We start from the raw sequence: 101210 nt of genomic DNA, 5'->3' as shown, positions 1-101210 counted from the left end.
TGCGGATAAAACAAGGGTAACGAAGGTTATCGTCACATTAAAGGAAATAATGTGCGGAAAAAACAGAGGTAACAAAGGTTATCGTCACATTAAAGGAAATAATGTGCGGAAAAAACAGAGGTAACAAAGGTTATCGTCACATTAAAGGAAATAAGGTGCGGAAAAAACAGAGGTAACAAAGGTTATCGTCACATTAAAGGAAATAATGTGCGGATAAAACAGGGGGTAACAAAGGTTATCGTCACATTAAAGGAAATAAGGTGCGGAAAAAACAGAGGTAACAAAGGTTATCGTCACATTAAAGGGAATAATGTGCGGATAAAACAGGGGTAACAAAGGTTATCGTCACATTTAATAAGCCCGAAAGAGGTTTGGCCTTCTTTCGGGCTTAAAATAATTATTCATAATGAGTGGAAATCCACTCTCCTTTAACTGTGAGGTATTTCTGTAAGACTCTTCTTATCGCCCTCTTTGGCAGGGTACCATCTCCCCATAAGTAAATGGCTGTTGTAGTTACTTTTTGATCGGGAAAGAGGATTTGAAAGCTTTTAACAATGCGTAACACAAAAGAATCAACCTCTTCTTCGGACCCACAATGATTGCATATAATCCTTTGGCGTCCAAAACTCTCCAAAAACCCCCCGCACTCTCCACAAACAACCCCCTTCCTCAACATTCCAAATTCATAACTCGGCACTCTTGAGTATGGTGACTTCTGAATATGCAAAGACAATAGGGCTTCGGCCAATTTAGTATGTTTGTTATTCAGCTTAGATGAGACTCGATTCATATTTTTCATAAAGCGATTCATTTGGTTTGGCAAAATAATAGGTGATTTTAATGGTGCCTGCAGAAGGGCGAATTCAGGGTTAATGAACACGAGGTGAGGTTCAAGAGGAATGTAGAAGCCAAGTTCCTTAAGCAGTTGTTTTAATAGTGATTCTGCGCGGCTAAGTTGGTGGAGGGGGTTTTTGATTTCTTTGCCGGCGGCAGTCTTGAATTTGTCTCCATCCAGATAATAGTCTCCTTCTAGATTTTTCACTTCGAAAAGGTGCAGCCGGTCCTGCGTGATCACGAAGGAGTCGATTTGAAAATGGGTGCCATTCACTTCCAGAAGCAGGTCGTTGATAATGAGACTCTCAACTTGGTAATTCGTAAACCAATGGTCGAATTGCACTTCACCTTCATAGCCTTTTTCCAGCGTTCGCAGGTTTTGTGCATCTTTCTCTTCCAGTTCCATTCTTGGCTCCAGGGATTGTAACAATTGTAATTCTACTGGTTTGGTTCTTTCTTTAACTATCATATTCCACTTCCTTTCTTCTTTCATTTTAAAAAAGTGTCACCGAAAAATCAGTGAACATTTTACGAATTATGATAAATCTGATACTATTAAGCTAATTTCATATGATCTTATCAGATCGGTGAGGTAGAGGAGCGAATAACAAGAGTAGTCCATCGGAGATAGACAATCGTTGATGGTGGCTGAAAGGGTTGTTTGCCGAAGCGTAATCAGGGTCAGACTGGTTACTGCTGGGATGCTTTCTGAACAAGGAGCAGACTGTCATGCGGGGTGTGTGCATGGAGAACTACGGATCGAAATGGCGGATAACGTATATTGTAAAAAGCAATGATAGGTTATTTTCTGTCATTGCTTTTTTGCATGCCAGATCCTGTCACTATCCCCTTCTATCAACTCCTGACGCATTCCCCAGACATTCACAATTTATCCAAAGGGGAGAATCTCTTGAGAACCATCTTCAAAAATGGAACGATCTATACATTCAATTCACTCAATCCAATTGTACAGGCAGTGGTCATTGAAAATGGCCGTTTTATCGATATGGGAACTACCGCTGATATGGTGCTGCAGTGGGGCGGCCAGGCACAAATCATTGACCTGGAAGGGAAGACGGCTACGCCGGGTTTGATCGACAGCCACCTTCATCTCTCCATCATGGCGGATAGCTTCATCAACCTTGATTTTGTCGGAATCACGTCAAGGCATGAGATGCTGGCAAAAATAAAGGCAAGAGCCAGCCAGCTTGAGCCTGGTGAATGGATTGTCGGCAGCAGCTGGGATGAGAATCTTTTTACTGATGGAGGAATCCCGACGATTGCAGAGCTGGATTATGTAGCGCCAGCCAACCCGTTATTTTTAACAAGAACTTGCCTGCACGCGACGCTGGTCAACAACAAGGCCCTGGAAGTGAGCGGCTATCATCCGTCAATCGCAGTTCCAGAGGGAGGAACAATCGTACTCGATGACGTCACGAAACAGCCGACCGGCCTGTTCCTCGAGTCAGCGGCGAACCTGGTCAGGACGTACATCCCTGAGCGTTCCTACGATGATTGGAAAAAAGCGATGCGCCAGACGATGCATTTTGCGATGAGCAAGGGGCTGACAAGCGTGCATACGAATGATCCGCTGTATCTCGGCGGGCTTGAAAAAACGTGGGATCTATTCAATGAGCTTTTAAATGGAGAGCAGCTCGGCTTGCGCAGCAATCTCTTGATTAACCATGAATTTTTACCAAACCTAAAAGAAGCTGGAATGTACACAGGCTATGGCAATGACACACTGCAAATCGGCGCGGTGAAAATTTTTGCCGACGGGGCCTTTGGACGAAGGACCGCTTTGTTGTCGGAACCATATAGCGATGCACCTGGCCACTATGGTGATGCAATGTATGACCAGGAGCAGCTTTATGAAATCGTGAAAGGGGCACGCGAACTGGACATGCCGATAGCCGTCCATACAATTGGCGACCAGGCACTGGAAAATGTCCTGGACGTGCTGGACCAGTTCCCGGCTGCTGCCTATCGCGACCGACTGATTCATGCGCAGGTTTTACGGGAAGAATTGATTCCCCGCCTGAAGGGACCGAGCCGGATTGCCGATATCCAGCCGCGCTTCATTGCGAGTGACTTCCCGTGGGTTCAGGAGCGCCTTGCCGCAGAGCGGATCAAGCTTTCATATGCCTGGAAAACATTGATGGAAGCAGGCGTCATTTGTGCCGGGGGTTCTGATTCTCCAGTTGAACCCGTCGACCCGATTCTCGGAATCCATGCCGCCGTCACTCGGAAAAAACCAGGCGAAACCCACGATGGTTATGTGCCAGAGCAGAAGCTCTCGATGGTCGATGCATTCCGTCTTTTTACAGAGCTAGGAGCTTATCCAACTAATGAAGAGACACTAAAAGGCACGATTGCTCGAGGGAAATTAGCTGATCTGACCGTTTATTCCAAAAATCCATTTGAGATGAAAGATGCAGATGAGCTTTTATCGATGGAAATTGAAATGACAATCATTGGCGGGGAAATCAAATATCGAAGGCTCTCTTAAAAGCACGGGGACGGTTCTGAACTTCCATTAGGAAGAAAGAATCGTCCTTTTTAGTTTTTATGGCTAAAGTCCTAAAATTTTCTGAATTTAAGCCGAAATAGATAATAGATAGAATACAGTGCAATTTGCGCTGCTAAGGAGAGCGGATGATGAAGATCAAAAAGCGATTCAAGGTTAAGCAGCTAAAGCTTAATACAAAGTTCACGGTTCGGAAAAAACTATTTGCTGGCTTCTTCTCTGTATTGGCGCTGCTGGCGTTGGTGGCAGTGATCACCAACTTACAATTCGGCAAGATGAACAGCCAGTACTCTACCTCCATTAATGATCGTATGGAAAAGCTGAATCTGATTGTCGAGATGAAGGATGCCATCATGAGGGAGCAGCTGGCACTCCAAAAATATATGGCAAACGGCGATGGAGAAAGCCTGATTGAATTTGAGGGCGCAGTTGAGGATTTTAAGAAAAACTCTCAGAAATATTTGAGCATTACAGAATCTGCCGAGGGGAAAAAGGTAGGAGAGAACCTTATTGCTGCGGAGGCAGCATATTACGAAGTAGCTTCAGAGGCCTTTATTTTAATAAGAGATGAACAAACGGTCAAGGTTAGATTGCTGATGCAAAAAGAAGGGAATCCGCTAATCTTCACCTTGAATTCTGCTGCTGAGGATGCGATTGAGTACCAGCAGGATGCTCTTGATGCTACTAGTGAAACTTTAGCTGGAGAAGTACAGAAAGTAGCTCTGCTCATCATTGTGATCAGTGCAGCGGCTTTTATCATTGGAACAGCGATTGCTACCTATATCAGCAGGATGATTTCGAAGCCTGTCCAGCTTGTGTCAAGCGCGGTCAAGCAAATGGCTGGCGGAAACCTGGCTATTGAGAAAATCAATGTGAAAAATAAAGATGAGATTGGCCAGTTGGCTGCGGATTTCAATGAAATGGCAGCTAACTTGCGGAACTTAATTTATCAGGTGAGCAGTACATCCGAGCAGGTTGCGGCATCTGCTGAAGAAATGATGGCTAGTGCCGACCAGACGAACTCGGCTACGAATCAGGTAGCGACAGCCATCCAGGAAGTGGCAGGCGGTGCAGAACTCCAAAGCAAGAATACGGAAGAAAGTGCGAAGGCAGTAGGAGAGATGGCGGGAGGAATCCAGAGGGTTGCCGTCACGACATCCACGGTCGCAGAGTCCGCAGCGGATACGACGAAACAGGCGATGCTCGGACATGAATCTTTGGAAAAAGTGATTGAGAAGATGAAAACGATCAATCATACGACAAGCGAAACGAATGCCGTCATCAAGGATTTGGATCGCAAATCGGCTGAGATTGGAAAAATCATTGAGGTCATTACCGGAATCGCTGACCAGACCAACTTGCTTGCCCTGAACGCAGCCATTGAAGCAGCAAGGGCTGGTGAGCATGGAAAAGGATTCGCAGTGGTCGCGGATGAAGTCAGAAAGCTTGCTGAGCTCTCAAGACAGTCAGCGAGCCAGATCTCCAGCTTGATTGAAGTGATTCAAAAAGAAACCCACCAGGTCGTTGAAATGATGAACAAAGGAACAGCTGAAATCTCCGAGGGAACTTTGTTGGTAGAAGACACTGGCAAGACATTTGACGAGATTTTAAAATCAATCGAAAATGTCAGTTCGGAAATCCAGGAGGTCTCCGCAATTTCAGAAGAGATGTCGGCGAGTGTCATGCAGGTGAACGCCTCAATTGACGAGGTGACCAAAATCGCCCGCGGCTCCGTCGCAAGTACAGCAGAAATCGCATCCGCAACAGAAGAGCAGCTGGCTTCGATGGAAGAAGTCGCTTCATCATCCGCATCACTCGCACGGCTTGCCGAGAACCTGAGAGAGATGGTCGGGAAGTTTAAAGTTTAATAAGGGGTGAAGCATGAGGACAGGGTTTGTTCTTATGCTTCTTTTTTTTGCGGCGTATTTTTTTTGTAAATGGGGTCACCAATTGAGCATATTAGTGCCCGCAAAATCAAGATTCTGGAGAAAAGGTCACTAATGGAGCGTATTGGTGCCCGGAAAATCTAGATTCTGGAAAAAGAGCTCACCAATGAGTCGTATTGGTGCCTAGAATATCAATATTCTGGAAAAAGGGAACACCAATGAGTAGTATTGGTGCCGGTAAAATCCATATTATGAAAAAAGATAACCAATGAGTCATATTGGAGCACGTAAAATCCATATTCTTGAAAATGAGATAACCAATGAGTCGTATTGGTGACCATAAAATCAAGATTCTGGAAAAAAAGCTCACCAATGAGTAGTATTGGCGCCGGTAAAATCCATATTATGGAAAATAGGGTAACCAATGAGTCATATTGGAGCACGTAAAATTCATATTCTTGAAAATGAGATAACCAATGAGTCGTATTGGTTGACCATAAAATCAAGATTCTGGTAAAAAAGCTCACCAATGAGTCGTATTGGCGCCCGGAAAATCCAGATATCGGAAAAAGAGCTCGCCAATGAGGCTTATTGTAGTACAGAAAATCCAGGTTTCGGAAAACGGGGTAACCAATGGATGTGCTTAATTCCTAAAAAAGAAAACAAGTCACCGATAGGTTCGCATTGCCTATACAGGTGCATTCGCCCAAGCCAAAACCGTGATAAACGCATATAAAATTAGTGAAGACAAAAGAGAAGAGGGAGGTAAGCCGTATGCATGCATACAGACATCCTTATCGTTCGCAGGATCAGAGGTTTATCGGATGGGGCTTTGGATTGCCGTTTTTAGGTGGTTTGGCTGGTGGGTTATTGGGTGGCGCTTTATTTTATCCGCGTCCGTTTTATCCGCCATACCCGCCAGTTTACCCGTGCTGCCCGCCTAGATATCCGTTTTATTACTAAATACAACAAACAAAAGGGAGTAAGCCACATTGGCCCGCTCCCTTTTTGTATTAACTGATATTCGCTTTCTTGACTTGATGCTTGTCCATAAACTCCAGGGACAGCTCATTGAATTCCTCTGCTTTTTCAATATTGCACACATGCCCGCAGCGTTCCAGAATCACCAGCTCCGAGCTTTCATCCCCCTGAAGGTCTTCTGCTAATTCCCTGACAAACATATGGTCCTCAGCACCTGAGATATAAAGCTTTGGGACATTTTTGCTTTTTTCCTGAACTTTGCTATAGGTAGTTTTGACATCTCCGGCAAGAGGATACCAGGCAAGGAAGTTTTTTCGTTTCATCTTATAGGCCTCCTGGATGAAAAATCTCCTGGAGCTCTTATGGTTTCCCCGAGGCATCAGGATCCAGGCCAGTATACGGTACAGCCACATAAACGGAATGAAATTCCTTATTAACCAAGCGAATTTGATCAGTGATTTTGCAAATAGGTTCAATTTTGTGATCGCCCCGCCAAGGACTGCTGACCTCACTCGTCCGGGTGCCGTTTGCAGCAGGTGATGGACGATAATCGTTCCCAGCGAAACTCCGACAAAATGAGCCTTGCGAATCGAGAGGTGGTCAAGTGTTGTGAGGATCTCCCTGACAACTGAATCAAAAGAAAACCTTCCCTTATAGGAATCTATGTCAGGCGACTTCCCATGGCCAGGCATGTTGATGGCGATGATATTATATTTCTTAAGAAAAGGTTTTAGCTGCTTGTAAAAAATATTGGAGCTTCCGCCAATTCCGTGCAACAACACGATGTACTCCGTGCCTTGACCTTTATATAATCTGTAATCCAGCATCCGATTCTCCTTAGCCGTACTTTGTTGTGTTAATTAATAATACCCTTGATAGCCTTTTCAGTAAACTATTGAGGCAAAAATAACGGCAGGTACCATCTGGAAAGGATGATACCTGCCGTGTTGATTTATTACTTTTTGCCCTTTTGGTCGACTTTAATGACCACTGTTGTTAATGGATCAAGAGTTAACTTGCCATTTGTCAGCTTAAAGCCGGATGGCTTGGAAACAGGTGTTTTTCCTGCCTCGTCGTTGTCGACTAAAACCTTGGCTTTAGAGAAGTCAACGTTTTTTAATGTCAACGTGCGAGCTGTCATATCAGCGTTTACGAATACATAGTACGTACCAGTCTTATCGGTTGATACATTTTCGAATCCGATAACTAAGTCTGTATCCTGGATTTCAGGAAGATCAAGCAATCTTACATTCTGGTCAACGAGTTCTTTTTCGCCGAGGCGGAAAGCGTTCGTTGATTTTCTTAGCTCAATCAGGCCTTGAGTGTAGGCTTGTGTTGTTGCGTTGACTGAGTATTCCTTTTTGTTTGTTGCTTTTTGCCAGTCGAACATGTTAATTGCATCGGAAGAATCATATGAATCGTGGATGAAGTAGCCAAATGGCTGGCCCTGTGCATCTGTCAATTCATGATACTTTTGCTCAGGAACACCTTCACCTTTCCATTGCTTCGTTCTTCCATACTCCTGGCCTGCGTGAAGGAAAGCAGTACCCTGTGACGTCAGGATCAAGGAGTTTCCTAGACGGATGCGTTTGTGGATTTCAAGATTGTTCTCTGGAATTGCTGGATCCTTTTTAATCGACTGGGCAATGACATCATATAACGGTAAGTTATCGTGTGCTGCGATGTATTGAACCATGTCTCCTGGATCGTCGTCAGCTGTGTTGCCTGGCTGGCCTTTGATATTGTTAAAAATCGTGTTGATGTCCCGGGCGCCGCCAGTCAGGAATCGAGGCTCACCTTCGGAACCGAAGCCTGATTTCAATTCATTACGGATCTCATCAGAGAATACGCCAACATCATCTGTTTTGTCCATCCAATCCTGATCAGCACCCATGCCAGCTAGTTCAGGCTCGGCGATGTGGCCGGCGAAGGTTCTCCAGCCTTCACCGATGAACAATGCATCAGGATTTACAGATGCAGCTGCATCGTACGCGTTCTGGACTGCAGGGTAGGTTGCGTCACCCATCATATCGAAGCGCATTCCATCAATCTTGTATTCTTCAAACCAGTATTTCACTGAATCTACCATCAGCTTTTCAGCCATTGTATGGCTTGTTGCCAGGTTGTTTCCAAAGCCGCCAAGGAAGTTTCCTTGTGCGTCCTGGAACGCATAGTAGTCAGGAACGATATCATTCAGCTGGCTGGCTTTTGCCATATGAGTGTAAACAACGTCAAGAACAACACCCATTCCAGCATCATGGATTGCATCAATCATCTGTTTCAATTCTTTTACGCGTAATTCAGGATCGGTTGCATCTTCTGAATAGGCTCCATCCGGCGAGAAGTAACTGTGTGGGTCATAGCCCCAGTTATATTCGTTTCCGCCAGCAGAGTATTCAAGCTCTCTTTGGCCCATCTTCGTTTCATCGCCATAATACCACGCCATTACAGGCAGTAGCTGAACGTGTGTTACGCCAAGCTTTTTAATATAATCCAGCTTGTCGACGAAGGCATTGTATGATCCCCATCTAGCATTCAGGTCACCTGCGATCGAAGGGTCAGATGTGAAGTCGCGTACGTGTACTTCATAGATTACTGCATCTTCACGCTTTTCATAGCCTTTGATTTTTGCATGATCGAAATCCTCAGGATCTGTGCCGCTCATGTCAACAATCGCTGCTTTACCAACGGCGTCCCCGTCCGGACCAGCTTCACCCTTCGTATTCACGGTAAAGGCTGCCATCGATTTTGCGTAAGGATCAAGAACCTTCTTTGTCACTCCATCATTTGTCACTTCATACTGGTAAAAGTAACCCTTGAGGTCGGTTACATTCAGGTCGCCAGGAGCAACATCCGCAGACCAGACTCCTTTTTCACCCTTTGTTAACTCAATGCTGCCAATTTGCTCTGCTGCATTGTCTTTGTTGAAGAAGTTTGCTACAACCTTGCTTGCCTTTGGAGCCCATAACTTCAATGTAGCTGCGCCATTCTTATAGGTAGCACCTAGGTCGTCACCTTCATAAGCAAACATTTCATCAAGCATTCTCCAGCTTGTAGCTGCTGAAACCGTTCTGTCTGCAAATGTTACGGATAATGGAAGCTTATTTAAATCAAATGAAGCTTTTACCTCTGCAGAAGTTGGGCTTGTGATTTCAGCACTTGTCACAGAAACTTCAGTACCATCTGAATCTTTGATTTCCAGCTTTGATTTTAAATCATCAGCAGTTAAGCCATCTGTCATCGTGAAGCCTAATAGAATCGTATCATCAGAAACTACTTCTGCAGATGTAAGGCCAGTTGCCTGCTCCCAGTAAGGTGAGATATAGACATTGTCATCGCCCTGTCTGACCCAAACGTGGTTGTATCTGTCTAGAAGGTTGAAGGTTTTGTCTCCGCCATCCTTTGCACTATTTGTCCTATTGAGAGTAATCATGCCAATTGTCTTTGCGTTTTCTTTTAGAGGAATGTCAACATAAGCACCATAACGATCCGTTCCAGAGAAGGAAGCCGCTCCTACTGGCCAGTTCTCAGAAGGTGCAGCTACATCGCCCCAGTTCCATAGACCCCAGTTCTCATAGTCTGCATTGTCGCGTACATAATGGACACGGACAGTATTTTCAGGAAGGTTGACTGGTTCATAAGTGTAAACTTTGTCATCGCCTTGCTTGATAAAAATTTCATTGATTTCAGGTGAAGTGATGGTAAAACCTTTGTCTCCGCCATCTTTGCCTGCATCACCTTTTGTTACATCCATAACAAGGAAGCCAATGTTCTTGGCGCCGTCTGCAAGCTCGACATCAATGTATGCGCCATAGCTGTCTGTTTTCTCAAACATAGTAGCACCTGTTGGCCAGTTGGCAGAAGGGGACTTAACATCGTTCCATAGCCAAGCACCATAGTTTTGATAGTTGTTGTCAGCGCGCTTGTAGTGGATTCGGATGTGGTTATCGGGAATTGGTTCCACGTTGCCGTTTCCAGAACCAGCAGCGGCTGCAGCTGTGATTGTGCCGTTATCCACTGTTAGTAAAACTGTACCGCCATCACCTTTAGCAGGAATGGCCAGAGTGACTGCTCCAGTTTCTGTGGCCGTGTAGGTTTGACCTGAATAATGGTCTGTTACAGCTGCTCCAGCATCCACTGTCAATGTCACTTGCTTTGCCGCGTCAGCAACGTTCAAGCCTACATAGGAAGCTTCGTTGCCGTGCTTACGTGCAAACATCATGAACTTGTCACTATTGGAACCGCCAATTGTAGTACGATCACCTTTTGCAAAAACCTCAGAATGGGCGGCTCTGAAATTTAGGATCTTTTTATAATGATCCAGAACATCATTTCCTTCCACCTTGTCCCAGGCTAGGTCGTAACGATTGTCATATTGAGGGTAATTATTTGCTCCGCTTTGTCCAAGCTCTTCACCATAATAAATGACCGGCTGTCCTTTCGCAGTTGCCTGCAGGGAAGCAGCGACCTTCAGCTTGCCTTTATCATTTCCGGCATTATGCAGGAATCCATCTTCATCATGGCTGCCGAGGAACTGGCCAAGAGTAGCGGTGTTGTCGATTTTGCCATTGCGGGAAATCAAAGCATCATTGGCTGACTTTAGGTTGCCGTTTGCGAAATCATGTGCAATATTTTTAAAGTCAAAGTCAAGCAGGGAATCCATCATGCCTGTTTCAAGGTAGCCGTAGTCGTTAGTGACATTAGCGCCCCAGGTTTCGCCGATCATCTTGTGTTCAGGCATCTTTTCCGTGATGGCGTTCTTGAATGCCATCCATGTTGCATCTTCCACGTGCTTCACTGTATCGATACGGAAGTAATCGATTGTGTTGCCTTTTGCAGTTTTCGCTTTATCAATCCAGTCGGTCTGCCATTTAATGATCGCCTCGCGGACGGCAGGATCTTCTGTCTTGAAGTCAGGTAGACCAGCGAGTTCGCCTACGACTTCATCTGTTCCGACATTTCCTTGGCGAAGCAGGCTGCTGAACTTGCTGCGCTCTGTATCGGTTGGGTAGCCGGCAGGAGGACTTTCAAGCGCATCGGCTTCTTTCAAACCATAACCAGTATGGTTCAATACCACGTCAACCATGATCTTGATGCCGCGTTCATGGGCAGCGTCAATCAGGTTATGGAAGTCTTGCATTGTACCGAAGTGAGGATTCAATTGACCAAAATTGCTTGCCCAGTATCCGTGGTAAGCATAGTATGAATGTTCGTCATTGTAACGGACATTGTGTTTGATGTTTTCGACAATCGGGCTGATCCAGATCGTGTTCACACCCAGGTCGTCCAGGTAATCCAATTTCTCTGTAATGCCTTTAAAATCGCCGCCCTGATACGTTCCACGGTCATTTACCGCATCATATCCAAGGTTATTAGGGTCATTATTAGCGGAATCTCCATCAAAGAAACGGTCTGTCAGCATGAAGTAGATAATCGACTCATCCCAGTCAAAGTCGTTTTCACCAACAGATTGTCTTGTTTTAACAGAGACATTCGCTGTACCATTATGCTTATTGCCAAATGAATCTGTCACGCTTAACGGAATCGTTTTTGTGCCTGCAGTTACATTGTCATCGACCGCAATTGTGATTTTCCCTAACGCCGGGTCGACTTCAAGAGCCTTCGATCCGCCAAGTGCGGAAACGTCAGCTGTAATCTTCCTGACTTCAATCCCATCTGTCAGCCCATCCACATTAACCGTCAGCACCGCATTTTGGTTGTAATCAATCTGTTCCGGTTTGACTGAACCGGATACAGCTAATTCAGCGTTTGAGTAAGAGATGGTCGATTTTCCATCAACGGTGTTGTAAGGATCTGTTACTTCATTTGTCGTGCCATCTTTCGTGGCGAGGTACGTATATTCATTTGTGCCATTCGGAATGTTTTCATAGGAAGTTATGAATCTCTCATTCTCAGGCTCATAAGTCATTTCAATTGTTTCGTTATTGAACTTCAATTCTACTTTTTCAATTGTGTTCATTGCATCATTTGCGAAAAGCGCTAGATCACGGTAATAGAAAGTAGCGTTTCCATTCTCAATCACTGGAGCTGATCCATCAGGAACGATGCGGATTTGTTCGACACCACTTGTGATGAAGGCTTTTGTGATAGAGTCGTTTTTGTTTACTCTGATAAAGCGGTCTCCAAATTCCTTTTGGGCAGTATCCCAATTATATGTGCTGCGAAGGACGAAGCCCATTTGTGCCGTATCCTGGCCAACCGGAATATCCACTACCGCTTCTTTGCCTTCTCTTGTTGTAAAGTCTACCTGTCCATCTTGGACGCCGGTATTCCAGGTCCAAATATTCCATTCGCCAAAATTCTGGTCTTCGCGAATGTAAGTGAAGCGGACTTTGCGATCAGCAGTTTCAGAGGTTACAGTACTTCCTTCGGCATTCGCCTGATGAGCAGGAATAAAAGGAAGCCATAAGCTCAGGATCATGATCGCTGTCATGAAAATAGAAAAGCTGCGTTTTGTGCTCTTTCTCATACGAATCTTTTCCTCCCTAGATAAATTAATCTTGCAAGAATACTAGAAGAAGTCCTCCTTTCATATACAAGGGGATTTCAAGTGAAACCGTTTGCACAATCCGATAAAAAAATATAAGGTACAGATTATGCAAGCGCTTGCAATAAACTTTCCTTTTAATTTTACAACACAATGATGAAACCAGCAATTGAAGGGAGGAGGTTTGAAAGTATGTAAATAGTGCCAAATTCCTACAAAAAATGAGTATATGAGAATTAAACTCAATTAATTTTCACAAAAGTTTCAGAATTTGATAAAGCAGTGGTTGAAGTCCAGGTCGAAAGTTGTCTGAATGACGTGGAAAAATAATTCGAATGACCTATAAAGAAATTTGTGCTGGAGGTTAGGAAAAGGGCGGACATTTCTGTATTCTTATGTATATAGAAAGCAAAAGAGAGGGATTGAATCATGAATGATTTAAATGGTAAGTTCCGTGAGCGAATAAACTTTCCTATAGATGAATCGATTACATTGGAGAACCTTGATACTCTTCTTGAAAAGACTGCGTTTTCTCTGCCATTTGAAAACTTATGTACCCTATCTGGTGACCTCAATAATTTAAGTGACGAATATTTAGTGGGAAAAATCATTCAAAGGAATGAAGGCGGCCTGTGCTATGACTTGAACGGAATCCTCTATTTGTTTTTAAAGGAGAATGGACTGGATGTCCAGTTGATCCGTGGATCTGTATACGTTCCGGATAAAAAAGGTTTCAGTCCGACGGGGAGGACACATGCTGCGATTTTACTGAATGACGATGGTAAAAGATACTTGGTTGATACTGGTTTTGGCGGAAATTTGCCGTTAAGGCCGGTGCCGATGGATGGTACTGAAATCATTTCTCCTAGCGGTGAGTTCCGTGTGAAAAAAGAGGCCAGTGAGTTCGGGGATTACTTTTTGGAGATGAAGCTGAAGTATAAGGATCCTGATTGGAAAATCGGCTACGCCTTTGATTCGAGAGAGCCGGTTGAGAATATCAATGATTTATCCGAGATGAAGAAAATCATAACGGAGCATCCGCAGTCTCCCTTTAATAAAAAGCCATTGCTGACAAGAGTGACATCCGATGGAAGCATGGTGTTGACGGAACATAGTTTTACCCATTGGACGGAAGCTGGAGTTCAGAAAGAGGAGATAGACCCTGAGCGTTTCAAGGAATTGGCGAAGGAATTCTATAACATCGAATTAAAATGAAACCTTCTTATAGTGTAAACCGTTAATATAGTATCAAAAATGACAGGTGGATGAATGCAATGGACTCAAGGGACTACTTATTGAAAGAACTGGAGCAGATTGAAAAGTGGGAGAAGGACCAGAAGGGGCTCTGGTTTTGGGAGCGTCTGACTCGTCTGCCATTCAAAATGCTTGATCGGTTCACACCAAAATTCATCCAGGAGAAGGTAGGTGTCCTGCTTGATGAGCTGGGAAGCTATATCCAAACAGGCGGACAATATTTAACAAGTGAGAAGTCTGTGTCCCAATTTCTTGAGAAAAAGACTGGCAGGAGAGTCAGCCAGCTTGCAGATATGGAACGCATTCCGGTGGAGGAAATGAAGCAGGCATCGCTCGCACTGGGCGAGCAGCGGAAGAAGGCGGCGACCATCCAGGGTGCGAGCTCGGGGATTGGCGGGATTTTTACGCTGGCGATTGATATTCCTGCTGTGCTGGCCCTCTCGCTAAAAACAATTCAGGATATCGCCATCCTCCATGGTTACGACCCGAGAGACAAGAAGGAGCGGGTTTTCATCATCAAGTGCCTCCAGTTTTCCTCAGCGGACGTCGTCGGAAAACAGGCGATCTTGAATGAATTGAGCGATTTTAACAATGAAAATAAATCAAGGGAAGTCATCTCCCAGCTCCAGGGCTGGCGCGAGGTAACCTTGACGTATACAGAATCCTTCGGCTGGAAAAAGCTGCTCCAGATGGTCCCGGTGGCCGGAATTGTCTTCGGCGCCTTCGCCAACCGTTCGATGGTGAGCGACCTTGCCGAAACCGCGACAATGCTGTATCAGAAGCGACGGATTTTAGAGAGGCTGGAGAGGGATTTGGTTAAGGGAAAATAAGTTGTCTTCCATTGCCTGGCGTAAAACAAGAAGCCTGATTCGTGGAATCAGGCTCTGTTTTTGATCATATGCTTTGCCGACTGTAAAAGCTTGTAAATGGTGTACGATAACACGAAAACAAGAAACGAATCCAATAAGTTCAGCAGCAAGCTATGTGTGCTTTTCTCCAAACCGATAGATTCAAACAAGATATCAACCATATCTATAAAAAATATATGAATGGCATAAATGCCGAGAGAGTTTCTCCCTATTTTGGTGACCAACAAGCCCTTGCCGAGAATGGGGCTGCGTAAGGCATAAAGGAACAGAAATAAGGTAAGGAAAATCGTCGAAAAGAAGTATTCACCATGTTCTGAATCCATTCCCTTCTGAAGCCAGAAACCTTCTATAACCTGTAAAATAGTAAAGATACAAAACAAGTAAAAGTATGTCCTGGCATTATATTTTCGCCAGGTGTGAATCTTAGTAAGACAGAAACCCGTGACCGTATAGAACAGGCTGATATAAAGAGCAGCCCGGGTTGTGCTGACTGGCAGCTGATCAAATACGGAATATGACTGTCCGAAGAGGCCGAGAAGGTTTAAACAAAATGCGATCACCAAAAGCAGCCTTACTCTGTTCAACCTGTAAAAGAAATATAAAATCGCTATGCTCCATACTAGTGAAATGACGAACCACAGCTGATAGCCGCTAGTTCCCTGGCCGTAATAGAGGAGGTTAAGAGCAGTCAGGTTTTCTTTGTACTCGGATAATTCAGTTTTAACGTTACCATCGGTCAATAAAATTCTTACTACATCATAACCGACATAGAAAAAGAGCCAGCTAACATAAATCTTCAGTATTTTTGTTATATATTTTTTGAAGTAAGCAAAAGACAGAGGGTTGTCGCTCACCTTGAGGCTGAACAAATAGCCTGAAGCGACAAAGAAAAAAGGAACCGCGAATCTTGAAAGGTTATCGAGAATGAAGTATCCCATCTGGTTGTCGCTGGGAAAGGTATGGATGATGATGACTGCCAGGATGGCAAAGAATTTGATAAAGTCGATTGCGTAGTTGCGCTGCATATTTGGCCTTTCGAAGAAGAAAGTATTTGTACTCCTAGTATTCCCACTATATTCAGCCTTATGAATATAAGAAAGAGTGACTAGGGATAATAGGGAGCAAAAAGGAGGCAAATCAATTGAACTCTGATAAAAAACGTCAAGAAAAGAATCAAATAGAACAGGACATGAAAAACAACAAGAACGAACAATCTCCTAATCAGACTGACGGCTTCCGTTACGACTATGATGATTCTTCAGAATTGAAATGAAAAAGAGGAAAAACCTTTCAACCTGGTTTTTCCTCTTTTTTTTATACTTGTACCTCCGTTAAAAAACTTACGCTATAAGAACATCCCGCCATATACAACCCTATTTCTTTAAAACTGATGAATATAGAAATTAGATATTTTAGTGAAGTGGATTTGACAGCTCTGGACGAAGACTGACGTTTGGTAATGGACAGCAACTAGAAGAATTTACAAATTATGCAGGAAATGATGACGCGGAAACTGAATAAATAAAAGGGATAAAGTTCAGTATTTTGCAGTATGGGGGTATGTTTGATGAAAAGCGAAATGAAGGATAGTTATGTCTTTGTAGCCGGTTTTGCCCAGCTGCCAAAAGGTACTCCAGTATTTGAAGAACGAAAGTCGATCGGATGCCTATTGATTATCGACAAAGATCAGGATTTAATTGTCGATTGTGATTTCACTTTTATAAAGGATATTACCAACAATTTTCTATCTTCGTTGCTAAGGGGCCAATCACTAGCATCTGGGGTTGACCATCTTACAAATTTGATTGAGTCAAGGTTTCTTGTTCCGCCGCAGAAAGCGATTGTCCAAGCGGTGATTTCAGCGTATAACCGTTATATAGAAAATAAATAAAAAGATAAATAAAGCGCTTGAAATATTCTGAATATTTGTTATATAATTTATTTACAACATAAACACATTGTTTAGCTGGCTAGTTTACGAGGAGCGGGAGTTAAACCCAATTCTGGATAAGTAGACTAAAAACCAGTAGCGAAAAAGGTCTGGATTCTGATTTTTTCAGTTTCTTAGATTCTTTCTTTGCTGCTGGTTTTTTTATTGGCCGATTATTCGAAATGGAGGAGATTGTATGGAGTTTGGATTATTTACTGTCTTTGATAATTATAAGGAGAAGTTTGGCCGTTCCCATGAACAGCTAGTGAACGAAGTCTTAGAACAGACCATTGAAGCAGATCAGTTAGGATATAGTTCAGTCTGGTTCGCTGAACATCATTTTAGTGAATATGGGATTTTGACAACTCCGCAAATGTTGCTGGCTGTAGCTGCACAGCATACCAAGAACATCCGGCTTGGTGTATCGATTGTAACACTTCCATTTAAAAATCCTATTCAAGTCGCAGAAGACTACGCGCTTCTGGATGTTTTAAGCAATGGCAGATTAAACCTTGGTTTAGGAAGCGGATACCTTCCTCATGAATTTGCAGGATTCAATGTCGATGGCAAGGACAAAGCATTAAGGTTTAATGACGCGCTCGCGGTGATTGAAAAAGCCTGGAGCGGTGAGAAATTCTCGCATGACGGTGATTATTATCAGTTCACAGACATTAAGCTTGAGGTCATTCCTAAACAAAAACATGTTCCAACATGGATAGGGGCATTAAGTCCGGTGGGGTCCACCTTTGTTGGAAAAATGGGCTATAACATTATGGGTGTTCCATATGTAGCCAGCCGTTCAATTGGAGAGTTAAAACAAATTCTTGATGATTATAAAGAGGCATACCGTGAAGCAGGACACGATGAATCTAAAATTAACATCCCGCTAGCCATTCATACATTTGTTGCAGAAACACGAGAAGAGGCAGAGCAAGTTGCTAAGGAACACTTAAACTTATACCTCGATACACGACAATATGGCAGGAGTGCCCAATTTGAGGATTTGGAAGAGCGTGAACAGTTATTAATTGGCAGTCCTGAGGATGTGATTGCCCGTCTTAGACATTATCAGGAAGCCGGTTGCGATCATGTTATGATGCTGATGAATTTCGGTGGCCTTCCACACCAACAAGTGCTGAAGTCCATGAAGTTGGTTGCAGAAAAGGTCATGCCTGCCTTTGCTGAAAATGTAAAGGTCTCTTCTTAAATAACGTTCAGAAGGAGTGATGGAGAGCAATGAAAATCTTAGGTATTTCCGGGACGATCCTGGGTGCTAAGACAGCGGTTCTAGTCGAGGCTGTCCTTAAGGAGATTAAGAAAATCAACCCTCAAATTGAGACGAAACTCCTTGATTTAAGAAATTATGACATGCAATTTTGCGATGGCCGAAATCCGGAGCTATACAATGAGGACACAAAGAAGATCATTAAGGAAGTTAGGGATGCTGACATTTACCTTGTCGGGTCTCCCATTTTCAACGGGTCGATGCCTGCACCTTTGAAAAATGTTTTTGATTTAATCCCACCGGATGTTTTTCGCCATAAGGTTATGGGCTTTGTTGCAAACGGAGGAACGTATCAGCATTACCTGGTGATTGAAAATCAACTAAAGCCAATTGCAGGTTACTTCCGTTGCTTTGTGGCACCTAGCTATGTTTACGCAAATGCTAATCATTTTAACGTGGATAATGAAATTATCGAGAAGGGTGTTTTGGAACGAATTCATGCTTTGGCCGAAGAATTAGTGATCATGCAGGCAGGGTTAAAAGAAAAAGCCCTGATTACAGGAGACTAGGTGGGAAGGTGGAGGAGCGGGTGAATGAGAAAGTCCTGAATGCTGGAAATGATAGTGTTGAAGTTTTCATGAAAAACTTAATTGACTATGCAGGTCTATTTCCGCCAGCACAATTATCGCTGGAAATGGCAATCAATAACTATATCTCATATAAAAGAGGTGCCGATTCATGGATGCTGGGGGTGTTTATCATTCCTGCTTCGTCATTATCTAATCTTGAAACAATTATAGCTGATTTAGCGTTGGAGGAGAGATTCCAGCTTTCAGTTACAGGAACGAAGACCGAGTGTTTTATTGATGGTTTTGCCTATGGTTTAACAGAAATTAATAGTTTCCGTGAAAAGCATAATCATAAGGTGCAAATAGAAGCATTCGAACTTCCAATTCCTCTAGCAATACCAAAACTTGAGGAATTAGAAGTATTATCAAAAATGGCCATTGCAGGAAATGTAAAGCTATTTGTTGAGGTGACCATTTCTCAAAACGAGGATTGGGTGCATCAGCTATTAGAAACCCTCGATGTGTTTGCAGTCCACAACGCTGCCGCTGCGCATTCGTTAGGTGTAAAACTAAGGACAGGTGGTCTTGAAGCACGGATGTTTCCTACTCCCGAGATGGTTGCCCTTTTTTTAAAAGGGTGTGCCGATCGTCGACTTCGAGTGAAATTCACAGCTGGATTGCACCATCCAGTCAGAATGTACCGGGAAGAAGTGCAAACGGAAATGCATGGATTCCTCAATGTATTCACGGCAGGGATTTTCGCATATGCTCTAAATCTCGAAACGGAAACCTTGGTAGAAATCCTTTCGGATGAGAATCCTCAAAACTTCGATTTTAAGAACTATAGGCTGGCATGGAGGGATTTATCAGTGGATGCCGCTGAGATTTTGTCGTCCAGAAGCTTGCTAACCTCATACGGTTCCTGCAGCTTTGACGAGCCTCGTGATGAATTGCGAGAACTCAATTTTTTAAAGGAGGTATAACGTTGCTAAAATCATTCATAAAAGTACATGCTGAATCCCACTTCCCAATCCAGAACTTACCATACGGGGTTTTTCAGCCAAAAGATGCGGAAAAAAGTGAACCGAGAGTAGGAGTGGCGATTGGTGATTATGTTTTGGACCTCGCCGTTCTAGATGTAGCTGGTCATTTTGATCACACCTCAGTAAGCGGCCAAAGAGTTTTTCATAAAGCCTCTCTGAATAGATTTATGGAGGCAGGTAAGCAGGCGTGGAATGAAGTAAGGTCAATCATTCAAAACTTACTAAGGGAAGATGTACCAACGCTTAGAGATGATGGAGATTTAAGACTGAAGGCGCTGAGACTCCAAAGCGACGTGGAGATGTTAATCCCAGTAAAGATTGGCGACTATACCGATTTCTATGCTTCAAAGGAGCATGCAGCCAATGTCGGGACAATGTTCCGTGGAAAGGAAAATGCGTTGATGCCAAACTGGACACATTTGCCCGTCGGTTATCATGGGCGTGCAAGTTCTGTTGTATTAAGCGGCACAGAAATACATCGTCCACGTGGTCAAATCAAGCATCCAGAGTTGGATACACCAATTTTCTCGCCATGTCGGCAATTTGATTTTGAGCTGGAGGTTGGCTGCTTTATCGGTTCTGGGAATAGATTGGGAGAACCGATTTCAGTGGGAGAAGCAGAAAATCATGTCTTCGGTTTAGTGCTAGTGAATGATTGGAGTGCGCGTGATATCCAGGCTTGGGAATACCAGCCGCTCGGACCTTTCTTGGCTAAGAATTTTGCAACCTCTATCTCGCCATGGATAATTCCGCTTGAAGCGCTTGAGCCCTTCCGGATTAAGGGACCAATACAAGAACCAGAGCCTCTGCCTTATTTAAAAACGAATAGGGCTGGCTCTTTTGACATTGAATTGGAGGTTTATCTCAAAACTGAAAATATGGACCAGCCGCATCGGCTGACTGCAAGCAACTACAGATATTTATACTGGAGTATGGCACAGCAAATCGCCCATCATACAATAACCGGCTGTAATCTTCATGCTGGAGATTTGCTGGCTTCTGGCACAATCAGCGGACCGGAACGGGAAACAAGAGGAAGCATGCTTGAACTTGCATGGCGCGGGGCCGATCCGATCCTCCTTGAAAATGGAGAAAAGCGTGTATGGCTTGAGGATGGTGATGAATTAAGCATGACCGGATGGTGCCAGGGAGATGGGTTCCGAGTCGGGTTCGGGGAAGTCACCGGTCGTATTTTACCTGCTAAAAAACAAAAGGAGCAGTCAAGTGAGTTTACCGCATCAAATAGCTAATTGATTAGAATGACTTGAAAAGGGGGAATTAATTCGTGCCTTACTATAGAAGTATGGGGAAAGTTCCACGAAAGAGGCATACTGTTTTTAAAAAAGAAGATGGGTCACTCTTTAAGGAACAAGTGATGGGAACAAAAGGTTTTTCCGGACTTCAATCGATTTTATATCATCATAATCCGCCTACGCAAATGGTTGAAGCAACGCTTTTAGGAAAAGTGAAGCTTGAATATGAAGAACAGGAAGCTCTAAGCCACCGACATTTTAAAACCAGTAAACTAGCAAAGAAAAATGATGCTGTCTCGGGAAGAGAATACGTGCTTGGCAATGATGATTTGGTCATTGGCATAGCCAGTCCAGAAGAAGAAATGGATTACTTTTATCGGAACAGTGACGGTGATGAAGTGTTGTATGTCCATTATGGAACGGGCAAGGTGGAATCAATTTTCGGAACGCTGCTTTATCGTCCAGGAGATTATATTGTGATTCCGGTAGGAACCATATATAGGCTAACGCCTGACCCAGGTGAAACTAAATTGCTTGTAATTGAAACAACTAGCTGGATAACGAGCCCTAAGAGGTATAGAAATGAATTTGGGCAGTTGTTGGAGCATAGTCCATTTTGCGAGAGAGATATCCACGGACCTGCAGTGTTGGAAACATATATAGAAAAAGGTGAGTTTGAAGTCAGAACAAAATCCAGGGGCTACATGCATTCGCATCTTTATCACCATCATCCTTTAGATGTTGTAGGCTGGGACGGTTACTTATTCCCGTATACGTTCAATGTTGAGGATTTTGAACCGATTACCGGGCGAATTCACCAGCCGCCGCCTGTCCATCAGACATTTGAAGGACATAACTTTGTCATTTGTTCATTCGTGCCCAGACTCTATGATTACCATCCTGATGCGATTCCAGCGCCATATTTTCATAGTAATGTGGACAGTGACGAAGTGCTCTACTATGTCAAAGGCAATTTTATGAGCCGCAAAGGTGTAAAAGAAGGGTCAATTACCCTCCATCCACTAGGCATACCACATGGACCGCATCCGGGAAAGATAGAGGAGAGTATCGGTAAGAAGGAGACGCTCGAACTGGCAGTTATGATTGATACATTTAAACCGTTGAAGGTATTAAAAGGAGCCCGAGTAATAGAGGATCAAGACTATAAATATAGCTGGAATAAATAATACATTATTTAGTTTTGAATATAAATGTAAGCATTTACAAAGAAACTTACTGTTGTTACAATTTTCTATAATTTCAAATAATTAGTTTGCAACTAGCGTTAGCATACGATCAGTTGGCAAGTGGATAACAGGAAGATCAAACGAAAAATGGGGGAGAAAAAATGAAAAAGTGGTTGACCTTGTTCGTCAGTATGCTATTAATCTTTAGTCTTTCGGCCTGCAGTGATACAGCGAGCGGCGATAGTGATGTCGTAAAAATCGGTGTGAATCTCGAATTATCCGGTGCCTCAGCTGTCTGGGGAGTACCACAGAAGGATGCAATTGAAATGCTGGTTAAACAGATTAATGAAGATGGCGGCATAAATGGCAAAAAAATCGAACTTGTTGTTTATGACAATGAGTCTAGTGAAACACAGTCATTAGTTGTGACAAAGAAACTAGTTGAACAGGATAAGGTTACAGCAATAATTGGGGGCGGAACCACTCCGACGACAATGCCACTCCTTCCTTATATTGAGAAAAGTAAGGTACCTGTCGTTTCTGTAGGTTCAGGAGATGCGATTTCTTCACCGGCAGAAGAACGCCATTGGGTGTTCAAAACGCCCGTTGATAACGAGGATATTTCAGTCAGTATCATTGAACTACTAAAAAAGGAAAATAAGAAAAATATAGCTTTCATGGCTTTGAACAACGCATATGGAGACAGCGGATTGAAAACTTTTGAAAGTGTAGCGAAAGACAATGGAATTAACATTATCGCTGTTGAAAAGTTTGGAATGGGCGATAAAGACATGAAGCCGCAATTGACGAAAATTAAGGGCTTAAACCCTGATGCTATCGTAGTATGGTCAATTCCTCCAGCAGCATCCATCGTCAACAGAAACTATTGGGAACTGAAGATGGATAATATGTTAATTTATCCAGCAGGGGCTGGGTCGAATGCTTTCGTAGAACTTGCGGGAAAAGAAGCGGCAGAAGGGACGTATGTAGCAGCAGGGAAAGTTTGGGTGTCTGATCAAATCGAAGATGGGGATGTACAGAAAGAAATTATCAGTAAATATGTTAAGGATTTTGAATCCAGCACCAAGCATGGAGCGAGCCCAATTGATGGCATGGCATACGATGCAATGCTGCTGATCTCTAAAGCGATTGAGAAATCAGGAGACGAAGTGACAAGAGAATCTATCAGGGACAATTTGGAGAAATTAAAGAACGTTGTTGGAGTTACTGGCGTGTTTAATCTAAGCGAGAAAGATCACCAGGGATTGAAAGCAGAAGATGCACTCATGGTTCAAGTTCAAAATGGCGAGTGGGTAATTCCTGAATAGAAGGGATTGAAGCTAGATTGGAAATTGTACAGTTATTGCTATCAGGTCTAGCCGTTGGAGGCATATATGCCCTGATCGCTGTTGGATTTGTCACTATTTATAACGTCAATGGAGTCATCAACTTTGCGCAGGGAGAGTTTGTCATGGTTGGTGGAGTAACGGCTGCCGCCATGGTATCTGGCGGTGCACCCCTTTGGGTTGCCGCTATTATGGCAGTCGTGGCTGCTACTTTGGTTGGAGCGCTTGTCCAGCGGCTGGCGCTCCAGCCAGCCCGTTTTAACAGCGAAGTTGTATTAATCATTATTACAATAGGGGTATCAACAGCACTGCGCGGTTTAGCTTTAATGTTATTTGGGAGTTCACCTAAGGTTCTTCCGCCCTTTCTGGCAGGAGAGCCAGTCAGTTTTCTCAGTGCAGCGATTCCCAGGCAGGATTTTTTCATTATTGGTATTACATTCATTACGATGTTAGCGTTGTATATCTTTTTTGAAAAAACTATGCTTGGTTCTGCTTTAAGGGCAAGCATGATGAATCGTGAGGTTAGCCGCTTAATGGGTATATCCCCTAAATGGATGGGCTTGCTCTCGTTTATGCTTGGCGCATGTTTAGCGGGGATAGTGGGAATAGCAGTGACGCCTATTTCCCTGGCAACCTATGATATGGGCCTCATGATCGGCTTAAAGGGGTTTGTAGCGGCTGTCTTAGGTGGACTTATCAGCATTCCTGGGGCAGTAGTTGGAGGAATTATATTAGGGGTACTGGAGTCACTTGGGGCAGGTTTGATTTCGTCAGGCTACAAAGATGCGATCGCATTTTTTATATTGCTTATCGTTTTGGTGTTTATGCCGCAGGGACTTATTAAAACCAAAAGCGGCAAGCGTGTTTAGGAGAGGATGTAGAGTATGGAAAAGATAATAATAGGAAATGAAGCATCTGTGCCGATGGCTTCTCTATCAAAGAAAAGGCTGTTGTTCATTCCTCTTATTCTAGCGGCTCTCGTTGCTTTTCCGCATATCGTAGGAAGTTATTTAACCGGGATTTTTGTTTTGATCGGTTTATATTTTATTTCCACGATCGGGATTTCATTATTAATGGGGAATGCAGGCCTTGTCTCACTGGCACAGGCAGCATTCTGGGGAATCGGAGCCTACGGTTCAGGTATAATGGCCATTAAGTTTTCTGTGTCTCCATTTCTTGCCATTCCAATTGGAATGGTCTTGGCAGGGGTGGTAGCGTATATTCTTGGCTACTTAACAAGGAATCTTCAAGGACATTACTTTTCCCTCGCAACGCTAGGGTTTGGCATCGTTATTAATATTGTCCTGATCGAGGAATCGCAGCTTACCGGTGGTCCGTCTGGTTTGATTGGAGTGCCATCACTGGGAATTGGGTCATTTTCAATTGCTTCTGATACAGCCTGGTTTTATGTGGTCGCTTTTATTAGTCTAATCGTTTTTATTTTAACCAGGAACCTTGTGCAATCATCTTGGGGGCGTAATCTCCGTTCAATCCAGGATAGCGCGGTTGCTTCACAATCTATGGGAATTAACATTGGACAATACAAATTAACGGCTTTTGTAGTCAGTGCTGTATTTGCTGGTCTAAGCGGGGGACTATATGCTTCCTATATGAGTTTCATCAGTCCCGCAATTTTCAGTTTTGAAATGTCCATCAAGTTCGTGGTAATGGCAGTTCTCGGCGGACTGTTCAGTATTTACGGCTCCCTGATTGGTGTTATTGTCGTTACTCTTCTTGTAGAGGTTCTCCGCGAAATTGTTCCATTTGTTTTTGGGGAAAGTGCCGGCGGTGCAGTTGAAGTGATCTTCTTTGGACTTCTGCTTGTCGTGATGATGATTTATATGCCAAAAGGAATTATGGGGATTGTAGAGAAGTTCAATCTACGGATAAGGAGGGGAACATAAATGGCTCCAACACTGCTTGAGTTGAACCGAGTAACCAAAAGGTTTGGCGGGGTCACAGCAGTTAATGAAAACACCTTTCATATTGGTGAAGGTGAGATCGTTTCCCTAATCGGTCCTAACGGAGCGGGTAAGACATCTACATTCAACTGCATTACCGGGATGTACGCCCCTGAGGAGGGGGAGGTACGGTTCGCAGGAAAGAAAATCAATTCATTAAAGCCAAATGAGATAGCCGAACTTGGCATCGCCCGTACTTTTCAAAATCTCCAAATCTTTGACAATATGACCTTATTAGAAAATGTTATGGTCTCTGTAAAAGATACAAGGAAAACGAATATTATCAGTTCCATGCTTAGACTGTCGCATTTAAAGAATAAGGAAAACCGTGCAGTCAAACTAGGTACAGAAAGTTTACAATTAGTAGGATTAGGTGATAAAGCTGCCTTGTTAGCTGGGGATTTATCATTCGGAGAACAGCGTTTACTCGAAATCGCCCGTGCGCTTGCCTTGGAACCAATGCTTCTCTTACTGGATGAACCAATGTCCGGACTGAGTGCTGAAGAACGACGAACAATGATTCAATTGATTAAGAAGTTGAAGCAGCAAGGGTTGACCATATTTTTGATTGAACATGATCTATCAACAGTAATGGAAATATCTGACCGTATTATTGTTCTGGATTTTGGCAGTAAAATCGCAGAGGGTGCCCCATCTCAAATTCAAGAGGATGAAAAAGTAATTGAAGCCTACCTCGGAAGGGATATGAAAAAGTCATATAAAGAACGAGAAGTGGCTGAAGAGGCCAGACTGATCCTTAATGTTAAGGACTTGCATGTATATCGGGAAAGTATCCATGCCTTAAAAGGGATTAACCTAGAAATTAGAGAGAGCCAATTAAGTACAATTATAGGTGCGAATGGTGCGGGAAAAACAACATTATTAAATACGATTGCTGGTCTATTGGAACCAAGATCAGGCCAGATAATATTCGATGATAAAGAGATAGCGAATGTTCCCGCTGAAAAGCTGGCTTACGTTGGAGTCAATCTTGTTCCGGAACGGCGGGGAATGTTTCCTGAGTTGATGGTAGAAGAAAGTCTGCGGCTTGGAGCCTATAACAGATATCGTGGTTATGGTGCCTCGAAAATAATCAGACACGGTATTGAGGAAGATATGGAAAAGATGTATCAGCTCTTTCCGAGGTTGAAGGAAAGAAGAAAGCAGCTTTCAGGAACGCTCAGTGGTGGGGAGCAACAAATGCTGGCGATTGCCAGGGGCTTGATGGCTAGGCCCAAAGTGCTTATGCTGGATGAACCATCTTTGGGTCTTGCTCCACTCATTGTCGAAGAGATTTTTGAGACCTTATTTAAGCTGAAACAGACTGAAACCACCATCATTCTTGTCGAACAAAATGCCAAAGCTGCTCTGCAGATTGCTGATTGGGGTTACCTGCTGGAAAATGGAAGAATTAAAGTTCAGGGCAAGCCGAGTGAATTAGCTAACAATCCACTGGTTCAGGAAGCTTACTTGAGCATCCATTGAGTTAATGACAGGGGGATTCTATGTATATTTCTGGCTGGTTTAATGTGAATTCAAGTTAATATATAGGACAGTTGAAGGTTGCCAATTCGGTAACCTTTTCTTTTGAGTTATGGATATTAGAACAATGGACTAATCAGATTGTGTTAAAAGAATGGATTGTCGAGGTAAGCGAAAAAAAATGATAGTAAATCACCTTCCCGCGTTGTAAAATAAATTGAAAAATTGAATAGATTTTAAGATTCGGTTTTGTCATCCATTTTGAATTACAGGAGGAAACAAGGGACATAAAGAGTGAATGATGCTTTTGTTTATATATCAATCTAATTTTTGGAAAAATTTATGATTAAGAGGTTGATGAAAGTTGATAATGGATGCTGTTGATTTAACTGTAAAGGAACCAACGATTTTTAATCATATCGGGAACAAAATCAAAACCGGGGATCGTGAAATCAACATAATTGCTAGAATGGAAGAACCGTTAATCGTCATTTTGGGAAATGTATTGAGTGACGAGGAGTGCGATGAGCTTATGAAGCTGTCGAAGGACAAGCTGCAGCGCTCGAAAATCGGGAATACCCGGGAAGTGGATCAGCTCAGGACAAGCAGCAGCACGTTCATTGAAGAAGCTGAAAATGACGTTGTTGCTCGAGTTGAAAAAAGAATATCGCAAATAATGGGCATTCCGAATGAACATGGAGAAGGCCTGCAAATCTTGAATTATAAAATCGGCCAGGAGTACAAGGCGCATTTTGACTTTTTCTCGTCAAATGTCAGCAACCCGAGGATCAGCACATTGGTCATGTATTTGAACGATGTCGAGCAGGGAGGAGAAACTTACTTCCCTAAACTCAATTTCGCTGTATCCCCGCAAAAGGGCATGGCCGTTTATTTTGAATATTTCTATGATAACCAAGACTTGAATGACTTGACCCTGCATGGCGGTGCTCCAGTGGTGATCGGCGACAAATGGGCCGCCACGCAATGGATGAGAAGGAAAAGTGTGAAATAGAGAATGAAGAAGTATGCTGAGCATGCTTCTTTTTTTGTCTAACAGCAGGGGTTTATAATTTGAGGATGACTTTATGTAGTTATCTTAATCCAGGACCAGCGCCTGCCTTTTCGTCTCCTAATATGTTTAGCGTATGGCCCAAGGGCTTGCCAGTCCCTATTATTTCGCCTCTCTATCGCTTCGTCCCTGGATCATCCATTTATAGGCCTGAATAATGTTGAAGGGACCAAGCTGCTTTGCTTGGGTTCCTTTTTAAGAAAATACTGCCAAATTTTTCATGTTATATGTATAATAATAGAACAATTTGAAAGGCGGGTGGACACATGGAATTATGGAATGTTTACGACCAATACAGGCATTTGACGGACCGGATTCATGAAAGAGGGCAGGAGATGAAGGCGGGGAACTATCACCTTGTTGTCCATGTCTGGATTGTGAATGATGATGGCCAGTATCTGATCCAGAGGAGGCAGCCCTGGAAAATCGGCTTTCCGAATATGTGGGACTGTTCAGCAGCAGGTTCTGCGATCATGGGCGATGATAGTGAGCAGGCGGCCATCAGGGAGGTAAAGGAAGAAATCGGAATACACCTGGACATTAAAAAAGGAGAACGAATCTTCACAGTGAAATTTTCGCATGGCTTCGATGACATCTGGCTGGTCAGGCAAAATGCTGCGATTGAGGACCTGAAGCTTCAGGAAGAGGAAGTCGCTGAAGCGAGATGGGCAAGTGAAGACGAGATAAAGGAAATGGTTAAAAACGGCGAGTTCATTCCGTTTAACTATTTCGATCAGTTATTTGAAATCGTCAATTCGCCTATCAGCCTGGAAAAAGCTTCAGTTGAGGATGCTGAGGAACTTTTAGCTCTGCAAAGAGAAGTATTTTTGCCTTTATATAAAAAATACAAGGATCATGAAACCAGCCCGGTAACCCAAACAAAGGAGAAATTCTCCGCAAGGTTCAAGCAGGGGGCTTATTATAAAATACTTTTTGAAGGCAGGCTTGCGGGTAGTGTTCATGTCTATGAAAAGTCCTCTGGATTGATGAAGCTGCATATCATCAACATCCTTGAAACATACCATAATAAAGGAATAGCCCAGGAAGTCATGAAACGGCTGGAACTTATGTACCCGGAAGCGGAGGCATGGGAGCTTGATACCATCCTGACTGAAGAGCGCAATTGCTACTTGTATGAAAAGATGGGGTATAAACGAACGGGAGAAGCTAAAGACATCAACAAAGACATGACGATTATACGCTATCGGAAAGACTCCAACTTATCCAAAATAGAAAGCCTATAAATTTTACAGGAATGCCGACAATCACATTCATGGAAAAAGGCCTGGAATACATTCAGGCCTCATGGTTTCTTTAATTCCGTAAAATAATAAAGATCAAATAGGCGATATAAACTGCTGCGAGAATGCCACCCTCCACTTTTGAAATCTTGAATTTAGACCTTGAGAAAATCAGCAGGACAGCTGTCAGAATAATCATCAGGGCAATATCGGTGAAAATTTTATCATTGACCGCGAGTGGCGAGATGGTTGCTGACACCCCCAGCACGAAAAGGATGTTGAAGATATTGCTGCCGACAATATTGCCGAGAGCGATTTCGCTTTTCTTTTTCAGGGCAGCGGTAATCGATGTGATTAATTCAGGCAAAGAGGTACCGACAGCCACGATCGTCAAACCTGCCAGTGTTTCGCTCATTCCGAGGGAAAGGGCGATTTCCGTTGCATTATCAACTACGAGGTCACCGCCAAAAATAATCGCAGCCAGGCCGGCAAGCGTAATCAATATATTCTTCCCCCAGGTTCCTTTGCCTTTGACAGCAGCTGCATCCAATGCTGGCTCACGGTTATTCAACGCAACCTCGATGATGTAATACAGGAAAATTAGAAAGAAAAGGAGAAGGATGATTCCTTCGCTTCTGCCAATTGAATTAATGTTGGCCATCTGGAGTGCGATATCACTGGCGACTGCTGCCAGCGCTACACTTGCCAATAAAGTGAACGGGATTTCTTTTCGAATTGTCGTCGTTTCAACCACAAGTGGATTGATCATGGCAGTGATGCCGACAACCAGGGTAATATTGAAGATATTGCTCCCGATGACATTCCCGAGAGAAACCTCGCTGCTTCCCTCCATTGCGGCAATGATACTGACGGTTGCTTCCGGTGAGCTTGTTCCGAAAGCGACGATTGTCAAACCTACCAATAATGGAGGTACCCTGAGCAGCGCCGCGATTTTTGATGCCCCATCGACAAAGTAGTCAGCACCTTTTATGAGTAAGGCAAAACCTATAGCTAAAAGGATATATGTCAATTTACCAACCCCCTAAAACATTACTGTTTACAAGATAACAAAAAATTTCCCCAAATAAAAATTTTAACAGCAAAAAAGACGACTCGGAGTGAGTCGCCTTTTGTATAACAGAATTATTTTATTCCCTTCATATATCCCTGAATCTTAGGAGACATGATGAACAGGATGATACCTAACACGATGGATGCTCCGCCAATTGTACCGAAGTAAGCCATCTCTGTTTCAGCAGAGTAGAACTTGACGATTTGTGCGTTAATAGCTTGTGCTGCTGCACTTGCAAGGAACCAGAGGCTCATTGTTTGGGCAGAGAAAGCAGCCGGTGCCAATTTTGTTGTTGCTGACAGACCAACTGGGGAAATCAGCAATTCACCGAATACTACGATCAGGTAGCTTAGTACAAGCCATAATGGGCTGACAAGTGCATCTGAACCTGTGAAGTATCCAGGAATCAGGATGACAAGGAATGAAAGGCCGGCAAACATCAATGAGAATGAGAACTTCTTAGGAATTGATGGCTGGCGGTCGCCCATTTTCACCCATAATCCTGCAAAAATTGGTGCAAAGATGATGATGAATAATGGGTTCAGTGACTGGAACCATGCTGGAGAGATGGAAATACCAGCGAATTCTAATTGTGTACGCTTGTCCGCATAGTTTGCAAGGATGGTAGAGCCTTGCTCCTGGATTGCCCAGAACATAACCGCTGCAAGGAACAACGGGATGTATGCAAGTACGCGTGAACGTTCAACAGCTGTAGTTTTAGGGCTGCGGTACATGATGATGAAGTACGCAGTCGGAATTAAGATACCAAGAATAGTAACAAGATTTATAAAGCTTTCGAATGTTAAAAGTCCAGCAGGAATTAAAATAGCACTTAAAATACCGATTGCGACAATCGCAATAGCAAAGATAGTGAAAGTTTTCTTCTTTTCAGAAGGTGAAAGCGGGTTTGGTACAGCTGTACCAGCAAGACCGAGATTCTTTTTCTTTGTAAGAACAAAAACAACTAGTCCTATGAACATGCCGATTGCGGCGATTGCAAAGCCGTAATGGAAGTTGTAAGCCTCAGAAACTGCTCCAACAATTAGTGGCGCAAGGAATGCACCTGCGTTGATTCCCATATAGAAGATAGTGAAACCAGCGTCACGACGAGCATCGTTTTCGCTGTACATCTCGCCAACGACAGTGGATACGTTTGGCTTCAATAGACCTGTTCCGATTACGATCAGGATCATCGACACGAAGAACATTGTGATACTTCCAGGAATCGCAAGCGCGATATGACCTAACATAATCAGAATTCCACCGTAGAATACAGCTCGTGATGTACCGAAGATTCGGTCAGCAAGCCATCCGCCGATGACACCTGACATATAAACGAGTGAGCCGTAAATGGACATGATGGAAAGTGCTAATGTTTCATCCAGGCCCAGGCCGCCTTTTGATACTTCGTAATACATGTAGAATACTAGAATCGCTCTCATTCCATAGTAAGAGAAACGTTCCCAGAACTCTGTGAAGAAAAGTGTGAAAAGGCCCTTAGGATGTCCGAAGAATCCTGTCTGAGGCACACTGTCCACAATTTTCTGCCTATTAAGGTTTGACATGATTACCCCTCCCTATTTTCTATTCTAGAATACTTTTCGAAGTGTGAATTGTCAAAAACAATATCAGGAAGGAATCTGATTAATCATTGATATATAAGGGTTTTTGACGCTTTTTAATCTAAAAGAAAGTGTATTAAAAATTATTAGACTAATATAAATTTCTTGAATAATCAGGTAAGTTAGTAAAAATATACCATGGTGCATCAAAGCATATTTACCCCTCTTTACAAAATGAAAACCAACAAATTGGACGAATATTTATTAGCCAGCAGGGTATTCAAAGAATAACAGCATTCAACCTGGTAAAAAAGGAGGGAAAACAAATGAAGAATAATTACGGCAGATTTGGCTTGATGGTGCTGACTTCCACAATCATCATGTTTTTTCTGATGTACTTGAATGCATATAGTATCGATCATGTATTTTTCAGCGAAACAAGACTTTACATGGCCTTGATCATGGGCGGTGTAATGGCCATTGTCATGCTATCTTTCATGCTTAAAATGTATACCAATAAAAAAGTCAATCTAGGTATTTATGCGGGAAGTGCTTTATTGATCGCGGTTTCGCTGTTTCTGGTTCGAAGCCAGACAACCGTTGATGATACATCATGGATGAAAGCGATGATCCCGCATCACTCGATTGCGATTTTAACAAGTGAGCGTGCTGAAATCGAGGATCCACGCGTGAAAAAACTTGCAGACGAAATTATCAAGGCACAGCGTAAAGAGATCAGCGAAATGAAGACGCTGATCAAGGATCTAGAAGAAAAAGAAGATTAAACAGTCACATTGGAAAGAGCCTGACCCTTTGGGGATCAGGCTCTTTTTGGTGGGTGCTGATTCTAAAGCAAATTAACCGACAAAAAAACAGAGAAATCGTCGTAGGTTGTATCGAGAAGAAAATTAGGGGGAGCTACATACATATGAAAAACAAAAAAGTAATACAAATGGTTGGAAGCAGCCTATTATCATCTGCACTTATTTTCTCTATGGGAACAGGAGCTGTTTTTGCGAATGAGGATGAGACAAATACTGAAGTAGTCACAGAGGTTGAAGGTCAGGAAACACAGCCGGAAGAAGAAACGGCTGTAGAAGAAGCGACCGAAGTAACAACAGTTGAAGAAGAAACCGAAGTTCCAGAAACCGACGTTGAAGAAACTGTAGAGGATCTTGAAGTGGTTGATTTAAATGAGGTTTCATTAATTCCGGGCGACTTCTTTTACTTTGTAAAAGTGATGACAGAAAAGATTCGTCTTGCAGTAACTTTCGATGATTATAAAGAAGCGAAGCTATTAGCAGAATTTGCGGCAGAGCGAATCGCTGAAGCCAATGCTTTAATTGCCGAAGGAAAAGTTGCTGAAGCTGAAGAGCTTTTAAAAGCAGCTGTTTCAATTCAAGAACTCGCTGAAGGAAAGTTGCCGGAAGCTGAAACAGAATCAGAAATCGAAAATACAGAAGATAATACTGAAGGTGCTGAACAGGAGCCTGCAGAAGAAACTGAGGGCGAACAGACAGAAACAACTGAAGAGATTGATGGTGTATTGACAGAGCCAACGGAAGATCTGGTAGAAAGCAAGCTTGCCAACAATTTAGACTCTCTATTGGCTGTTTTAGCAAAGGTTGAAAACCCAGCTGCTCAACAGGCCATCATGAAAAATATCCAAAAGTCATTTGAGAAAATGGAAAAGAAATTCAAGAAGCTTGAAGAAGCTGACGCTAAATTCGCAGAGAAAATGGCGAAAATAGAAGAAAAGCTAGCAAGCGGACAAATTTCAACTGAAGAAGCAGACCGTGAGAAAACAAAGCTTGAAGAAGAGCTAGATAAAAAAGTGGATAAGATCGAGGAAGAAGACGCAAAAGATGTTGAAGAGGTAAACAACGAAGTAACAAAAGCAACTGATGAAGCTGAAAGAGAAGATGAGAAAAAAGAACAGGAAGCTGTAAAGAAAGCAGAAGAAAAGCAGCGTGAAGCAACTAAGAAAGCTGAAGAAGAACAACGTGAAGCTGTAAAGCAGGCGGAAGAAAAACAACGCGAAGCAGCTAAGAAAGTAGAAGAAAAACAGCGAGAAGAAGCTAAAAAGGCTGAAGAAAAACAGCGAGAAGAAGCTAAAAAATCTGAAGAGAAAAAGCGTGAAGAAGCTAAAAAATCTGAAGAGAAAAAGCGTGAAGAAGAAAAGAAAAATAAAGACAAAGAATAATTCAAAGGAAATGAATGCTGCCAAACTGGCAGCATTTTTTTGTGCTTTGGCAGAGTTACTCCTAAAGCAATAAATACCGAGAATTTTATTGGAATATCCCGGAAGAAGAATGTAATATGATAGTGATAGGGGTATAAAAAGGGAAGATGATATGGACCAGGTATTGTATAAAAATATTTATAGTGTGAAAGAAGGATATCTTTCACTGAATAAGGGGTTACGGACAGCAAGATATTTGTCTAGAGCAAAGAGAAAGAAGCTGATGACATCTCAATTTATTGAACGAATCATGCTGGCAGTCACTGAGGTGAATGGTTGCGAGGTATGTTCCTACGCTCATACGAAAATTGCGTTGGAACAGGGGATGAGCAATGAGGAAATACAAATGCTGTTATCCGGGACGGCTGAAAATATTCCAAGGGACGAAATGCCGGCGATCCTGTTTGCACAGCACTATGCTGATACGAGAGGAAATCCCACTGAAGAATCCTGGAAGAGAATTGTTGATGTCTATGGGCAAGAGAAGGCATGGGGTATATTAGCAGCTATCCGGATGATTATGATCGGAAATGTTTTCGGCATTCCTTTGAGTGGCCTGAGGACGCGCCTGAAAGGAAAGCCAAGCGGGAAAACCAATGTATTTTATGAGCTTTCGATGATTCTCAGCTTTCCTATACTTTTTCCGCCAGCATTGTTACACGGATTAATTTTGAATGCATTAAAGAAGCCGGTTATCGAATTTTCATAGAATCAGAATATCCTGTTCCAACCATAGGAACAGGATTTTTTATTTATCTGAGTCATACATTCTAATGAAGGTCACTAATAGAGGGTAACGGTAAATTAAGGAAAAATCGAATACCGATAAGTCGTATTGGCTCCCGGAAAATGCAGTTTGAAGAAAAACAGGTCACCAATGAATGAAGGGCATAACAAAAGAGGAATTTTAATATTTTTAGAGAAAGTAGATAAAAAAATAAATGGTGGTGAGGGCGATGGAGGGTTTCAATTACAAGCACTATGACGGGCTGGGTCTTGCAGAGCTGGTAAAAAAGAATAAGGTTCAGCCAATTGAACTGGTTGAGGAAGCAATCCATTTAACAGATTCGTTGAATCCGAGAATGAATGCAGTCATCAACAAGATGTACGAGGAGGCAAGGAAGACAGCAGGTCAGCCACTGGCTGGGCCATTTGCGGGAGTTCCGATGCTTCTCAAGGATATCTCGCAGGAAATTGAAGGGCAACCAATCACGGCAGGGTCCAGGGCGTTTCTAAAATATCAGGCTAAAACAGATTCAGAGTATGCTAGACGTCTGCGCCAAGCCGGAGTGGTTTTCCTTGGGCAGACGAATGTGCCGGAGTTCGCACTGGTCGCGGTGACGGAGCCTGCTCATTATGGTCCAACCAGAAATCCCTGGAATCTAAACCATACACCGGGTGGATCAAGCGGTGGTTCGGCTGCAGCTGTTTCCTCGGGAATCGTTCCGATCGCCGGTGCCAATGATGGAGGAGGTTCAATTCGGATCCCGGCTGCCTACTGTGGGTTGTTCGGCCTAAAGCCTACCCGCGGCCGTACACCAGTTGGTCCGAATTATGGACGTGCATGGCAGGGAGCTTCTGCGGAACATGTATTGACGCGTTCGGTCAGGGATAGCGCCGCAATGCTCGATGCTCTCCATGGGCATGAAAAAGCCGGTGCATTTTCTGCAGCGCCATTTGAAGGAAGCTATCTAGCTTTGGCAGGTACTCCTCTTGGTAAAAAGCAGCGGATTGCTTTTTCGGTAAAATCGCCGATTGGAACGGAGGTTGATGCTGATTGCAGGGAGGGTGTCTTGAAAACGGTGCGGCTGCTCGAAGCGATGGGACATCAGATTGAAGAAGTGGAAGCGCCAGTGGACGGGCATAAAATCGCGAAAAGCTACCTGACAATGTACTTCGGAGAGACGGCAGCACTTTTAGTATCGTTAGAGGAAGTGCTTGGACGAAAAGCGACTGCCGCTGATGTGGAGCCGACGACCTGGCTGCTCGGCCTGCTTGGCAAGGCCACATCAGCAGAAGAGTTCGTATTAAGTATAAGAGAATGGGACATGGCAGCCCTGAAGATGGAAACCTTCCATGAAACCTATGACCTTTATATCACGCCGACAACTGCTTATCCGCCAGCGAAAATCGGTGAACTTGAGCCATCATCAGCTGAAAAGTTCATGATTAGTACTGTCGGCAAGCTGGGACTAGGCTGCGTTTTAAAAAAAGCGGGAATCGTGGACCAAATCGCGCAGAAAAACCTTGCCCGGACGCCATTTACCCAGCTCGCCAATCTTACAGGCCAGCCGGCTATGTCGCTGCCGCTGCACCAGACGAAAGATGGACTCCCAGTCGGTGTACAGGTGATGGCGGCGAGAGGAAGGGAGGATTTGCTTTTCCAGCTGGCTGGGGAGCTTGAACAGTCAGAATTCTGGCAGGATGTCAGGAAGAATTCCTTATTCTAAGTTTAATCAAACGTTTGATTAAATAAGGTTAACACCTTGAGGAAACTGGAAAAGAGGCAGCCGCGACTGCCTCTTTTTCAGCACAATACAATGATTTTGTAAGGCGTAGTCTGCGCCGGGATGCTGAAAGTGGATGGACCATAAACCACAATCAGATTCCTGTTTCCAGGACTCTTTGTAAACCTCTGCCCATTCTCCAATAAAATCGGTGTTCCGGGTGAAAGATTAAGCTTCAGCATACCATCACTGCTGATGAGCTGGCTGTTGAAAAAATCGGTCTTCACATTCTGGCCAGGGGTTTCTTTGACCATGACAAGCGCCCGGTATTGTGGCGGGTAAATCAATGGAACAGGCGCGTCGGCATCATAGTAGCCTGTCACCCGGTCGCCAACCCCCACCATTGCCTGGTCGACGAAGTAGGTTTTCGGTTCGACCACGAAGTTCACTTGCCTTCCACTTCCGTCAATGACGGACATTAATGTGTAGCAGCCTCCATTTTGGCCGGAGGTTGTAACTGAAAAATCATTGATCATCGTGACGACCCCGCTGAAAGGCTGGTACTTAACCATGTAAGTCACCCCATTCATTGTACTCATGCCTATAGTCTATTCGCCTGGGCCACAATGGTGCCAGTTATCTAGAGATGAAAGAGGGTAAAACAATCTCTAAAAAGGAATGGAAAAATGCCTTTAAACTATGACCTCGATTTTAATAGTATTGACTTCCGAGACCCGCTTGAACTGTATCGTGTTGGCAGGACATGCAAGCCATTCCCCCTCCAAAAGGGCACCATTCAAGGTGAAAGATACCCTTTAACAAGCCTTTCTACTGGTTGAGCATTATAAAGGTTAAATCCTGCTGTATTGGCGGTTCAAGATACCGGACATATGGAAAAAAAACCCCTGACGTCTGGGCGCATCAGGGGGACTTTGCTCTATTTTACGGGGATTACAGCTTCATTCAAAGCCCCTTCAAGCTCCAAAGTAAAGGCTTCAGTTTGCTGTTTACTCCAGCTGAATTGGTCCCGCATGAAGTTAATAACATTTTCCTTGAAGTTATGCACAAGGTGGATATCGAATAAAATCGCTCCTGTACGTCTATTGAAGAAGTCGACTGGTGTGGCTGCCGCTTCATAATCGATGCCGTAAATCAGTTTCGCGAACAATTCCAGTGGCAGGCCATATTGGTTTGCTTCCTTGTGGTGTTCAGATGCAAGCTGGAACACAATCGGGGTATTCGATCCATACTGGCAGGCAAGACGGCGGGCTTCTTCTTTAGTGAAGCCGACTCTCATGCCTTCTTCAAGCTGTTTTACCACAAATGAGTCAAGGTTTGCGGAACCGCCGACATCTCCGCCGGAAATCGGCAGATTCTTCGTCTGGCAGCCAGGGAAGTTGAGTCCATCTTCTTTAGCGAAGTTCTCGGCAAGCAGGTCGACAATCGTTTCCGCCATTTTACGGTAGCCAGTCAATTTTCCGCCGGCGATGGTGATCAGTTTTGAATTGGATTCCCAGATTTCATCTTTTCTTGAGATTTCAGAAGGTGCTTTGCCTTCCTCGTGGATCAGCGGCCTTATGCCTGCCCAGCTGGATTCCACATCTGTTTCTGTGACATTGACGCCCGGGAACATATAATGAATCGCTTTAAGCAGATAGCTTCTGTCTTCTTTCGTCATGCCCGGGTTGATTGGATCTTCATTGTAAAAAGTATCGGTCGTGCCGACATAGGTTTTGCCATCTCGCGGAATCGCGAATACCATCCGTCCGTCAGGCGTGTCAAAATAGATGGCTTGCTTAAGCGGGAAGCGTGATTGATCGATTACGATATGGACACCTTTTGAAAGCTTCAGGGTTTTTCCTTTTTTCGAATCATCCATTTCCCTGATGCCGTCCACCCATGGGCCTGTGGCATTGATAACTTTTTTGGCCTGGACTTCAAATTTTTCTCCTGTTAAAAGGTCCTCGACAAGCACACCTGAAACAATTCCATTGTTATAAATCAAGTTTTCAACTTTGGAATAGTTCAAAGCCGTTGCGCCTTTTTCAACAGCCTTCTTCATGACCTCGATGGTAAGGCGGGCATCATCGGTGCGATATTCAACATAATAGCCGCCACCCTTTAGTCCGTCTTTTTTTACGAGTGGTTCCTTTGCCAATGTTTCGGCCGCGCTGAACATCTTCCGTCGCTCCGATCTTTTGACGCCTGCTAAAAAGTCATACATCCTCAGGCCGATAGAGGTACTGAAGCTGCCGAATGTTCCGCCTTTATGGAAGGGTAGAAGCATCCATTCCGGTGTCGTGACGTGCGGGCCATTTTCATACACAATCGCACGTTCCTTGCCAACTTCAGCCACCATTTTCACTTCGAATTGTTTTAAATAACGGAGCCCGCCGTGCACGAGCTTTGTGGAACGGCTTGAAGTGCCTGCCGCAAAATCCTGCATTTCCAATAATGCGATGTTCATTCCTCTTGTTGCAGCATCCACTGCGATTCCGGCACCGGTAATGCCTCCGCCAATGACAAGCACATCAAATGCCTCATTTTTTAGTTTCGATACTATATTTTTACGATCGAGATTTGTGAATCTCATACGATACGCCTCCTAGATAATGAAAAAAAGAGAGACCACAAACAACATTATCGCCAAAAGCCGAAATGTTATTGTGGTCTCTCCAGTTCTCCTACCCGATTTATTAACTTGTAATCATTATATCACAGAAACCCCGAATTTTCATGTGTCGGATTCTTGAAATTGGGAAATTTCCCATAATTCCCTTTTCGATGTGGTGATTGCCGCGGCGCCAGCATCCAGTGCGTTTTTTACTTCTTCAGTAGTTCTGATCAGGCCGCCTGCAAAAATCGGGATGTTCACTCGTTCCTTAACTTCTTTGATCATCCATGGCATCGCTCCCGGTAAAACCTCTATATAATCAGGTCGCGTTTTTTCAATAAGTTTGTAGCTTTTCTCGAGTGCATGGGAATCAATCAGGAATATCCTTTGCACTGCGAGCACTCCTTTTTGCTTCGCCTTTAAAATGACACTCGATTTTGTGGAGATCAGGCCATACGGTTTGTATTCCTGGCATAGATATTCAGTTGAATAATCGTCACTTTTTAATCCCTGAATCATATCCACATGATAGATCATTTTTTTGCCATAGCGTTTGGCCATCGCATTGATATTTTTCAATTGAGCGATATGTACTTCCAGAATGACGCCTATTTCAAAAGGGCTTTCGAGAAACAGCTCAAACTCTTTCATGTTCGAAGAGGCGGGCAAGATTTTTTGATCCAAAAGAATCCCATCCTTAATTTAGATTATCCATTATCTTAACATGAGAGGCTTGTTTTTTTCTACGGCGCAGAGGACACGAGCATACTCAAAATTGTCGAAGAGCATCAAGGTTAGTACGATAGTAACAAAGATATATCAAATGACGATGAGGAGACAACATGCAGATTAGAATGGAAAAGAAGAGCACACAGGTTTTTGAGCAAGACGCCGTCCTGGCAGCCATTGAAAGGTCTTTGGCCATGATCGAGTTTGATCCGGATGGAAAAGTGCTCTGGGCGAATGAGAATTTTGCGGAGACAATGGGCTATCGGGTGGAAGAAATGCCAGGACTTTTACATAAACAGTTTTGTACAGCAGAGCTCGCCGGCAGCAGAGCCTATATAGAATTATGGAGAAACCTGCGCAACGGAAAAAGCTTTCAGGAAAAAATACAGCGAGTCACTAAGAGAGGAAAACTCCTCTGGCTTGAGGCTACCTATACACCGGTTTACGATTCTTTAGGCCGAGTTGCTGGTGTGGTCAAGGTGGCTACTGACATAACTGAACGCGAATTGACTGCGACAAGATTTGCACAGCAGCTTCAGCAAATGTCCGAAGATCTGAGCGCACGGGCGCAAATGGGTATTACAAGAAGTGAAGAAGCAGCCACGGCGGCCAGCAAGCTAGTTGAGGAGTCAAAAGAAAATTCCGGAATTCTGGTATCGCTGCAATCACAGGCGAAATCAATCGGCAGCATCGTGCAGACCATTCGCGAAATTGCTGCACAAACCAACCTGCTTGCCCTGAACGCAGCCATCGAAGCCGCAAGGGCCGGGGAACATGGAAGAGGCTTTAATGTCGTTGCCGGAGAAGTCAGGAAGCTCGCCACACGTGTCCAGGATTCGATCCAGGAAGTCAATGAACACATAAAAGGAATAGCAGGGGAAATCACCAAAATCAACGAAGCCACCCAGCGCTCGCAAAATGGCATCACCCACAACCAGATACTCAATGAACAAGCGGTAGCTGCCTTCAAAGAAATCGGCAGTGCTGCCTGCGAATTGGATCAGCAGGCAAAGACCTTAAAGGACATATTGTAAGGAAAACGGACACCGTCGATCATGGCGGTGTTTTTTTGGTAAGTAGGAAGATTTATAAAGAGCGGGCGAGCATGCCGGAATAAAGAGGCCGTCTATGTGACCAAACGAGGCGATCTGTTGAAGAAAAAGCCAGATAGGAAAGTTCTATAAGCCAAATGGGGTGAAAAATCTAGCTGGTCTCAGCAACTTTTCACCTGAAATTCCCGTCTCAATAGTACAGGGGATAGCATTATTTGTTGTAACGCTTAATTTATGGTATATTTTAAGAACTTCAAACCCCTATTTTCTCCATCTAATTTCTTCACTATTCTTTATTAAGAGATATGATTCCCATGGGAATTTATAAATACATTTGCACAACAAAGAAACAGGAGTTGAACTATGGAAACGAAATTAAAAAAGGATCTTAAGATTTTCGCTTTGGGCGGTCTTGGTGAGATCGGAAAAAATACTTATGTAATCGAATACAAAAATGAAATGGTGCTGGTGGATTGCGGAATCAAGTTTCCGGATAATGAGTTGTTCGGGATTGATTATGTACTCGCGGATTACACCTATTTAAAGCAAAACCAGGACAAGCTGGTCGGGATTTTCGTTACTCATGGCCATGAAGACCATATTGGCGGCCTGCCGTTTTTGCTGCAGGATGTGAAGGCGCCGATTTATGGAGGCGATTTTGCGGTTGAGCTGATCAAGTCCAAGCTGCAGGAGCACAAGATCAAGGGTGTGAAATTCCACCAAATCAACAATGATACAGTGGTGCAATTCCAGAATATTAAGGTACGCTTTTTCAGGACGACGCACAGTATCGCCGATTCATTCGGTGTGGTGGTGACGACGCCGGAAGGGAATATTGTCCACACGGGTGACTTCAAATTTGACCTGACGCCGGTGGGCGCGGGCACTGATTTTCAGAAAATCGCTGAAATCAGCAGCGAGGGCGTGCTATGTCTGTTATCAGACAGCACGAACAGTGAGCAGCCAGGTTTTTCCTTATCTGAAAGACGTGTCGGGGAAGCGATCGAAGATATTTTCCAGACAGTGGATGGCCGCGTTATTTTCGCGACGTTTGCATCAAATATTGATCGAGTACAGCAGGTGGTGAAATCTTCTCTCAAGTACAGCCGTAAGATAGCTATTGTTGGGCGAAGCATGGAGAAGACTTTTGAGATTGGTCGCAGGCTTGGTTATATCACTGCACCGGATGAGGCTTTCGTTAACATTAATGAAATCGGGCAGGTCCCAAGCCATCAGCTGACGATCATTTGCACAGGAAGCCAGGGTGAGCCGATGGCAGCCCTTGCGCGGATTGCGAATGGCACGCACAGACAAATCTCCGTCATACCTGGAGATACGATTGTCTTTTCATCATCACCGATTCCTGGCAACACAATCAGCGTGAATCGGGTTATTGATAAGCTGCATCGAATCGGGGCGGATGTCATCCATCATAAAATTAGTGAGGTCCATACTTCAGGACATGGCAAGCAGGAAGAGCAGAAGCTGATGATCAAGCTGCTCAATCCTAAGTTTTTCATTCCGATTCATGGTGAATACCGTATGCTTGATCAGCATGTCAAATTAGCTGAGCAATGCGGAATCCCGCGTGAAAACTCCTTTATTTTAGACAATGGAGATGTATTGGAACTGTCTGCCGATGGCGGCCAGCTTGGCGGAAAAGTGCCGGCACAGCCAGTATATGTCGATGGCAGCGGAATCGGTGATATTGGCCATATCGTGTTAAAAGACAGAAGAGTTCTGTCCCAGGACGGACTTGTGATTGTCACAATGATGATCGATCGCGAGAAGAAGCAGCTTGTCAACAAGCCGACAGTGGTGACAAGAGGATTCGTTTACGTCAGGGAATCAGGCGACTTAATGAAAAATGTAGAAGAACTGATTAAGGATAAGATTGTAACGGAATTGGCTGGAGGCACGAAGGACTGGTCAAGCATCAAGAAGGCCGTAATCGACGTCGTCAATCCTTTCCTGTACAGCCAGACAGGCAGAAGACCAATGATTTTGCCGATTATTATGGAAGTCTAAACCGAGAACGCTCCTTTATGGGGCGTTTTTTATTTGATCATTTTACACACAATAAAGTCAGAAGGGAGGAACAGCATTGGAAAATGAAAGTTACTTACAGTCTTGGTTTGGTAATATAAAAGGAGATATTCTTTCCGGGCTTGTTGTTGCCATTGCCCTGATTCCGGAGGCGATTGCCTTTTCAATCATCGCAGGTGTCGATCCGATGGTTGGTTTGTATGCTTCTTTTACCATATCCGTTGTGATTGCTTTTGTTGGTGGCAGGCCAGGAATGATTTCGGCTGCCACGGGAGCAATGGCTTTATTGTTTATCGATCTGGTTGCGGAGCATGGAATTGAGTACCTATTGGCTGCAACAATTCTAACAGGAATTATTCAAATTTTATTCGGTGTTTTCAAACTTTCTCGATATATGAAATTCATTCCCCGGTCTGTCATGGTGGGCTTTGTTAATGCACTGGCCATCCTGATTTTTATGTCGCAGCTCGGCAATTTTGAAAATGCGACCTGGCATGTATATGCATTGGCAGGTTTAACACTGCTGATTATCTATTTGCTTCCTTACTTAACGAAAGCTGTGCCTTCGACTTTAGTCGCGATTGTTGTTGTGACCTCCATAGTAATCATTATGGGCGTGGACGTCAGGACGGTAGGGGACATGGGCACATTGACGAGGACGCTGCCTGTTTTTTTGCTTCCAGATATCCCCTTGACACTTGAAACGGTTCTGATTGTACTTCCCTATTCATTAGCGCTTGCTGTAGTTGGATTGTTAGAATCGCTGCTGACGGCCACGATTGTCGATGATATGACGGACTCAGAAAGCGATAAGAACACGGAGAGCAAGGGGCAGGGGATTGCCAATATCGTAACCGGCTTTTTTGGCGGAATGGCCGGATGCGCGATGATTGGCCAATCGGTCATAAATGTTAAATCTGGCGGCCGGAAAAGGTTATCTGCCCTCGTAGCAGGAGTTTTCTTAATGCTGTTGATTGTGCTGTTAGGTGATATTGTCGTCCAAATTCCGATGGCCACGCTTGCCGGGGTTATGATTATGGTTTCAATCAGCACCTTTGACTGGTCTTCGATCAGGACACTTCATCTAGTGCCAAGAACAGATGCGATTGTAATGGTTGTTACGGTATTGACGGTAATTTTTACTCACAATCTTGCCATTGGAGTGTTCACGGGAATCCTGTTGAGCGCAATTTTCTTCGTTTCGAAGATTTCACAAGTGGAGGTCAAGAGCACAAAAGTAAATGATCGCCGAACATACAAACTTAAAGGACAGCTGTTTTTCGCTTCTGTTACTGAGCTCCAAAAGCAATTCGATTACAAGGAGGATATCGAATTCATTGAACTGGATTTGCGGAAGACTCACCTTTGGGATGATTCAGCAGTTGCAGCAGTCGAGAAAATCGTCAGCAAATTCGAAGAGAGTGGCAAGAAGGTTGTTGTCACTGGCATGAATCAGGAAAGCTCCGATTTAGCTGAAAAGCTTGCAAATAAATTAGGTTCGCATTAATAAAGAGGTGAGGATATGTATCAAAAAATACTCCTGGCTGCGGATGGCTCTGAACATTCCATTCGTGCAGCCGATCATGCGATCATGATTACAAAATGCCAGGGAGATGCCAAAATGGAGATTGTATATGCAGTCGATGGGGACAGTTCCAAGTCGGATGTGCTGAGCAGCTGGAACACGGCTGATATCAATGATAAACGGAAGGAACGTCTGAAGGACATTGAGCAGAAGGCAAGAGATTCTGAAGTCAGGTTCGAGATCAAGATTCTTCATGGGGAACCTGGCCCGGCAGTTGTCGATTACACTAACAAAAATAACTTTGACCTCGTTGTTATCGGAAGCAGGGGCTTGAACGGGCTCCAGGAACTTATGCTCGGAAGCGTAAGCCATAAAGTGGCTAAAAGGGCCAATTGTCCAGTGATGATTGTGAAATAAATAAGAGGGGAAAACAAAAAGACACACCGAACTTAGTTCAGTGTGTCTTTATATTATTCCTCATCTTTTTCATAAAAACGAAGCAAATCTCCGTAAATAATCTGGTCTGAGTAGCTCAGTTCGTTCTTGGCATGCTCGATATAAGGTTCACAGCTTGCACCGTCTGTCGGCTCTCCTGTGGCTTTATCATAGCAGACACCCTTCGTGTAGACTACATCTTCGGTAATGAAGCTTCCGTCTCTTAGAGCAACAAAGTTATCCTGCTTTTTGGAGAACATGTCTGCTCCAAACTGGATATCTTGTTTTGTATCAATTCCAGCAAGGTTCAGCAATGTTGGGCGAAGGTCGATTTGACCAGTTACGGTTGAAATGGTCTTGCCTTCGTGACCCGGAATGTGAATGATCATTGGCACACGCTGCAGCTGTGTTGATTCAAACGGCGTGATTTCCTTGCCAAGATACTGCTCCATTGCCTTGTTATGGTTTTCGGAAATTCCATAGTGGTCACCGTAGATCACGATGATTGAATCCTCGTAAAGACCTTCTGCCTTTAAATCTTCGATAAACAGCTTGAACGCTTCATCCGTATAACGGACAGTTGGGAAGTAGCGGTTCAAGGTGCCGCTGTTTGAGTCGTATTCATCGATGAATTTATCCTCTTCATCCAATTCGAATGGGAAGTGGTTTGTCAGCGTGATGAACTTCGCATAAAACGGCTTTGGCATTGCTTTTAAATGTTCAATCGACTGGTCCAAGAAATCGATGTCCTTCATGCCCCAGCCAACAGAATTTTCTTCGTTCACTTCATAATCCGGCAACGAGTAGAAACGGTCATAGCCGAAGTTATTGTACATTACGTCACGATTCCAGAAGCTCTTGTTGTTCGCATGAAGCTTCGCTGTGTAATAAGAGTTTTCCTTCAGCCTTTCCGCAAGTGACATATACTCATTCCCTGAATGGGTGAAGAATACTGCTCCGCGTCCTAGCGGATATAAAGAGTTTTCCAATAGAAATTCTGAATCAGACGTTTTACCCTGTGCCGTCTGATGGTAAAAGTTATCAAAGTAATAGCTGTCCTTAATGAACTCATTCAGGAATGGCGTGATTTCCTGGCCATTCACCTTCTGTCCGATGACAAAATTCTGGGTAGATTCCATTGAAATCACAATGAGGTTCTTGCCCTTTGCCGCGCCGAACATTTCTTTAGATGGTTCTGTGTATTGAGCACGAGTGTAGTTCTCGATTTCGGTCAGCTGGTTGCCATCTGCCATGGCTCTTTGTGCAGTTGTCTTTGTTTGCAGGTACGCATCATAAATATGGTGATTGTACGTCCCGATATTCTTGACAAGGATCTCCCTGTCAAACGTACGAGTCAGCAATTCAGGACGCTCCGACTCAGAAAGCCCGAGGTTGAAAAATGCAAGGCCGATCGCACTGAAGTAAAAGGCAGCTGCATATACGCTTTTGTACTTTTTAAAAGAAATCTTTGGTGTTTTAACAAAAGCCAGGGCTAAAATCAACAATGCATCAGCAAAATAAATGATGTCAGACCAGCCGATCAATTCCCCGACACTGCTCTTTAAATCGCCCATATTGCTTGTCTGTGTCAACAGCGGAATCGTGATGAAATCACTGAATTCCTTATAGTAAACAACATTGGCGTAAAGAATAAAGGAAGTGATGAAGCTTGTTGCGACGACGAAGATTTTTTGCTTCCTGCCGGCTATGAAGATCCCAAGTCCCAAAGCGAACATAAGGAAGCTCAATGGGTTAATGAACAGGATGAATTCCTGCATTTTATTTTCAATATCTATATCAAAATTGAACTTATAAACGGTGTAGGTTTTAAGCCATAATAGGACAATGGCAATCATGACGAAACTTACGGACTTGTTCTTATTAGTCCCCATGCAATCCCTCCTAGGAATCTATTGAAGCTTTCATTTTACCACAATTGAAAATAGTTTTGTAGCTGACCCGATAAACGCGTAATTTTCCGATATTTATTAGTACGAATTGAACACCTGAAAAGTTTCTGGTAATTATTACTATTTTATTGAAACTCCAGCACATTTGGGGGCTGCCCAAGGGGCTTGCGCTTTTCTTTGCCTGAGGAAACTTTTTTGCCGCCCTGTCAATTAAATGGATAAGGGTAAAAAGGTTGCTGTAGACTCACTCGCCCTTAGATTGTTAAAATGTTCTAGCAGTTGAATGGAGGCCAGTCATGAATGAACAACGTTATTCTAATTTAAAACTAGGTGAACGCGGGGCCATTATAAGTATCCTCGCTTATATACTTCTTTCTGTATTGAAACTTTCTGTAGGTTATATCAGCGATTCCGAAGCATTAAAGGCTGATGGTCTGAATAATACGACCGATATTCTAGCCTCACTGTCCGTCCTTATAGGGTTGAGGCTGTCTCAAAAACCTGCGGATGAAGACCATCTTTATGGCCATTGGAAATCGGAAATGGTCGCTTCGATGGTAGCATCTTTTATCATCATTGTTGTCGGATTTCAGGTTTTAACCAGCGCCTTCACCTCGTTTTTTGAAGGAGCTGCCGAAGCACCAGATCTTATTGCAGCATGGACAGGTTTATTTTCGGCACTCATTATGTATTTCGTGTATCGTTATAATCGGAACCTCGCCAGCAAAATAAAAAGCCACTCGGTCATGGCCGCGGCTAAAGATAACCTGTCCGATTCCTGGGTGAGTATTGGAACTGCTGCAGGCATCATCGGCTCTCAGTTTGGCTTGCCCTGGCTTGACCCCGTAACTGCATTCATCGTTGGCGCATTAATTTTAAAAACAGGCTGGGGCATCTTCCGTGAAGCATCCCACCAGCTGACAGACGGCTTTGATGTTGACCTAATTAAAGAATATAACGATACGATCTGTAATATTCCTGGTGTCAAAGGAATTAAGGATTTAAAGGCAAGAAGCTACGGGAACAATATTGTCGTGGACTGCGTCATTACTGTAGAACCGACCCTCGACATCAGCACCGCTCATGATATCTCGACAAGGGTCGAAGTGAAACTTATGGAAGATTACGATATATATGACGTCCATGTACATGTAGAGCCGGATTGATCAAGAAAAAGTTATGAACGGCTATAGATTGGTTCATGCTATACTTAGCTGGACAATTAGATTTTGAAGGGAAAAGGTAAAAATAAGATGAAGTTTGTAAAATCTCAGATGAAACAGTTGATTAAGGATAATCCAGAACTGCAAACGCGCTTATCCAGTTTGATTAAAGAACATGATTTGGAGAAAAGCTTTGCCCTTAAGGCTTTGTATCACTCTGAAGTAGCTGAGGGCGGAAAGTATCAGCTCGCATACCAAGCACTTGACTTGCCCAAGGGGTAAGTCATTTTTATTTCTATTTCCACAAGGCAAGTTATAAGATATGGAATGGATAAATTTATACTTTGATTAGTGTCTAGCTCCAGCACCTAGCCCCTCGAGACGTTTGTCTAGCTGCGGCTCCTAACTCCTCGAGACGTTTCGGTCCTGCCAATGAAGTCAAAGAGCGACTTCACTGTCAGGCCCTCCAACGCTTGTCGGGGCTGTGCAAGGCGCTTGCGCTTTTCTTATATCGGAAGGATTTGAAGCTGATTGGAATTCACTAAATTTGAGCCTGAGTTTTTTATATACAATTATGCATCTCCAGGTGAAGAAAAAGAGTTGTGCGCACTGGAGATGCGCTCGTTTTTTGGGGAGGATACAGAATCCAGCATCCTGGAGAGTACCTTAAAAATAGATCCAAGCCGAAGTCCGTTTATGAGGGGACGTATGGATGTCATCCTTGAAAGTGAGCAATTTGAGGACCTAATTGAGCAAGTGAAGAAGATAGAATTGACTGGATATACTTTTAAAGTGATGTATGTAAAAGCGGCAGGTCCTGAAAAGGTGGATTTTGAAGAAAGGCGCCGAATCGAGCGGGAAGTGGGTTTGCAAATTCCCGGAGAGCCGGAGCTCATAAATCCAGATGTGCTGTTTGGGATCATGAATGTAAACGGGCGTTGGGTATTTGGTAAATACCACAGCAGTGAAGCGGTCTGGCTGAGCCACCAGCAAAAACCGCATAGCTACTCAACTTCATTAAGCACCCGTGTCGCAAGAGCGGTGGCCAATATCGCCGTTCCTGATCCAGCTGGAGTTAAAGCAATCGACCCATGCTGCGGAATTGGAACGGTAGTGGTGGAAGCATTGTCGATGGGGATCGACATCGTTGCCAGTGATATCAATCCGCTCATACTGCCTGGTACAAGGGAGAACATCGCGCATTTTGGCTATGCAACGGAAGTGGCGTTTAAGGACATCCGCAAGGTCACTGGGAGCTATGACGTGGCGATTATTGATATGCCTTACAATCTATGCTCGGTCATCACACCCGAAGAGCAGCTCGAGATGCTTCAAAGCACATACCAATTTGCTGATAAAGTGGTCATCGTCACGATTGAACCAATCGATTCTATCATCGGAGATGCCGGCTTTGAAATTGTTGACCGTTGTGTCGTGAGAAAAGGAACCTTCGAACGCGAGATTATTGTATGTGAAAAATAGGATAAATTTAAGGACGATTATGCTTGTCATAATCGTCCTTTTTTCTTAACCTCTATTTAATAGCCTTGCTGACTCTAAGTTTCTTTCCCTTGATTGTTGCATTCTCCATTGCCTGCATGACAAGTGAGCCTTTTCCGTTCAGGATATCTACATAGGACATAGTATCGTGGATCGTGATGATGCCGATATCGTCTGCCGTTACTCCAGGGATTTTCGCGATTGTTCCAACGAAGTCGACGGCGCGAAGCTTCTTCTTTTTGCCGCCGCTGAAATGAAGCTTCATGATATCCTGGTTGATCCGGGCTGTTTTGTTGTTTTTCACGACACGGCGCCCGCTGATTTTTTCATTGAATGCAGCCTGGTTTCTTGCAACTTCCTGCTTGCTCGGAGCTTCAGTTACGGGAATTTCAAAGCCAATGTACCGTTCGATAGCCTTGATGAACTTCCCTTCATATGGGGTCGCAAGTGTAATAGCCTTTCCTTTGTTCCCGGCGCGTCCTGTACGTCCTGTACGGTGGACATAGCCCTCTTTTTCCATCGGAACGTCGTAGTTGATGACAAGCGAAACGTTATCGACGTCAATTCCTCTTGCAGCCACATCGGTGGCCACAAGGTAGCGGAAATTCCCCATCTTGAAGCCATTCATTACGGCGAAGCGGTCTTCCTGCTCTAATCCGCCATGAAGCCTTTCACAGGAATAGTTTGCTTCTTCAAGCTCGGCAAACACTGTATCAACATTTTCCTTCGTCCTGCAAAAAATAATGCAACTGTCAGGGTTTTCAACAACCGTAACATCTTTTAGAAGGGAGATCTTTTCCTCTTCCTGCACTTCGATCAACATATGGTCAATCGTATTTGTCGTAATACCGGCAGAAGCGATTTCGATGTTGACCGGATCCTTCATATATTTGTGGCAGAGATTTTCAACATCCTTGGGCAATGTCGCAGAAAACACCATGGTAACCCGATTTGGAGGAAGTTCTTCTATAATGGATTCAACAGCATCAATAAATCCCATGTTGAGCATTTCATCTGCTTCATCGATGATTAGATATTTTATTTGGTCCAAAACCAGCGTTCCTCTTTCAATATGATCGATGACACGCCCCGGTGTACCAACGACGACATGAGTTTTTTGCTTCAATTCCTCTTTCTGTTTCGAGAAGGGCTCCTTGCCATAAACGGCCATGGCCTTGATCCTTTTGAACCTTCCGATATTCGTGATATCTTCACGAACCTGAACTGCCAGCTCCCTGGTTGGAGTGAGAATCAAGGCTTGAGGATTCTTTTCCTCCCAATCAACCATATCGCAAATAGGTATCCCGAATGAAGCCGTCTTTCCGCTCCCTGTCTGGGATTTAACGACAAGATCCTGATTTTGCAGCGCTAACGGAATGACTTTTTCCTGTACCTCTGTTGGTGATTCATACTTCAGCACTGTAAGGGCACGTTTAATTTCGTCACTTAAATTGTAATCGTCAAAACTTCTTTTACTCATGTGAAAAACCTCATTTTATATTATTATCATCCAACTTATTTTTAGGATTCTCGCAATGAAACATCATATACATAAACTGAATAGTATTCATTATACTTTAAACACCTGACTAATCGGCTAATATTTAATAATCTCCTTCAGTCTCCTGGTGAAACTATTTTAAAAAGGAAATCTCAAGCTGCGTGCCAACGGCTAATTCTTAAAAAGTTTCACAAATTATCAATATAATCGTCGATACCCAAATGGGTTAACGAGATATAATAAAAGTGATAAGAAAGCGATTTCATTTCACAAAGGAAGGGTGTTGGACATGAATTATCAAGAAGTTAAATCTCAATTAGAAGCATTGCAGATGCAGCTTGCGAATAAGATGCAGAATCCAAGCCTGTCTATAGATGAAAAAAATGAACTTCAGAGAGCGATTGCAAACTACGATTATATTATTGAGCTGACTTGCATGAACCATTTTGAGCGGGGAACAGCCTAGATTATCTGATTCATTATTGACATATAAATTGAATGACCAAATTCTATACTGGGTGAATTCTGACTGCAGGCAAACTCGATGAAAATCAAGTTTTCCGCAGTTTTTTATTTCCTCTTTAATTGGCCTTTTGAACAGACCACTAGCGGTCCTTTATGACCAGAAAATCCAATCATGAATCAACATTGGCAAAAGGAAAGCATCTGCATTAACCCAAACAAGAATAACGTTTGACCAGATTAGCAAAAAAATGAAGGCTTATACTTTTAAAGGTGATCGTTCTTTATTAATCAGCCTTACATTTGAGGTGTGACTGAGTGGAGTCAGGCTTAATTTCTTTAATGTTTGTCAAATATTCAGGAGTGTTCCTCCATTTTATATGAAATAGAACAATAGCTAGTTTCCCCTTCAGACTCTGGCCACTATATCTTTTTAATTCGTATGCTTCAAACCCTCCAAACCCTTTCTTGAACTTGTTTATTCCTTGTCCTTCGATATCATTTGGATTCTGCGACAGACCGCAAAAGTCATACCAATTGCATCCAAGTTCCTTGAAAGAAAGTATCGAATTCCAGTGCAAAAATCGGTTGGCTCTCCCGATCAGATTGGTCTCGGATGAATCCCGGCCTGCTCTTAAAGATGCCGAGTAAAGCATATTCGTCCTTTGTCTATCAAAAATATATCCATGGCAGGCCAATGTCCGATCACCTAGCATTGCTTTGGTAATTACAAAGGCATTATTGTTGCGCAATTGTTTTATCTTAGCCGGGATGCAAGGGCGAATTTTTTTTGCTCTCGCAAATTCATCAAAAAATTCAATGAACTCCTGGATTTCTCGATCGTTTGGTTTTCGTAATATACGAAAGCTCACTCCTTCTCTGTCTGCACGATTAATTTTGTATCTCGTACTTTTCTGGAATTCTTGAAATATGTCATTCTCTGACTTCTGCAAATCGATGACAAGGGTTTTGAATGCCTTGTGAATCTGAAAAGGGCCATTTTTATATGGAAGCCCAGTAAAGGTATTTTTAGGCACTAACAACCATGAATCGATTTGGATATCAGAATTTGCTAAGTCAAGAAGCTTATTAGAGCTGTACGTTTCTGTGAAACGCAGGAATTTTCGCATATAACGAATCGTTAGCATGATCATACTCCCTTCATATCATTCAATGTTTTGTTCCTTATTGGGAACGACTAGGCCATTCATCGTAAAAATATATGGTTCATCTCTAGTGCGTATTCCAAATTGTGCTGAAAAATGGAGGTCTTCTTACTTATTGACGTTTAGGGAATCTTTACCACAAGTTATGCGAATATTCGTTATATGTAACAAATAGAATTTACAAACAGGTGAGAAGGTTGTAGCCCGATTTCTAGGCCTTGACTAAGCAAAATAATTTCAAAAGAGTCGAAAGGATTGACTGTATGCAGAGAGAGATCGATATTAGGGAATTGATCAGCATCCTAAATGAAGGCAGGATCATTATCATACTTATAACACTTATATCTGGCCTCGCTGGAGGAGTTGCCAGCTATTTCTTCATTACTCCGGTTTATCAAGCAAGGACAGACCTGCTCATTAGCCAAAATTTCAAAGAAAGCGAAGCGTCAAATCTGTCATTGGGAGAAATAGAAACCAACCTTAAATTGATTGAAAGCTATCAATATATTGTAAAAAGTGAGCGGGTGTTGCAAAAAACAGCAGAGGTGCTAGGAAAGGGGAACAATAAAAAGGAACTGGAGAAAAAAGTAAAGGTCGAAACCAAGGGAAACTCACAAATCCTTACAATTATTGTGGAGGATACGGAAATTAGTAAAGCAGCAGACATTGCGAACAAGGTGGCGGAAGTGTTCAAATCGGAAATCAAGGCCCTCCTAAAGCTGGATAATATCCACATTTTATCCCCTGCAGTTGCAGAATCAGAAGCTGAGCCTGTTAGACCAAAACCGCTATTGAATAGCATTATATCGACTTTAGTCGGATTAGTCCTGTCTCTGGGGATTGTTTTCATCCGGAGATTCGCAGGATATAAAATTAGTTCCAAACAAGATGTAACAGGTCAATTATCATTACCTGTCCTTGGTGAAGTTCCGTTCATCAATGCCCATCATAACAATGGCAGTAGTTTTCAGTATGGTGAGCGCTACTATAAACTGGTATCTCAGTTAGAAAAGAACTCCTCCATTGCGGATTTTTACCGGTCAATACGAACAAATCTCCAATTCCAAAATCATACAAAAGGATATAAAAGGATTCTCTTCACAAGCTCAAAACCAGGTGAGGGAAAGTCAATCACCACTGGGAATATGAGCATCGTGATGGCTATGGACAATAAAAAAACTGTTTATGTAGATTGCGATTTGAGAAAGCCGAATGGCCATCATATGTTTGGGATTCCCAATCGCAATGGGGTCACCTCGTATCTTGCTGGAGATGCTCAAATCGATACAATCATCAGAAATACTGCTGTGCCTTACTTGTATCTAATTCCGGCAGGACCTATACCGCCAAACCCAGCTGAACTCCTGTCTTCAGATAAAATGCAAAGCCTGTTGGAAGAGCTTGAACAAAGGTTTGATTACATTTTTCTCGATTGCCCGCCAATGATTGTATCTGATACAACCATCCTGGCGATGAAAGCAGATTGCTGTGTGTACGTCATAAATGCCCAAAAAAACAGCAGTACAGATGTAAAGCAGAAAATAAATCACCTTAAAGAGATGAACGCAAACCTGCTTGGAGTGGTTTTGAACAAATCAACAACAAAAGTTACCGGAGAATATTATTATTGAGAACCTGGGAGAGCGCTATTTAATTTGAGAACAAATGAATGGGTCGATGCAAATGAGAGAAGGTATGTATAGTTTCAGCATTTATATTATTCTGGCTCTATTGGCAGGAGGAATTAGCGCAGTTTATCCTCTGAACATATATGCTGGAGCATTATTGTTGGCGGCAATTGTCGCGGCAGCTGCAGTTCATTATCTCCCTTTCGCTGTCATTCTTGCAGGGATTGCATTAAGTACAGGAAAAATTGATCTATATAAAAACCTAAATGTATTTGATATCACAATTCTGTTATTGCTTTTTTCTTATCTGAAATCTAATTCCTTTAAGGTTAGCCTCCAGGGTTGGCCAGTAAAGACGGCCATTTTTCTCATTATCTTTGCTACCGTTCCCATGTTGAAAGCAGTCAATCCGATTGAAAGTTTTTATAATCTTCTACAATTCTTTTTTCTGATCCTTTCTGCATTCGTTTTTTTCCTCGTATTCAGAAGTAAAGCCCTTGTTTTGGTTTTCCTAAAAAGCTGGGTGATCGCTTCAATTGTTTTCTTATCAGTCTATATCGTTCCGTTTATATTAAATTCAAGCTATTCAAACTTGTACTCCGATTTTCTTTCATCGAGGGCTAGCTATACTTTTCTTGATCCAAACTATTTTGCCAGTTATCTGGTGACATTATTTCCATTTATGTTTTTAGGGATGTTTGGAACAGAATCAAAAAGAATGAATGGGGTTTTATTTTACGGAATGGGATTAGTGTTAGTGTCAATAATCCTTACTTACTCGAGAGCAAGCTGGCTGACTTTGATCATTGTATTGCTCATGCTTTCAATTGCATTTATCAAATGGAATAAAAAAGGTTTACTTCTGCTTGCTGGAATCGGATTTTCATTTGTCATCTCAATGTATTTCCTCGGTATTCTTGACTATTCAATCGAGAGGTTCGGGAATCTGTTCGACGGAAGCTCAGATGATGGTTCGATCATTGAGAGAAAACTGATTTTATTATCGGTATTCAATGTGATAAAAGAACACTATCTTTTGGGCATTGGACTGGATATGTTTCCTAGAGTTTATTCAGAATATCAGCCCGTGAATTTCCGAAGTGTTGCAGATACCCATAATACTTACCTGACCGTCTGGGCAGAGATGGGGACATTTGGGTTAATCGCTTTTTTAACTTTGCTGTATCTCTCATTGTTTAAAAGAATGACATTCTATTTAAAAAAGGATCGCCTTCATTTTTTGATTTGCTTAAGCATAATCGCATTCCTTGTCAGCTCGTTTTTTATTAATAATGTATATTCGCGGGTTTTCTGGTGCTTGATGGGACTGCTCTTAGCGACCAAAGCTCAAGTTGATAATAAAGAACCCGAATGTCATAACCCTGAAACGGATTTCGTGAAAAGAGGCAAGTATGATTCTGTTGGTGAAAATGACACATTAGGCTCTGCTTCGGCACCATGAACAACAGAGCCATCAATTAAAAAAGGTTGTGACAAAGGATGCCCCTAACTAGACTGCTGATGGTAACACCATCGCTTCATATAGGCGGTGCAGAAAGACATGTAGTCGATTTATCGAGGATTCTTCAGTCAAAAGGACTTTTGGTTGAGGTAGTGTCTTCAGGTGGCATCCTCGAGAAGGAATTGGCAAAATCGAAGATTCGTCATGTCACGCTAGATGTGAATAAGAAAAATCCTCTCCATTTCAAAACGATCTTGTTGCTTAGGAAGCTTCTTAAACTAGGGAATTACGATATCATACATATCCATGCAGTTATGCCGACAATCCTTTGCTGGCTGGCAAGTTTCGGCCTTAGGTGCAGGATTGTTGTTACTGTCCATGGTTTGGAAGCTTCTAACTACAGCTTTGCCGGCAGAATTCTGAGCCGGCTGTCAAACCGGGTAATCGCTGTCTCACGCGGTATTTATCATGATCTATTAAAGGGAGGAATGGATAAAAACAAGCTGGCCATTGTCCATAACGGTATTGATACCAACAAGTTTGCGCCCTGCTCCATTAAAACTGAATATCAAACAGTTTTTATTGGAGCGGTTGGAAGACTTTCACCTGAAAAAGGCCATCAATACTTGTTCCGTGCAATCTCACACTTAAAAAGCCGTGATATTAAATGCTTCATTATTGGGGGAGGAGCGCTTGAAAAGGAACTTAAGGAGCTTGCAGAGAGTTTGCAGGTCGCTGACAAAATTGTTATTACAGGGTTTGTCTCTGATGTTCAATCCGCGATTGAACAAATGGATATTATGGTCATGCCCTCCTTGAGAGAAGGACTTCCGATCGCTCTCCTGGAGGCAATGTCCATGGGAAAAGCTGTGATTGCATCGGAAGTAGGAGGCATTCCGGATGTCATTACCCATAACAAAACCGGGCTGCTGGTTCGAGCCGCCAATGTCAAAGAATTGGCAGCCGCGATTGAATATATGCTCGATAAGCCTGCAAGGAGAAGGGCTTTAGGAAAAGAGGCTCATCAATATATTGTGGATCAATTCCAGATTGAAAAAATGGTAGAGGGGATCATCGGTATTTATGACCAGACATTGAATAGAAAAACCATGAACGATGACGGCTCATCCTCCATCAATTAGTGCTATATAAAAATGCAGAGTGGAGCTTTTTATGGAAAGTCAGGAGAAGAAAATGAAGGAATGGAAGAAACCGTTCAACAAAATAAGCAAAGATACTCTGATTTATGTTCCTGCGTTCCTGATCCCGGCTTTTATTAATGTATTTTCCCTAGTGGTCTTCACAAGAATCTTTGAAGCTGGTGATTATGGAGAATACTCACTTGTGCTGGCAACTACAACATTTTTGGCGATTCTGCAGTCAGAGTGGATCACCCAATCTGTCCAAAGGTATCTTCCCCAGAATAATACAGACGAAGAGAAACGGAGCTTCTATTCTTACTTACGCTTCTTGATTGTTTCTCTAACTTCAGCTTTTATGATTGTTTCAATCGCAATGTATCCGTTAATCAAGCCATTATTAAAAGGGTTTACCGTATTTTATTGGCCGGCGGTAGTCTTGATCGTTTTTCAAATGTTATTTGCCTTATCAGGCGGCATTTTTCAATCAGAATTGAAATCAAAGGAATTCAGTATTTATCGAATCCTCAATGTATCCCTAAGATTGCTAGTTTCATTAGGGTGGATATATTTCTATGGTAAAGAAATAATCGGACTAATATGGGGGGCAGTGATTACTTTCGGTCTGATATTGATTCCAATGCTAAAGAAGTGCAGCCTGTTGGATCAAAGTGGATTCAGCTTCCGCCGACAAAAAGCCGCCTATAAGCGGTATTTTCTGCAGTTTATAGCTTATGGCTTTCCCATGATGGGCTGGTATATAGGAACATCAATCCTGGATATAAGCGACAGATATTTATTGAAGCATCTTGGATCGAGTGAAGATGTAGGTATCTATTCTGCTAATTACAATTTGATATCGGCGTCACTTGGTTTGGTGACTGCTCCACTATTAACTGCCTCTCAGCCGGTTATTATGAAGATGGTAAATAAGGTGGTAGATGACTTAGATAAAATAAAAAACGTCATCACACATTTATCGCGGATTTATTTATTGGCCGTCCTGCCATTCATCGCTTATGTCACCGTCTTTCGGGAAGAAATCACCTTCCTTTTGCTAGGCAAAGAATATCGAGAAGGTGCCGTCATTATACCCATTCTATTAATTGCTTTTTCGTTATGGAATTTCTCTATGTATGGACAAATCGGCCATATGATAAAAGAAAAGACTCCTATTATGGTGGGATTCGTTTTTATAGCCGCCGCTGTAAATATCTTGTTGAACTTTGTTTTAATTCCACTTTACGGATACCGGGGCGCAGCACTGTCAACATTGTTCAGTTTTATGCTGTACCCTCTGTTTATTTACTATTCTTCAAGAAAATTCATCCCCTGGAAGCTCAAATGGGATTCTTTTATGAGAACTTTGATTATAAGCACATTTACTGGCATCAGTGTCAGTCAATTGAAAGGATTATTTCTAGTGAATATCCATCCATTTATTGGATTAATTATTGGTTTTTGCATTGGCTTAATAATGTATATAACCCTATTGTTTGCAGTGAAGGAACTTAACCAGAAGGAAATACAGCTATTAAAGGGGTTTGTACTTCACGGAAAAAAAAGTAACAAAACTGAATAATACAGAATTGCAAAAATACAATCGGCAGCAATGCGAGAAAGGTGATACATCATTATGATGGTTTCATTCATGCTCCTAGCCGGACCAACATATAGTGTGTCAAAAGGATCATCTATAACAAATGAATGTGAGTAATAATGCCTGCTTGACAGTTTATTTTTCAGCAATTCGCGGGTCAAGAGAACTGTAGGAATAATCTGTTTTATTTGCAAGAGAAGATCCATTTTTTAAACAAACGGCAATCTGTCTTCATGTTTAAAGTCTGCTTTTCTGGGGGTGTGGACTTGAATGATTTTAAAGAAACAAAAGAGGGACATTTGGTGCATCTTGAGATTAGAACCAAGTACCTTTTGTTTAAGAGAGCCATGGACCTGACGATAGGGATTTGTTCACTTATACTCTTGCTTCCTGTAATGATCATTGTAAGTATCCTTATATATTTATTGGATGGAAAGCCCATTCTTTTTAAACAAGCACGCACTGGATTAAGAGAACAGACATTCACCATCTATAAATTCAGGACTATGAAACCTCAAAACAATCAATCCATTCATAAATATAGATGGGACGGAGGAGTCCCTGATGATTTTGTCTTTAAAACGACAGTGAATCCGAATGTGACCAAATTAGGAGCAACTCTTAGAAAGCTTAGTTTAGATGAACTTCCACAGTTGTTCAATGTAATTAAAGGAGACATGAGCATCGTGGGGCCGAGACCGGAAATACCCGAAATTACCAGGCTTTATAGCAGTCATCAAAAAATGAGGCTGTTGGTCAAACCAGGCATCACTGGGTATGCCCAGGTTAATGGGCGAGCAAATAGTACACATGGGGAAAAAATTTGGCATGACCTTTACTATCTCGGAAACTGTTCATGTATGCTGGACCTGAAAATCATCTTGAAGACAATCTATCAAGTGATTGTCTGTAAGGGTTCCTATTAATCAATACATTTTGCGGAACTATTAAAATCGCATCAATAAGGGGTCGAGAAGATGATTGTTGATATCCATAATCATATATTGCCCGGCCTGGATGATGGGGCTGAGGATATACAGAAAGCGATTCAGATGGGCATGCAGGCTGTGGAAAATGGGATAACCCATATAATAGCAACACCACACCATCGAAATGGTGAATATGTCTGCCATCCGGAACAAATCAATGAAGGTATAGCCATATTAAACTTTTTGTTTGATCGTCAAGATATTCCTTTGACTGTGCTTCCAGGAATGGAGGTCCATCTATATGGCAGCCTGGCTGATGACATGGCTTCGACTGGTGGAATTGTCACTCTTGGAGAAAGCATGAAATATGTATTGGTGGAGCTGCCCTATTCACACGTTCCTCATTTTACAGGGGACATATTTTATCAAATGCAATTAAAGGGCTTTATCCCTGTCATTGCACATCCAGAGAGAAATGCTGAAATAAAAAAGCGTCCAAACATCCTTGTGGAGTTAATCCAAAAAGGTGCGCTGGCGCAAATTACTGCAGCAAGTATAGCGGGATTGTTTGGAAAAGAGTCCCAAAAGTTATCAATAAAATTATTAAAGCATAATCTTGTCCATTTCATTGCTTCAGATGCGCATAATGTTACCAATCGCTCCTTCCAGCTTCTTTCAGCCTATAAATATATAGAAAAACATTTTTCGTCCGAGTATACCGATTATTTAATAGAAAACGCGAGTAATGTTGTAAAAGGGAAGGAGTTTTGCATCATGGCTCCTCAAAAGTTTGAAAGGAAAAGCAAAATATTTACCTTCGGTGCAAACCGGTAGATATGTTTCTAAAGGCTGTCGGGGAACGAATGCAAAGGGCAATTAAGATAATTAATAAAGGGGGTGTTTCATGAAGGTTGTCCAGATTATTACCAGAATGGATGAACCAGGTGGTGCTCAGATTCATGTGCGTGATCTATGTCTGAACTTAAATAGTAGAGGCCATGATATATCCCTCATCTCAGGAAGTGAAAATCAGATATTCCCTGAAATTGAAGATAATGCAATCCCTTATTTCCAAGTGAAAAGTATGGCTAGGAATATTAAACCTATAGCTGATATAAGGGCATTGTTTGAAATGAAGAAAATAATCTCGAGGCTTAAACCTGATTTACTGGCAATACATTCCTCGAAGGCGGGGATGATTGGCCGGGCTGCAGGCTGGATGCTCGGTATTCCAACTGTTTTTACTGCCCATGGCTGGGCTTTTACAGAGGGAGTCCCGCGGAAAAGGAAGAATATCTATGTGCAGGTTGAACGTATTGCAGGGAGATTATCCTCAGGTATAATTGCTGTTTCCCAATATGACTATGCATTGGCTCTTAACAACAAAATAATTACAGAAGAGAAATTGGAAGTAATACAGAATGGAGTACCCGATCGACCAGACATTGAGCTGGCAAAAACCGAGGTCCATCCTCCAAGAATGGTCATGGTCGCAAGGTTTGCAGAACCAAAGAACCACAGGGTTGTTATCAACGCATTAAACAAACTCAGGAATTATGAGTGGGAAATTTCCTTTGTTGGTGACGGACCATTAAAAGATGAAATCGAACGATATGTAGGAGAATTAGGTCTTGCAGGAAAGATTAAATTTTTGGGGTCTTCTTCAAATGTTTCAAGTATTCTCGCCAGTGCACAGCTTTTTATCCTGGCAACGAATTGGGAAGGGTTGCCGCTAAGTATTCTTGAAGCAATGCGAGCCGGACTCCCGATTGTAGCATCTGATGTTGGGGGTGTGAAAGAAGCAGTTGACCACACGCAAACGGGTTTCTTGGTGAAGAAGGGAGAGGTGGAGGAACTGGCAGGTTATATTGAGAAGTTGATCAGGAGCCCTGAATTAAGGTTCAAGATGGGAACTGCTTCGCGGGCAAGATATACGGAAAAATTTACTTTTGAAAGAATGATAAATGAAACAGAACAGTTTTATCAAAAAATTATAGATGCACAGTTTAAGAAAGTTGGAGGTGTGAAATCGAAATGAAATCTTTGATCACGGGTGGCGCAGGTTTTATTGGCAGGCACTTGATAGAAAAGTTGATAAAAGAAAAACACGAGATTATCGTAATTGATAATATGTCTTCTGCAGAGGAAAGAGAGTTTCCCGAGAACGCCCGGTTCTACAAACGAAACATAGAGGATGAATCTATAGGGGAGATATTTGAAAAAGAGAAACCTGATTATGTCTTTCATCTCGCTGCACAAGTTTCAGTACAAAAGTCTATGAATGACCCCTATAGGGATTGTCTCTCAAATATCGCAGGTACAGTCAACCTCCTTCGATTTTCTTCCAAATATAAAGTAAAGAAATATATCTTTGCATCATCCGCGGCTGTATATGGCGAACCTGAATATCTGCCAATTGATGAGCAGCATCGTAAACAATCACTATCATTCTATTCCCTTTCAAAAAATACTGCTGAAGAATATATTAGGCTTTTTAATAAGGCATTTCCTCTCAATTTTGTAATTCTCCGCTTTGCGAACGTATATGGACCTGGACAAAATGCAAATGGAGAAGCAGGCGTAATCAGTATATTTATGGACCAGCTGTCTAAAGGATTAACGCCTGTTGTGTTCGGGGGGAATCAGACCCGTGACTTCGTTTATGTTAAAGACGTGGCAGATGCCATGCATGCGGTTTTAGAAACGCAAGAAAGTGGGACTTTTAATGTTAGTACAAATACAGAAACCTCTATCATCGAACTTCTGGAACTGATACAGAAATGCATGAGGAGAAAGACAGAAACACTGACGGAGCCCCCCCGCCCTGGTGATATAAAAAATAGTCGGCTGGATAACTCCATGATAAAAGAAGTAATAAAATGGACACCGAAAGTAACCTTGAATGAAGGAATCAAATATACTTTGGAGGACATAACAGAGACAGGGACATCGTGAGGAAGAAACGAATATAAGTTGTTACTACCAACTATTTTTATTAAGAGGGTAAAAGTATGATTATAATCTCGCGTAAATACTGGGGCATTAACGTTGTAAATATTTATTTCCCATCAAATGATCAACTTCTTGGAGCTGTTCAGGGGATAGTCGGTATCACGCAGGCATCCAAGCCTTTGGATGGATTGAATCCGCTAGAAACCCTGCAAATTGACCTGAATAAAACAGAGGCAGAACTATTCGCCGATATGAAAAAGTCTACAAAGCAGCAAATAAAGCAGGCAATGAAAATTAGTCACCTTGTTTATAACATTGCTTCTAACCCTTCAGACAGGGAAATTTTCGAATTCAGGAGTTTTTATAACAAATTTGCTGCGGTGAAAAATACTTACCGATGCAGGAAGTTTAACTTGAAGACATTACAGTTATTGCGAGATAAAAATAGTTTAATCATTTCAAGAATCATAGATGGTGAAATGCAAGAAACACTTTGTTATAGAGTTTATGTCTATGAGCACAATAGGGTGACTCCGTTGTATTCGGTATCCCATCATTTATCAGCAGATGACCCGCAACGAAAAAGATTATTGAGCCTGGCACATAGATACCTGAAGTGGAAGGACATGCTTTGGCTAAAAGGAGCTGGATGCCAGCTCTATGACAATGGCGGGCTGACGAATGATCCTAATATCAGGAAGTATAAAATAGAATTTGGAGGAACCATTATAACTGAGTATTCCGGTTATACAGCCGGAAACTTATTAGGAAAAACTATACTTGCTCTGCGAAAACTACTTAGAAAGATTTAATAAAGAAAGAGCTGATTGATTTGAATGGAGGAGTCCTGATCATTTCCCTGGATTTTGAATTGACCTGGGGAGTTCATGATGTACTGTCCCTTAATGAATATAGAGAAAACCTGCTTGGAGTCCAGACAGCTATTCCGCGTCTTCTTGACTTATTTGGACGGTATCGGATCCATGCTACTTGGGGAACGGTTGGATTGTTATTTTTTAAATCAAAAGAAGAGATGGTCAGTGGTCTGCCTTCTTTAAAACCAACCTATCGAAATAGAAAGTACTCACCCTATGATAATATGGATTCCATTGGCCCCGATGAACAGGCGGACTTGTTTCACTTTGCCCCGACCTTAATTAAAAAAATTGCTGAAGCTCCTTATCAGGAAATTGGCACACATACATTTTCTCATTATTATTGCCAGGAAGAAGGCCAGACTATAGAACAATTTGAGGCCGACATTAAGGCAGCAATGGATATAGCGGATAAAAGAGGGATAAAATTAAAGACTATTCTATTTCCGAGAAACCAGACAAATATCGAGTATCTTGCCGTTTGCAGGAAATATGGAATAATAGCTTATCGTGGAAATGAGCTATCCAGAATATATGAATCAGGATCATACCAAAATTATCAATCGCCATTCAAAAGACTGTTGCGGATCACGGACTCATATATAAATCTTACTGGTCATCACATTTATAATCTGCCTGCACTTGATGACCATATACCTAAAAACTTACCTTCAAGCCGGTTTCTGCGCCCTTACAACCCTAAGCTGAAGATGATCGAACCTCTTAGGATACACCGAATCAAAAAAAGCATGGCTGCAGCGGCACAAGAAAATAAAGTCTACCATTTGTGGTGGCATCCACATAATTTCGGCAAACATCAAGAAGAAAATCTGGAAAACCTTACCGAGATTCTTGAGCACTACTTACATTTAAAAATAAAATACGGGATGTCCAGCTTGAATATGACAGAGGCAACCTTTAATAAATGTTACGATTCCTGTTAGCTAGTGCCAATTCATTTAAAAACGATGAAGGACGAATAACCCTAATTTCCTCCTCCCAATAACTTCTCGCTAAAATAATCCAATGCATAATTGACCTGAAGGATATCATAAATGTTTTTTTCAATGCAAAACTGAATCACAAGGTCAGATGTTTCACTGTCTGACAAAGAGTAGCCGGCAGAGCTTAACAGCTTGTCGGTTTCTTTTTTGTTCAATTCAAGCGCCAGAGCAAGCGCGACGACAGTATTCTTGCTTGGCCTGTATTCAGGGTTGGAGCGGATTTTTGAAAAAAGTCTCCGGTCGATGCTTGCTTTCTTATAAATCTCGGAGTCCTTACAGCCTTTTTTATCAATAAACCCAAACAGTACCTTCTGCAGAGTCGGCTTCCGTTTCTCTGCAATAAAGCTTTCAATCTCCAGCGGCGATATGCTTTCAAGAACGTAATCCTCGTTTGGGGCCATTGACTTTTCACAAACTACATAGATTAAATTCCGATCAATATACTGCTGCAGTTCGACCAATAGCATTTTATCCAGCATGGGCCAGCCTCCTTTAAAATGTCGCTTAACAGGCGACCAAAATATGGATGATTCTAGATATGATTATATCAGATTCAGCTTAGGAGGATGATAGTGATGAAGAATAATTTAACCGAAATCATTTTTTTGCTAGACAGGAGCGGCTCTATGGCAGGACTCGAGGGCGACACAGTTGGAGGATTCAATTCTTTTGTGAAAAAACAAACCGAACTCGAAGGTGAGACAATCCTGACAACGGTGCTTTTTGATGATAAATATGAAGTACTTTGGAACGGGATTGATGCCAGGGAGGCGAAGCTGACCGAGGATGACTACTATGTCCGCGGGATGACTGCGCTTTTGGATGCCGTGGGAAAGACGATACTTGATGTTGGCTACCGTCTCGCCAGAACAAGTGAAGAACGCAGGCCAGACAAAGTCATCTTCGTGATCACGACAGATGGGATGGAGAACGCGAGCAGCGAGTTCACTTATGGAAAGGTGAAAGAGCTGATTAGGCACCAGCAGGAAAAGTACGGCTGGGAATTCATATTCATGGGTGCAAATATTGATGTCGCCAAAGAAGCTGGCAGCCTTGGAATCCATATTAAGAATTCCTTTAACTTCGAAGCTTCAGAAAAAGGCATTGAAAATATGTATGAAATGGTTTCGGAATCTATTATGGAAAAAAGAATGAAGGGAGTACATGATGATGAAAATCTTTAAAAAATGGTGGTTCTGGCTGATTGCGGTTATTGTTGTCATTGCTTTATCAGGGGGCGGAGGTGAAGAGGAAACAGCGACCAAGTTAGATAAAGCTGCGGAAACTTCAGCTACGGCAGAAAATGATAAAAAAGCTGAAGAAACCTCAACATCGGCAGGAAACGAAGAAGAAGCGCAGCCAGTAAAGGAAGAATTCGCAGTCGGGGAAAAGGTCCAACTAGGTGACAATGTGCTGACGGTCACGAAAGCTGAGAAGTCGGCAGGCAGTGAGTATGACCAGCCAAAGGATGGTCATGAGTATGTCGTCGTCACGGTTGTGATTGAAAATGCCGGCGAGGAAAACATCTCTTATAATCCATTTGATTTTAAGATGTCGAACAGCCAGGGACAAATCCTTGACCAGGCATTCACCACAATCGATACAAATAGCGCGCTTCAATCCGGTGAACTCGCTCCAGGCGGAAAAGTAACTGGAACGATTGCCTTTGAGCAGCCAACAGGTGATCCTGGCCTTCAGCTTCAGTATACGCCCAGCTTCTGGTCCGATAAGACCATCAAGGTGAATTTGCAATAGTGGCAGGGAGCGGCTTGACCGTTCCCTGCTTTTGACGTTTGCCTGACATATTAAACATTATCGTGTAGTGAAAACTCCTTGATGCAGTCCATATATTTGTTTTTAAAAACTTTTTATAAAATATTTCACCTGACATTTTGCTGACATATTCACAGAGTAAATTATGAGTATAAGGTTCATGTCCATCTTGAATCTAAAAAAATAGAATGGTTTTTAGGAGGATGTCAGGTATGAAAAAGAAATCGGTTATTGGATTCACAATCGCTGGAGCACTTTTGCTTGGAGGTTATGCTACTACCTCTTTAGCGAATGACGACAGTACGCCAAGCACGGCTGCCGCCACTGTCAAAGGTTTTTTTGGCAAAGGTTTTGGCCATAAAGGGTTTTACGGAGGGAACTCAGAGGCACTGATCGAAAAGGCGAAAGAACTTGGAATCAGTACATCAGGAAAAGATGCTCAAACATTGATGGGTGAAATCCGCGAAGCTACACTTAAAAATGAAGCAAAAGAATTGGGAATCAAGACAGACGGCAAGGATGTCGCAACGCTGGCTGAGGAAGTTCAACTGGCCAACCTAAAGGAGAGAGCGAAGGGTTTGGGCATCTCGACCGATGGGAAGGATGCAGCAGCACTTCATGATGCGATCCGTTTAGAGAACCTTATGGATAAAGCAAAAGAACTCGGCGTCTCAACAGACAACAAGGATGCTCAGACTCTAATGGAAGAAATCCGCACAGCAAACTTGAATAAAAAAGCCAAGGAACTTGGTGTCTCCACTGAGGGCAAAGACCTTCAGACACTGAAGCAGGAAGTTCATACTGCATATATAAACCAAGAGGCTAAGAAGTATGGGATTACAGTAGACGGCAAGGATATTCGTGAAATTACACAGGAGGTCCAGTCAGCCAAAGTAAAAGCAGACGCGAAAGAGCTAAATATTACGATTGATGGAAAAACAATCGGTGAAATTGCCCAGGAAGTACAGGAAAAGAAAGTCCTGAACCTGGCGAAGGAACTTGGAATATCCACTGCTGATAAAGATACACGCCGGCTGATGGAAGAAATTCAAGCCAAGGATGCTGACAAGCTTGATGAGTTGTTCGAAGATGGATTGGGGCGCCATGGAATGGGCTTTGGACATGGCGGTGGATTTGAAAAGGGCAATGGCTTTGGAAATGGTGAAGGTTTCGGAAGAGGCAATGGTTTTGGACATGGCGGCGGCAAAGGCGGAATGGGACAAGGCGGTTTCGGCGGTGAAGGCGGCCGTGGCGGCATGCATCAAATCGGCGGCGGACGCGGGTTTTAACTTAAAAATATCGTCATAATCCCCCGGTACATGCGGGGGATTTTTCTTGTAAAATAAGGAGTAGAAAATGAACCGAAATAACGGGCTCCAGAGTGAAAGCTTTCTAGTAGGATGGGAGAGGCGATAATGAAGACCATTTTAATCGTAGAAGATGAACAAACGATCTCAAGAGTACTGGCAGTTTACCTGAAGCATGAAGGCTATGAGGTCGTACAGGCCTTCGATGGAAAAGAAGGTCTCCGTTTATTTACCCAGGAACAGCCGGATCTTGTTCTTCTGGATGTGATGCTTCCGGAAATGGACGGATGGGATGTTCTGAAGGAAATCCGTAAAATCAGCTCCTGTCCGGTCATCATGCTGACTGCCCTTGGGGACATTGACTATCGCTTAAAAGGGCTGAACCAGGGAGCAGACGATTATATTTCCAAGCCGTTTGTTGGTGAAGAGGTGGTTGCCAGAATAAATGCTGTGCTGCGCCGTTCTTCGAATGTCCTAGATACGGATAAAACAAAACAGTTTGGCAGCCTGAAAATCAATATTGATTCACATGTCGTCACAGTCAATGGCGATAAAGTGGTTTTGACTCCCAAAGATCTCAGTTTGCTGATTTTCCTGGCAGATCGGCCAAACAGGACCTTCACCAGGGAAGATTTAATCGAAAGTGTATGGGGAATGGATTATGACGGAAGCGATCGCGCGGTAGATCTTTCGATAAAAAGAATCCGCCATTCACTCGCAGAGTGGCCGGCGTCACAGGGAGAAATCAGGACATTAAGAGGATTGGGGTATCAGTTCAGTGTTTACGAAAAATAAAAAGCACGTTCCATTATTGAGATATTGGACAACCAGATATCTTCTGACCCTGATTGTCGGGCTGCTTTTGCTCGGTGCCGGTTCGGTGTGGTGGATAAAGGAAACCACACTGGAAAACCGATTGAAGTTAATGGAGTACATGGCTGTTGAAACTGCCGACCGGGTCGCGCAGTCCAGCGATTTCGGAGGTTTTGACAAAAGGATGGGGGACCGGACCAGATTCTTCGAAATGGAAAATCAGCCACTGCTTATGATTACTGATATAGAAGGAAACGTCCTGAACACTGGTCCGATGCATGGCGGAGGGGGGGCCCGTCATTTTTCAGGAAAGGTACCCTCAGAAATCATTACGAATGATGACAGTATCAAGAGATTCACTGAAAATGGAACGGATATATACGCTGTTAAGGCACCGATCACCACGAATCAGCTTCAGGCCGGCTGGGTTGTCGTGATGCAAAACGCTGGCGACTTGACTAATGTTGACCAGGAATACCGCTTGTTGCTTATTTTACTGGTGGGGCTTGGCTTGCTGGGCTGGATTGTGATTTATCTTCTCACTAAAAGAATCCTGAAACCCATTCAGGATGTAGCGTTTGCCGCGGCACAGGTGCGCGAAGGGGATTATGACATCAAGCTTGAGTCGGACCAGAAGGAACTTGAAATATACGAACTCATTACTTCCTTTAAAGAAATGACCAGCCGTCTGACCCAGCTTGAGCAAATGCGTGCTGAGCTGTTGGCAGGAGTAACCCATGATTTGAAAACACCGGTTACCTCGATCAGCGGCCTCGTCCAGGCTGTGCGTGATGGTGTGGTGACGGGAGAGGAGCGCCAGGAATTTCTCGACATCACCCTAAAAGAAATCCATAGATTGCAAACCATGATTTCTGATCTGCTGGAATTCAATTCACTGGCAGCCGGCGCCTTCACGATCCGGCCGGAGAATTGTGATATGAACAAACTCGTTGAAGATATTGGCAGGCAGTGGCAGGTCACGCAAAGTGAACCTGTTGATCTAAAGGTCATCACGCCAGGCCACACCGTCTATACTATGACGGATCCACTGCGATTGCAGCAAATCCTGATAAACTTGTTGAATAATTCATTCCAGGCAATCGATGACGAAGGCACTATTACCCTCCAGCTATCAGCGGGAAGAATTGATGTAAAAGACACAGGAACCGGCATACCAGAGGCTGAGCAGGCATTGGTGTTTGAGCGTTTCTTCCGCGGCGAGAAGAAAAAACTCAAGGTCAGGGGCCTCGGCCTCGGCCTGTCTTTCAGCAAAATGCTCGCCCGTTCCCTGGGGGCAGACTTGATTTTAGAAGAAAGCAATTCAAGCGGCACGACATTTTCAATACTGTGGCTAAAAGAAACATAAGTAATGGGCTGCATCTATCTTTGCAGCCCGTTTAAGCGTTTAGTAAATGATCAATGGAAACATCCAGTTTTTCAGAATGACTTCCATCCAGCCATTCTTCTGGAATGACGACGAATCTGGCATTGCCCCCATTCAAATAACGATAGATGATTTGGGCTTCATCAAGTTCCTCCTTGCTGATGACCGCAGATTTCCTTTTCTCATTCTGCTGAAAAGTGTTAAAGATGGTGTCCCTAATGTCCTCTGAAAGCTGCCTGAACTTCTCTGGGGAGTATTCTTTACTAAAAATGACCTTATGCCCTTTGATCAGAAAAACCTTCAAGGTGCGGTTATTGATCCATTCAGCTACGACGATATTTTTATTTCCTCCCGTGAATTGAATCATATTTTCCTTATACAAAAGGATGGAGAATGATTTCATGTAATTCCTGTATTTTGCTGCTTCTTCAAATTGATATTCTTCGGAGGCATGATTCATTTTCTGTTTTAATTCATCCAGAATCTCTGTATTAGCTCCCTGGAGAAAAGAAATGAACATTTCCACAATCGTATTGTATTGCTCAACCCCTGAGCCTCCTAAACACAAACCATTGCACTTCCCCAGGGTATAGTTCAGGCAAGGGGAACCCTTGAGTGGCTGAAGACAGTTTATTTGAAAATATTCCTTCAAGTTCTCGATTGCTTTTTTAACATAAGTAGTGCTGGCATAGGGTCCAAAATAGATCGTACCGCAATCTTCGGATTTTTCAGCAGCGATTGAAATTTTCCGGATAGGCCCGTCCATCATAATTGCAATATAAGAGTAAGGAAGATGGCTCTTCATTTTCTTGTTAAAAAGTGGCTTTAATTCTTTGATGAGCTTGCATTCAAGCAAGAATGCCTCGAATTCTGTATCGGTATGCAAGACCTGGAAATCATTTATGTTTGCGACCATCTTTTTGATTTTTTGCGGATGGGCTGCAGAGTTTTGAAAATATGTTTGGACCCGTTTCTTGAGGCTTTTCGCTTTCCCGACATAAATCACTGTTTCTTTTTGATCTTTCATAAGGTAAACACCTGGAGTCAAAGGAAGGTTTTTGACCTTTTCTTTCATATTCATGTCCGTCCCTCAATTATCTCTTATTTTTCAATCCTTATATATCTTCATATTTTAGCATAATAGGTGATTAAGGCTCTTTATAAGCATATGAAGGTGGGTTTCGTTAGAATGTTTCCGCTTTCATTCACTATCTCGCCAGTATGCTTCCGAATTGGCCCGATATCCTTGAATCTCATTCTGAGGATGTTACTATAGGTAACGTTGATAAAATGTGAACGGAAATAAACTTTTTATGAGGTGAATGCGGTTGTTAAAACAAAAAAAAGTAGCTTTTTTAGGTGCTGGATCAATGGCGGAAGCGATGATTTCAGGTGTAGTCAAATCAGGTAAAATGCTCGCGGAAAATGTTTATGTGACGAACAAGAGCAACGCAGCGAAATTGGAGCGATTGGAATCCAGATATGGAATCAATGCTATGCCCCAGGCTGAATTGCCATATGAAGAGATTGATATGTTTATTTTAGCGATGAAGCCAAAAGGTGCAGCGGGAGCACTTGAAGCTTTGAAGGATCAATTAGTGCCTGGCCAGGTGGTTGTGTCCGTTCTGGCTGGTATTTCAACAGGTTTTATGGAAGATAAACTGAAAGATGGCCAGCAGGTTGTCCGCGTCATGCCGAACACATCGAGCATGATCCAGGAATCAGCCACTGCCATTTCTCCAGGGCTGCACACAACGGATGAAAACATTGAGGATATAAAAGAGCTTTTAAGCAGCATGGGCAAAGTGTTCCTGATTGAAGAGGAGCAGATGGATATCTTCACAGGCCTTGCCGGAAGCGGACCTGCTTATTTTTACTACTTGATGGAGCACATGGAGCGAGTCGGCAGGGAAAACGGCATGGACGAAAAGATGGCCCGTGAAATCATTGCGCAGACGATTCTTGGTGCAGCAAAAATGATCATCGAAAAAGACGAAACTCCAGAGGTCCTCAGAAAAAATGTAACCTCTCCGAATGGAACGACAGCATCCGGTTTGAACGCATTAAGGAAGTACAACGGCGGAACGGCCATCTCCCAGGCGGTCAACCATGCAGCGAACCGCTCAAAAGAAATCAATCGAGAACTTGAAGGAGTCCTTGTTCCTTCTTAACAAAAAAACGCTCCGGGCATCGCAGCCCAGAGCGTTTTTTACATATATAGCCGATAACCCCGCATTTTCTCATACAGGTATTGCACCCCATACAGCAGGTAGGCTTTGTAATGTATGTAGAAAAAGAATTGAAGGTGATTCAGCTTGTTCAGCTTGATGATTTTTAACTTCTTGAGTACATCAATAAAAAAGAAAGCAAAAAACGCATCGGCAATCGCATTCAGCGTAATGAATTTTTTGAAATTCCCATATGAGTTTTTCAGCAGCCACATTGATAGCGGCATATATGGTCCAATGCTGAATGGAAGTTCATCCCTTAGGAAGGACTTACGTTTATTGTAAAACTTCCACCATTTCCTTTTATGACCATACAAATGGTTGATAATTTCAAAACCAATAATAAAAATACCAGCAAAAGAGTAACGCTTGAAACTTCTTCTGCCAATGAACAATAAAGATAGCCAGGGAACAGCTATAATGATCACATTAAACAGGAAATGTCTTTTAGAAATCACTTATGTATTCACCTCAACCGCTTTTCGATTCTTCTATAAACTGTCCAAAATTTAGTAAATATAACCGCCTGTTGAAAAATTATCCTCCAGTTTTATTTTTTCGAAATTATTGAAATAGTGACACTCCTTGGCATATAATCACTTGAAGATATTAAAGGAGATTGGAAAATGATACGGAGATTCTTTACTTATTACCGTCCTCATCGGCGGTTATTCATCATTGACTTCAGCAGTGCGGTGATTGTTGCCTTGCTGGAGCTTGCTTTTCCGCTCGCTGTGCAATGGTTTATCGATACCTTATTGCCTGGCGGGAACTGGAATATGATCGTCAGTGTCAGCATCGGGCTGCTGCTGTTGTATGTCATCAGCACATTGCTTCAGTTCATCGTCAATTATTGGGGCCACAAGCTGGGAATCAATATTGAGACGGACATGAGACAGCAGCTGTTCCAGCATGTGCAGAAGCAATCGTTCCGCTTTTTCGATAACACGAAGACAGGGCATATCATGAGCCGGATTACCAATGACCTTTTTGATTTAGGCGAGCTGGCGCACCACGGACCGGAGGATTTATTCATTGCAGTGATGACCTTCGTCGGCGCGTTCTGGATCATGCTGACAATCAACGTCAATCTCGCATTGACTACGATGATCATCGTGCCATTCCTGATCTGGCTGATTACCTATTCCAACCTGAAGATGAACGCGGCGTGGAAAAATATGTATACAGACATTGCCGATGTGAATGCCCGGGTTGAGGACAGTGTTTCCGGTATCAGGGTGGTCCAGTCTTTTACAAATGAAGATTTTGAGATTGAGAGATTCACAAAGAATAACCGCAAGTTCCGTCGTGCTAAATTGAATGCCTATAAGGTGATGTCCTACAGTTCTTCCGGCATTTATATGCTGACAAGGCTGATTGTTCTTGTTGTTCTCGTGTACGGTGCATGGCTGAGTTTCCAGGGGACCTTGAGCTATGGTGAATTGGTAGGGTTCGTCCTGTATGTGAACGTGCTTTTCAAGCCGATCGATAAAATCAGTGCAATACTGGAGTTATATCCAAAAGGGATGGCAGGTTTCAAACGGTTTACCGAGCTGATGGACCAGAGTCCAGATGTCGTTGACCAGGAAGATGCGATTGAGGTCCCTGGTTTGAAAGGGAATATTGAATTACGGGATGTCACGTTCAGCTATGATGAAAATAAACCGGTCTTGAAAGCAATCGATTTGAGAATCAATCATGGGGAAACGGTCGCGTTCGTCGGACCTTCTGGTGCAGGAAAAACGACGATTTGTTCATTGATTCCCCGCTTTTACGACGTTAACAGCGGCGCTATCACGATCGATGGCATCGATATTCGGGAGATGACGAAGAAATCGCTGCGCTCGCAAATCGGGATCGTCCAGCAGGATGTGTTCCTTTTTACCGGAACGCTGCGTGAGAATATTGCATACGGTTCACTCGGGGCCACACATGAGGATATCGTTAAAGCCGCTAAGCAAGCGCATCTGGAAGATTTCATCGCTGCTCTGCCGGATGGCTACGAAACGCAGATCGGCGAACGCGGCCTGAAGCTGTCGGGTGGACAGAAACAGCGGATTGCGATTGCGCGTATGTTCCTGAAGAATCCGCCGATCCTGATTCTCGATGAAGCGACCTCCGCCCTTGATACCGAAACAGAAAGAATTATCCAGAAAGCTCTCGGGGAATTATCCAAGAACAGGACAACGCTCGTCATCGCACACAGGCTGGCAACGATTCGAAGTGCCGACAGGATTGTCGTCGTAACGGAGGACGGAATTGCCGAAGAAGGCAGCCATGATGAGTTGATCGAACAGGGTGGCATCTTCGCGAACCTGCATAAAGTCCAGTTTGAAACTTCAATTTAAGATTGGTTTATTTTTCCTGTATTTGCTATGATATAGGTAAAATCATGATAGATTTGGAGTGAAGTTCCATGACAGGAACCATAACGATCATAATGGTATTTTCGATCCCGCTAGTCGCGATCGTCACAAGCCATTATCAACGAGTAGCCAAAATCAAACACAGCATGATTAAAGACGAAATCGAGCTCGAAAGATTGAAACACGAAAACTACCTGCTGGAAACGGAAAAAATGAAGCTTGAACTTATGAAGATCGAAAGTCCCCTGGATAAAACAAAAGTGTTATAGGATTTGCCCTCTCGCAGAATTGAATGCGAGGGGGTTTTTATATTTAGAGACTTACAGAGTTGATTGATAGCACCAGGTGATTTTCGGTTTTCCAATATTAGGATGAAGAGGAGATTATCCTGTTTTTTCGGGAGATTATCCTTAATGATCGGGAGAATAACCATGTTTTTTGAGAGATGACGCTTATTGATTGGGCAAATAACCAGGTTGTTCGGGAGATTATGCTGCCTCATCGACCAGTATAGGGCAGTCAGCCAGGTTGAACAGGTAAAAAGATGATTTGCCACGAAATTTCCGAGTTGAAATTGTACCGACAATCAACTTTCCACTCGATTTTATATGAAACTTTCAATTTTTTGAGTGAATTATTCCTCCCACAGGTTACTCCAGCCTCTTCCTTGGCTAATTCTAAGCCTAATTCCCAGTCTAATTCCCCTTATTTTAAAAAAAATGGTTAAATATCCCTTGTGATATGGCGTAAAATGTTATATAGTGCATTACCACAGTAATGCACTATATAGCCTGTTAGAGGAGGTGCGGGATTGATCCTGAATTCAGATAGCATGAAACCGATTTACGTCCAGATTGCTGAGTGGCTGGAAACGGAGATTCTCAGCGAGAGTATCAAGAGGGATGAGAAGGTTTATTCACAATATCAGCTTGCGGAAATGCTGAATATCAATCCGGCGACAGCAGCAAAAGGGTTGAATATTTTGGCGGATGAGAACATTGTTTATAAAAAACGCGGTCTCGGGATGTTCGTATCTGAGGATGCGAAGAAAATTATCATGGCGAAACGGAGGAACCAGACATTGAAGTCATTGGTGGCTGAGTTGGTGCGGGAAGCGGAGCATCTCCAGGTGACGGAAGAGGAATTGATCGAGATGATCCAGGAAGCCAAACGGGATTTAAAGGGGGATACATGATGAGTGTGCTGGAGTTCGAATCTGTAACAAAAACATATGGGAAGAAAAAGGCTTTGGATAATCTTTCGTTTTCCCTAGGTGAAAATAAAATCACCGGTTTGATTGGCAGGAATGGCGCCGGCAAGACGACGATGCTGAAAATCGCTGCCGGTTTTATCCGAGAGAGTTCAGGTGAAGTCACAGTGTTTGGAGAGAATCCGTTTAATAATCTTACCGTGTCTGCGAACATGATCATGATTGATAATGACATGAACTTGCCAGCCGCACTGAATCTCGGAGAACTTCTGGAAACAGCTGGTGATTTTTATCATAACTGGGATATGAAATTGGCACGGAATCTGCTTGATTATTTCGGCCTGGATCCAAAGCAGACGCATGCTGGGCTGTCAAAGGGGATGAAAAATACCTTCAATGCGATTTTAGGGCTGGCTGCCCGCTGCCCGCTGACCATTTTTGATGAACCGACAAACGGAATGGATGCGGGTGTAAGGAAGGATTTTTACCGGGCGCTCTTGAAGGATTACATCGCCAATCCCCGCACGATCATCATCTCAAGCCATCACCTGAACGAGGTGGAAGATATCCTTGAAGACATACTGCTCCTGAAGGACGGAAAGCAATTTTTGCATATGCCGATTGAAGAGCTCCGGGAGTTTGCAGTTATTGTGAGCGGAAAAGAAGAAGCAATGAAGAACTGGCTCCGAGGCCATGAGGTATTTCATAAAAGCAATACCGAATTCGGCAGGACGTATGCGGTGATCCGCAATGACCTTTCCGATGACCAGATTGCCGCAGCGATGAAAAACAGCCTGGAGTTCTCGACCATTTCAAACGAGGATCTCTGTCTGTACTTGACGAGCCAGGAGAAAGGCGGGATTGATGATGTATTTAACAAAGGTTAGCCTTTGGGATGTTGTGAAAAAACAGTTTCGTTTTAAGTTGAAATCATACCGGGGGGTATTCACTTCCTTGATGCTGCTGCAGATCATCGGGCTTCTTTTTTCGCTTGGCGGAGAAGGAGGCAGTGGCGGAGGATCGGAAAGTTTCAGTTATGATATGAACTATTACTCTGGCAATTTCCTCCTTGCATTTATGATGATTTGGGCTTTCATCTCAGCGATCGTCGTTACCACCCAGGCTTATCGATATGATGATTACTCTTTTGTGGCCAACAGGCTGAGCAGTCATTTATCGAATATCCTGTTCCTGGGCTGGGCAAGCATCATCGGTGGTGTCACATTCGTGCTTGCAAGCCAATCACTGAAGCTCGTTTTTTTATTCCAGCAGGACCGGAAATTCATTGAAAGCGAGCCAATGACAGTGCTGCAAATGTCAGAAGGTCTTGCTGCTACGATTCTCTATTTGTTCCTGTTCACAGCGCTGGGCTACCTGGTCGGGATGTTGGTTCAAAAGAGCAAGATTTTTACCATCATCCTTCCAGCGCTCCTTTTCGGAAGCTTATTTTTAAATGTGTTCCTGGCGAATGAGTCCACCTATGTGATTGATATCGGTCAAGTTTTTATGAGAGAAACATCCTTTCTGCTATTCATGTTAAAAGTACTGCTGACATCCGCGCTTGCCTATGGGATATCAGCCCTGATTTCTAACAGCCTGGAGGTGAGGAAATGAGTTTGGTAGTTTTACTTTTATTTATCATTCTGCTGATCGTAAGTTTCGGCAGCTTTTCAAATAGATTTCTAGGTGCCAGATTCATGAGCGGCAGCATCGTCACAAAGGTCTTTGCAGGGTACCTCGTCATCCTGCTGGTGGCGGGAATTCTCGCATTCATGGTGCCTGTGGAGGATACGATCAAAGGCGAGTATCTGACTGATAAGGAATTGGCGGAAAATGATCGGTTGAATAGCGATATTTACCAAACGGTCCAATCAGGAAAAATTGACGAAGCGGAAGGGCTCACCAAAAAAGAATCCTGGGATTTTCCGCTCAAAGGGAATCATCTGGACATGAACATCATGGCACAGAATTTAATGGTGTTCATCGAAAAGGATCAATCTGTTCAGGGGAAAGTAGAAGTGACTCATTACTCCACTTATTCCTATATCGACAATATTGATATAACCAACCGTATCAAATCACCGGACATTAAGTTAAATGGAACCACTCTGCAAATCTACCCGGTCGAACTTTTAAATATCAAGCTTATTAAGTATAAAAACGCATTTCCTTTTACTCAATTCACCGAAGACGAAGAGCAATTCACCAGCGGTTATGGATTGATGCAAGGATTGGAATTCATCTATATCACTGTTCCTTCTGATACCGAGGTGATCGGCGGCGGATATGTGATCAACTGACTTTGGAGTCCCTCTTATCAGGGGCTCTTTTTCGTATCCGGGTTATGTACGGTATAATGAGAGTATGTATTTAAAAATGAGGAATGCAAAATGGCTATACTAAAAAAATTCAATTTTGTCGGAGGAAGGGTTCTAAAAACGGGGATTGCGGTGTTCATTACGGCATTGATCTGCGAGCTGTTAGGCTGGCCGCCGATGTTCGCCGTGATTACCGCAATTGTGACGATTGAACCAACCGCGGCAGATTCGATAAGAAAAGCATATGTAAGATTCCCGGCGTCGGCGATTGGAGCTGCTTTTTCCGTCGTCTTCAACTTTGCCTTCGGCGACAGCCCGCTAACCTATATGCTCGTTGCCGTGGCAACCATCATTGCCTGCCACAGGCTGCACCTGCAGGATGGTGCGCTGGTGGCGGTGCTCACCGGCGTCGCCATGATTTCTACTGTCCATGACCACTATCTGTCCAGTTTTTTCATCCGTCTTGGTACAACTTTGACTGGGCTGACGGTATCGACCCTGGTGAACCTGCTTGTGATCCGTCCTGATTATTCTAAATCAATCAAGGCAAAAATCCGGCAGCTGATTGTGGAAACGGGAGACTTGATAGAAGGCAGGGGAACGGAAATCACAAGGCATCAGCCTTTGCACCGGGAAACCAGGTCCGACTTCCAGAAAATCCTGAAAGACTTGGAAGCGATTGAAACACTGTGCAAGTATCAAAAGAAAGAATGGAAACTGCACCAATTTGACCGGAAGGACATGCGGAATATCCATTATGAATTCAAGAAGCTGACGATTTTGAGACAAGTCCATTATCACGTCGGAAATTTGGTTTCCCTCCCATCGATGCACCTTCCCGAGGCAAAATCACAGATAGTCGAAGCCATGGTAAAATCGATCAAGTCCGCGTTCCACCATCCCGATTTTGCGATGGATGAATCCCACGATGCTATTGTAAAAGAACTGCTGGATTTATTGAGGCATGAGGTAGATGGACGGGAAGCTTGCTCCCACCGATTCTCCGAAGAAACAGTCATCTATTATGAACTGGTCTCGATCCACGACCTGCTGGAAGAGTTGAACCATATTCACAAATTCGAAATCAGGCATCAAAAGCTGCTTGAAAAATCATTGGATATAAGCTCCTGATCGGGGCTTTTTTGTTTTGCATTAAAGCATCGGACAGGTATGTAGAAGAAGCCAGAAAAGTTATCCGAACCCGGTGACAGATTTGGTGGGAAAGGAAGAATAGCTGTCAAAAGAAAGCCAAACTTAAGACAGGTTTGGATGAAAAAGTAGAAAAGCTGTCAGAAGTAGGCTCAACTTAAGACAAGTTTGCTGGGAAAAGAAGAAAAGCTGTCAAAAGAAAGCCCAACTTAAGACAGGTTTGGTTAAAAAAGCAGAAAAGCTGTCAGAAGTAGGCTCAACTTAAGACAAGTTTGGTGGAAAAAGCAGAAAAGCTGTCAAAAGAAAGCCCAACTTAAGACAGGTTTGGATGAAAAAGCAGAAAAGCTGTCAAAAGAAAGCCTAACTTAAGACAGGTTTGGCGGAAAAAGCAGAAAAGCTGTCAGAAGTAGGCTCAACTTAAGACAGGTTTGCTGGGAAAAGAAGAAAAGCTGTCAAAAGAAAGCCCAACTTCAGACAGGTTTGGCGGAAAAAGTAGAAATGCTGTCAGAAGTAGGCTCAACTTAAGACAGGTTTGGCGGAAAAAGCAGAAAAGCTGTTAGAAGTAGGCTCAACTTAAGACAAGTTTGCTGGGAAAAGAAGAAAAGCTGTCAAAAGAAAGCCCAACTTAAGACAGGTTTGGTGAAAAAAGCAGAAAAGCTGTCAGAACATCTGTCGAGTTCTAATACTGCTAATCTGTTGGAGATAATGATGAGAAATTTTCTACCACAAACACATAGATTTTATAAAATCCAAATCAAAGATATCATGACATTCTCCCACAACTTTCCAATCTAATTGAAATGAATTCTCAATTAACTATTGACTTTATTTATATAGACGATTTAATATTTAAATAGGTTAATTGATAATGATTTTCATTATCTATCGATACAGAGTAGGAGCACAGAAAATGAAAAAGCGTTACTTGATAACATCTTTGATCATACTTTCATTGCTTTCCCTCTTTGTAGGAGTAAGCAGCATAACGCCGATGGAACTGCTTGATTTTCAATCGGAAGAAACGGAAATTTTCCTGATCAGCAGGGTACCGCGACTGATTGCAATCCTGCTTGCCGGGGCTGGGATGAGCATAGCCGGACTGATCATGCAGCAGCTTAGCCGCAATAAGTTCGTGTCACCGACAACGGCGGGCACGCTCGATGCGACGAGGTTGGGCATTCTCGTTTCGATGCTTTTTTTTGCAAATGCGTCCACAATCGAGAAAATGCTGATTGCGTTTATGTTCGCATTGGCGGGTACATTCTTGTTCATGCAAATCCTTGACCGGATTAAGTTCAAGGACGCGATTTTTATTCCGCTTGTCGGGATGATGCTGGGTAATATCCTATCATCCATATCGACATTCTTTGCTTACAAAGCTGATGTCATCCAGAATATGTCCGCGTGGCTGCAGGGTGATTTTTCGATGATCATGAAGGGGCGCTATGAGCTGCTGTACATAAGCATTCCCATCCTGGTAATTGCCTATTTATTCGCCAATCGCTTCACGGTGGCGGGAATGGGAGAAGATTTTTCGAAGAATCTGGGGCTCGCCTACAAACGGGTCGTCAATATTGGATTGGTCCTTGTCGCTCTGATTACGGCCACAGTCGTGCTTACGGTCGGAATGATTCCGTTCCTCGGGCTGATCATCCCGAACATCGTCTCGATTTTCAAAGGCGACCATCTGCAAAAAACATTGCCGCATACGGCTTTGCTAGGAGCGAATTTTCTCCTGGTTACAGACATCCTGGGACGCGTGCTGATCTACCCTTACGAGATTTCGATCTCCCTGATGGTCGGCGTCATCGGCAGCGGAATTTTCTTGTACCTGTTATTTAGGAGGAAGGCATATGCGTAACTCAACAAAATTAATCCTCCTTGCTTTAATCGCAACTGGTGCAAGCATGCTGTATTTATTCCATGACCTGAATGGCAGCTTCGATTATGCTCTGCCAAAGAGGGCGATGAAGGTGGCAGCGATGGTGATCACCGGAGTGGCCATCGCCTATTCAACCGTCGTTTTTCAGACGATCAGCCACAACCGCATCCTGACACCGAGCATCATCGGACTAGATTCGCTTTACATGCTGCTGCAGACCGTGCTGATATTCTTCCTCGGTTCTGGCCATGTGACAGTCGTCAATAAACAGGTGAACTTCATTTTAACTGTTGCCATCATGGTTGTATTCGCCTTGCTGCTTTACCGGCTTCTTTTTAAAAAAGGAAACCAGCCAATCTACTTTTTGCTGCTGGCGGGAATCATCGTTGGAACCTTTTTCTCCAGCATTTCCACGTTCCTGCAGGTGCTGATCGACCCGAATGAGTTCCAGATGGTCCAGGACAGAATGTTCGCAAGCTTTAATAATATCAACACTGACCTGGTGTGGCTGGCGATAGGCCTGATTGTCCTGCTGATCTTTTATGCCTGGAGGTTTACAGCCTATCTCGATGTGCTGTCACTCGGCAGGGAAAATGCGATCAACCTTGGAGTTTCCTATGATTCTATTGTAAAAAAAATGCTGGTGCTGGTTGCCGTATTCATTTCAATTTCCACCGCCCTTGTCGGACCGCTGACTTTTTTAGGCTTGATTGTCGCCAATCTATCCTATCAAGCTTTTAAAACCTACAAACATAGCGTCCTGATCAGCGGAGCGATTTTAATCAGCGTGATTTCCCTTGTTGGCGGCCAATGGGTAGTGGAAAGAGTATTCACGTTCTCCACCACGCTTAGTGTCATCATCAACTTCGTCGGTGGCGTATATTTCATCTACTTACTGCTGAAGGAGAGTCGATCAACATGATCACAGTTCGTTCACTGTCCAAATTTTACGGAAAAAAGAGTGTTATTGAAGATGTGACTGTCAACATCCAGAGAGGGCAGATTACTTCGTTCATCGGGCCGAATGGTGCCGGCAAATCGACGCTGCTCTCGATGGTCAGCCGGCTGCTCGATGCTGACTCCGGGGAAGTGCTCATCGACCAGACCGATGTCCGGAAGATGAAGTCGAATGAATTTTCCAAGGTTGTTTCCATCCTGAAACAGTCGAATTATATGAATGTTCGCCTGACGATTCGCGAGCTCGTTTCCTTTGGCCGGTTCCCTTATTCAAAGGGAAGGCTGACGGAGGAGGATGAGAAGTTCGTCGACCAGGCGATCGAGTACATGCACCTGACTGAGATGCAGGACAGTTATCTTGACGAACTGTCAGGCGGTCAGAAGCAGCGGGCTTTCATCGCGATGGTCATTGCCCAGGATACGGAGTATATCCTGCTTGATGAACCGCTGAACAACCTGGACATGAAGCATTCGGTCCAGATCATGAAAATCCTCCGCCAGCTTGTCGATGACCTGGGGAAAACCGTCGTCATCGTCCTGCATGATATCAACTTTGCTTCCGTCTATTCGGACCGCATCGTCGCACTGAAGGATGGGAAGGTCGTCAGGGATGGCCCAACAAGGGAGATCATCCAGTCAGACGCGCTAAAAGAAATCTACGATATGGATATCCCAATCCAGGAAATGAACAATTGCAGGATTTGTGTGTATTTTAATTCTTAGTAAAAGGGGAGTTTAACCATGAAAAAACTTAGTTTACTAGCACTTGTATTAGCGATGGTAGTTGCATTGGCAGCATGTAGTTCTGATGAAAAAGCAGAAACGACAGCAGCAGCAGGAAAAGACGAAGCGAAGGAAATGACGATCAAGCATGAGTATGGGGAAGCGACTGTCAAAAAGAGTCCAGAAAAAGTTGTCGTGTTTGATTTTGGTGTATTGGATACACTTGATGAGCTAGGCGTAGAGGTTACAGGCGTACCACAGGCAATCGTTCCTGAATACCTGGAAAAATACGCGGGCAAGGAATACACAAATGTCGGCAGCTTGAAGGAACCAGATTTTGAAGCAATCCATGCAATGAAGCCAGACGTCATTTTCATTTCCGCTAGACAGGCTGAATTGTACGACCAGTTCGAGGAAATCGCACCCACCGTGTTTGTTGGCATGGACTATACAAAATACATGGAATCCTTTGAAGAGAACATGAAGCTGATCGGTGAGATTTTTGAAAAAGAAGATGTTGTGACTGAAAAATTAGCGGAAGTCAATAAGAGTATAGATAAAATCAATACAGAAGCTTCCGCAGCAGATGAGAAAGCATTGCTTGTGCTGGCGAATGAAGGCAAGGTCAGCGCTTATGGTGCCGGTTCCCGTTACGGTTTTATCCACGATGTATTCGGATTCAAGGCGGCAGATGAAAAAATCGAAGCATCCACACACGGCCAGAGTATCACATTTGAATATGTCCTCGAGAAAAACCCTGGAATCTTGTTCGTCATTGACCGTACCGCAGCGGTAGGTGGCGAAGTCGGTGCGAAGGAAACAATCGAAAATGAACTTGTGAAAAAGACTGACGCCTTCAAAAACGGCAAGATCATTTACCTTGACGGTACGAACTGGTACCTGAGCGGCGGCGGTTTGCAGTCCATGCAGTCAATGATCGATGAAGTGAGGTCGGCATTATAATGTTCTATCAAATTAAGAGAATACTAGTCAAAGAGGGACACTCCAGTCAGGTGATACAGCGCTTTTCGGAAAAAGGGATGCTGATCGAACAGCAGCCAGGCTTCCTGGATAAACAGGTTCTCGTAAAAAAGAGCCGCAGAGGCGACGAAGAAGTCATGGTCATGATCAGCTGGCAATCCGAACAAGACTGGAAGAACTGGGAGAAGCATCCCGATCATATCGCGGGACACAAAGCCAAAATCGGGCAGCCAAAACCAGATTATATTATAGAATCCTCCCAGGATATCTATGATGTGATTTAAACGGAAAGAGACTCAGCAATGGGTCTCTTTTTCGATTGGTAAAAAAGAGCGATATTTTCCAATTCGCTATAAAAAAGGAGAAGTCGCTATAAAAAAGAAAAAGTCGCTATAAAAAGTGAAAAATCGCTATATAAATGAGAAACTCGCTATAAAAACAAAAAAGTCGCTATAAAAAAGTTTTTTCGCGCTGGTATTGCTATAAAAAAGCTATTGCATCAAGTTTTCGCCGCTAAATAATTCGAAAACTCCTAAAATCTAATCTTCGGTCGCCCCAATAACCGTTTATACATTCATTCTTTGAGGAAAACGCATAAAAAGCATTCTTTTTAAAGGTAAGAAAACGTTTTCACCAGCAAGGTGTTGTTTTGTACTAAATTCGTCACTGACTGGTTAAAAATAATTTAGGCATCATGATATTCTAAGTTGTGTAGATTTTCACAATCGCAATCATAGTAAGGATCGGAATCACATTGCATTCGCAATTGTAATCATAATTACAATCAATCAACAAACTATTGCAATCATTGGAGGAATCATTTGTGGACGGCATAATAGGGTTGCTGAAGGAACCGTTAATTTTATTATTCGTCATTTTATTTCTTGGCTCAGCGCTGGGGGAAATCAAAATACGGGGGCTTAGCCTGGGTACGTCCGGTGTCCTGCTGGCGGCAATGGTGTTCGGCCATTTCGGCTATCAGGTGTCCCCGGTCATCCAGCAGCTGGGTCTCGGTTTATTTATCGTGGCAGTTGGCTTATCCGCAGGGCCGCGCTTTTTCCGGATGATGAAAACGAGCGGTGCAGTATTCGGGATCATTAGCCTGCTGATCGTTCTCGTCGCATCTGTTACGACAATCGCTGTGTCCAAGCTGTTGAATCTATCTCCGGCATTAAGCATTGGAATTATGACTGGAGCACTTACGAGTACACCCGGACTTGCGGCAGCCCTCCAGGCAACCGGCGACCCGCTGGCGTCTGTCGGTTACGGAATTGCCTATCCATTCGGCGTCCTCGCGGTTGTGCTGTTCGTACAGCTTTTGCCGCGCGTGCTCAAGGTGGATTTAGCGGAGGATTTAAAAAAGAAATCTGGCCCCGTACGAAATGATGAATCGCCAGAAGTCATCACCATCGAGGTGACGGATCCATCGATCAATAAAAGAACCTTAAAAGAACTGGAGTTCAATCGATATAATACTGTCGTGATCAGCCGCGTCATCCGCGGGGACCGGAATATCATCGCTCTCAATGATACGGTCATCCTTGTTGGGGACAGGCTTGTTGCTGTTGGTCTCCGGAATGATTTGACTAAACTTTGCGAAGACATCGGCAAAGAAGTCGAAACAAATGTCCAGAACCATGACAATGTGGAGCTTCGCAAGGTGACCGTGGATTCACTTGAATTGATCGGGAAGACGATCAGGGAGCTTGAATTAAGACGGACATATGGTGTCACGGTTACGAGGATTGAACGAGGCGGATTTGAATTCAACCAGAACTCGAAATGGCGGCTGGAACCCGGTGACGTCCTGACACTTGTCAGCAGTGAAGACCGGTTGGATGACGTCGAAAAGCTGTTCAACAGGAAAAAGCTGACGGTTACCAATATCCATATCCTGTCGCTCAGCCTGGTATTGCTGCTGGGTGTGCTGGCCGGTATGATACCATTCCACTTTCCAAAGCTCGGCACGATTACATTCGGCGTCGCCGGCGGTCCGCTGTTCATCGCTTTGATCATCGGACATTTCGGGAAGCTTGGTCCCATTCATGCGCGCTATTACCAGCCGTCGAACCAGGTCATTCGCGACATCGGTCTCGTTTTATTCCTGGCTGGTGCCGGTACTACAGCTGGGAAAGGAATTGTTCAGGTCATCCAGCAGGAGGGCTTCAACCTTGTCATCGGCGGTGCGATTATTACAATCCTGCCAGTCGTTGCCGGTTTTTTCATCGCAAGGAAGCTTTTCCGGTTAAGCATCATTCACTCATTAGGAGCACTGTGCGGCGGAATGACAAGTACACCTGGACTCGGGGCAACCAACCAGTTGATGGATTCCGAAGACCCAGCGATCGCCTATGCTGCCGCCTATCCATTTGCGCTCATATCGGTTGCGGTGGCATCACAGATTTTGGTGTTCTTTTTATAAAAATTCGAAAAAACAATGACCAGAGCACTTTGTTGTTAAAAAAAGGGGTCATTTATTGAGGAAGGTTCGTCATAATCTCTTGACGAACTTTTTTTATGTGAAATGGAATCATTGAGAATCAATTCTCAAACTTGTCTGGACTTCTGAAAAGATAAAGTGCGTAACAGTTGAAGCATATGGATTTACAGTGTTAATGAATTCTTCTGCTTTGGAAAAACTCTCAAATTGCATTTTAAGCATATAGCAAGCATTACCTGCTATTCGGTAACAAAAATCAACATTAGGAAGACTTTCTATGTAATTCTTAAATCGTTTATAATCCCCATTTTTAACTGTTGCCTCTATTATGCATTGAATAGGCAGTCCTAACTTTTCGTAGTCAATTTCTAAAGTATACTTTTTAATGATTCCAAATGACTCCATTCGTCTTACTCGTTCCGTTACGGATGGAGAGGATAAATTAATTCTTCTTCCGAGTTCGCTCATCGATAAACGACTATTTTTAGAGAGTTCAACTATTATTTTTTTATCAATATCGTCTGTTTTCATTTTTAAATAAATTCCTCTCTTTTTTATTAAATTTTAAAGGAGATAAGGAAATATCGTTTTATACTTAATGTGATTAAGACGCTGCATCCTTTATATTTAAAATAACAAGGAGGTAGGATAAATGGCAAGAATTAATCAATCAAATTTCGGGGAAACACCCTTTCAAAAGCTGCTGGGTCATAACATAAAGGTTATGAAGGTGTGGTCTGAGTTAGGAGAAGTATTAGGACAAGACGGGTTATTGTCGTCCAAATTAAAAGAGCAAGTAAGAAGAACATTGGCACAAAATAATGGATGTGAGTATTGCAAAGCAAAAGGAAAGCCTGAGTCCGATACGTTTGATGAAAAAACATCTGTTGCAGTAGGTTTTGCGGAGGTGTTTTTGAACTACCCGAAAGGAATGGTCCCGGATTTCGCATTTGATATATTAAACGAGTATTTTTCTGAGGATGAAATTAGTGAACTCTGTGCTTTCATTTGTTTTACCGCAGCTCAACAATATTTTGGGGCAGTAATGAAATTAGAACCAAACAGGGGCTAACTTAAGAAAAGGAAACATAAAAAAACACTTGGATAATTATTCCGAGTGTTTTTTGTTTTTGGCGAATTTACAATTTCAAACCAGTACGGCTCTTGAATCTCCTGAGTAAAATATGGCTTTCCACTCTGGTGATTCCTTCCAAACTGTAGAGTTCCTCGTTGATGAAATTTTCCAATCTAATAAAATCCTCTACCAGGACATGCATATGTAGTGTGCTTGGACCAGTCATCTGGTAGCAGCTTGCTACACTTGGATTATTCGCAAGTGTCTCAGCAACCTTTACAAGGGATGAAGGCTCACAATCCACTTCGAAGAATGCGGAAACAGCTTTCCCCACTTTTTCCGAATTGATGACAACAGAAAATTTCTCGATCACACCACCTTCAATTAATTGATTGACTCTTTCCCTGATTGATACCCTTGATAAATTCAACTGTTTGCCGATGTCCACATAAGACATCCTGCCGTTTTCGGATAATAGTTGAAGGATCAGGCGATCAGTTTCATCGATTACCATTTAAACACCACTCTTTTATAAATGTATGTAAATGTATCTTAGCTTACAATTGATAACATTTTCAACGAAAATTGGAAAAACCGAACAGAAAATTATACCAGTAAAAAATAATTTAATATTTTCTGAATATTGTATAGATTTTTTAAATTTAATATAATATAATAATACGAAATTCGAAATGATATTAAATTTAGTGAAACGCTTTCATAAAGTAGTCTGATGTTACCTTTAGCCTACTTATGTTAGGAGAGTTGTTTTGCGAAAAAGGGGGACAAGCAAAGGTGAGTAAGAAAGTAAAAGTATTTGCAGCAGTATTTATGAGTTTATTATTACTTTTGACTGGATGTAACAATAGTAATTCTTCCGGTACGCAAGGAGAGAAATCGGCAACGGCCAGCGCTCCTGCGAAAACGGACAACACAGAATTAGTAGTTGGACTGGATGATGATCCGCCGCAGCTGGATCCTCATTTCTCAACAGCAGCAGTTGACCGACAAGTATTCCATAGTATCTATGACAAGCTGGTTGACGTGGATGAAGAGCTTAACTTTGTTCCTATGCTTGCGGAAAAATGGGATATCTCAGAAGACGGTAAAACATATACCTTCACTTTACAAAAGGGAGTTACATTCCATGATGGAACTCCGTTCAATGCAGAAGCAGTAAAATTCAACTTTGAGCGCATGATGGATCCAAATTCAGGTTCACCTCGTGCATCCGAATTATCATCCATTGAAAAAATTGAAGTGGTTGACGAAACGACATTGAAGGTTGTGCTTTCAGAGCCGTACAGCCCATTCCTGGCAGCATTGTCTGACCGTGCCGGCATGATGGTTTCTCCTAAATCTGTACAAGAAAAAGGCAAGGATTTTGCCAACTCACCTGTAGGTACAGGTCCTTTCAAGTTTGTATCACGAGTGAAGCAAGACAAGATCGAAGTCGAAAAAAATGCAGAGTATTGGAACGGGGCACCAAAGTTTGAAAAAATCGTCTATCGCCCATATTCAGATGAAAACGTCAGGCTGACAAACCTTACATCAGGCGATGTTGACATTATCAGCAAGGTTCCGCCAAAAGATGTCGAGAAGCTGAAGAAAGATTCAAACCTAACATTATCTGAGACAGGAGCTCTTGGCTTCCAGGGTCTATATTTGAACCACAATAGTGAGCCATTCAATAACAAAGCGCTTCGCCAGGCATTGGACATGGTTATTGACCGTGAAGCCATTATAAAGGTTGCGCTTCGTGATACTGGTGTACAAGCTGCGGGAGCTATTCCTCCTGGAACTTGGGCATATGACGATTCCATTAAACCAACTAAGAAGGATGTAGAAAAAGCCAAGAAAATCATGGCTGAAGCAGGGTATCCTGATGGATTTGAATTTACATTGCAGCTTTCTCCTAAGCCAGTGGAAGAGCAAATCTCGCAAATGATCCAATCAATGGCTGCGGAAGCGGGTATCAAGGTTAAGCTTGAAATCGTCGAGTTCGGAACGATGCTTGATAACATGGATAACTCTAAATTTGATGCAGTCCGCTTAGGCTGGAGCGGAAGAACAGATCCAGATGGAAACATCTACGCCCTATTCCACACTGACGGCTCTATTAACTACGGTTATTCTAATCCGGAAATGGACGAGCTGCTGGAACAGGCACGTGTTGAAACCGATCAAAAAGAACGTAAGAAAATTTACAGCAAAGCAACTGAACTTGGCAAGGAAGAAGTACCGTTCATATTCATCTACCACGAAAAGGATTACAAGGCATACAAAAACAACTTACAGGGCTATAAACACATCTCGGATCAAATGATGCGCTTCCATGACGTTTCATTTAAATAAGCATTCTACTTGATTCGGCTTGGAGATCCATCTCCAAGCCGATGTATTTTAAGCTTGGGAAAGGGAGGGAGCAGCGTGGTAAAATTTTTAATTCGCAGATTGGGACTTATGGTCGTTATTTTATTCTTAGTAAGCATAATCGTTTTTTCTTTAGTCCATCTTACTCCAGGCGACCCTGCAAGGATGATTCTAGGACAAGAGGCTACAGAGGAGTCGCTGCAGGCATTGCGTGAACAAATGGGATTGAATGACCCTTTATACGTGCAATATTTTTCATGGGTCACGAATGTCCTCCAGGGAGACCTGGGAAATTCCCTGAAGGATAACACGCCAGTTCTTACCGTGCTGCTGCAAAAGCTGCCGGTCACGATCCAGCTGTCAATCATGTCATTTTTTATAGCGATGCTGATTGCCATCCCGGCTGGCATTATTTCAGCTACAAGAAAAGGAACGTTCTGGGACTACTTTGGCACAACCTTTGCCTTATCCGGAGTATCAGTTCCCCCATTTTTCTTAGGTATTTTGCTCATTTTCATTTTTTCTATCTCGTTAGGGTGGCTGGCACCTTCAGGTTATGTCGAGCCATGGAAGGACTTTAAACAAAGTATGCTGTTAATGATCTTGCCTGCACTGGCAGTTGGTGTCCGATTGAGTGCTGAAATTACGAGGATGCTGCGTTCGAGCATGCTGGAAGTGCTGGAGGCGGATTATATCCGGACGGCCTATGCAAAAGGTGTATTAGAAAGAGGAGTCGTTATTGGCCATGCTTTGAAAAATGCACTTATACCGGTTGTAACCGTTAGTGGATTGCAGTTAGCTACCTTCCTCGGCGGTGCGGTCATCACAGAAACGATTTTTGCGATACCAGGGATTGGGCGATTAGTAATCGATGCGATCTTGACAAGGGATTTCCCGGTGGTGCAAGGAGCTGTTCTCTTCATGGCAATCGCTGTTGTCGTCGTTAACTTCTTTATTGATGTCCTATATTCCATTCTTGATCCAAGAATCAAGCTGACAGGGGGGCAGTGACCATGGAAGCACAGTTAGAACAAAAAGTCATCGTCGTTGAGAGCCCAAGAAAACGCAGGATGAAAGAAATGGGCTCCCGTTTCTTCCAGAATAAATTAGCCGTTGTTGGCGGTGCCTTTACACTTCTCCTTATTCTTATGGCTGTGTTCGCACCGCTCGTTGCGCCTTATAATCCAACGGAGCAGAATTATGCAAAGTTCCTCCAGAGTCCCAATTCAGAGAATCTGCTGGGCACGGATGAACTTGGCCGCGACATTTTCAGCCGGATCATCTTTGGAGCAAGAGTTTCGATCCAGGCTGGGATTATATCGGTAGGAATCGCACTATTGATCGGTATTCCGATTGGCCTTTTCTCAGGATATTACAGAGGCGTTTTAGATGAGTTCGTTGTCATGCGTTTTACGGATGCATTGCTTTCATTCCCGCCGCTGGTACTGGCACTTTCACTGGCAGCGGTGCTCGGAGCTGGATTGCAGAATGCGATGATTGCAATCGGGATTATATTCACGCCAAACTTTATCCGGCTGGTAAGGGGAGAGGTGCTGAGCCAGAGGGAGCGTGAATATGTTACAGCGGCAAAAGCTTCTGGAATCAGTGACCTTAAAATCATCTTCAGGCATATCCTGCCGAACTGTATGCCGCCGATATTAGTCCAGGCAACACTCGCGATTGCGGCAGCGATCATATCGGAAGCTTCTTTAAGTTATCTTGGGCTGGGGACTCAGCCGCCAACACCTAGCTGGGGAGCAATGTTATCTATGGGACAGGGCTACCTTGGAGACGCACCCTGGATTTCTCTATTCCCGGGCCTGTTTATCTTTATGACTGTCCTATCCATCAACTTATTTGGTGATGGACTGCGTGATGCATTGGATCCCAAGCTGAAGTGAGGTTATTAGAATGACATTTCCATACACTGCTAATCTAGTAAAACGAAAGGAGGAGGCAATCAAATGACACAGCCGTTATTGGAAGTTAAGAATCTGAAGGTCAGTTTTGCAGGGAAAAAGAAGAGTACAAATATAGTAGCGGGATTATCCTTTAATGTGGGAAAAGGGAAAACCCTTTGTATTGTTGGGGAATCAGGCTGTGGAAAAAGTATGACTTCCCTTTCGGTCATGGGCCTGCTTCCTAAGACCGGGGAAGCGGAAGGGGAAATTTTATTAAAAGGCGAAAACCTGACAGATAAGTCGATGAAACAGATGAGCAAGATTAGGGGCAACCAGATTTCGATGATTTTCCAGGAACCTATGACTTCGCTTAATCCCGTACAGACAGTTGGAAAGCAGATTGCCGAGACCATTATTCTCCACCAGAATGTAACCAAGAAGGAAGCGCGCCAGAAAGCGATTGAGATGCTTCAGCTAGTCGGCATCCCTTCACCGGAAAAACGGATCGATGCCTATCCCCACGAACTGAGCGGCGGAATGAGACAGAGGGTCATGATTGCGATCGCCCTTAGCTGCAATCCGGAACTGCTGATTGCGGATGAACCGACCACTGCTCTTGATGTAACGATCCAGGCACAGATTCTTGACCTGATGAAGAACCTGCAAAAAGACCTGGATATGGGAATTATCATGATCACCCATGACCTGGCGGTTGTTTCTGAGATGGCGGATACAGTACTGGTCATGTATGCGGGAAAAGCGGTTGAATATGGCACCCGAAAATCCATTTTCAACAATCCGATGCATCCCTATACACAGGGGTTGATGAAGTGCATCCCCGATGTAGATGCTGAAGAAGATGTGGAGGAACTTTTTGTGATAAAAGGTTCTGTGCCATCTCCGGATGCCATGCCAGCAGGCTGCAGATTTGCCGATCGCTGTCCGCATGTACAGGAAATCTGCAGGGCACAATCCCCGGATCTTGAGCAAGTCGATTTAGATCACACCGTAAGCTGCTGGAAATACACTGATTTATGGAAGGAAGGTGAGGCAAATGGGCCAGCCATTAGCGAAGTTGCCGTCGGAAAATCTTCTTGATGTACAGGACTTGAAGAAACACTTTCCTGTCGGTGATCAAGGATTCTTTGGAGAAAAACAGGTGGTAAAGGCATTGGATGGTATCACCTTTACTCTAAAAAGAGGCGAAACGCTGGGCATCGTAGGCGAATCTGGATGCGGCAAATCTACGATGGGCCGGGCCATCCTCAGGCTTCACGAACCAAGCTCAGGAACAATCGTTTATGACGGAAAGGATATCACCAATGTTTCCAAGCGGCAGATGCGTGATAACCGGAAGGATATGCAGATTATTTTCCAGGATCCATATGGTTCCCTGAATCCAAGGATGACTGTGGGCACGATGCTGTCAGAAATCGTTGAAACCCATAAAATTGTTTCGAGAAAAGAGCTGTATGATTATGTTTGCAATCTGCTCGTAGAAGTTGGGCTTTCGGAACAACATTATTACCGCTTCCCGCATGAGTTTTCCGGCGGGCAGCGCCAGAGGGTGAGTATCGCGCGCGCGCTATGCACGAATCCGAAGCTGATAGTTTGCGATGAAGCGGTCTCCGCGTTGGATGTATCAGTCCAGTCACAGATCCTGAACCTGCTGCAGCGCTTAAAAAAGGAGCATCAGCTGACCTATCTGTTTATATCCCACGACCTTAGCGTAGTGAAGCATGTAAGCGATCGTGTTGCCGTCATGTACTTAGGGAAAATGGTCGAACTGGCTGATAAGAAAGATCTTTATGATAATCCGTTGCACCCTTATACAAAGGCCTTACTTTCTGCCATTCCTTCAACCAAGGAAGAGAAGAAACGGGAAAGGGTTATTTTAAAAGGGGATGTACCAAGCCCGATCAATGTTCCGAGCGGCTGCCGTTTCCATACAAGATGCCCGCTTGCTACCGATCGATGCAGGGCAGAAGAGCCGGCATTCAGAGAAGTTAGCGAGAACCATTTTGCATCCTGCCATTATGCATAACTTGGGAAAGTCCTTGCCTAGTTGGTAAGGGATAGGTCCTTGCCTAGTTGGTAAGGACTAGGTCCTTACCAACCTGGTAAGGACGTTTCTTTCGAGATAAAAAAGGAACGCGGTTATAAAGAAGCTCTTTTCGGATTGGTTGTTGCTTTTCGGACATATTTCCGGGGCTCTTTTCGAAGGTGCTTCATCAACTGATATGCGAAAACATTCGTGAAAACCCAGAAGCCGGTTTTTACTTTGGATGTGAAAGCTACAAGGTTTACGAAAAGAGCTTAACAAAAAGAGAATATTTCATTTGTAAGGCTAATAAGTTAAATTGACTTACAAATGAAAGTTACCATCTTTGAGGGGGAGATCCATTCATGAACGTAGATTATCTAAATTATCCATACCAATCACAAAGAACCGTAACCTTTGCCAGGAATGGCATGGTTGCCACTTCTCAGCCGCTGGCAGCTCAAGCGGGACTGGACATTTTAAAAAAGGGCGGAAATGCCATTGATGCAGCGATTGCGACAGCAGCATGCCTGACAGTTGTTGAGCCAACTTCCAACGGAATCGGCGGCGATGCCTTCGCATTAGTGTGGGTAAAAGGGGAACTACATGGCCTGAACGCCAGCGGCCCGGCACCAAAAAGCATCTCGATTGATGCGGTCAAGGAAAAGGGGCATGAAAAAATGCCGACCTTCGGATTGGTTCCTGTTACCGTTCCAGGTGTACCGGCAGCATGGGCTGAGCTGTCGAAACGATTTGGCAAACTGCCTTTAACAGAGGTATTACAGCCGGCGATCGACTATGCAGAAAAGGGATATCCTCTGTCACCGGTTCTCGGCAAGTACTGGAATATTGCTTATGAAAAGTTTAAAGAAATTTTTACGGGTGATGAATACAAAGGCTGGTTTGAAACATTTGCACCTGACGGTAAGGCGCCTCAGATAGGGGAGGTCTGGAAATCTGAAGGCCATGCAAGCACCTTGCGCCAGATTGCCGAAACAAACGGAGAAAGCTTTTACCGTGGGGAACTGGCAGAAAAAATTGATGAGTTTTCAAAACAGCATGGCGGCTTTATCTCAAAAGAGGATTTAGCTGCATACAAGCCAGAATGGGTACAGCCGATTAAGGTCAATTACAGAGGCTATGATGTCTGGGAAATCCCGCCGAATGGGCAGGGCATTGTTGCCTTGATGGCGCTGAACATGCTGAAGGGCTATGAACTGAATGAAAAAGAGTCTGTAGATACATACCACAAGCAAATCGAAGCGATGAAGCTTGCATTCACGGATGCAAAGAAATATGTAACCGACCCCGAGAGAATGACAGTCACATCTGAGCAGCTTTTATCTGAGGAGTATGCAGAAGCAAGAAGAAGCTTGATTGGTGAAAATGCCCGCCTGCCAGAGCCTGGAACACCTCCAAAGGGCGGAACCGTTTATCTGGCTGCAGCGGATGGTGAAGGAAATATGATTTCATTCATCCAGAGTAATTATATGGGCTTTGGCTCCGGAATTGTCATTCCTGGAACAGGTATTGGCCTGCAAAACCGCGGAGCTGATTTTTCACTGGATCCGTCTCATGATAATCGCCTTGAGCCAGGCAAAAAGACGTACCATACGATCATTCCAGGATTCTTGACAAAGGATAATGAAGCTGTTGGTCCATTCGGAGTAATGGGCGGCTACATGCAGCCACAGGGCCATGCCCAGGTGATCATGAACACAATTGACTTCAGCCTGAATCCGCAGGCTGCGCTGGATTCGCCTCGCTGGCAATGGATGGAGGGCAATAAGGTAGTTGTTGAGAATACTTTCCCTGCTCACATTGCCCAGGCGCTGGCCAGGAAAGGTCACGATATCCAATTTGCATTGGATGGAGGCGGATTCGGCAGAGGCCAGATTATCTGGAGAGACCCTGTAACCGGAGTGCTTTCCGGCGGCACAGAGTCAAGGACGGATGGGGCAATCGCAGCTTGGTAATCTCAAAAAAGGTGTTGAATGAAAATGAAACAGCTTGATCTATTCCTGGCATTTTTCCGAGTTGGAATGCTGGGGTATGGCGGCGGCCCATCATCGATCCCGCTCGTTCATAAAGAAGTAGTCGAGAAATATAAGTGGATGAATGATGATGAGTTTGCTGATGTTTTAGCCCTGGGCAATACCCTTCCAGGACCGATTGCCACCAAGATGGCGGGTTATATCGGGTACAGGGTTGCAGGTTTTACAGGAATGGTGAATGCCGTGATGGCAACAATTGTCCCGACCATACTGTTGATGATTGTTTTACTGACCTCGATTTCTTCATTTAAAGATCTGCCCTGGGTTGCCGGCATGACAAAAGCAGTCGTTCCAGTCGTAGGTGTCATGCTCGCAACCTTGACTTGGGACTTCTTTAAGAAATCAAATGAAACGCTGGGCAAGGTGAACGCGGGTTTAATGGTTGTTGGCGGACTTATCCTGATGGAAGTTTTGAATGTTCATCCAGCCATCCTGATCCTCGTGCTGTTAATTCTGGCTATAGCTAAAAAAGATAAGACTCCTAAGGTGGAGCAAAAGATTGAAAGAGGTGTAGGCTGATGATTTATTGGCAGATATTCCTCGCCTTTTTCATCCCGGGAATCGTTGGTTACGGGGGAGGTCCTGCATCGATTCCCCTGGTGGAAAATGAAGTGGTCGACCGCTATGGATGGATGACGGTACCGGAATTCAGCGAAGTGCTGGCGATTGGAAATGCATTGCCGGGACCAATCGCGACAAAAATGGCAGGTTATATAGGATATGAGCAAGGCGGGATACTAGGTGCTGTTGTCGGCATTTTCGCAACGGTTGCTCCTTCACTGATCTTAATGATTTTCCTCCTTGGAGTATTGTACCGTTTTAAAGATTCGCCAAAAGTCAAAAGAATGACGAATTATATCAGGCCGATCATTGCCGTATTGCTCGGTGTCATGACTTTCAACTTTTTCTTTAACTCTTATTTAGACACAGGCATTATACAAACGATCTTTTTGATTGTTGCCAGCTACCTGCTGCTTGAAAAATGGAAGGTTCATCCTGCCTATGTCATCACAGCTTCGTTAGCTTATGGCGGTTTATTTTTATAATGGTAAAGAGCCCATCCAGGGAAAGGATGGGCTTTTACTGTATATGAAACTCCGACATAAGGATACGATTCAAGTCTAAAGGTACCCTTATAGAAAGGGTAACTCCGACATAAGGATACGATTCGGGTCTAAAGGTACCCTTATGGGAAGAAAAGCTCCGTCATAAGGGTACGATTCGGGTCTAAATGTGCCCTTATGGGAAGAAAAGCTCCGACATTAGGGTACGATCAAGCTTAAAAGTACCCTTATGGGAAGGTAATCTCCCTTATAAGGGTACTTTTAGTGTCTACTTTTGATGTGCAAGAAAGAAAATTTCCGGCAAGAACCTACTCCAAAAACGTCTTGATCTTCGGAAACACCTTCAGAGCTGTATTGTAAAATACATCCTCATGGTGCTCGGGAGGAATCAGGTCTTTGATGAACTCGATATACGGACCGACAGGAATCAGCGGCCAGTCTGTGCCGAACAACAGCTTGTCGTACGAGTCGGCAAACTCAAGCGCATGGCGCAGGTGGTCAAGAAAACGTCCCTGGCTGCGTTTATCCAGTTCTGACTTCGTGCCGACAATCAACCCTGACAGATCAGCGAATACATTCGGATTTTTATAGATGATTTCCGCTCCGGTCAATGTCCATGGATCCCCAAAGTGGGCCATCATGAAATTTACATCCCGATGGTTGACCGCGACCTCGTCAATCGCCATCGGATGGGAATATTTCAAATAGCCGCGTTCCGAATAGGTGTCGCCGGTATGGAAAACGACAGGAAGCTGGTATTTTGCGGCCAGCTTGTAGACCAGTTCGTACACTTCGTCATACGCATAAAAAGGATAGTACCCCAGATAGATCTTGATACCGACTGTCTTCGGATTTTGCAGTTCTCTTTCAAGGCGGGCAAGGGCTGCTTCATCCAGGTCATATGGATTGATCCCGGCACAGCAAAAAATGTTGGCCGGGAGCTCGGCTTCCATATCGAGCCCCATCGGCGTCCGGGCTTCGTAATCAGGGAACCCCATTTTATCGGTTTCCGTCAGGCCCATTCCGATTCCGAGCACCACATTGGCTTCCTTGAACTCCTTTAGGATGCCGGCTGTGGAATAGTCAACGAATGACAGCTTCTCGGCCGTTTCATAAAAGGATTTAATATTTGATAGATGTATATGGGCATCGATGATTTTCATGTTTTCTCCTTTTAAAATTGGACTCTTCTCAGCTTTTTCAGCAGGTCGCCAGTCAGTTTTCGCTCATCGAAAAGCAGGAAAAGCGGAGCGCTTTTTTCGAATTCGCCTTTGTGCCTTGAGACAAGCTGCAAAACTTCTTTATTTGTATAAGCTTCGGTCGGCCCCGCATCATTGTTTGGAATTACGTAAAACTTATCCTCTGAACTGTTGTTGCTAAAATATGAATCTTCATCCATAAGCAATGGAATTTCCTCGCTGCCTGCGTGATAAGTATGCGCCTGTTGGCTGCCACTGACTGAAATACGGACATCGGTCAGCTCGCTGTCACCGACGAACAGGTCTGTGACCCACATCTCATCGACAAGGTTTTTCCCGCCAGCATCCTTCACTTCTGCAAAAGATGCGACAACCGGCACGCCTGGAAGCATCAAATAATATTGCGTGTACCGAACGCCGTTCCACTGCTTATGTTCTTTGAACTCGGTTGTGATCGCCAGTCCGGTCCACGTATTGCCTTCTCTGTCCTTCTTTTCAACCACTTCAGCATGGCTGGTTTCTTTTAACAGTGAGAAGGTGTTGATTCCATTTGGTGCGGTCTTCATTCCGCCTGCCCATGGATTCCACCAGCTCTTCGCTGTCAACTCTGGATAGCAGTGGTCGAGCCATTCGTGCCCATTCACTTCCATTGAATAGATTCCAGGATAGAAGTTTGGGTCTGCCTTCAGTGTGATGGCTCCGTTATCGATGATGAAATTGCCATCTGCCGTTGAGGAAGTAACTGTTCCAGATTGAAAGAGCAGCAATTCTTTGAATCTAGCTTCCGTCCCATTGCCTTTGTATGAGGCTTCGACAATGGACAGTGGTTTTAGGGCAGCGAATGGCACTGTCATAGAATGAGAGGTTTTCTCCATTTTTGCGGGAATTTCATGAACCTCATTCCCAATCTTTAATGTCCCATCCAGGTAGCTGTTACGGTACGTTTTCAAAGTGAAATCCAGGTCAGCATCAGGCTGGATTACGAGCTGACCAGCTTTGAAGCTTAGCTCACTGCCTTTTTCAGTTTTCTTATCGACCGGCATTTGCTCTGCATAGGCGATGAACTCCTCAACATTCTGGAAAGCTCCAAGTGACAAGGTTATGGTACCTGATACAGCTCTTTCGCCTGGCTCAAGCTTTCCGAATTGGTCCTCGATGATAAACTGCCAGCTCTCAGGCCCGGCGCTGCTATCCTTAGACCAGGCCAATCCAATCGGACCGTACTGCCCTTCGGAAAAATACCAGTTCCCAGTGATTCTCTCGGAATCCAGCTCGCCAATCTCCATGATTCGATTTTCGGTAAAATGAATAACCTCGCCGTCGAGCGGGAAATAAACCTTCTCGAGTTCATGGTAGACAGGCTGGCTGAAAGCGACCTCAGGGTGAATGCTTCCGCCTTTATTCTCAACCTCTGCCCATGTGTGGATGATTCCATCACCGAACAAGCGGTACGTCTGCATTAAAAACAGGCCCTCCAACTCAGCCGATTCCAGGCTGATCTTCATATCAATCGAGGATTCATTAATCTCCCAGGTGACAGAGGAAGGCTTTTTCTTGGTGAACTCCAGTGAATATGGCTTTCCAAGCTTAGGTGTCATAAAGGCAAAAGGCTGATTTTTTTTGTTGTTTCTGGCAGCTGACGTCAGCAGGTCCCGTTTACGGACATTGATCTGACCCAGTCCGTTGAAAATATGCCAGAAATCCTTCGATTCACCGCCGAACTTTTCGCCAAGACCTTTGAAAGCAACCGAGATGTCCTGCTCGAAGGTCAGCTTTTGTCCGTCCGCTTTTGTTGCTGTAGTCATAAGCTCAGGATTGTAAAATCCATGCTGTTTTACCGTTAAAGGCACAGACACCGTCTTCCGTCCGCGGGCAGGAACTTCCACGGTGAATGTTTGTCTTGCTAAAACGACCTGCTCATTTACAGGGAAGTCCAATTGGAACTCCGCATTCTCTCTCAAGTTATTGGTAATTTCAACATCAATAGAGGTCTCTTTTTCCAGGAAAGAGAGATTGCCAGAATAGCTGGCTTCTATTTTTGCCGGATTGATCGGAAAGACGCCAAGCTTCAGCTCGCATTCAAGCCCATTGATCGATACGATGGCCTTGATGCCAGGATGCGTCCGCCAGTGGCTTGGTTCCTCCCCTTTTTCAACGGTAAAAGTGCCAGATATAGTAGATTCATTATCTACTAATTTTTCGGCGGCGAAATCATACTTAATACGCCCATTACTAATGCCGCTTGCTTTGAAGGTGAGTGGTGCTCCGCCCTTGTTCACGACTGTGATTTCAAATTCCCGTTCTTCCTTCTGGATGACTTCATGGTCAGCCAATTTCATTTGCAGGATGAACTCATCCGTTTCAATCAAGCTGATGCCGCGGCTTGTTCGTTCGAATTGGACCCTTGCACGCGTGTCGGCATTCTGCCAGCTATATTCATAGAATGTAAAGCCATTTTCCTTTACGCCGTCCGGCTTCACTTCTATCAATCTAGTGCTGTCCTCGTACCAATCTAATTTTTCAAAGACGGGTTTTAATAGCGGTGTGTTCAGGACCTGCGGAATGAAATTCATCAAATGGGTCGAGTCATCCCGGTCCTCCCAGAAAAAGCCGCACTTTTTATAAAGCGGAACGGCCTTCGTGTTCCCGGCCCAGGTGTAAAGATCAAGCCGCGGCCAGCCCAGCTGCACCGTTTTTTCCAGCGCCTGAAGCACGAGCTTTTTGCCGATCTTATGCCCATGGTAATCGGGCCTGACATTGAGCAGCGGGATATACAAAGATCCCGTATCCTCCTTATACTCAGACAAGCCGCAGTAACCGACGACTTCTTCACCGTCCAGCGCCAGATAAAGCTCAATGTTGTCAGAGTTGGCTTCCTTCTTTTTCACCTGCTCCTCGGTCATGACGCGCGTATCTCCGCCCCAGCCGTCACGACTCAGATTCCACATTTTAGCGACCCCAGCCGCCAATCCTTCATGATATTTCTCGATTTGAATAACCTTGTTCAATTGTGCCATTACCTTTCTCCTCCTTGGCTATGGGCCATCTTCCTTTTTAGTTAAAATCAGCTTCTTTTTTGAATTGTCCATCCTACTGAACCTCCTTTGATTTAATGGGAGTGTTTTGGCACTCCATATCCATCGTAAAGGGAAATTTTACTAGTGTAAAGAAAATTTAGAATTTAATATTTTTTAAAAATATCCATTATAAATATAGTGGTTTCCATTCTTTAGTTATAATGAGGAAAAGACCGTAAAAGGAGTGGGAGTTGTGGAGCAGAAAATCTATTATGACATCCTTTATTTTAATGGAGACGAAATTTTTATTTCGGCAACCGACAAAGGCGTATGCTATGTCGGGTCACCAGAAGAAGATTATGAAGTTATGGCTAAACGTTTTCCCGCTGCTGTATTTGAAAGGAATCCGGAAGCCTTAAAACCATACAGGGATGAGTTGGCTGAGTATCTTGAAGGGAAGCTCAGACAATTTTCCTTGCCGGCCGATGTAAAAGGAACAGCATTCCAGGAAGCAGTCTGGACAGCCTTGAGGGAAATCCCTTATGGCGAAACATGTACATATTCTGATATTGCAGAAAAAATCGGCAAGCCCTCGGCAGTGAGAGCAGTCGGAACCGCGATCGGCGCCAATCCAGTCCTGATTTCTGTCCCCTGCCACCGGGTTATCGGCAAAAATGGCTCCATCACAGGCTACCGCGGCGGAATCGCTATGAAGCAGCATTTGCTGGAGCTGGAGAAAGTCCATTGTAGGGGGTAATGTGCATCTAAAGAGGAT

General features: G+C 43.5%; 88 protein-coding genes, 2 pseudogenes and 1 riboswitch. Of the genes and pseudogenes, 71 read left to right on the top strand and 19 right to left on the bottom strand.

The features are described from left to right. Positions 1–397: 397 nt before the first annotated feature. Positions 398–1327, bottom strand: coding sequence for a nuclease-related domain-containing protein (locus J7E37_RS17385; RefSeq protein ID WP_215025617.1), 930 nt, complete (start codon positions 1325–1327; stop codon positions 398–400). A gap of 92 nt (positions 1328–1419) precedes the next feature. Continuing rightward, a riboswitch (Lysine riboswitch) is annotated at positions 1420–1597 on the top strand. A gap of 147 nt (positions 1598–1744) precedes the next feature. Between J7E37_RS17385 and J7E37_RS17380 the strand changes: the two genes are divergently transcribed. From J7E37_RS17380 to J7E37_RS17370, 4 genes and pseudogenes are all read left to right on the top strand, one after another. Then, positions 1745–3343 (top strand): amidohydrolase, encoded by a 1599-nt coding sequence (locus tag J7E37_RS17380; RefSeq protein ID WP_251009727.1) that lies wholly within the window; start codon positions 1745–1747, stop codon positions 3341–3343. Between the two features lie 146 nt (positions 3344–3489). Further along, positions 3490–4287 (top strand): annotated as a pseudogene (locus tag J7E37_RS22655) (HAMP domain-containing protein); the annotation flags it as partial. Beyond that, complete coding sequence (locus J7E37_RS22650) at positions 4282–5229, top strand: methyl-accepting chemotaxis protein (RefSeq protein ID WP_483297224.1); 948 nt, start codon at positions 4282–4284, stop codon at positions 5227–5229. The pseudogene J7E37_RS22655 and the gene J7E37_RS22650, both read left to right, overlap by 6 nt. A 792-nt stretch (positions 5230–6021) precedes the next feature. Continuing rightward, a complete protein-coding gene (locus tag J7E37_RS17370; protein ID WP_215025613.1) occupies positions 6022–6210 on the top strand; it encodes a hypothetical protein in 189 nt (62 codons plus the stop codon). Positions 6211–6260: 50 nt separating this feature from the next. Here J7E37_RS17370 and J7E37_RS17365 read toward each other — a convergent pair whose 3' ends face one another. Continuing rightward, positions 6261–7055, bottom strand: coding sequence for an alpha/beta fold hydrolase (locus J7E37_RS17365; protein ID WP_215025611.1), 795 nt, complete (start codon positions 7053–7055; stop codon positions 6261–6263). A gap of 128 nt (positions 7056–7183) precedes the next feature. Further along, positions 7184–12718 (bottom strand): pullulanase, encoded by a 5535-nt coding sequence (locus tag J7E37_RS17360; protein ID WP_215025607.1) that lies wholly within the window; start codon positions 12716–12718, stop codon positions 7184–7186. Positions 12719–13165: 447 nt separating this feature from the next. Between J7E37_RS17360 and J7E37_RS17355 the strand changes: the two genes are divergently transcribed. Next, positions 13166–13951, top strand: coding sequence for an arylamine N-acetyltransferase family protein (locus J7E37_RS17355; RefSeq protein WP_215025604.1), 786 nt, complete (start codon positions 13166–13168; stop codon positions 13949–13951). A gap of 59 nt (positions 13952–14010) precedes the next feature. After that, entirely contained in the window at positions 14011–14820 is an 810-nt protein-coding gene (locus tag J7E37_RS17350) for an EcsC family protein (RefSeq protein WP_215025601.1), read from the top strand. Between the two features lie 47 nt (positions 14821–14867). Here the strand turns inward: J7E37_RS17350 and J7E37_RS17345 are convergent, their stop codons facing one another. Continuing rightward, the gene (locus tag J7E37_RS17345; protein ID WP_215025597.1) at positions 14868–15884 is read right to left on the bottom strand and encodes an acyltransferase; all 1017 of its coding nucleotides are present in this window, start codon (positions 15882–15884) and stop codon (positions 14868–14870) included. 116 nt (positions 15885–16000) lie between these two features. Here J7E37_RS17345 and J7E37_RS22325 point away from each other — a divergent pair, with 116 nt between their 5' ends. The 13 genes from J7E37_RS22325 (at position 16001) to J7E37_RS17280 (ending at position 29168) form a co-directional block, all read left to right on the top strand. Then, a complete protein-coding gene (locus J7E37_RS22325; protein ID WP_285290364.1) occupies positions 16001–16132 on the top strand; it encodes a hypothetical protein in 132 nt (43 codons plus the stop codon). 294 nt (positions 16133–16426) lie between these two features. Continuing rightward, positions 16427–16750 carry a DUF3870 domain-containing protein gene (locus J7E37_RS17340; RefSeq protein WP_215025593.1) on the top strand — a complete coding sequence of 108 codons (324 nt, stop codon included), beginning with the start codon at positions 16427–16429 and terminating at the stop codon, positions 16748–16750. Between the two features lie 235 nt (positions 16751–16985). Then, positions 16986–17996: an LLM class flavin-dependent oxidoreductase gene (locus tag J7E37_RS17335; RefSeq protein ID WP_215025590.1), complete on the top strand. Its 1011-nt coding sequence runs from the start codon at positions 16986–16988 to the stop codon at positions 17994–17996. A 29-nt stretch (positions 17997–18025) separates the two neighbouring features. Then, positions 18026–18583 (top strand): NADPH-dependent FMN reductase, encoded by a 558-nt coding sequence (locus J7E37_RS17330; RefSeq protein ID WP_215025588.1) that lies wholly within the window; start codon positions 18026–18028, stop codon positions 18581–18583. A gap of 20 nt (positions 18584–18603) precedes the next feature. Beyond that, a complete protein-coding gene (locus J7E37_RS17325; protein ID WP_215025585.1) occupies positions 18604–19566 on the top strand; it encodes a hypothetical protein in 963 nt (320 codons plus the stop codon). Positions 19567–19568: 2 nt separating this feature from the next. Then, the gene (gene fahA, locus J7E37_RS17320; RefSeq protein ID WP_215025582.1) at positions 19569–20876 is read left to right on the top strand and encodes a fumarylacetoacetase; all 1308 of its coding nucleotides are present in this window, start codon (positions 19569–19571) and stop codon (positions 20874–20876) included. 53 nt (positions 20877–20929) lie between these two features. After that, the gene (locus J7E37_RS17315) at positions 20930–22066 is read left to right on the top strand and encodes a homogentisate 1,2-dioxygenase (protein WP_215026065.1); all 1137 of its coding nucleotides are present in this window, start codon (positions 20930–20932) and stop codon (positions 22064–22066) included. A gap of 161 nt (positions 22067–22227) precedes the next feature. Continuing rightward, positions 22228–23394 carry an ABC transporter substrate-binding protein gene (locus tag J7E37_RS17310; protein WP_215025578.1) on the top strand — a complete coding sequence of 389 codons (1167 nt, stop codon included), beginning with the start codon at positions 22228–22230 and terminating at the stop codon, positions 23392–23394. A 17-nt stretch (positions 23395–23411) separates the two neighbouring features. Continuing rightward, entirely contained in the window at positions 23412–24281 is an 870-nt protein-coding gene (locus J7E37_RS17305; RefSeq protein WP_215025575.1) for a branched-chain amino acid ABC transporter permease, read from the top strand. Positions 24282–24296: 15 nt separating this feature from the next. Continuing rightward, a complete protein-coding gene (locus tag J7E37_RS17300; RefSeq protein ID WP_215025571.1) occupies positions 24297–25316 on the top strand; it encodes a branched-chain amino acid ABC transporter permease in 1020 nt (339 codons plus the stop codon). After that, a complete protein-coding gene (locus J7E37_RS22525) occupies positions 25317–26858 on the top strand; it encodes an ATP-binding cassette domain-containing protein (RefSeq protein ID WP_353050038.1) in 1542 nt (513 codons plus the stop codon). It abuts the gene before it with no gap. Between the two features lie 367 nt (positions 26859–27225). Then, on the top strand, positions 27226–27867 hold the full coding sequence (locus tag J7E37_RS17285; RefSeq protein WP_215026060.1) for a 2OG-Fe(II) oxygenase: 642 nt from the start codon (positions 27226–27228) through the stop codon (positions 27865–27867). Between the two features lie 323 nt (positions 27868–28190). Beyond that, positions 28191–29168, top strand: coding sequence for a bifunctional NUDIX hydrolase family protein/GNAT family N-acetyltransferase (locus J7E37_RS17280; protein ID WP_215025567.1), 978 nt, complete (start codon positions 28191–28193; stop codon positions 29166–29168). A gap of 70 nt (positions 29169–29238) precedes the next feature. Here J7E37_RS17280 and J7E37_RS17275 read toward each other — a convergent pair whose 3' ends face one another. Next, entirely contained in the window at positions 29239–30195 is a 957-nt protein-coding gene (locus J7E37_RS17275; protein ID WP_215025564.1) for a calcium/sodium antiporter, read from the bottom strand. Between the two features lie 113 nt (positions 30196–30308). Continuing rightward, a complete protein-coding gene (locus J7E37_RS17270; RefSeq protein ID WP_215025561.1) occupies positions 30309–31802 on the bottom strand; it encodes a peptide MFS transporter in 1494 nt (497 codons plus the stop codon). 323 nt (positions 31803–32125) lie between these two features. On the opposite strand from J7E37_RS17270, the gene J7E37_RS17265 reads away from it, so the two are divergent. The 4 genes from J7E37_RS17265 (at position 32126) to J7E37_RS17250 (ending at position 36491) form a co-directional block, all read left to right on the top strand. After that, the gene (locus tag J7E37_RS17265) at positions 32126–32584 is read left to right on the top strand and encodes a DUF305 domain-containing protein (RefSeq protein ID WP_215025557.1); all 459 of its coding nucleotides are present in this window, start codon (positions 32126–32128) and stop codon (positions 32582–32584) included. 143 nt (positions 32585–32727) lie between these two features. Beyond that, positions 32728–34002: a DUF5667 domain-containing protein gene (locus J7E37_RS17260; RefSeq protein ID WP_215025555.1), complete on the top strand. Its 1275-nt coding sequence runs from the start codon at positions 32728–32730 to the stop codon at positions 34000–34002. 151 nt (positions 34003–34153) lie between these two features. Further along, a complete protein-coding gene (locus tag J7E37_RS17255; protein ID WP_215025553.1) occupies positions 34154–34750 on the top strand; it encodes a carboxymuconolactone decarboxylase family protein in 597 nt (198 codons plus the stop codon). A gap of 247 nt (positions 34751–34997) precedes the next feature. Beyond that, on the top strand, positions 34998–36491 hold the full coding sequence (locus J7E37_RS17250; protein ID WP_215025550.1) for an amidase family protein: 1494 nt from the start codon (positions 34998–35000) through the stop codon (positions 36489–36491). Positions 36492–36568: 77 nt separating this feature from the next. On the opposite strand, the gene J7E37_RS17245 is transcribed toward J7E37_RS17250, so the two are convergent. From J7E37_RS17245 to J7E37_RS17235, 3 genes are all read right to left on the bottom strand, one after another. Beyond that, positions 36569–37060: a hypothetical protein gene (locus J7E37_RS17245; RefSeq protein WP_215025547.1), complete on the bottom strand. Its 492-nt coding sequence runs from the start codon at positions 37058–37060 to the stop codon at positions 36569–36571. 365 nt (positions 37061–37425) lie between these two features. Continuing rightward, the gene (locus J7E37_RS17240; protein WP_215025544.1) at positions 37426–39081 is read right to left on the bottom strand and encodes a glycerol-3-phosphate dehydrogenase/oxidase; all 1656 of its coding nucleotides are present in this window, start codon (positions 39079–39081) and stop codon (positions 37426–37428) included. Between the two features lie 141 nt (positions 39082–39222). After that, a complete protein-coding gene (locus J7E37_RS17235) occupies positions 39223–39792 on the bottom strand; it encodes a glycerol-3-phosphate responsive antiterminator (RefSeq protein WP_215026057.1) in 570 nt (189 codons plus the stop codon). Between the two features lie 152 nt (positions 39793–39944). On the opposite strand from J7E37_RS17235, the pseudogene J7E37_RS22645 reads away from it, so the two are divergent. The 5 genes and pseudogenes from J7E37_RS22645 to J7E37_RS17215 form a co-directional block, all read left to right on the top strand. Further along, positions 39945–40334: pseudogene (locus tag J7E37_RS22645) on the top strand (PAS domain-containing protein); the annotation flags it as partial. 39 nt (positions 40335–40373) lie between these two features. Beyond that, on the top strand, positions 40374–40865 hold the full coding sequence (locus J7E37_RS22640) for a methyl-accepting chemotaxis protein (RefSeq protein ID WP_483297223.1): 492 nt from the start codon (positions 40374–40376) through the stop codon (positions 40863–40865). Positions 40866–41246: 381 nt separating this feature from the next. Then, entirely contained in the window at positions 41247–42911 is a 1665-nt protein-coding gene (rnjA, locus tag J7E37_RS17225; RefSeq protein ID WP_215025538.1) for a ribonuclease J1, read from the top strand. Between the two features lie 76 nt (positions 42912–42987). Further along, entirely contained in the window at positions 42988–44436 is a 1449-nt protein-coding gene (locus J7E37_RS17220) for a SulP family inorganic anion transporter (RefSeq protein ID WP_215025535.1), read from the top strand. A 15-nt stretch (positions 44437–44451) separates the two neighbouring features. Next, the gene (locus tag J7E37_RS17215) at positions 44452–44871 is read left to right on the top strand and encodes a universal stress protein (RefSeq protein ID WP_215025526.1); all 420 of its coding nucleotides are present in this window, start codon (positions 44452–44454) and stop codon (positions 44869–44871) included. Between the two features lie 53 nt (positions 44872–44924). Here J7E37_RS17215 and J7E37_RS17210 read toward each other — a convergent pair whose 3' ends face one another. Continuing rightward, positions 44925–46781 carry an LTA synthase family protein gene (locus tag J7E37_RS17210; protein WP_215025523.1) on the bottom strand — a complete coding sequence of 619 codons (1857 nt, stop codon included), beginning with the start codon at positions 46779–46781 and terminating at the stop codon, positions 44925–44927. A 314-nt stretch (positions 46782–47095) separates the two neighbouring features. On the opposite strand from J7E37_RS17210, the gene J7E37_RS17205 reads away from it, so the two are divergent. From J7E37_RS17205 to J7E37_RS17195, 3 genes are all read left to right on the top strand, one after another. Then, entirely contained in the window at positions 47096–47965 is an 870-nt protein-coding gene (locus J7E37_RS17205; RefSeq protein WP_215025520.1) for a cation diffusion facilitator family transporter, read from the top strand. 87 nt (positions 47966–48052) lie between these two features. Further along, on the top strand, positions 48053–48244 hold the full coding sequence (locus tag J7E37_RS17200; RefSeq protein WP_215025517.1) for a hypothetical protein: 192 nt from the start codon (positions 48053–48055) through the stop codon (positions 48242–48244). 249 nt (positions 48245–48493) lie between these two features. Then, entirely contained in the window at positions 48494–49444 is a 951-nt protein-coding gene (locus J7E37_RS17195; RefSeq protein WP_251009726.1) for a TRM11 family SAM-dependent methyltransferase, read from the top strand. Between the two features lie 52 nt (positions 49445–49496). Here the strand turns inward: J7E37_RS17195 and J7E37_RS17190 are convergent, their stop codons facing one another. Further along, on the bottom strand, positions 49497–50942 hold the full coding sequence (locus J7E37_RS17190; RefSeq protein WP_215025514.1) for a DEAD/DEAH box helicase: 1446 nt from the start codon (positions 50940–50942) through the stop codon (positions 49497–49499). A 310-nt stretch (positions 50943–51252) separates the two neighbouring features. On the opposite strand from J7E37_RS17190, the gene J7E37_RS17185 reads away from it, so the two are divergent. After that, positions 51253–51429, top strand: a complete 177-nt coding sequence (locus tag J7E37_RS17185; protein WP_215025511.1) for a DUF3896 family protein — start codon at positions 51253–51255, stop codon at positions 51427–51429. Between the two features lie 283 nt (positions 51430–51712). Here the strand turns inward: J7E37_RS17185 and J7E37_RS17180 are convergent, their stop codons facing one another. After that, positions 51713–52573, bottom strand: coding sequence for a GNAT family N-acetyltransferase (locus J7E37_RS17180; RefSeq protein WP_215025508.1), 861 nt, complete (start codon positions 52571–52573; stop codon positions 51713–51715). A 281-nt stretch (positions 52574–52854) separates the two neighbouring features. On the opposite strand from J7E37_RS17180, the gene J7E37_RS17175 reads away from it, so the two are divergent. The 10 genes from J7E37_RS17175 (at position 52855) to J7E37_RS17130 (ending at position 64120) form a co-directional block, all read left to right on the top strand. Continuing rightward, positions 52855–54222 (top strand): tyrosine-protein kinase domain-containing protein, encoded by a 1368-nt coding sequence (locus tag J7E37_RS17175; protein ID WP_215025505.1) that lies wholly within the window; start codon positions 52855–52857, stop codon positions 54220–54222. A 52-nt stretch (positions 54223–54274) separates the two neighbouring features. Continuing rightward, on the top strand, positions 54275–55681 hold the full coding sequence (locus tag J7E37_RS17170) for an O-antigen ligase family protein (RefSeq protein ID WP_215025502.1): 1407 nt from the start codon (positions 54275–54277) through the stop codon (positions 55679–55681). 38 nt (positions 55682–55719) lie between these two features. Further along, positions 55720–56823: a glycosyltransferase family 4 protein gene (locus J7E37_RS17165; protein WP_215025499.1), complete on the top strand. Its 1104-nt coding sequence runs from the start codon at positions 55720–55722 to the stop codon at positions 56821–56823. Positions 56824–56875: 52 nt separating this feature from the next. Beyond that, positions 56876–58402 (top strand): oligosaccharide flippase family protein, encoded by a 1527-nt coding sequence (locus tag J7E37_RS17160; RefSeq protein WP_215025496.1) that lies wholly within the window; start codon positions 56876–56878, stop codon positions 58400–58402. A gap of 365 nt (positions 58403–58767) precedes the next feature. Further along, entirely contained in the window at positions 58768–59346 is a 579-nt protein-coding gene (locus tag J7E37_RS17155; RefSeq protein WP_483297222.1) for a sugar transferase, read from the top strand. Positions 59347–59397: 51 nt separating this feature from the next. Next, complete coding sequence (locus J7E37_RS17150) at positions 59398–60183, top strand: tyrosine-protein phosphatase (RefSeq protein ID WP_215025490.1); 786 nt, start codon at positions 59398–59400, stop codon at positions 60181–60183. A gap of 70 nt (positions 60184–60253) precedes the next feature. Then, positions 60254–61387: a glycosyltransferase family 4 protein gene (locus J7E37_RS17145; protein ID WP_215025487.1), complete on the top strand. Its 1134-nt coding sequence runs from the start codon at positions 60254–60256 to the stop codon at positions 61385–61387. Further along, the gene (locus J7E37_RS17140) at positions 61384–62304 is read left to right on the top strand and encodes an NAD-dependent epimerase/dehydratase family protein (RefSeq protein ID WP_215025484.1); all 921 of its coding nucleotides are present in this window, start codon (positions 61384–61386) and stop codon (positions 62302–62304) included. The genes J7E37_RS17145 and J7E37_RS17140 overlap by 4 nt, the downstream gene beginning before the upstream one ends. Positions 62305–62360: 56 nt before the next feature. Beyond that, entirely contained in the window at positions 62361–63113 is a 753-nt protein-coding gene (locus tag J7E37_RS17135; RefSeq protein WP_215025481.1) for a hypothetical protein, read from the top strand. Between the two features lie 20 nt (positions 63114–63133). Then, positions 63134–64120: a polysaccharide deacetylase family protein gene (locus J7E37_RS17130; RefSeq protein WP_215025477.1), complete on the top strand. Its 987-nt coding sequence runs from the start codon at positions 63134–63136 to the stop codon at positions 64118–64120. Between the two features lie 41 nt (positions 64121–64161). On the opposite strand, the gene J7E37_RS17125 is transcribed toward J7E37_RS17130, so the two are convergent. Continuing rightward, entirely contained in the window at positions 64162–64659 is a 498-nt protein-coding gene (locus tag J7E37_RS17125) for a hypothetical protein (protein ID WP_215025474.1), read from the bottom strand. Positions 64660–64755: 96 nt separating this feature from the next. Here J7E37_RS17125 and J7E37_RS17120 point away from each other — a divergent pair, with 96 nt between their 5' ends. From J7E37_RS17120 to J7E37_RS17100, 5 genes are all read left to right on the top strand, one after another. Further along, positions 64756–65364, top strand: a complete 609-nt coding sequence (locus J7E37_RS17120; protein WP_215025470.1) for a vWA domain-containing protein — start codon at positions 64756–64758, stop codon at positions 65362–65364. Continuing rightward, on the top strand, positions 65351–65935 hold the full coding sequence (locus J7E37_RS17115; RefSeq protein WP_215025467.1) for a DUF4352 domain-containing protein: 585 nt from the start codon (positions 65351–65353) through the stop codon (positions 65933–65935). The genes J7E37_RS17120 and J7E37_RS17115 overlap by 14 nt, the downstream gene beginning before the upstream one ends. Before the next feature lie 230 nt (positions 65936–66165). Beyond that, the gene (locus J7E37_RS17110; protein ID WP_215025464.1) at positions 66166–67242 is read left to right on the top strand and encodes a hypothetical protein; all 1077 of its coding nucleotides are present in this window, start codon (positions 66166–66168) and stop codon (positions 67240–67242) included. Between the two features lie 126 nt (positions 67243–67368). Next, positions 67369–68055 carry a response regulator transcription factor gene (locus J7E37_RS17105; RefSeq protein ID WP_215025462.1) on the top strand — a complete coding sequence of 229 codons (687 nt, stop codon included), beginning with the start codon at positions 67369–67371 and terminating at the stop codon, positions 68053–68055. Further along, positions 68039–69439, top strand: a complete 1401-nt coding sequence (locus J7E37_RS17100; RefSeq protein WP_215025458.1) for a HAMP domain-containing sensor histidine kinase — start codon at positions 68039–68041, stop codon at positions 69437–69439. Before J7E37_RS17105 ends, J7E37_RS17100 begins: the two co-directional genes overlap by 17 nt. 31 nt (positions 69440–69470) lie before the next feature. Here J7E37_RS17100 and J7E37_RS17095 read toward each other — a convergent pair whose 3' ends face one another. Beyond that, the gene (locus tag J7E37_RS17095) at positions 69471–70538 is read right to left on the bottom strand and encodes a GIY-YIG nuclease family protein (RefSeq protein WP_215025455.1); all 1068 of its coding nucleotides are present in this window, start codon (positions 70536–70538) and stop codon (positions 69471–69473) included. Between the two features lie 241 nt (positions 70539–70779). Between J7E37_RS17095 and proC the strand changes: the two genes are divergently transcribed. Then, positions 70780–71628: a pyrroline-5-carboxylate reductase gene (gene proC / locus J7E37_RS17090; protein ID WP_215025453.1), complete on the top strand. Its 849-nt coding sequence runs from the start codon at positions 70780–70782 to the stop codon at positions 71626–71628. Between the two features lie 38 nt (positions 71629–71666). Here the strand turns inward: proC and J7E37_RS17085 are convergent, their stop codons facing one another. Then, on the bottom strand, positions 71667–72143 hold the full coding sequence (locus J7E37_RS17085) for a hypothetical protein (RefSeq protein WP_215025450.1): 477 nt from the start codon (positions 72141–72143) through the stop codon (positions 71667–71669). Positions 72144–72311: 168 nt separating this feature from the next. On the opposite strand from J7E37_RS17085, the gene J7E37_RS17080 reads away from it, so the two are divergent. From J7E37_RS17080 to J7E37_RS17020, 13 genes are all read left to right on the top strand, one after another. Beyond that, positions 72312–74033: an ABC transporter ATP-binding protein gene (locus tag J7E37_RS17080; RefSeq protein ID WP_215025448.1), complete on the top strand. Its 1722-nt coding sequence runs from the start codon at positions 72312–72314 to the stop codon at positions 74031–74033. A gap of 68 nt (positions 74034–74101) precedes the next feature. After that, positions 74102–74320: a hypothetical protein gene (locus J7E37_RS17075; protein ID WP_214784606.1), complete on the top strand. Its 219-nt coding sequence runs from the start codon at positions 74102–74104 to the stop codon at positions 74318–74320. 542 nt (positions 74321–74862) lie between these two features. Further along, entirely contained in the window at positions 74863–75246 is a 384-nt protein-coding gene (locus tag J7E37_RS17070) for a GntR family transcriptional regulator (RefSeq protein ID WP_214784609.1), read from the top strand. Then, positions 75246–76148, top strand: a complete 903-nt coding sequence (locus tag J7E37_RS17065; RefSeq protein ID WP_215025445.1) for an ABC transporter ATP-binding protein — start codon at positions 75246–75248, stop codon at positions 76146–76148. Before J7E37_RS17070 ends, J7E37_RS17065 begins: the two co-directional genes overlap by 1 nt. Next, positions 76123–76875: a hypothetical protein gene (locus J7E37_RS17060; RefSeq protein ID WP_215025442.1), complete on the top strand. Its 753-nt coding sequence runs from the start codon at positions 76123–76125 to the stop codon at positions 76873–76875. The genes J7E37_RS17065 and J7E37_RS17060 overlap by 26 nt, the downstream gene beginning before the upstream one ends. Then, entirely contained in the window at positions 76872–77561 is a 690-nt protein-coding gene (locus J7E37_RS17055; RefSeq protein WP_215025439.1) for a hypothetical protein, read from the top strand. Before J7E37_RS17060 ends, J7E37_RS17055 begins: the two co-directional genes overlap by 4 nt. 90 nt (positions 77562–77651) lie before the next feature. Further along, a complete protein-coding gene (locus J7E37_RS17050) occupies positions 77652–78710 on the top strand; it encodes an aromatic acid exporter family protein (protein WP_215025436.1) in 1059 nt (352 codons plus the stop codon). Positions 78711–79638: 928 nt separating this feature from the next. Beyond that, positions 79639–80589, top strand: coding sequence for an ABC transporter permease (locus J7E37_RS17045; protein WP_215025433.1), 951 nt, complete (start codon positions 79639–79641; stop codon positions 80587–80589). Further along, positions 80582–81532 carry an iron chelate uptake ABC transporter family permease subunit gene (locus J7E37_RS17040; RefSeq protein WP_215025430.1) on the top strand — a complete coding sequence of 317 codons (951 nt, stop codon included), beginning with the start codon at positions 80582–80584 and terminating at the stop codon, positions 81530–81532. Before J7E37_RS17045 ends, J7E37_RS17040 begins: the two co-directional genes overlap by 8 nt. After that, positions 81529–82290, top strand: coding sequence for an iron ABC transporter ATP-binding protein (locus J7E37_RS17035; RefSeq protein ID WP_215025427.1), 762 nt, complete (start codon positions 81529–81531; stop codon positions 82288–82290). The genes J7E37_RS17040 and J7E37_RS17035 overlap by 4 nt, the downstream gene beginning before the upstream one ends. An 18-nt stretch (positions 82291–82308) precedes the next feature. Next, the gene (locus J7E37_RS17030) at positions 82309–83253 is read left to right on the top strand and encodes a siderophore ABC transporter substrate-binding protein (protein ID WP_215025424.1); all 945 of its coding nucleotides are present in this window, start codon (positions 82309–82311) and stop codon (positions 83251–83253) included. Beyond that, complete coding sequence (locus J7E37_RS17025; RefSeq protein WP_215025421.1) at positions 83253–83555, top strand: antibiotic biosynthesis monooxygenase family protein; 303 nt, start codon at positions 83253–83255, stop codon at positions 83553–83555. Before J7E37_RS17030 ends, J7E37_RS17025 begins: the two co-directional genes overlap by 1 nt. Before the next feature lie 539 nt (positions 83556–84094). Next, entirely contained in the window at positions 84095–85693 is a 1599-nt protein-coding gene (locus J7E37_RS17020; RefSeq protein ID WP_353050037.1) for an aspartate:alanine exchanger family transporter, read from the top strand. 108 nt (positions 85694–85801) lie between these two features. On the opposite strand, the gene J7E37_RS17015 is transcribed toward J7E37_RS17020, so the two are convergent. Further along, positions 85802–86242 (bottom strand): Lrp/AsnC family transcriptional regulator, encoded by a 441-nt coding sequence (locus tag J7E37_RS17015; RefSeq protein ID WP_214780108.1) that lies wholly within the window; start codon positions 86240–86242, stop codon positions 85802–85804. Positions 86243–86363: 121 nt separating this feature from the next. Between J7E37_RS17015 and J7E37_RS17010 the strand changes: the two genes are divergently transcribed. Continuing rightward, entirely contained in the window at positions 86364–86783 is a 420-nt protein-coding gene (locus J7E37_RS17010; protein WP_215025419.1) for a carboxymuconolactone decarboxylase family protein, read from the top strand. Between the two features lie 67 nt (positions 86784–86850). On the opposite strand, the gene J7E37_RS17005 is transcribed toward J7E37_RS17010, so the two are convergent. Further along, entirely contained in the window at positions 86851–87300 is a 450-nt protein-coding gene (locus tag J7E37_RS17005) for an Lrp/AsnC family transcriptional regulator (protein ID WP_214780110.1), read from the bottom strand. Between the two features lie 281 nt (positions 87301–87581). On the opposite strand from J7E37_RS17005, the gene J7E37_RS17000 reads away from it, so the two are divergent. From J7E37_RS17000 to J7E37_RS16965, 8 genes are all read left to right on the top strand, one after another. After that, entirely contained in the window at positions 87582–89141 is a 1560-nt protein-coding gene (locus tag J7E37_RS17000; protein ID WP_353050036.1) for an ABC transporter substrate-binding protein, read from the top strand. 75 nt (positions 89142–89216) lie between these two features. Further along, complete coding sequence (gene nikB, locus J7E37_RS16995; RefSeq protein ID WP_192469712.1) at positions 89217–90170, top strand: nickel ABC transporter permease; 954 nt, start codon at positions 89217–89219, stop codon at positions 90168–90170. A 59-nt stretch (positions 90171–90229) separates the two neighbouring features. Continuing rightward, entirely contained in the window at positions 90230–91060 is an 831-nt protein-coding gene (locus tag J7E37_RS16990) for an ABC transporter permease (RefSeq protein ID WP_214780618.1), read from the top strand. 63 nt (positions 91061–91123) lie between these two features. Then, a complete protein-coding gene (locus J7E37_RS16985; RefSeq protein WP_215025413.1) occupies positions 91124–92158 on the top strand; it encodes an ABC transporter ATP-binding protein in 1035 nt (344 codons plus the stop codon). Continuing rightward, entirely contained in the window at positions 92115–93104 is a 990-nt protein-coding gene (locus tag J7E37_RS16980) for an ABC transporter ATP-binding protein (RefSeq protein ID WP_214780113.1), read from the top strand. The genes J7E37_RS16985 and J7E37_RS16980 overlap by 44 nt, the downstream gene beginning before the upstream one ends. Positions 93105–93466: 362 nt before the next feature. Then, positions 93467–95077, top strand: coding sequence for a gamma-glutamyltransferase family protein (locus J7E37_RS16975; RefSeq protein ID WP_215025410.1), 1611 nt, complete (start codon positions 93467–93469; stop codon positions 95075–95077). A gap of 24 nt (positions 95078–95101) precedes the next feature. After that, positions 95102–95674: a chromate transporter gene (locus J7E37_RS16970; RefSeq protein ID WP_215025407.1), complete on the top strand. Its 573-nt coding sequence runs from the start codon at positions 95102–95104 to the stop codon at positions 95672–95674. Then, entirely contained in the window at positions 95674–96201 is a 528-nt protein-coding gene (locus J7E37_RS16965; protein WP_214780116.1) for a chromate transporter, read from the top strand. The genes J7E37_RS16970 and J7E37_RS16965 overlap by 1 nt, the downstream gene beginning before the upstream one ends. Positions 96202–96527: 326 nt before the next feature. On the opposite strand, the gene J7E37_RS16960 is transcribed toward J7E37_RS16965, so the two are convergent. Together J7E37_RS16960 and J7E37_RS16955 are read right to left on the bottom strand one after the other, a co-directional pair. Next, positions 96528–97382 (bottom strand): amidohydrolase family protein, encoded by an 855-nt coding sequence (locus tag J7E37_RS16960; protein WP_215025405.1) that lies wholly within the window; start codon positions 97380–97382, stop codon positions 96528–96530. Positions 97383–97393: 11 nt separating this feature from the next. Continuing rightward, positions 97394–100435: a GNAT family N-acetyltransferase gene (locus tag J7E37_RS16955; RefSeq protein ID WP_215025403.1), complete on the bottom strand. Its 3042-nt coding sequence runs from the start codon at positions 100433–100435 to the stop codon at positions 97394–97396. 253 nt (positions 100436–100688) lie between these two features. Here J7E37_RS16955 and J7E37_RS16950 point away from each other — a divergent pair, with 253 nt between their 5' ends. Further along, complete coding sequence (locus J7E37_RS16950; RefSeq protein ID WP_353050034.1) at positions 100689–101192, top strand: methylated-DNA--[protein]-cysteine S-methyltransferase; 504 nt, start codon at positions 100689–100691, stop codon at positions 101190–101192. Positions 101193–101210 lie beyond the last annotated feature (18 nt).

Source organism: Bacillus sp. ISL-39 (genome assembly GCF_018613295.1).
Lineage (GTDB): Bacteria > Bacillota > Bacilli > Bacillales > Cytobacillaceae > Mesobacillus.
The sequence above is the reverse complement of the archived record's forward strand: the minus strand, read 5'-3'. Positions and strand labels throughout refer to the sequence as shown.

Excerpts from the sequence above, each read along its gene's own strand:
- J7E37_RS17385 (WP_215025617.1), bottom strand. The coding sequence starts at position 1,327 with ATGAAAGAAGAAAGGAAGTGGAATATGATAGTTAAAGAAAGAACCAAA.
- J7E37_RS22650 (WP_483297224.1), top strand. The coding sequence starts at position 4,282 with ATGGCAGCTAACTTGCGGAACTTAATTTATCAGGTGAGCAGTACATCC.
- J7E37_RS17370 (WP_215025613.1), top strand. The coding sequence starts at position 6,022 with ATGCATGCATACAGACATCCTTATCGTTCGCAGGATCAGAGGTTTATC.
- J7E37_RS17365 (WP_215025611.1), bottom strand. The coding sequence starts at position 7,055 with ATGCTGGATTACAGATTATATAAAGGTCAAGGCACGGAGTACATCGTG.
- J7E37_RS17360 (WP_215025607.1), bottom strand. The coding sequence starts at position 12,718 with ATGAGAAAGAGCACAAAACGCAGCTTTTCTATTTTCATGACAGCGATC.
- J7E37_RS17355 (WP_215025604.1), top strand. The coding sequence starts at position 13,166 with ATGAATGATTTAAATGGTAAGTTCCGTGAGCGAATAAACTTTCCTATA.
- J7E37_RS17350 (WP_215025601.1), top strand. The coding sequence starts at position 14,011 with ATGGACTCAAGGGACTACTTATTGAAAGAACTGGAGCAGATTGAAAAG.
- J7E37_RS17345 (WP_215025597.1), bottom strand. The coding sequence starts at position 15,884 with ATGCAGCGCAACTACGCAATCGACTTTATCAAATTCTTTGCCATCCTG.
- J7E37_RS17340 (WP_215025593.1), top strand. The coding sequence starts at position 16,427 with ATGAAAAGCGAAATGAAGGATAGTTATGTCTTTGTAGCCGGTTTTGCC.
- J7E37_RS17335 (WP_215025590.1), top strand. The coding sequence starts at position 16,986 with ATGGAGTTTGGATTATTTACTGTCTTTGATAATTATAAGGAGAAGTTT.
- J7E37_RS17330 (WP_215025588.1), top strand. The coding sequence starts at position 18,026 with ATGAAAATCTTAGGTATTTCCGGGACGATCCTGGGTGCTAAGACAGCG.
- J7E37_RS17315 (WP_215026065.1), top strand. The coding sequence starts at position 20,930 with ATGGGGAAAGTTCCACGAAAGAGGCATACTGTTTTTAAAAAAGAAGAT.
- J7E37_RS17310 (WP_215025578.1), top strand. The coding sequence starts at position 22,228 with ATGAAAAAGTGGTTGACCTTGTTCGTCAGTATGCTATTAATCTTTAGT.
- J7E37_RS17300 (WP_215025571.1), top strand. The coding sequence starts at position 24,297 with ATGGAAAAGATAATAATAGGAAATGAAGCATCTGTGCCGATGGCTTCT.
- J7E37_RS22525 (WP_353050038.1), top strand. The coding sequence starts at position 25,317 with ATGGCTCCAACACTGCTTGAGTTGAACCGAGTAACCAAAAGGTTTGGC.
- J7E37_RS17285 (WP_215026060.1), top strand. The coding sequence starts at position 27,226 with ATGGATGCTGTTGATTTAACTGTAAAGGAACCAACGATTTTTAATCAT.
- J7E37_RS17280 (WP_215025567.1), top strand. The coding sequence starts at position 28,191 with ATGGAATTATGGAATGTTTACGACCAATACAGGCATTTGACGGACCGG.
- J7E37_RS17270 (WP_215025561.1), bottom strand. The coding sequence starts at position 31,802 with ATGTCAAACCTTAATAGGCAGAAAATTGTGGACAGTGTGCCTCAGACA.
- J7E37_RS17265 (WP_215025557.1), top strand. The coding sequence starts at position 32,126 with ATGAAGAATAATTACGGCAGATTTGGCTTGATGGTGCTGACTTCCACA.
- J7E37_RS17260 (WP_215025555.1), top strand. The coding sequence starts at position 32,728 with ATGAAAAACAAAAAAGTAATACAAATGGTTGGAAGCAGCCTATTATCA.
- J7E37_RS17255 (WP_215025553.1), top strand. The coding sequence starts at position 34,154 with ATGGACCAGGTATTGTATAAAAATATTTATAGTGTGAAAGAAGGATAT.
- J7E37_RS17250 (WP_215025550.1), top strand. The coding sequence starts at position 34,998 with ATGGAGGGTTTCAATTACAAGCACTATGACGGGCTGGGTCTTGCAGAG.
- J7E37_RS17245 (WP_215025547.1), bottom strand. The coding sequence starts at position 37,060 with ATGGTTAAGTACCAGCCTTTCAGCGGGGTCGTCACGATGATCAATGAT.
- J7E37_RS17240 (WP_215025544.1), bottom strand. The coding sequence starts at position 39,081 with ATGAGATTCACAAATCTCGATCGTAAAAATATAGTATCGAAACTAAAA.
- J7E37_RS22640 (WP_483297223.1), top strand. The coding sequence starts at position 40,374 with ATGTCCGAAGATCTGAGCGCACGGGCGCAAATGGGTATTACAAGAAGT.
- rnjA (WP_215025538.1), top strand. The coding sequence starts at position 41,247 with ATGGAAACGAAATTAAAAAAGGATCTTAAGATTTTCGCTTTGGGCGGT.
- J7E37_RS17215 (WP_215025526.1), top strand. The coding sequence starts at position 44,452 with ATGTATCAAAAAATACTCCTGGCTGCGGATGGCTCTGAACATTCCATT.
- J7E37_RS17210 (WP_215025523.1), bottom strand. The coding sequence starts at position 46,781 with ATGGGGACTAATAAGAACAAGTCCGTAAGTTTCGTCATGATTGCCATT.
- J7E37_RS17205 (WP_215025520.1), top strand. The coding sequence starts at position 47,096 with ATGAATGAACAACGTTATTCTAATTTAAAACTAGGTGAACGCGGGGCC.
- J7E37_RS17200 (WP_215025517.1), top strand. The coding sequence starts at position 48,053 with ATGAAGTTTGTAAAATCTCAGATGAAACAGTTGATTAAGGATAATCCA.
- J7E37_RS17190 (WP_215025514.1), bottom strand. The coding sequence starts at position 50,942 with ATGAGTAAAAGAAGTTTTGACGATTACAATTTAAGTGACGAAATTAAA.
- J7E37_RS17185 (WP_215025511.1), top strand. The coding sequence starts at position 51,253 with ATGAATTATCAAGAAGTTAAATCTCAATTAGAAGCATTGCAGATGCAG.
- J7E37_RS17180 (WP_215025508.1), bottom strand. The coding sequence starts at position 52,573 with ATGCTAACGATTCGTTATATGCGAAAATTCCTGCGTTTCACAGAAACG.
- J7E37_RS17175 (WP_215025505.1), top strand. The coding sequence starts at position 52,855 with ATGCAGAGAGAGATCGATATTAGGGAATTGATCAGCATCCTAAATGAA.
- J7E37_RS17170 (WP_215025502.1), top strand. The coding sequence starts at position 54,275 with ATGAGAGAAGGTATGTATAGTTTCAGCATTTATATTATTCTGGCTCTA.
- J7E37_RS17165 (WP_215025499.1), top strand. The coding sequence starts at position 55,720 with ATGCCCCTAACTAGACTGCTGATGGTAACACCATCGCTTCATATAGGC.
- J7E37_RS17160 (WP_215025496.1), top strand. The coding sequence starts at position 56,876 with ATGAAGGAATGGAAGAAACCGTTCAACAAAATAAGCAAAGATACTCTG.
- J7E37_RS17155 (WP_483297222.1), top strand. The coding sequence starts at position 58,768 with ATGGACCTGACGATAGGGATTTGTTCACTTATACTCTTGCTTCCTGTA.
- J7E37_RS17150 (WP_215025490.1), top strand. The coding sequence starts at position 59,398 with ATGATTGTTGATATCCATAATCATATATTGCCCGGCCTGGATGATGGG.
- J7E37_RS17145 (WP_215025487.1), top strand. The coding sequence starts at position 60,254 with ATGAAGGTTGTCCAGATTATTACCAGAATGGATGAACCAGGTGGTGCT.
- J7E37_RS17140 (WP_215025484.1), top strand. The coding sequence starts at position 61,384 with ATGAAATCTTTGATCACGGGTGGCGCAGGTTTTATTGGCAGGCACTTG.
- J7E37_RS17135 (WP_215025481.1), top strand. The coding sequence starts at position 62,361 with ATGATTATAATCTCGCGTAAATACTGGGGCATTAACGTTGTAAATATT.
- J7E37_RS17125 (WP_215025474.1), bottom strand. The coding sequence starts at position 64,659 with ATGCTGGATAAAATGCTATTGGTCGAACTGCAGCAGTATATTGATCGG.
- J7E37_RS17120 (WP_215025470.1), top strand. The coding sequence starts at position 64,756 with ATGAAGAATAATTTAACCGAAATCATTTTTTTGCTAGACAGGAGCGGC.
- J7E37_RS17115 (WP_215025467.1), top strand. The coding sequence starts at position 65,351 with ATGAAAATCTTTAAAAAATGGTGGTTCTGGCTGATTGCGGTTATTGTT.
- J7E37_RS17110 (WP_215025464.1), top strand. The coding sequence starts at position 66,166 with ATGAAAAAGAAATCGGTTATTGGATTCACAATCGCTGGAGCACTTTTG.
- J7E37_RS17105 (WP_215025462.1), top strand. The coding sequence starts at position 67,369 with ATGAAGACCATTTTAATCGTAGAAGATGAACAAACGATCTCAAGAGTA.
- J7E37_RS17095 (WP_215025455.1), bottom strand. The coding sequence starts at position 70,538 with ATGAATATGAAAGAAAAGGTCAAAAACCTTCCTTTGACTCCAGGTGTT.
- proC (WP_215025453.1), top strand. The coding sequence starts at position 70,780 with ATGCGGTTGTTAAAACAAAAAAAAGTAGCTTTTTTAGGTGCTGGATCA.
- J7E37_RS17080 (WP_215025448.1), top strand. The coding sequence starts at position 72,312 with ATGATACGGAGATTCTTTACTTATTACCGTCCTCATCGGCGGTTATTC.
- J7E37_RS17075 (WP_214784606.1), top strand. The coding sequence starts at position 74,102 with ATGACAGGAACCATAACGATCATAATGGTATTTTCGATCCCGCTAGTC.
- J7E37_RS17065 (WP_215025445.1), top strand. The coding sequence starts at position 75,246 with ATGAGTGTGCTGGAGTTCGAATCTGTAACAAAAACATATGGGAAGAAA.
- J7E37_RS17055 (WP_215025439.1), top strand. The coding sequence starts at position 76,872 with ATGAGTTTGGTAGTTTTACTTTTATTTATCATTCTGCTGATCGTAAGT.
- J7E37_RS17050 (WP_215025436.1), top strand. The coding sequence starts at position 77,652 with ATGGCTATACTAAAAAAATTCAATTTTGTCGGAGGAAGGGTTCTAAAA.
- J7E37_RS17045 (WP_215025433.1), top strand. The coding sequence starts at position 79,639 with ATGAAAAAGCGTTACTTGATAACATCTTTGATCATACTTTCATTGCTT.
- J7E37_RS17040 (WP_215025430.1), top strand. The coding sequence starts at position 80,582 with ATGCGTAACTCAACAAAATTAATCCTCCTTGCTTTAATCGCAACTGGT.
- J7E37_RS17035 (WP_215025427.1), top strand. The coding sequence starts at position 81,529 with ATGATCACAGTTCGTTCACTGTCCAAATTTTACGGAAAAAAGAGTGTT.
- J7E37_RS17030 (WP_215025424.1), top strand. The coding sequence starts at position 82,309 with ATGAAAAAACTTAGTTTACTAGCACTTGTATTAGCGATGGTAGTTGCA.
- J7E37_RS17025 (WP_215025421.1), top strand. The coding sequence starts at position 83,253 with ATGTTCTATCAAATTAAGAGAATACTAGTCAAAGAGGGACACTCCAGT.
- J7E37_RS17015 (WP_214780108.1), bottom strand. The coding sequence starts at position 86,242 with ATGAAAACAGACGATATTGATAAAAAAATAATAGTTGAACTCTCTAAA.
- J7E37_RS17010 (WP_215025419.1), top strand. The coding sequence starts at position 86,364 with ATGGCAAGAATTAATCAATCAAATTTCGGGGAAACACCCTTTCAAAAG.
- J7E37_RS17005 (WP_214780110.1), bottom strand. The coding sequence starts at position 87,300 with ATGGTAATCGATGAAACTGATCGCCTGATCCTTCAACTATTATCCGAA.
- J7E37_RS16990 (WP_214780618.1), top strand. The coding sequence starts at position 90,230 with ATGAAAGAAATGGGCTCCCGTTTCTTCCAGAATAAATTAGCCGTTGTT.
- J7E37_RS16985 (WP_215025413.1), top strand. The coding sequence starts at position 91,124 with ATGACACAGCCGTTATTGGAAGTTAAGAATCTGAAGGTCAGTTTTGCA.
- J7E37_RS16980 (WP_214780113.1), top strand. The coding sequence starts at position 92,115 with ATGGGCCAGCCATTAGCGAAGTTGCCGTCGGAAAATCTTCTTGATGTA.
- J7E37_RS16975 (WP_215025410.1), top strand. The coding sequence starts at position 93,467 with ATGAACGTAGATTATCTAAATTATCCATACCAATCACAAAGAACCGTA.
- J7E37_RS16970 (WP_215025407.1), top strand. The coding sequence starts at position 95,102 with ATGAAACAGCTTGATCTATTCCTGGCATTTTTCCGAGTTGGAATGCTG.
- J7E37_RS16965 (WP_214780116.1), top strand. The coding sequence starts at position 95,674 with ATGATTTATTGGCAGATATTCCTCGCCTTTTTCATCCCGGGAATCGTT.
- J7E37_RS16960 (WP_215025405.1), bottom strand. The coding sequence starts at position 97,382 with ATGAAAATCATCGATGCCCATATACATCTATCAAATATTAAATCCTTT.
- J7E37_RS16955 (WP_215025403.1), bottom strand. The coding sequence starts at position 100,435 with ATGGCACAATTGAACAAGGTTATTCAAATCGAGAAATATCATGAAGGA.